Here is a 115,343-nt window from a genome sequence, read left to right on the forward strand (position 1 = left end):
GTCGCGGATGCGCCAACCGGCATCTTCAAACTGGTTTTCAAGCCGTTCACGAAACGCGGTGGGCGTTTCATTGCCCATCAGATCCAATGCGTAATAATAGCGGATCAGGCTGCCGGGCTGAACAAGGCCGGTATCCATCAGGGCGGCTTTTGACACCATCAGGCGCGGGCCAAAGTTAAAGAACCCGACCGCCTTGTCAGGTTCCGTGGCAATGACGCCACGGATCTGGACGTCAATATCGCCAAGTTTGACCGTATCTCCGATCGCGATGTTAAGGCGTTCCAGAAGGCCGGCCTCGGTCACCGCACCCCAAAGGCCGTCTTTCCGATCAAGGATACCTTCAAACGGAATGTTATCGGCAAGCTCCATCTCGCCAAATAGCGGATAGATATCATCAACCGCCTTGAGTTCCACCAGTCGCCGCTGCTCCGGGCCATAGGCCGTGGTGCGCATGGTTGCCAGTTCGCCCATGCGCTCGGTATTGGCGCGCAGCCAGTCAAGTTGCTCGGCTGTGGCTTCCATATGGGTCAGGCGTAGTTCGACATCGCCGCCCAAAAGCTTGCGCCCGTCGCGCTCCAGCGCGGAAAGAACGGATTCCGAAACGTTTCCGACAGCGGCAATCGCCCCGACGCCCAGCGCCAGACAGGCCAGGAAAATCCGGAAACCCGAAAGACCGCCGCGCAATTCCCGGCGGCACACCCGCCAGGCAATCGACCACAGGCGGTCATCGCTTGGGGATAAAGACAAACCGTTGCTCATGACCGCGATTCCAGTTGCGAAACGATTTCGCCGTCGCGCAGCATCACGGTACGGTCGCACCGCTCGGCAAGGCCCGGATCATGGGTGATCAAAAGCAACGTGGAACCGCGCCGTTTGGTCAGATCAAACAGCAATTCGATAATCGTTTCACCGGTCGCACCATCAAGGTTGCCGGTCGGCTCATCGGCCAGCAAAAGTTCCGGATCGGTGGCAAGCGCGCGGGCAAGGGCGACGCGTTGCTGTTCGCCACCCGACAATTGGCCGGGATAATGATCGGTGCGATGGCCAAGCCCGACCAGTTCAAGTTCGGCACGGGCCTTTTCGAATGCATCCTTGCGTCCGGCGAACTCCATCGGAAGTGCAACGTTTTCAAGCGCGCTCATGGTCGGGATCAGATGGAAGTCCTGAAACACGATGCCGACATGGTGGCGGCGATAAAGTGCCAAGCCATCCTCATCAAGGGCGCGCAGGTCATTGCCACAGACATTGACCACACCTTCCTGGGCTTGTTCCAACCCCGCAATAACCATCAAAAGCGATGTTTTACCCGATCCGGACGGGCCGACCAGACTGACCCGTTCCCCGGCATAAAGTGACAGATCAACACCTTTGAGAATCTCGACAATCCCGGCGGGGCCTTGCAGTCTGAGCTTCAGGTTGCGGACATCAATCGTCTGTTCGGCTTTCTTGCCCGCAGAAGCATCAGTTTGTTCCGCGACGGCGGTGGTTTCGGTCACACTCATTTGGGGTCCTATCGGGCTTGTCCGTTGCAAGATCATCAAAGCAGGTTACATAAGCTTACGGATCAGGACGTTTCTGGTTCAGATAATATTTCTAATGATCTGAATGCGCTGTCGCAGGGTAACCGCTTGGTAACCATCCCGGCAAGTTGACAGCATATGGGGTGAGATTTGTTATGAATTTGGCGATCGGGCAAGACCGCACTGTAATCGAGTTCACTGCACTGCGCACTGCGATCAGGCGGCTTTCACGCGGGCTTGTGGTGGCGATGGTCGCACTCTTTGGCCTGTTTGGCGCAGTTTTACCGGCTCAGGCCGCTGATAAGTCGCCGCAAACCATTGTTTTGTTTGGCGATAGTTTGATGGCCGGATACGGCCTTGCCCATGATGACGGCTTTGCCCCAAAGCTTCAAAGCGCCCTGAACCAAGCCGGTCACGATGTGCGGGTGATTAACAGTTCGGTATCGGGTGATACCTCTGCGGCCGGTTTGGCCCGCCTTGACTGGGCGCTTGTGGATAAACCCGATGCGGTGTTGCTTGAACTTGGTGCCAATGATGCCTTGCGCGGGGTCGAACCGGCCCAGACGCGCGACAATCTGGCCCAAATCATCGAAAAACTGCGCGCACAGGATGTCGATGTCCTGTTGGCCGGGATGATGGCACCGCCCAATATGGGCAAGGCATATGGCGAAGAATTCAACAGCATCTATCCCGACCTTGCCGGCCGCTATGAAGTTGATTTCTATCCATTTTTCCTGGATGGCGTTGCGGCCGAACCCGACCTTAACCAGGATGACGGCATGCATCCCAATGCGGACGGGGTCGCGGTTATTGTTGAACGCATTTTGCCCGATGTGATCAATCTGCTCGATGATGCATCCTGATCCTGCCTGATTAATCTTTTCCCTGCCAAAAGCCCCGATTGCCGTGTGGTATCGGGGTTTTTTGCTGTTTGCGGACCATGGTTTGGGTTTTGTGGATCGGGGTGGATTAGCCGATGGCGGCAATTTTGGCGCAATCTGTGACCGCTGATCGTTGGTGCGGTGCGACTGCCTCATGCGGGCAAGCTGTGCAGTGCAGCAGTTTCTGAATTTTGCCGCTTGTCGGGTGTTGGTTTGAAAAACAACCGTTTTCCAATGGGTTATCGGTCATGAAATCCGACGGAAAATGTCGTCTGGCGATGGAATTGCGACATTTTCGGACTGGGGGTGGCGAAAAAACTGCAAATGTAGATAGAAAACATCAACAACCCGAAACGATTTCTCCCTCTGTGAGGGGGAAGGTCGGAAACTTGGCGTAGATGTTATGATAATCGTTTAAAATCAATTGATTAATCATAGGTTCGGAATGTGCCATGAGTGGCTGAAGCACCCGAAAACACCCGGATTTGGCCCCAAAACACAGGCTTTACTGTAAAATTAACAGACCATTTACTTTCGGATATGTTCCGAATTGTCAGTCCGTTAACTGCGTATGTTGTTTTAAAGGTGCGGTAGGTGTTTTTGAACGCGCCCGATCTTCAATCGCGGAACTGCAGGCTGCGCAGGGTGGGGAAATGTCATAACCGCTGATTCATATAAAGAATCCATATGATTCAATAATTTAGGTAAATTTACCCGTAAAATGCCAATCCGGGCCTGTGGATAAGTTTGTTGAATAACCTTTTACCGAGTCGCAGCTTGGAATCCCTGGTGATTCGGCGGGAATGGCGCAATATCAGGGCTTTGGATGTCATTTGGCGACTCCAAGGATTCATCCCGAGTCGCAATTTTCCCTGTGGATGAATCGGAAGCGATTCGATTTTGACTGCAAATGCAGTTGCAGCTGCTGGAATCACCCGATACACTTCCATCCGGGAACAGAAAAAGCCCGCGCAATCGGGCGGTTAAAGTTACCCGGGACGTAATAATTATTAAATTAAATCAATAATTTAACAGAGGAATCGGGCGTGTCCGCATCATCTGGCGTCAAACAATCCTACACCATCCCCTGTTCGTCGACATTTCGTGACACCGTTTTGCAATTGGCCGAACGGCGCGGCGTCAATGCCGCGGATCTGGCGCGATCAGTGATGTTGATCGTGCCGGAAAAAACGATCGAGGATTACGAAGATCCCGGTGATCCGCCCAAAGGGGACCGTGAAACCATTGTTCTGAAATCAGGTCCGGCCGAAGGTCGCCCGTGGCGGCGCAAACCGCGCCTGCAATTGCGTTTGCCACCGGGATTTGCGGTGGTCACCGTGCGCAAGGCCTTGAAAATGGCCATCGATTTTGATGCCGGGGACGTCAATATGCGGGTTGAAAAGTCCGATGTCCTTGCCGCAGAACGCGCCGCCCTTGAAGAAGCGCGTGCGATCAAAAAGCGTCAGGCCGAACCCCCGGTCGAACTTTTGCAATCGCGCGAGGAACTCGAACGTCTGCGCCAGATTGTGGATAACCTTGCCTTTGATCCGCTTGATCGTGGCGTGACCACCTTTAACGAGGCCCTGCATGTCATGGGGTTCGCGCCCAGTGCCCGGCCCGATATGCGCACGATACGCGCCAAATACCGGGTGCTTGCCGCGATCCATCATCCCGACAGCAATTACGGGTCCCATCAACGCATGACACAGCTGAATGCCGCCATGGACCTGTTGCGCAAACATATTTCCTGACCGCAAGCGCGCATCGGACCCTGCTTTTTCGATGGCCCTTGTCGAAAACCGGACCCGATGCTTAGATATAATGTAAGTGAGCTATCCGGATGGCCGCACACGGTCGTGTCGGGATGTTCGGACAAAGGCGGGCGCAAGACCCGGATCGTGTGATCAGTCAAAATCGGGAGAATGCATGACGGCGGAATTTCGGGCTGCACATGCCAGCGGGGAAAACTGGGCGTCTGTCGCCTCCGAGCTGGCGGAACTGTTGGAAAAAGAACCGCTCCCCTCCCAGGCTTTGGCGTTTCTCTATGTTTCCGAAGCCCTTGCCGAAGATATCGGCAGCATCCTGACCTTTTTGCGATCGCGCCTGTCGATTGAACACTGGATCGGCACATCGGGTGTTGGTGTCTGTGGATCGGGCCGCGCCTATTTCGGGGTTCCGGCGGCTTCTGTCATGGTGGCCCCGTTTGCCAGTGACGATTTTCATATTTTCGAACCGCTGAAAACCGATGCCGATCTTGATGCACCGGAACTGCAAAAGGCGATTGATCGGCTGCAACCGATTTTCGGTCTGGTCCATGGCGATCCCGGTGCACCGCAAAGTCTTGCAACCCTGTCGGAACTGGCGCGCATGGGATCAACCTATCTGGTCGGCGGGATTGCATCGGGCGAACGAAGCGCGCCACAGATTGCCGATCGCGTGGTCAATGGCGGTCTTTCAGGCGTGCTGTTTGACAGCAAAACCACCGTTCAGGTCGGCATCAGCCAGGCCTGCACGCCAATCGGCCCGGTCCATCGCGTGACCGAAGGCCGCGAAGGCATCGTTTCCACCCTTGATGACCGTCCGGCTCTTTCGGTGCTTAAGGAAGAACTCGACGCGGATGGCAGTGAACATTCCATGGCATCCGGGCGCTATCACGCGGCCCTGATGGTACCCGGTTCCGATACCGGTGATTTTGTCGTGCGCAATCTGATGGGGGTTGATCCCCACAATAACATGATCGCCATCAGCGGTGATGTGCAGGCCGGTGACGCCATCCGCTTTGTCCGGCGCGACGGGGCCGCCGCCGAACAGGATTTGCGCCGAATGTTGTCAGAATTGCAAAAACGTCTGCCCGGCAAACCGCGCGGTGCCCTTTATTGCAGCTGTGTCGCCCGTGGCCCGCATCTGTTTGGTACAGAAAGCCGTGAAATGATGATCATCCGCGACGAATTGGGGGATTTGCCCCTGACCGGATTTTACGGCAATGGTGAAATCTGCAATGACCGTTTCTATGGCTATACCGGGGTTCTGACCCTGTTTGTCTAGGGCCGGCACTTGATGCGTGTTAGCGCTAACATCCCCGGAAATTGTTGGCTAAATCCGTGATCGCATAAGATTTTTTGCCGCGGGCGGTTTCATCACGCCCGTCACGGGATATATTCATACCATTGTGAAAAGTCGCATCCTTTCAGGAGCCGCTTGGCGGCGGGATGCAAAAGGGGATTGTTATATGGAATATCGTCGATTGGGACGTACTGACATTGATGTCAGTGTTATCTGCCTGGGCACCATGACCTGGGGACAGCAGAATACGCAGGACGAAGCGTTCGAACAGCTCGACTATGCGACTGCAAACGAAGTCAATTTCATTGATACCGCCGAAATGTATCCGGTCCCGGCAATGGAAGAAACCTTTACCGCGACCGAAACCATCATCGGCAACTGGCTTGAAAAGCGCGGGCGTCGTGATGATCTGGTGATCGCGACCAAGATCGTTGGCCCGGCTGAACGTTTTGCCTATGTGCGCAACGGGCCGCGTCTGACCCGTGCCCAAATTCACGAGGCAATCGACGGATCGCTCAAACGTCTCAAGACCGATTATGTCGATCTTTATCAGCTCCATTGGCCGGACCGGAATTCCAACTTCTTTGGCAAGCTGGGCTATGTCCATGACGAGAACGAGGATTTTACCCCGATCGAGGAAAGCCTTGCGGCCCTTGATGAACTGGTAAAGGCCGGCAAGGTCCGCCATATCGGCCTGTCGAACGAAAACCCGTGGGGGCTGATGAAGTTCCTTGAACTGGCCGAAAAAAATGGCTGGCCGCGCGTGGTTTCGGTTCAGAACCCCTATAGCCTTCTGACCCGCCAATACGAAGTCGGCATGGCTGAATGTTCGATCCGCGAAGATGCCGGTCTTTTGGCCTATTCGCCGCTGGGCGGCGGGGCGCTTTCGGGCAAATATCTGGGCGGTGCCCGTCCCGAAGGATCGCGCGTTGCCAAATGGCCGCAATATTTCGGCCGTTACCAGACCGAAAATGGCATCAAATCGACCGAGGCCTATGTGAAACTGGCCAAGGACAATGGTCTTGACCCGTGCCAGATGGCGCTGGCCTATGTCAATTCGCGTCCGTTCCTGACGTCGAACATCATTGGCGCGACCAGCATGGAACAGCTCAAAACCAATATCGGATCGGCCAATATTACCCTGTCCGACGATGTTCTGGCCGAGATCGAGGCGATCCATCAGAAATGGCCGTTCCCGTGCCCGTAATCGGGATGGTCATCACGCATTCGTAAATCGGCGCAGCCCATATCGGGCTGTGTCCGACCCACATATATAAGGAGGCGGCGCATGGTTAAGCTTATCACTGGCAAGGAAGCCGATCTTGGGGCTTTTTCCGTGCGCCGCGTTCTGCCCCATCGCGAAGTGCGGTCTGTCGGGCCGTTCGTGTTTTTCGATCATATGGGCCCGGCCGAATTCCAACCCGGTCAGGGCATTGACGTGCCCCCGCATCCCCATATCTGTCTGGCAACCGTGACCTATCTGTTCAAGGGGGCGGTGCTTCATCGCGACAGTCTGGGCAGCAATCTGGAAATCACGCCCGGTGATCTCAACTGGATGAATGCCGGACATGGCATCACCCATTCCGAACGCGAAACACCCGAAGTCCGCAATTCGGTTCACGAACTTGACGGTTTGCAGCTTTGGGTCGCCCTTCCCGAAGAGGCCGAAGAATCCGATCCCGCCTTTTATCATGTGCCCAAGCATGACCTTCCGATCATTGAAGATGCCGGTCTTCACATGCGCCTGATCGCGGGCGAGGCATTTGGCAAAACCGCACCCGTTCCGGTCAAATCCAAGCTGTATTATCTTGATGTTCACATGGATGAAGGCGCGCAATTGCTGCTTCCCGGTGAAAATCAGGAAGGCGCGATTTATGTGGTCTCGGGCAGTGTTGCCATTGATGGCGATGCCTTTGGCCCGGAAAGCTTCGTCTATGTAGCGCCCGAAGAAATCCCCGATATTGTTGCTGCCACCGACAGTCGGGTGATGTTGTTGGGCGGCTTGCCGCTGGGCCATCGGCATTTGTGGTGGAATTTCGTTGCGTCTTCAAAGGAACGCATCGAAAAGGCCAAGGCCGACTGGGCATCGGGCAACTTTCCGCAGATCGATGGCGAGGACGATGTTCTTCCGCTGCCCGGACGTTCCACCGGCTAGGCGATATTTCCAAAAGCCACCCTGCCACCAGAATAGAATTGGATACCCCAGTCATGCGTTTGTTTGTCGGCGTGGAAATTCCCGGCGATATCGCAGCCGATCTTTACCCGCTTGCGCGCGGGATCAAGGGGCTGGATGCCCAGACCCCGGAAAACATGCATATCACCCTTAAATTCATCGGCAATGTCGATCCCGGTCAGGCGGCCGAGATCGATCACGCCCTTGCACAGGTGTCGTTCGAACCCTTTGATCTTCAGGTCAGGGGGCTGGATGTCTTTGCCTCCAGCCGCAAGATCCGTATCTTCTGGGCCGGGATAAAAGACCAGCCGACCCTGCACCGTCTGGCGCACCGGGTTGAAAACGCACTTCTTGCACTTGATGAATGCCCGGATATGGATATGCGCAAATTCACCCCGCATATCACGCTCGGCCGTAACCGCGATGCCGCGCGTGCAACCATTGAACAAACGGTTGCCGATCATGTTGATCTGACCTCGCGGGTTTTCACCATTGATCGGTTCTGTCTTTATGAAAGCCATTCGACCTCGGACGGGCCGGAATTCCGGGTCATTGCTGCCTATGATGGCAGCGATGCGGGCATGCGGTCATCTGATCGGGCCGATGCGTTTGCGCCGCAGGATATGTTTGGCGACATGCCAGACGATAGGGCAAAGGATATGACAGGGGACTTTAAATGAAGCTTGGCTTTATCGGCACGGGCGCCATCAGTGATGCGGTGATCCGTGGATTGGCTTCATCGGATTATCCGGTGTCCGAATTCATTGTTTCGCGGCGCAGTGATGCGGTCTCGCGCAAGCTTGCCGCTGATTTTGAAAATGTCCGTATCTGCGATGATAATCAGGCGATCATTGATCAGTCCGATATGATCTTTCTTGTCGTTTTGCCGCAAATTGCCCGTGATGTGCTTGAACCGCTTCATGTGCCCGATGACAAAAAACTCGTCAGCCTGATCGCCACCATCCCGATTGATGATCTTAAATCCTGGCTGGACACCAATGCGCAATGTGACCGTGCCATTCCCCTACCATCGGTCGAACATCATGCCTGTGTGACCGCGATCTATCCCGGATCGGACGATGTGATGGCCTTGTTTGACAAACTTGGCGGGGCGGTTGCGGCCAAAACCATTGATGCCTTTGATGGTTATGCAGCGGGAAGTGCGCTGATGGCGACCTATTTCACGGTGCTTGAAAGTGCGGCGGACTGGATGGTCAAACAGGGATCGGATGCGGCCGATGCCAGGCGTTACCTTGCCGCCCTGTTTTCGGGGCTCGCGCAAAATACGGCCAAGTCACCGGATAAAAGCTTTGCCGAACTGGTTGATGGCCATTCAACGCCGGGTGGCCTGAATGAACAGGTCGCCAAGGCTTTTGTTCGTGAAAACGGCGCATCTGCAATCCATACCGCCCTTGATGACGTCTTTGCCCGGATCAAGGCTGCATCAGGGCCGACTGATCAGAATTGAAAACGGGCGGCTTTATCCGGTTTTGTCGCGCCGCCCTTTTTGCATCTATATCTATATATGTGTTGTTTGTGGCGGATCAGGCCGCCGCGACCTGTGTTTGATAGCCAACCGTCAAGCGTTGCGGATTGCGCGTACCGGCTTCAAAACCGGCATCGACAAGATCCACCATCACCACACCGAAATCGGCAAAGGAAATCCGCGCCACACCGTCATGATCGGTAACCAGCGTATCGGTGCCGCGCACATAATTACGGGTTTTCTCGCCGGGGATCAGCATGGCCGGCGGGCGCAGGCAGGTCCATCGCACATCGTCATATTGATCAAACAGGCGATCGACCTGTTCGCAGGCCTCGGCAATCGGGCGTACGCTGCCCGGCAGGAAGTCGGGCGCGCTCAGAACCGTATGGCCGCTACCATCGGCGAGTTTAAGGGTTGCCGCCCCGCCGGTGACAAAGATTGGCGTCTTGCTTTGCCGGGCCGCATCCAGCAGCACCCTGGTCATTTCCGGCAGAAGCTTTTCCTGTCCGGTCGCGGGGCGAAGTGCGCTGACCGCAACGTCATGGTCGGCAAGGACTTCTGCGACAATCTCGGGATTGGCAAGGATATCGATGCTTTGGCGGGCGACAGAGTCCGGAAGGGCGGACAGTTTTGCAATGTCGCGGGCAATGGCTGTGACCTGATATCCGCGCAAAAGTGCTTCGCTCACAACTTCGCGGCCGACATCGCCGGTGGCGCCAAAAACAACGATTTTGCGATTATGCGGGGTGGTGTTGGTCATGGGGCGTTCCTTTTCTGAATTGTGTTTGGTGGTGCGTTACGGTTTCGGGGTGGCAGCAAGGGGGCTGTTATCGGCGGTCATGTCGGGGGCAAGGGCCGGTTTGGACCGTGCGGCACGTTGACCGATCCAGATGCTGATCAGGACAACGACAACACCGGCGATCTGAAGTGGCGATAACTGTTCGCCCAGCATGACCCAGCCCAAAAGAACCGCGCTGGTCGGGCTTAAGAAGCCAAAGCTTGTCACCGTGGTCGGGCCAAGCCGCGCAATACCCCGAAACCACAGGAAATAGGTCAGGGCCGCACCGATCAGTCCCAACCAGATCAGCCCGGCAAGATTGGTGAGGGTTGGCATCGGAAAGCCCGGCTCGACAATCAGGGCTACCGGGATCAAAAGGATGCCGCCCGCGGTCAATTGCCATGCGGTAAAGGTCAGGGGGGATACCGGTGGTTGCCATTTGCGGGTCAGGACCGTACCCGCCGCCATGGAAGCTGCGCCAAACAGGGCCGCGGCAATGCCAATCGGATCAAGGCTTGCCGATGGGCCAAGAACAAGCATCGCAACCCCGATCAGTCCCGAAATGGCGGCAAAAATGCCAAGCAGGGTGATGGTGTTGCCCAGGGCAAAACGTGCCAGAAACAGCACAAGCAATGGCTGGATCGCGCCAAGCGTTGCCGCCACCCCGCCCGGCAGGCGATAGGCCGCCACAAACAGCATCGCCCAGAATATCGCGAAGTTAAGCGCGCCCAGGATGAAAACCCGGCCACGCCACCCGGCACCGGGAAGCTGGCGCACCACCAGCAACAGGATCAGTCCGGCGGGCAAGGCGCGCAAAAGCGATACGGTCAGTGGATAGCCGTGCGGCAACAATTCGGTCGCCACGATATAGCTGCTGCCCCAGATCACCGGTGCAATTGCTGTCAGGAATAAGTCGGTCGTTCGGTTCATGATGGCGGCTCCATTTATCTTGATGTCAAGATATAATCAGAAATCTTGACGTCAAGATAAATTTTCGGCATATCCTCAAACCATGGAAAACAGCACAGACAAAATCGATCGCATTCTGGCGCAATGGCGCAGCGAACGTCCCGATCTTGACGTTGCCCAGATGGGGGTGATTGGCCGGGTCGGGCGATTGCGTGCCATTCTGATGGCGGAAATGGATCGTGTCTTCAAACAGCACGATCTGAACGGGGCCAGCTTTGACGTATTGGCGACACTCCGCCGGTCGGGGCCACCCTATGCGCTAAGCCCGTCCCAATTGATCGAATGGACGATGGTGACATCGGGCACCATGACCAACCGGCTTGATAAACTCGAAGAAGCCGGCCTGATCACCCGTCAGCGCAACCCTGAAGACGGCCGCGGCTTTGTTGTCGCCCTGACCCCGCACGGGTTTGAGCTGATCGATGCCGCCGTCACCGACCACGTCGCCAATCAGCACCGGTTGCTTGACGGCCTGAATGCCGATGAGCTGGATCAGCTTGATGGATTGCTGCGCAAATGGCTTGGTGCCGTTTCCGCCCGAACCGGATCAGATAAATAGGCAAACGCATTTCGTGACACAGTGGGAACTGTGTGGCGTCTGATCTGTCATTTTTCGGGAATTTGGTCAGTGGCAGAGAGGAGGGGATTCGAACCCCTGAGGGGCTTACACCCCAACACGCTTTCCAGGCGTGCGCCTTAAACCACTCGGCCACCTCTCCACATGCGATCTTGTATATATCGCGAAAGCGGGCGGACATTAGCCGACCCGACCTTGCTTGACAAGGCCCAATAAGCCTCTTTTTTCACTTTCATGAAATCAACGGGATTTCATCGGTCAAACAGGGTGCCAAAGCCCGGTTTAACCGGCTGAAACCCTTGATAAACCGTGGCTTGGCGTGATCTTTACTTCTTGTTGATGCTTGATCCGTAAGGTTTCACGTTAGGATTTCCGATCGCTATGTCTTTACACGCGCTTTTCCTGCCCCTTTACCTTGGCAGGGCAGAGCCGTTAGGGTGCGATCAGGGTTCGCTAATATAAGCCGCCCGTGACGGGTAGTCTGGAGAAGATAATGTGGGTTCTAAGGGCCTTGGGATGGATTTTACTGTTTGCCAGCATCGCGGTGCTGGTCGACGATTCCATTACCGCACTTCAAACAGGCAGTTTTCGACTGGTTGCCGCCGGTGAGCTTTGGTATCGACTGGATGCCGGAAGCCTGAACCTGTTGCAATCCTTCATCCAGCGTTATGTGTCCTCCTGGGCATGGGACACGCTTTTTGTCCCGGTCTTGCTGGCACCGGCCTTTGTAGTTTTGCTTGTGCCGTCACTGGTTCTGCTGGTGCTGACCCGCAAGCGCAAGCGTCAGCGCATTTTCTGATTGTTCCTTGTGCCGGTTCCGGCCTGTCTTTTTCCGTTTCTGATTTCCAATCTGATCTGCTTTCCAGCCCGGTCTGGCCGGTCTGGCCGGTCTGATCCGGTCGCCATGCTACTGATCGGGTGTGTTTAGTCGAATGTCGGCTTGTCTGGGGCGGGCTTGGTCGGCAAACTCGCATCACTTGGACAGATATCGCAGGGGACGGGTATGAAGGCGTGGATTTGCAAGGCATTTGGCGAAACACCGGCACTGGTTGACTGGGCTGATCCCCAACCCGGTCCGGGTCAGGTGGTGATTGATATTGCCGCCTGTGGCGTGAATTTCGCCGATACACTTATTCTGCAAGGCAAATATCAAAAGCGCCCTGATGGTCCTTTTTCCCCGGGCTTTGAAGTCAGTGGCACCGTTCATGCGGTCGGCGAAAATGTCGATGATATTCATATTGGTGATCGTGTGATGGCGATGCCCGACTGGGGCGGATTTGCCCAAAAGGTGGTTGTTCCGGCATCCGGGGTTGTTGCTTTGCCCGACGGGGTCGATATGGATGGCGCGGCTGCCTTTCAGATCGCATATGGCACAAGCTGGTTCGGGTTGAAATATCGCGCCGGTGTGGTGGCTGGCGACATCGTTCTGGTGCACGGGGCGGCTGGCGGTGTCGGGCTGACGGCGGTGGAATGTGCCAAGCTTTTGGGGGCAACGGTCATTGCCACGGCCGGCGGGGCTGACAAATGCCGGATCGCACGCGATCACGGGGCCGATTACACCATTGATTACAAGGTCGAAAATATCCGCGACCGGGTACGCGAAATTGCCACCGGCCTTGGCAGGCCAGCCGGGGTTGATGTGGTTTATGATCCGGTGGGCGGGGATGTGTTTGATCAAAGCCTGCGCTGTGTTGCGCCGGGCGCGCGGATATTACTGATCGGCTTTGCCAGCGGCACCGTGCCGCAAATCCCGGCGAATATTCTTCTGGTCAAAAACGTTGCCGCGATCGGATTTTATTTCGGTGCCTATCTGGCACAAAATCCCGATATCGCCCGACAGGGCATGGGCGAGCTTCTTGATCTGCTGCGCGATGGCCGGATCACGCCGATGATTTCAGCGACCTATCCCCTGGGTGACGCGATGATCGCCCTTGATGCCATCCGCAATCGCACCGCGACCGGCAAGCTTGTGATCCGGATGGATTGAGTTGGCATGAACTGCTGGATTTTATTAATTAATTCGTTGGTATAGGATGTTTCCGTCCCAATCACTTCTCTGCTGGAAAACTCGGTAATGCCCGACAACAAAAAAAGTGCCGATGCTGTGCAATCGTCTGAAAAGACACGCGACCAGTACGAGACATATCCCTATCCGGCCCGCAATCCCGAGGATGAGGATAAAAGGCTTGTCACCGGATCGCCGGGCAACTGGGACGAAGTGGTGCATTTCGTTTTTGGCGGGCGTGATCCGTCCGCACAAACCAAAAGCGGCAAGATCAAAATTCTGGTCGCCGGGGGTGGGACGGGCGATGCGCTCGTCATGTTGGCCCAGCAGGCCCGCGACCGCAAGGCCAAGGCCGATATCGTCTATATCGACCTGTCCGAAAGTTCCCGCGAGATCGCCGAAGCCCGCATCAAGCGCCGCAATCTTGAAAAGAACGTGACCTTTGTCACCGGCTCATTCGTTGATCTGGCATCCGAATACGGGCCGTTTGATTACATTGACTGTTGCGGGGTGCTGCATCATCTGCCCGATCCCGATGCGGGATTGCGCGCGCTTTCTGATGCGCTCAAACCCAATGGTGGCATGGGGTTGATGGTTTATGGCGAACTGGGTCGCCAGGGCGTCTATCACATGCAGGAAATGATGGAACGCCTCAATGCCGAGGCCGGCGGGGCGCGCCGCCTTAATTTCGGCAAGGCGCTGTTCAATTCCCTGCCCGGGACCAACTGGCTCAAGCGCAATCCGTTTGTCGGCGATCATATTCATGGCGGCGATGCCGGGTTTTATGACCTGCTTTTGCATCAGCAGGATCGGGCCTATCGCGTCGATGAAGTGTTTGATTTCGTTGAAAAGGCCGGTCTGCGCCTGCAAAGCTTTATCGAGCCGATGCGCTATGACCCGACCACCTATTGTTCGCGCCATGATGTTCTGGAAAAGGCGGTTCATGTGCCGTTCCGTGAACGGGCCGCGCTGGCCGAACTGATGGCCGGCAACATTACCAAGCATATCTTTTATGTGGTAAAGGCCAAGAACAAGACCAAACCACCGGTCCCGGCCGAAGACGCCATTCCGTTCTTTACCCGGGTTGATGGTGCGGCCCTTGCCCGGTCGGTGGCCAAGTCGGGCAATATCAAGATCACCTTTACCGGTCTGTCCGTTACCCGCACCATGCCCGCCGCATCACCGGCCATCCTGTCGCGGATTGATGGTAAACGCAGCATTCGTGAAATTTACGAAATGTTCGATCCGAAACCGGAAAAATTTGAATTTAATGCGCAGTTTGCCGTGATGTATTCGGTCCTGAACGCCGCAAACCTGATGTATTTGCGCCAACCGGCAAAGAAATAGCGACTTTTGACAGACGGCGATTGCCCAAAAGAAATGCCGGTCACCAGGGGAAGTGACCGGCAATCTCATACGCATGTGCCAACGGGGGGATGCTGGCATCTGCGTTCAGGGAGAAGAAGAATGCCAAACCTTATTTAAGGCTCGGGATCTTCAATATGCTCAAAAGAGCATCAAGCACCTGCAGGGGGAATGAAAGGGACCCCTGCAAGCGAAACATCGGGGCAGACATGATACATACTCTGTTGTGCGCATCAGCGCGGGTTTTGTCCGGAAATCAGGCTTTCCAGAACGGTTTTGTAGCTTCGCGACGGGCGTCATAGACGTTCCAGCCGATATCGCGCAGCATACGGGCATCCATCAGACCAAGTTTCTTGCGCAGATCGTGGCGTTTGTACCATTCGCGCGGCAGATCCATCAGGCTGACGGTGTTATGGGGGCGGGTTGCAACAAATGCGCCTGCATCTTTGGTGATCGCGACCATGATTCTCATCCTTGTAATCTGAGGCCTGCTCTCAATACATCAGCGGCCCGGCATCTGTGATGCGTGTGTTTCGTTTCGATAAACCCAGAGTTACGCCGAAAAACACTTGCGCTCAAACCATCTTTTGTCATCATGGCGTGAGTTTTAGTCATGCAAAGTCATCGCGATGAAACGCCGTCCATTACCATTAAATGCGCTTCGTGCCTTTGAAGTAGCCGGTCGTCTTGAAAGTTTCACCAAAGCGTCACATGAGCTTAACGTGACCCAAGGTGCCGTAAGCCGACAGGTGCAGCATCTTGAAGAAGTTTTGGGCCGTAAACTTTTTGAGCGACAGCACAGAAGTCTCAAGCTCACCCGGGCGGGACGTAATCTTCTGGTTGGGCTGACCCCGGCCTTTGATGCGATCGAACATGCGGTGGCCCGGGTCGAAGACCGTGCTGATGACACCCAGCTTTCGGTTCTGGCGCCGCTGACCTTTTCCATGCGCTGGATCGTGCCACGCCTTGGCCGCTTTCAGATGGAACATCCCGATCTTCAGGTGCAACTGGGCACTTATAATGATGACAAGGCCCCGGTCGATTTCAACGAGGTCGATATCGCCGTGCGTTTCGCCGATACCCAGGATGAACAGCTTGTGCATGAATTCCTGACCGGGGAACGGTTATTGCCGGTCTGTCATCCCGATCTTGCCAAAAAGCTCAAAACCCCCGAAGACCTTGCCGGGGTGACGCTTTTGCATTGCTCGGCCCAGCGCGAAGACTGGCGCATCTGGCTCAGCGGCACGGGGATCAAGGGCGTTGATGCTGATCGCGGCCCGGTCTTTGCCACCCTTGATATGGCGATGGAGGCCGCAGCAAGCGGTTTTGGCGTGGTGATTTCCGATCCGGCGATGATTGGGGAATATGTCGTGACCAATCGTCTGACCGTGCCTTTTGATCTGCCGGTCGACAGTCCCTATGCCTATTCGCTTTGTTATCCCGAAGGCCGGCTTGAACGGCGCAAGGTCCGGGCGTTCCGCAACTGGTTGATGGGTGAAATCAAAATTGAAACCGAACGGCGAAAACTGGCGCAAAAGGCACCGGGGCCGTCATGATGCCTTGAAATTGAACCATTTTATTCTTCATTATGATCCGCAGATAAAAGACCGCAGCCGGGCGAAGACCGTGTAGCGAATATAATGTCCGGGAAACCCGGCCTGCTGCGTCCCAATTCGTGACAAGACTCGCAACCAGTTTGCATCAGGGGAAAGACGATAAGTCACATGATCGCGTATGTTGCCAATATGAAACTGTCGGGCAAGCAACTTGTGCGCAAGGCGGTGTCATCCGCATGTCTTGCGCTTGGTGTGACGGTTTTTGCATCGCTCTTGCCCGTCACCGCCCCCCGGGCACAGGACAGTGACAAACCGGTCATCAAGCCGGCCCCGACCGTCGCCGTCGAAGAAGCCGAACTTGCCCCCCTGACCACCACATCCCATGGCATTTCGCTTTATGGTGATCTGAAATACGGGCCGGATTTCACCCATTTCGATTATGTTAATCCCGACGCGCCCAAGGGCGGAACCCTGATCCAGTCATCGATTGTCGCCTTTGATACGCTCAATCCCTTCACGCTCAAGGGGACATCGGCCGCCGGGCTTGGCCTGATCTATGACAGCCTGATGGTCGCAAGTTCCGATGAACCCTATGCGATGTATGGCCTGATTGCGCGCAGCATCGAAGTCCCCGATGACCGGTCCTTTGCCATCTTCCATCTGGACCCGCGCGCCCGTTTTCAGGACGGATCGGAAATCACCGCCGAAGATGTGGTGTTTTCCTATGAAGTGCTGGTCGAAAAAGGAAGCCCGGTCTACCGGCAATATTTCTCCCAGATCGAAGGGGCCGAAGCGATTGACGATCTGACCGTCAAATTCACCTTCAAGCCCGGCAATAACCGCGAAACGCCAATGACGGCGGCGGGCATTTCGATCATGCCCAAGAAATTCTGGGACGGTAAGGATTTCTCGAAAACCACCTTTGAAATCCCGGTCGGCAGCGGTGCCTATCGCATTGCCAGCATCGAGGCGGGCCGACGCATCACCTATGAACGGGTCAAGGATTACTGGGCCGAAGATCTGCCGGTCAATCGCGGCCAGAACAATTTCGACATCATCCGTTACGACACCTATCTCGACCCGGAAGTTCAGCGCCAGGCATTCCTTGCCGGCGAATATATGGTGCGCTCCGAACATTCATCGCGCGACTGGAGCACCGCCTACAACACCCCGGCAGTTGAACGCGGCGACATTCAAAAAGAATTTCTGCCCGACAACCTTCCGGTGGGCATGCAGGCCTATGTGATGAATAACCGTCTGCCGCTTTTTGCCGATTGGCGGGTGCGCAAGGCCTTGCAATACGGCTTTGATTTCCAGTGGCTCAACCGTGCGATGTTCTATGGGGCCTATAAGCGCACGGACAGCTATTTCGTGAATTCCGAACTGGCATCAAGCGGCATTCCAACCGGCGATGAGCTGGCCTTGCTTGAACCCTATCGCGATCAATTACCGCCGGAACTGTTTACCCAGCCTTTCAGGCTGCCGAATTTTGACGAACCCGATGGCCGTCGCAAGGCGCTTAGGGAATCCATGACCCTTCTGAACGAAGCAGGTTGGGAATTGCGCGACAAGATTCTGGTCAATAAGGAAACCGGCGAACCGTTCCGCTTCGAGCTGATCATTCGCCAGCCCGGACTGGAAAAAATCGCGCTGGTCTTCAAGGCCCGCCTCAAACAGCTTGGTGTTGAGATGGATATCCGCCTGATCGATACCGGCCAGTGGGTCAACCGTATTCAGGCCTTTGATTTTGACGTTACAACCTTCTGGTGGACGCAGGCCCTGACACCGGGCAATGAACAGCGCGTCTTCTGGTCAAGCGAGGCCGCCGACCAACCCGGCAGCCGCAATTTTGCCGGCATCAAAAACCCGGTCGTCGATGCGATGGTCGATAAGGTCGCAACCGCTGACAGCTGGCACGAACTGGTAACCGCGACTCATGCGCTCGACCGGGTGTTGCTGTGGGGCTATTACGTGATCCCGCAATATTACCTTGGCGGTGACAGGCTGGCCTGGTGGAACATCTTTGGTCGGCCCGATACCGTCCCGCTAAAAGGCGAGTCGGTCATGCGCTGGTGGATTGATCCGCAAAAAGCCGCAAAACTGCCGATGGGGGGGAACTAGACCATGCTGAACTATATCCTGCGGCGTCTTCTTCTGATCCCGGTCACGCTGTTTGGCATCATGTTGCTGAACTTCGTGATTATCCAGTTCGCACCTGGCGGCCCGGTCGAACAGGTCATCGCCCAACTTCAGGGCACCGACGTTTCATCAACCGCGCGCATCACCAATCAGGGGGGCGACAGCGGTGGGTCATCCTCATCCGGGGCGGGGAACAATTTCTCCTCGACCTCCAGCTACCGTGGCGCTCAAGGGCTTGATCCCGAAATCATCAAACAGCTCGAAGTTCAGTTCGGTTTTGACAAACCGGCCCATGAACGGTTCTGGATGATGATGAAGAACTATCTGACCTTCGATTTCGGCCAAAGCTATTTTCAGGATCGCGATGTTGTCGATATCGTCCTTGATAAAATGCCGGTGTCGATATCACTCGGGCTTTGGTCGACCTTGATCATCTATATCATTTCCGTGCCGCTTGGCGTTGCCAAGGCGGTTCGCGACGGATCAAGTTTCGATATCTGGACATCGGCGGCCATCATTGTCGGCTATGCCATTCCGGGTTTCCTGTTTGCGGTGATGCTGATTGTCGTCTTTGCCGGGGGTACTTATTTCGACTGGTTCCCGTTGCGCGGTTTGACGTCATCGAACTTTGATGAATTGTCGCTTCTGGGCAAGATCGGCGATTATTTCTGGCATCTGACGCTGCCGATCATTGCCCTGACCATCGGGGGCTTTACGACCCTGACCATGCTGACCAAAAACTCGTTCCTTGATGAAATCAACAAGCAATATGTCGTCACTGCCCGGGCCAAGGGCCTGACAGAACGGCGTGTGCTGTATGGCCATGTCTTTCGCAATGCCATGTTGCTGGTCATTGCCGGTTTCCCGAGTGCCCTGGTCGGGTTGCTGTTTACCGGATCGGTCCTGATCGAAGTGATCTTCTCGCTCGACGGGTTGGGCCTGCTTGGCTTTAACGCCGTGATGACGCGTGACTATCCGGTGATGTTTGCGACCCTGTATTTCTTCACGCTGTTCGGGTTGGTGCTGAACCTGATCAGCGACCTGAGTTATCATTTCGTCGATCCGCGCATCGACTTTGAAGCGCGGGAGAATTGATCATGACATTGATGGCCCTTTCTCCACTTAACAAACGTCGTCTTGCGAATTTCAAGGCCAACAAGCGCGGCTACTGGTCGCTTGTGATCTTTACGATCCTGTTTGTGATCTGTCTGTTTGCCGAACTGCTTGCCAATGACAAGCCGATCTTCGTCAAATATGACGATAACTGGTATATGCCGATCTTTTCCGACCATCCGGAAACCACCTATGGCGGGGATTTCGATGTCGAGACCGATTTCTATGATCCCTATATTCAGGGCAAGATCGACCATCACGGCTTTGCCATCTGGCCGCTTATCCCGTTTTCCTATTCGACCATCGATTTCGAAATGCGCGAACCGCAACCGGCACCGCCATCTTCGCGCCACTTGCTGGGCACCGATGAATTGGGGCGCGATGTTCTTGCGCGGCTGATTTACGGTTTCCGGATTTCGATCCTGTTTGGCCTGGCGCTGACCGCGGTCAGTTCGGTCATCGGGATCGCCGCCGGTGCGGTGCAGGGCTATTTTGGCGGCTGGGTCGATCTTGGGTTCCAGCGTGTGATCGAAATCTGGTCGGGCCTGCCACAACTTTTCATTCTGATCATTCTGGCCAGCCTGTTTGCACCGGGCTTCTGGACGCTTTTGTTCATCCTTGTGCTGTTTAGCTGGATGAGTTTGACCGGACTTGTCCGTGCCGAATTCCTGCGGGCGCGCAACTTTGAATATGTGCGCGCGGCCAAGGCACTTGGCATGACCGACTACCGGATCATGTATCGCCATGTCCTGCCCAACGCCATGGTGGCGACCATTACCTTCCTGCCCTTTGTGCTTAACGGGTCGATTGTCGCGCTGACGTCACTCGACTTCCTGTCGCTGGGCATGCCGCCGGGATCGCCGTCGCTGGGTGAATTGCTGTCACAGGGCAAAAACAACCTACAGGCACCCTGGCTTGGCATGACGGCATTCTTTGCGATTGCCATCATGCTCAGTCTTCTGATTTTCATCGGCGAAGCAGTCCGCGATGCCTTTGATCCGCGCAAGACATTTTAGGGGACCTGAACCATGACAGATCAATCCGTCCATCAGCCGCTCCTTGATGTCAGCAACCTTTCGGTCAATTTCGGCAATGTGCAGGCCGTCAAGGGCGTGTCCTTTTCCATGGCGCGCGGCGAAACCATGGCACTTGTCGGCGAAAGCGGATCGGGCAAGTCGGTAACCGCGCTTTCGATCCTGCAATTGCTGCCGTATCCGCGTGCCAGCCACCCGTCCGGCTCCATCACCTTTGACGGGCATGAACTGGTGGGGGCCGACAAACGGACCCTGCGCGAAATCCGGGGCAACCGGATTTCGATGATCTTTCAGGAGCCGATGACATCTCTTAATCCGCTCCATAACATCGAAAAGCAGATCGGCGAGGTGCTGTTGCTCCACAAGGGACTGCGCGGTGCAAAGGCGCGTGCGCGTATTCTCGAACTGCTTGATCTGGTGGGCATTCCCGATCCGAAAACACGGCTCAAGGCCCTTCCGCATGAACTTTCCGGCGGTCAGCGCCAGCGCGTGATGATCGCCATGGCGCTTGCCAATGAACCGGAATTGCTGATTGCTGATGAACCGACCACGGCCCTGGACGTTACCATTCAGGCCCAGATCCTTGAACTGCTTCAGGATTTGCAAAACAAGCTTGGCATGGCGCTGTTGCTGATTACCCATGATCTGCAAATCGTGCAGAAAATGGCCAAAAGCATCTGTGTCATGAAGGATGGTGAAATTGTCGAACGCGGGGTCGGGCACAGCCTGTTTGACAATCCCAAGCATCCCTATACCAAAAAGCTGCTTTCGGCTGTGCCAAGCGGTTCGGCACCACCCTTGCCCGAAAATGCCGCCGATCTTCTGGAAACCAGCAACATTCACGTGCGGTTCCCGATTGGCCGCAAGGGTATTCTGGGGCGTCCGGAACGCTATCTTGATGCGGTCGATCAGATATCCCTGACCCTTAAACAGGGTGAAACACTTGGCATTGTCGGGGAAAGCGGATCGGGCAAGACCACCCTTGCCATGGCGATCCTGCGCCTTTTGAAATCGGATGGGGATATCCGGTTTGGCGGACAGGATATCCGCAAATATGCCGGTGCGGATTTGCGCAAATTGCGCCGTGACATGCAGGTGGTGTTTCAGGACCCGTTCGGATCGCTCAGCCCGCGCATGTCAATTGCCCAGATCGTTGGCGAGGGGCTTGAAATTCACGAGCCCGATCTGACAATTGCCGAACGCGAAGCCCGCATTGCCGAAGCCCTGCAAGAAGTCGATCTGCCGCAAAATGCGATGGATCGTTATCCCCATGAATTCTCTGGCGGACAGCGCCAGCGCATTTCGATTGCACGCGCATTGGTCCTAAAACCGCGTTTCATCGTACTTGATGAACCGACATCGGCACTTGATATGTCAGTACAGGCCCAGATTGTCGAATTGCTGCGGGACCTGCAGGCGCGCCACAAAATGGCTTATCTGTTTATCAGCCATGATTTGCGCGTGGTTCGCGCCCTGTCACACCGTGTGATGGTTATGCAAGGCGGCAAACTGGTCGAAAGCGGGGCGGCGGCGGATGTGTTTGATCATCCGCAACAGCCCTATACCAAGGCATTGTTGGCCGCGGCACTCGATCTTAAGGCTGCCGGGGCAGAATTTGTCAGTAAGTGATCGCGACATTTCGCCATCAGACATGTTACAACAGTGTCAGAAAAGGGAATGATAACAGGGTGGTAAGTCATCATGCTTGCGCGCAGGAGCAACCGGTCAAACGTTAATCGCTTATGGGATACGGCCTTTTGGGCGATGATATCCCTTGCGCTATTTGCGTTTGTCTCCCTGTCGGGCCCGGCACTTGCCAGCAGTGAAAAGACCGACGCCAAGGAATCCGAAGAACCGGCCAATGCCGAACCGGAAATCCCCGAAACCGTCATTGTACCCGATCCGGTTTCATTGACGGTTTTGCTGCCCAAAAGCGGTGCGATCCGCCAGATCGTTTTCCATATCTGGCTGGAAGCCCAAAGCAGGGAAGCCGTGCCGCTGATCGAACATAACCTGCCAAAGATCATCAATGGTTTCCTTGTTGATCTGCAACGCCTGATGTATCGCGATACCAAGCAACGGTTTGAAACCCGTCCGGCGGGCAAGCGGTCCTTCAAATATAGCGGCCCGGCATTGCTGCCCCCGCCGCCACCCAAAACCGAAGAAGAACTTGCCGCCGAGGCCGAGGCAATCGAAGCCGCCAAGGAAAAGGGCGAGGAAATCGTTCCCGAGCCACCCTTCAGCCCGTTTGCGCCGGTTACCAACCGCTATTTCGCAGCCCTTCAGAACAAGCTTCTGCGTACCGGGCAAAGTTTCCTGCCGCCCGATACCCTGCGTTCGGTACAGGTCCGGATGTTCTATGATCACTGGCCGGGTGACGCCCAAAAACGCTAGGCGGGGGGCTGTCCTGTGATGTGCCTGCTTTGCGTTACCCGTCACCGCCATCAAAGGGGGTGGGGCAATGCCAGGGCTTGCCTCCTCCGGCCTGCCAAGTAAGTGCCCTCTGTCGCCGGTGTGCCCCGATGTCGACCATTGAGGCTGTGGGAAGGAATAAGGCCGCGGCTCGTACCTGCATGATGCTCATCTTGTTGCGACGTTACGCCATTACCCTTGATCGCAATCCGACCCAATCGTGACTGCGTGTTGACCTGTTCCGGATGTCAACGGCATTCCTGTGTGGGCCGGCTTCCCCGCATCCCGGAACAGGCAGTGGTCGTGATCGTGTGACCGTGATTTGCAAAACATCGCCCATATGCTTCCTCCACCGTCCACCGTCCACCGTCCACCGTCCAATTTCCGCCTCCCGCCTCTGGCCTCAGGCTACAAGCCACAGACCTCAAGCCTTCGAGCTTCCCTCTTCCTCCTTCACGACTTTCCTGGACGCCTCAAGCACCCTGCAGTGGCCCTTCGCGGTATTGCCGTGGCATGACCCCGGGGTGTCTGTCGCAGCGCGTCTTGTCCGCCACATCTGTCGTGCGCCGACGGACGCATGGGGCGATTGCGCAGGATGCAATTGTGTGACCGGCTCGCTGTGCTATTCCGGTGCAAGCAATTTAGCGGAGCCCCACCATGTCGTTCGAAATCTGGCTGAGTTTTACTGTCCTTGTCTTTCTGATGGTCCTGACACCGGGCCCCAGTATTCTGATCGGCATGTCTCACGCCTTGCGCTATGGCGCGCGTCCGACCCTGATGACCGCCCTTGGGGATGTTAGTGCCAACATGATCCAGATGGTGATTGCGGCTGTCGGTTTGGGGGCGGTTCTTGCAACATCGGCAGCCGCCTTTGCGGTGGTGAAATGGTGCGGTGTTGCTTTCCTGCTGGTCATCGGTTTGATGTCATTCTTTCGCAAGTCCCCGAAAAACAAGGACCAAACCGGTATCGAAATAAAAAATACAGGTGTCTATGAGCCGGTCAGTCGACGCAAACTGTTCCGCGAAGGCTTCCTTGTTGCCGCTGGCAATCCCAAGGCAATTGCCTTTTTCGGGGCATTGTTCCCGCAATTTGTCGACCCGACGGCTCCGCTTGCACCGCAATTGCTGATTCTCGGGGCAACCTTTGTGGTTCTTGATTACACTTTCGTAATGATTTATGCGATGGGGGCTGCGCGGATCATGCCCTGGTTGATCAGACGCGGCGGCACAAATGTCATTGCGCGTGTTTCTGGCGGCATTTTGATCATCGCAGCCGGGCTTTTATCGCTGATCGAGATGCCCGAAAGTGTCGCGGGCACCCGTCACTGATCATTGGCAGTGTGATCTGTATGTGCGGGTATTTGCGATGTATGGGATGAGTTCGGTCTGACTGATCTGCCGGCAACAATCTGTTATCATTGATAAAATTGCACCCGGTCAATATGCCGCAAAAAGATGCCATACAAACCGACTGGTCTGTATATAGCGGGTTTTCGCCATATCAGATGATGCGTATGTAAAATGGGGAAGGGATCTTGTCCTAAATGCCGGTTTTTGGTCCCGGCGACCCCGAATGTCATTCATGATCTAGCGTGATCGGGGTTTTTGATCGTCGATCTGGCGGTGTTTTACCGGCCAGTGTGATCAGGTCATTCGGTTTCCTTGCCCGCCGAAACGATGATATCGCCAAATTCACGCAGGAAAACCGATCCCTTGACGGTCCGCTGGATCAGGACAGAACGGCGATCTTCTTCGTCGACCTTGCGTTTGACCATGCCAAGCGAACTCAGGCGGTCCAATGCACGGGTAATTGCGGGTTTGGAGATGTTCAGGGCTTCTGACAGGCCGCGCACCGTATGTGGCGCCGGGGTCAGGTAAACATTAAGCAACAAGGCCATTTGCCGGGCAGAAAGATCGGGTGAATCCCGACGCACACTTTCTACAATCGCGATACGCCAAAGGTCGAGCGCCTGAGACGGTTTGATCTCGATCGACATGCTTGTGCCTAACAATTAATTTGTTACGAATACGTAACCTGTCTACCTGACGGTTGCGCATATGTCAAAGGTCTTATTGGGAAAAATGCGGCCCGATGCTTTTTTGCTCTGGGTTGAAACGGTCGCGCAGCCACCCGTTTTCGGGCTGTAAGCCAGGGATCACAAAGCATGAAGGTAATATGCCCGTGATCCCTGATCCGTGCGGTGGCAACAATCGTTGCCGATGGTTTTTATGATTGTTTACTTACCGAAACGATCTTCGATCAGCTTGAAAGCAGCGCGAATTCCCTGGGCTTCGCCACCGGTCGGGCGGCCCGGACGGTCGGTCGGGTTCCAGGCCATCAGATCGATATGTGCCCAGCTTTTTGCACCTTCGGCAAAGCGGTCCAGGAACAGGGCGGCAATGATCGCCCCGCCAAACGGTGATCCGGAAATGTTGTTCATGTCGGCAGCCTTGCTATCAAGCTGGCTGCGGTAATCATCCCACAGCGGCAGACGCCACAACGGATCGTTCAGCGCCAACCCGTTTTCCATAAGCCCGTTGGCCAGATCATCATCATTGGAAAACAGTGCCGGCAGGCCAAGACCAAGTGCAACGCGCGCCGCCCCGGTCAGGGTGGCAAAATCAAGCAGCATTTCCGGATCTTCTGCCGCGGCAAGGGTCAGTGCATCGGACAGGACAAGACGGCCTTCGGCGTCGGTATTGCCGACCTCGACCGTGATGCCCTTGCGGGTTTGCAAAATGTCACTCGGGCGATAGGCGCGACCCGAAACCATGTTTTCGACCGCCGGGATCAGAACGCGCAGCCGCACCGGAAGCTTGGCCGCCATGATCATCCGCGCAAGGCCAAGAACCTGTGCCGAACCCCCCATATCCTTTTTCATCAAAAGCATGTTGCTGGACGGCTTAAGGTCATAGCCACCGGTGTCAAAGCACACGCCCTTGCCAACCAGGGTGATTTTCGGTGCATTCTCATCGCCCCAGACAAGATCAATCAGGCGCGGTTCGCGGTCGCTGCCATGACCGACCGTGTGAATGGCCGGGAAGTTCTGTTTCAAAAGCTCTTCACCGACAATTGCGCTGACCTTGGCGCCGAACTCTTCGCCCAGTGTCCGTGCTGCGGCTTCAAGTTCGGCCGGGCCCATGTCATTGGCCGGAATATTGATCAGATCACGGGCAAGCCCGATGCCGCGCGCAACATTTTCCGCGCGCTTGGTGGCGTCGTTGTCGTGCAGGGCGATTTTGGCGCGCTTGTCCTTTTTGCCGTCATCCTTGCGATACCGGTCAAAGCGATACCCGCCAAGATAAAGACCAAGGGCTGCCTTTTCATAAAGGGCTGTATTGTCTGAAATGCTGGCCGAAAGGCCATAAACACCTTCGGGAAGGCTGGTCGGAAGTCCGGCAAAATCCCAGATCGCCTTGGCATCATCGACATAACCGATCAGGACCGATCCAAATGCCCCGTTGGTGCCGGGCAGGGCAAGCTGCGTACCGCGCTTTGCCTCATAGCCGTTTGCCGCCACCCAGGCCTTGGTGGTTTCGGACTGATCCGAAAGCCAGCTTTGGAAATCGCCCTCGGCAATCGGGGTGATGGTGATCGGGTTTGTGGAATGATCGCGTGCGATAATGTGGTCGAACAATTTCAGACTTCCCTGCTGGTGACATGCGACGGGTGATGGCTGACAGATTTGCGGGCACGGCCCGGCTGTCAGAACAAGATATGTGTCGCGATCTTAAGGCTGCCACCGTCACAGGGCAATTCCAGAAAACAAAACCCCGCCAGCCCGACTGAACAGATCCATCCGATCAGGCCGCCCGCATCCGGTCCACCGGGCCCACCGGACATATCGGGCGCGGGGGTGCGGCAATGACAATCATGGTTGCCTGCACAAAGTGACCCTTCGGCGGTTGGGCGATCATGCCGCCACGCTGCCATGCCGCAACCCCGCAAAGCCGAAGCGCCGTAATGCGGTAATACGGTAATGCGGTAATGCGGCCACGCGGTCACGCAGCTCCCCAGCCCTTCAATCCGCCGGCATCCGCCACGCCTCTCGCTCCTGCCGCGCCTTTCGGACCGGGTGAGTCTCTCACGCCTCTCGCTCCTGCCGCGCCTTTCGCACCGATTGAGTCTTTTGCGTCCGATGCACCTCTCACGCCGCTCGCACTTGCCGTTGACTGTTACGGGGTCTCGCGCGGGGTCATGGCCATTTCGATTGCCCGATACATCGTGATCGGCTTGGCGGTATGGTGATTGGTGCGATCAAGCACCGAGAAATCCAGATCAATCTTGGCACTGCCATCGCGCGCGATCAGGGCCGCCAATGCGCGGGCATTATCGACCATGGCATTGATCTTTTTCCATTTAAGGCGCCGTTCCTGATGATCAGAGGGAAGGCGCATCTTGTCCCATGCTGTCAGGTCCGACTCATCGGCCCCGACCGTGATCATGACCGGTATTGGCCGGGCCGGTGCGAAATCGGGGTTGGCAATCAGATCGCGGATTTCGTCAAACCGTTGCGGCCGGTTAAACCAAAGCGACGGGCTGACCGCGACATAGGCATCAAACGCATCGGGCCGGGTGGCGAGCGTGTGCAACACCATCATCCCGCCCAGTGAATGCCCAAACAGGGTTTCGCGATCCGGATCAATGGCATATTGCGCGGCGATGAACGGTTTGAATTCCGTCATCACCGCATCAAGGTAAATATCCCCGCCGCCCAGTTTCGGCCATTCAAGCATATTGGGCCGTTCATGAAGCTCATAGGTTTCGGCAAACGGGGTGAAATCATACATGCGTTGGTCATTGTTGTGCGCGCCGGGCATTTCGGCAAAGGCAACAATCATCGGGGCGCTGAGTTTGTATCGTGCGCCAAGAACACCGGCCTGTGCGGCAAATTCGGCAAAGGCCGTGATCGATGTTTCCCCGTCAAAGCTGTAAATCACCGGAAACCCGGCTTTGGGCGCATCATGATCGGGTTTCCAGACCAGAAGCCGCATGTCACGGCCCAAAAGATCCGAATGCACCACATGTTCATAAATCACCTCGGTCGGGGCCATGATGGTTGGTGCTTTGGGCTGGTCATCGGCAATTGCCGTACTTGCATGGACAACACCAAACAGCGACGCGGCGGCAAAGACAAATCGACGAAGTGATACCGGCATAAAGCCCCCTGAACCAGATGATGCATGCGGGGCAAACTGAAATAATGCCGCCTCTGATCTTTACGACGTCCGGGGCATCAAAAACGGTAAATCAAATTCCCGAGATGGGCTTGAACCCGAAATCCAAACACCCGATAGTTCCGGTGTCCCGGCCACGGGATCATCGTCCCCGAACAGAAAGAAACCATCATGGAAACGCGCCCCGTTCTTTATATAGGCAACAAGAATTACTCATCCTGGTCGCTGCGCGCATGGCTTGGCCTCAAAGTGGCCGGGATCGATTTCGAAGAACGGCTGGTGCCGCTGCGAACCGATGAATGGGCGGCAAAGGCCCCGGTCTTTTCGCCGACGGCTAAAGTCCCGGCATTTTATGATGGCACCAAAACCATCTGGGAGGCCCTGGGTATTCTTGAATATATCGCCGATAGCCGCCCGGACACCCTGCTATGGCCGCTTGATATCGATGTGCGCGCGATTGCGCGGGCGGTGTCGCTTGAAATGCATGGCGGGTTTTCTGCCCTTCGCACCCATATGCCGATGAATTGCCGTCAAAGCCTGCCGGGACTGGGCCGGGCAGATGGCGTGGACAAGGACATCGCCCGCATCGCCGGGATTTTCAAAATGTGCCGCACGCAATATGGGCAGGGCGGGGATTTCCTGTTTGGCGATTTTTCGATTGCCGATGCGATGTATGCCCCGGTGGTAACGCGGTTCAAAACCTATGGCGTCGATCTTGACCCGGTTGGCAATGCCTATATGCAGGCGATCCTTGATCTGCCTGCGATGAAGGAATGGTACGCCGATGCCGCCGCCGAGAAATGGGTGATCCAAGAGTCCGAGGTCAAATAACCCATGCCCGGTCTGCGTGGTGATTTGCCTGAAATTGACCCGCCGGGCGGGGATCGGGCACTTGATGCCCTGCTGTCCGATGTGCGCGCATGTCGCATCTGTGCCGAAGCATTACCGCTGGGGCCGCGTCCGGTGGTCCGCATGGCAAAGGGGGCCCGTATTCTGATCATCGGGCAGGCCCCGGGCACCCGGGTTCATGAAACCGGTCTGCCCTGGAATGATGCATCGGGTGATCGGTTGCGTGACTGGCTTGATCTGTCGGTCGATGATTTTTATGACCCGGCCAAACTGGCGGTCATGCCGATGGGCTTTTGTTATCCCGGCCGGTTTGAGCGCGGCGGGGATTTGCCACCCCGGCCCGAATGTGCACCGGCCTGGCATCGTGCCTTGCTCGATCATATGCCTGATATCGAATTGACCCTGCTGATCGGGCAATATGCGCAAAGCTACTATCTGGGGCAACGGCGGGCCAAAACCATGACCGAAACCGTGCATCGCTTTGCCGATTATCTGCCCGACAATCTGTTGCCGATGCCCCATCCAAGCTGGCGCAACACCGCCTGGATGAAAAAGAACCCGTGGTTCGAAGCTGATCTTTTGCCGGTCTTGCGTGACCGTGTGCATCATCTGTTGGGTTAGATCGCCTTTTATGGTCTGATACCGCAAGGTTTTACCGGTCACCATGCCGGAAAACAGTCAGGAGGCAACGATATGAAAAAACTGGAAAAATCCGCCATCGAAACGGCGCTGAAATCCCTTAAGGACTGGCAGCTTGCCAGGGACGGGCTGTCAATCGAACGGACCTTCAAATTTGGCGATTTCAATGCGGCCTTCGGTTTCATGACCCGGGTCGCCCTGATGGCTGACAAGATGGATCACCATCCCGAATGGTTCAATGTCTATAACAAGGTCACGGTAACCCTGACCACCCATGATGCCGGCGGTGTCACGCAAAAGGACATTGATCTGGCAAGTTTCTGTGACAAGGCATCGGGCCAATAGGCCGCCTGAAAACGAAAACACCCTGCCGGTGGGGGACGGCAGGGTGCATGTGGCTGCGGTGATTGGAGCATATCCGGAACCGGTTATGCGGGACTATTTCGGTTCCAGTCGTACCGCGCCATCAATTCGGATGGTCTCGCCATTGATCATTTCATTTTCACAAATATGCATCGCCAACCGGCCATATTCCGCCGGATCGCCCAGACGTTTGGGGAACGGTGTATTGGCTGCAAGGCTTTCCTGAACCTCGTCGGGAAGTCCCATCAACATCGGCGTGCCAAACAGGCCGGGCGCAATCGACGCGACCCGAATGCCGTGGCGGGCAAGTTCGCGTGCCGCCGGCAAGGTCAGGGACGCCACCCCGCCCTTCGATGCGGCATAGGCCGCCTGTCCGATCTGCCCTTCAAAGGCGGCGATGGATGCGGTGTTGATGATCACGCCACGTTCGCCACTGGCCGACGGGGCATTGTTGCTCATGGCGTTTGCCACAACCCGCATCATGTTGAATGTGCCAATCAGATTAACATTGATCACGCGCGCAAAGGCCGCAAGATCGGCCGGGCCTTCGCGTCCGACAATGCGTTCGCCATGTACGATCCCGGCGCAATTGACCAGAATGGACGGTGTGCCGACCGATGCAACCACATCAGATACCGCCTTTTCGACACTGACGGCATCGGACACATCAACGCCAAACCCGACACCATCAAGCTTTTCTGCGGTGGCCTTCGCCCCGGCTTCATTCAGATCAAAGGCAACAATTTTCGCCCCGGCCCCGGCCAGAACGGCCGCCGTCGCCGCACCAAGCCCCGATGCCGCGCCGGTTACAATGGCGATGGAACCCTTGATCTGCATGGCGTGAAGCCTCCCGCTTTTTTTGATGATTTCACTTAATCTGGTATTTCTATACCAAATTATATCTTTAACGGGCAAGGCTATTCTGTCACGCCATTTTGGCGGTGCGGGAATCGTATAGAACCGGCTTATTTGCGCGGGATTGTTTCGCCCTGCGGGTCCTGGGCCGGGATGGTCACGCTGTTGTCGTTGGCAGTTTCACGCGCAAGTTTGCGTTCACGCAGGGCAACATAAATTGCCGCCCCGATAATCATCGCCCCGCCCGGAATGATCCAGATATCGGGCACTTCGCCAAACAGGATCAGGGCAAGGATGGCAATAATCGGCAATCGCAAATAGGAAAACCCGACAAAGAAGCTGTAATCGGCAAGCTGCAATGCCTTGACGTTACAGATCTGCATCACATTCATCATCAGGGCTGCTACCGCCATCAGGCCGATGGCCGTCCAGCTTGGCGTCTGCCAGACAAAAAGTGCCGGGATCAATGACACCGGGGTCGTAATCACCATCAGATAAAACAACAGCGACGTGGTGCTTTCGGTGCTGACCAGTTGCTTGGTGATCATCCCGGCACAGGCCATGCACATGGCCGCCGCAATCGGAAAAAGACTGGCCGGTTGCATGGCATCGGTTCCGGGCTGAATGATCAGTCCCACCCCGACAAAACCGATCACAGCCGCCAGCCAGCGGTGAATACGCACCGTCTCGCGCAGGACAAGGGCCGCCAGAATGGTGCCAAAAAGCGGCACGGTGAAATTAAGCGTCGTCGCCTCGGCCAGTGGCAGATACAGCACGGCCATGAACCACAAACACATCTCGGCGGCTGACAGAACCCCGCGCACCCCGAATAAGGGCAGGCGCCTGGTGACAAGGGTTGCGACCCCGGCCTTCATCACCATCGGCACCATCAATAAAAGCCCGAAGGCAAAACGCAGAAACACCGCCTGATAGGGATGGATTTCCGCGGTGGCAAACCGGATGGTCAGGGTAAAACAGGCTGCAAGGACGGCCGCGGCAAGCGCAAAGAAACTGGCCCGGATCGATGCAGGCTGGCCTTCAAACCATGTCGTCACTGAACCGGGCATCATCGGGGAACCTTTGCGTTGCGGGGCGATCAGGGTTTGGCTGGCGGCGGGTCAAGATCGCTCGCGGTTGATGACGGGCCACGCTTGATCCGGTTGGCTTCGCGATTGAGCTTGGCCTCGCGGCGCGCAATGAACAGGGCCGCACCGATAATCAGTCCCGCACCGGGCACAAGCCAGATTTCGGGCACTTCGCCAAACATCACCAATGCAATCACCAGCACAAAGGGCAGGCGCAAATAATTGAACCCGATGACAAAGCCGTAATCATAAACCCGGAATGCGTTGGTGTTGCAAATCTGGGTGATGTTGGCCATGAACGCCCCCGCCGCCATCAGGCCGATCGCCGTCCAGCTCGGCGTTTGCCAGACAAACAAGGCCGGGATCAGGGTCATCGGCGTGGTCAGGGCCATCATGTAAAGAATGATCGTCGTCGGATTTTCGGTGCGTGACAGTGATTTGATCGTCAATCCCGCACTGGCCATGCAAATTGCTGCTGCAATCGGAAGCAGGCTGGCGACCTGCATGGTTTCGCTGCCCGGGCGGATGATGATCAGGACCCCGCAAAAACCGGCCAGAAGGGCCGCAACCCGGTATCTTCGGATCCGCTCACCCAGAAAAATCGCCGCCAGAACTGTCCCGAACAGCGGCACGGTAAAGTTCAATGTCGTTGCCTCGGCCAGCGGCATCACCGCAATCGCGGAAAACCAGAAACTCATTGCCCCCATCGACAGCACGGCGCGCAACACGAACATCGGCAGACGTCTGGTCTTGAGCGGCGCCAGACCGCTTCGAAAAGCCAGGGGCGCAATCAGGATCAATCCGAACAGATTGCGGAAAAACACCGCCTGAAGCGGATCGATATGTTCGGTGGCAAGTCGGACAAACACCGAAAAGATCGCTGCACTGATCGACGCCATCACCCCAAAGACGGATGCCTGCAAATAAGGGGGAAGGGCGTTGAACCGATCACGCATCGGGTGTTCTTTCCTGTCTGTTGTCGCCGAGATTACTGTGCTGATCGGTATCAGCCGGGCCTTGTTCGGGGCGATCCGGTCTGGTTGCCGGAATGGCTTGCGGATCGGCCGGGGCCGTGGTTGGGACACGGGCGGCCATCTTGGCGCGCTTGGCCAGAACCGCTTCGCGGCGCGCGATATAAAGGGCCGATCCGATAATCAATGCCGCCCCGGCCCAGGTCCAAAGATCAACCACCTCGCCAAACATCACAAAGGCCATGGCCGCGACAAAGGGCAGGCGCAGGAAATCGAAAATCATCACATAGGACTGATCGGCCGTGCGATAGGCCCGCACCAGAAGCTGCTGGCCAGCCGTTCCCGTGACTGCAATCAGCAACATGATGAACAATTGCCACAGGCTCGGCGTTTGCCAGAAATAGATCGCAGGCGGCAGCGACAGGGGCGTCATGACCAGCCCCATCCATGTCACGATGGCATTGGCACTATCGGTACGCGACAGCATTTTGACCGTCGTCATCGCGCACGCCATGAACAGGGTCGCAAAAAGTGCCAGGATCGCACCGGTTTCAAAATCCTGTCCGAACGGGCGGATAATCACCATGGCTCCGACAAAGCCGATGGCAACCGCACTCCAGCGCCGTGCGCGTACTGTTTCGCGCACAATGATCGCAGCCAGCACCGTGGTCAGGATCGGCAGGGTAAAGTTGATCGCAATCACCTGGGCGGCCGGCGTGATCGCAAGCGCGGTAAACAGGCACGACATCGCGCCAAACCCCAATGCCCCGCGCAGGAAATGCAACTTGAACCGTTCGGTCTTCAATCCGCCAAGGCCATTGCCGATCAGCCAGGGCACCATCGGCAACAGGCCGAAAAAGTTGCGGAAAAATGCCGCCTCGAACGGATGAACATCACGCGTGACATACCGGATAAGCACCGCCATCGCCGCAAAACACAGCGCGGCAGTGATCATCAGCAGGGCGCCCTTAAGGGCTGTGTTGTCGGTGGTGACGCGTGAAAAAACCATTATCCTCAACGAATAAGCGTGATTTTGGAAAAAATCCAGTCTGCACGGCGCGATTTATCATACTAATTGCGCATGGCAGCCCCACCGATTTTGGCGAACAGTTCGCGCAAGCCGGCTTTTCGTGTAAGATCAGGGCCGTCGACAATAATCCATCAGGGGGAAGATAAATGGATGCTATTGATCGCAAATTGATCGACATCCTGCAGGAAGACGCATCGCTGTCCTATTCGGTTTTGGGGACCAAGGTGGGATTGTCGGTTTCTGCGGTGAATGATCGGGTGCGCAAACTGCGCGAACAGGGGGTCATTCAGGCCTATCGCATTGCGGTTGACCCGCAGGCAATCGGCCGCGCACTGACCGCCATGGTCTGGCTTCGCACCGACCCGGCCAAGGGCAACAAGAAACTGGTCAAATCGCTGATCAAGGCTGATGAGGTACTTGAATGTCATCACATGACCGGACGGTTTGATTTTCTGGTCAAATTGCGGTTGCGCGATACCGCCCATCTCGAAAGCTTTGTTTCCGACACGATCAAGGAAATGCCCGGCGTTGTCGAAGTGCTTCCGGAAATTGCCCTGTCGACGGCAAAGGAAACCATGTTTGTTCCGGCTCAACTGGAAAATGACTGATCGGCTTTCATAATTCGGACGAAATTCGGAACTATCTGCTGTGGTGGCATTTCCGGTCATCATTTCCTAAGTATCTGATGCGATATTGCGATGCGAATTGCCGACTGATCCCGTTCTGACATTCCCGACAGAGGAGCCCCAACATGATTGAATCGATGAATCTGGTAATCCTGATTGCATCGATTCTGGTTGTGGTCGCGGTTTTCACCAGCCTTGTCAGTTTCCGGGTCGGCGCGCCATTGCTGCTGGTGTTTCTGTTTGTCGGCCTTGGTGCCGGTGAAGACGGCATTGGCGGCATCATGTTTGACAATGCGCCGCTGGCCTATTTTATCGGCTCGATCGCCCTTGCCCTGATCCTGTTTGACAGCGGCTTTGAAACCCAGCTTCGAACGTTGAAAATTGCCGCTGCCCCGTCACTGGTGCTGGCTACGATCGGGGTGATGATCACGACCTTTGTGATTGGCGGCGTGACCTGGCTGGTGCTCGATGTGCCCTGGCTGGTGGCATTGCTGTTCGGGGCGATTGTCAGTTCGACGGATGCTGCGGCGGTGTTTTTCCTGTTGCGGGTTGGCGGGATCAATCTGCGTGACCGTACGCGCAGCACGCTGGAAGTTGAATCGGGTTCGAACGACCCGATGGCGGTGTTTCTGACCATTTCGCTGGTCGAACTGATCATTCTGGGCGGTGGCGACAATATCGCTGTTGAATTGCTGCAACGCTTCATCCTGCAAATCGGGCTTGGCACGGTGTTTGGTGTGGCTGGCGGCTATGCGCTGGTTCAGATGATCAACCGTGTCAAACTTGAACCGGGTCTGGTGCCGATCATTACCATGGCCTGTGCGCTGGCCCTGTTTGGTGCGACCAGTATTCTGGGCGGCAGCGGATTTCTTGCCGTTTATGTCGCCGGTCTGTTTGCCGGTAACAGCAAGATGCATATGAGTGTCGGCGTCCGGCGTTTTCAGCATGTCACCACCTGGCTTGCCCAGATCGCGATGTTTGTCACGCTCGGTCTTCTGGCAACACCATCCGAATTCGGGGCGGTGATTGTTCCGGGTGTGATCCTGGCACTGGTGCTGGTCTTTGTCGCGCGGCCGGTCGCGGTGTGGCTGTGCCTGATGTTCTTTAATTTCTCGCGCAATGATACCGCCTTTATTTCGTGGGTCGGTTTGCGCGGGGCGGTGTCGATCCTGCTTGCCATCGTGCCGATGGTCGAAGGCATCCCCGAAGGCCAGCTTCTGTTCAATACCGCCTTCATCGTCGTCATCACGTCGCTTCTGTTGCAGGGTTGGACGATCCGGCGGGTTGCGAAATGGTTGGGCATTATCGTGCCGCCCCGTCACGGGCCGGTCGATCGTATTGATCTGGAATTGCCGGGCAATGCCAATCAGGAAATCGTGGTCTATCGCGTGCACGAAGCCAGTGCGGTTGCCACCGGTCAGCGCATTCCGCGCTGGGCCCGACCCAGCCTGATTTTGCGCGATGGTGCCTCTTTGCGCCCGCATTCGGCCGGCCATATCCAGGCGGGTGATCAGGTCTATATCATCACCCCGCCGCGCCATGTCGAACTGCTTGATCAGCTGTTTGCCGGCCCGGCCGAGGGGGCCAATGACATCGACCTGTTTGGCGATTTCAGCTTCCCGCCCGATACCCATATTGCCGATATCGGCCGTCTGTACGGTTTTGCCGTTGACGATGAAGATGCCGAACTGACGGTGGCCGATATCCTCAAACGCGATCTGTCTGGCGATGTCGAACTGGGCGACCGTGTGCCTTACGGAACGGTTGAGCTGATCGTGCGCCGGACCGATGATGAACATGGCGTGATCGAAGTCGGCCTTGCCGTTGAACAGCAAAAAGCCAAACCCAAACGCCGCATCCCGATCTTCCAGTCGCGCGCCGAATTGCTTGAAATCTGGAAAGACTGGCAGAAACGCAAACGCGCGGAAAAGAATGCGGCTTTGACTACCGGAACCCCGGCCACGGCGCTGCCGACGGATGATCCCGACAGCGATGATGAACGCACCGGTGATCCGTCCGAAAACCCGGTTACGGATCCGGATCAGGATGCAAATCCCGATCCGGACCGGTCGTCGAGCCCATCCGACCCCTCGGCACCCGATGACAAATCCACCGACGCTGCGAAAACACCCGCCCCGACGGCGGCAAAAGATGACGCAGACACATCGTCGACGACCAAGGCACCGGGCAAAAAAGCCTGAAACCGGCCATAAATCACCTTGATCAGCCAGGTGCAGGGATTAGACAAACCTGCACCTGCACCTGCACCTGCACCTGCACCTGCACCTCGGACCTACACCCGGAACCGGAACCAACCCAACCCGCACCTCCCTCAACCCGCACCTCCCTCAACCCACGCCCCCCCCAACCGACGCCCCATTCAGTGCACCGCCAAACCTTGATGCCTGATGCATTAGATTGGGCGAATTGGCATTAGTCTGGCTAATGCATGGATCAAAAATGCTGGTTTGGTGCGGGGTGGGTTCTGGCTTAAATTGCTGCTTCAATTCTTTTGGAGCACCCCGACCATGTTCGGTCTTTATGCCGCTGTCGTTTTAATCTGGGGATCGACCTGGATCGCCATTCAGTATCAGCTTACCGTTGCGCCGGAAGTCGCCGTGGCCCTGCGTTTTGCGCTGGCGACCGTTATTTTGATGACCTGGTGCGTGGTGCGCCGTTTGCCGATGCGGTTTGGTCTGCGCGATCATTTCTTCATGGCGGCACTCGGGGTGTGCCTGTTTTCGCTGAACTATGTTCTGATCTATGTTGCCAGTGCGCATTTGACATCAGGTCTGCTGGCGGTGGTGTTTTCGACCATCGTGATCATGAACATGGTCAATGGCGTGATCTTTTTCCGCCGTCGTCCCGAAACCCGTACCCTGATCGGGGCGGCGATCGGGCTTTCGGGCATTGCGATGGTATTTGCCGATGATCTTGCGGCATTCGATCTGGCGACCGGGGGCAGCATCGGCCTTCTGGTGTCGCTTGCCGGAAGCTATATCGCATCGCTTGGCAATATGGCCTCGGCGCGCAACCATGCGCGCGGCATTCCGGTGTTGCAGGCCAATGCCTTTGGCATGCTCTATGGCTCGGTTCTGCTGTTTGCCTATATCGGGCTTGCCGGGATTCCGGTGACCTTCGATACCAGTCCAAGCTTTATCGCGGCCCTTGTGTATCTGTCGCTATTTGGGTCGGTGCTGGCATTCGGCTTCTATCTGACCCTTCTGGGCAAGATCGGGCCGGATCGGGCGGCCTATAGTTCGGTGATGTTTCCGGTGGTCGCACTGTTGCTGTCGACCTGGTTTGAGGATTTCCATTGGACCAGCCACGTCATCTGGGGTGTGGGCCTGACTTTGGTGGGTAATGTGGTTATTCTGACCAAGCGTGTTCCCAAACCGGCGGCGGCCGTGCTTGAACAGGTTGCCGGTAATCCGACCGGGCTCAAGCCCTGAGCACTGCGGTCGCGCAACCGCCCGTCAACGGAGATCAGAATGAACAGTGTGGCCTATTTCAAGCGTCTGGCAGATTACAATGCCTGGGCCAACCGGCATGTCTATGATGCCTGTGCCGCCCTGCCGCCTGCTGCACTTGATGCGCCGCGCCGGGCGTTCTTTCCGTCGATCATGCGTACCCTGAACCATCTTTTGGTCGCTGATCGCTTGTGGTTGTCGCGGCTCAGTGGCGCACCGGTTGCCATGGCGCTTGATACCATTCTGTTTGCCGATTTTGATGATTTGCGTGCTGCGCGCATCGCACAGGATCGGGAAATTGCCGATTTCATCGCAACCCTGACTGATGAAGTGATTGCATCGGATCTGACCTATCAGTCGGTTACTGCCGGGGCCTATACCATGCCGCGTGATCTGGTGCTGGGTCATATGTTCAATCATCAGACCCACCATCGCGGACAGGTTTCCAACATGGTGCTTGAGGCCGGTGGCAAGGCGCTTGAAATCGATCTGATCTATTATGGCCGCGAGCAGCTTTGATGTTCGATCATCTGGTGCAGTATGGCCCGTTTCTGATTGCGGCCTTTTTACTCAATATCTCGCCGGGGCCCGACATGGCCTATATCGTTGGCCAAACCGCCGTGCATGGCCGCAAGATCGGACTGTTTTCGAGTTTTGGCGTGGTGTCGGGCGCCTTTGTGCATGTCTTGGCTGCGGCCCTTGGTTTGTCGGCGATCCTTGCGACGTCGGCCCTTGCCTTTGCCATCGTCAAATGGGTCGGGGTGGCCTATCTGGTGTGGCTGGGCATCGGGGCGTTGCGCGCAAGCATTGCGGGCAAACCTGGCCGTGATGGGGATGACGAGAGTACCAGTACCCCGGCCATTGCGATTTCCACAAGGCCGATGACGGTCTTTCAGGCATGGCGACAGGGCGTGATGATTGATGTGCTTAACCCCAAGGTCGCGATCTTTTTCATGGCGTTTCTGCCGCAATTTGTTGATCCGCACAGCGGTGATGGCGCGATGCAGTTTCTGGTGCTGGGATCTGTCGTCAATCTGATCGGGCTTGTGGTTGAAGGCACGCTGGTCCTGATGGTCGCGGCGGCAGCCATTCGGATCAGGGGCCACAGAAAACTCGGCGCATGGTTGCAGCGGGCCCTTGGTGCCATGTTCATTGCCCTTGGCGCACGACTGGCCATCAGCCAGCAATAGTCCGGCCTTGCGCCCCGGAAGGTTTCCTTCGCCCTCCGTCGTAATCCGGCGCCATTTGCCCCCACTGCGCTATCACCATCCTGAGCCATCCGGCATCTCGCGGGGCCATGCCGTGCCGTGATTTGTCGTGCGCGCCCGGTATGTATTGGCGGGCCGGGCAGGGGACGTATTGGCCTCAGCTATTGGCCGCAGATGTTGGAGGGTGGCACCGGTTACAAGCACCGGCCACATGCATCTGGCACAAGCATCAGTCATGAAGGTCCGGTCACATGCCTGATATGCGATGCTGGCGAAAGACATGCCAATTCTCCACCCCGGCCGCCATCCCGGCCCCCATCCCGGCCCCCATCCCGGCCCGGTGGCGGACCAATGGTGGCATCTCAATCCTTGGCGGATCTTTTTGCCAGATAGCGCACAAGGGCGCGCGATGCCGGTGCGGCACTGATGCCGTGGGCGACGATGCTGATGCAGATGATCATGGTTCCGGCGGCAAAAAGCGGCATGAATTCGCCCGGATCAATCAGGGTCGCCATGATCAGCATATAGATCACCGAGGCAATCCCGCGCGGTCCGAACCACCCGATATAAAGCTTTTCCCCCGGGCTGTAGGGTGATCCGATCATGCAGATCCACACACAAAGCGGGCGCAGGATCACAAGGCTTGCAACCGAAAATGCCAGCATCTCCCAGGTCCAGCTTTCATATACCGCCGGCACGACAATCATCCCGAACACAAAGAATGTCAGCATGGTCAGAAGTTCTGCCTCTGCCTCGCCGAAACTTTCGATGGTGTCGCGCACCCGGTCACTGGAAATATTAAGCGACAGCCCCCCGGCAAAGGCCGCGACAAAGCCGTTGCCGCCAAGCTGTTCGGCCAAAAGATAAATCAGGATCGCGGCAAGCACACCCAGCAGCCGTTCAAACCGGTCAACAATCATGTCGCGGGTCACCACATGATTGACGATCTTGCCCAGCACGAACCCGCACCCGATGCCGATCGCGGCACCTGCCGAAATTTCAAGCAACGCTTCCTTGATCCAGCCCTGATGCCCGTTGCTTAGAAGATTGGCTTCAAGCAAAACCGCCGTGGTAAAGACCGGTAAGACCAGCCCGTCATTAAGCCCGCTTTCGATATTGATGCCCTGGCGCACCGGGTCGGGCACGTCCCGATTCTCAAGAACCGGACGGCCAAGGGCGGCATCGGTCGGGCTGACAATCAGTGCAAGAATAAGTGCCGGGATCAGCCGCACACTGTCATCAAGCCCGACAATAAAGCCCCAGGTCGCCAAAATGGTCAGCGGCAAACCAATCAGAAGCAGCCGCAACGCAATGTTCTTGGCCGCCTGTTCCTTGCGATAATTCAGAACCGCAGCATCAAGAAACAGAATGATCGCAAGCGTCATCTCGGCAAAACGGGTGGCGAAATGAAGCCCGCCACTCAGCGCCCGAAGCGGCGCCTCATGCCAGATGCCAAGCGGCAAGGCAATCAGTGCCCCGCTTAGAACCATCATCATCGGTGATGAAATATTACGCCGTTGCAGGCGGCGGGAAAATAGCCCGTAAACCAGCCCCGATCCCAGAAAAAGAATGATCACCCATTCAAACATCGCCCGACCCGACTGGTTGTTTCATCGCAAAAGTGTGCCCGAAAAACCGTGAAATAACAATTGCGCCGACGGATCGGGACGGGCCGAAGCCAAGGGAGTTAACAGTGGAGCAAACAGTAGAGCCGCCCTGTGATCGGGCAGGTCGGGTCGTTGATTGTTTGGCGGGCCGCGAACCGCGCGCGATTACGCCATTGCGCCTTTGATGACGGCAAGAACATCGGCATGGCAGCGCGCATCACCGCTTGCGACAACATCACCGGCACTGTCGATGCCAAGTTCCTTGCCCGACCAGTCGGTCATCACCCCGCCAGCCCCCTCGACGACCGGCACCAGCGCACAGAAATCATAGGCCTGAAGCCCGCATTCAACCACCGTATCGGCAAGACCAAGCGCGGTCAGCCCATAGGCATAGGCATCAACCCCGTACATCGGAACCCGGCACTGTTTGGAAACCGCCTGATAGGCGGCAAACGTCTTGTCGCGGAAAAGTTCGGGCGCGGTGGTAAAGAAGGTCGCACTCGCCAGGTCTTCACATTCGCGCGCACTGATTTCAGCACCGTTCATGGTGCTGGGCTTGCCCATCACCCCGACCCAGCGTTCATCGGTGATCGCCTGATCGATAATGCCCATCACCGGTTTGCCCCGGTGGCAAAGCGCAATCAGGGTGGCAAAGCTCGGCTTGCCGGAAATGAATGATTTGGTGCCGTCAATCGGATCAAGAACCCAGACATATTCGGCATCGATATTTTCGCGCCCGTGTTCTTCGCCAAGGATGCCGTGATCGGGCAATTCGGCATTCAGGATATCGCGCATGGTGCGTTCGACTTCGCGATCGGCAATGGTGACCGGGCTGTCATCTGCTTTCACGTCGACGGCAACCGGGGTGCGGTAATATTTGCGCACAACCGGGCGGGCCGCATCGGCCAGTTTGTGGGCGATCTCTAAAAAGCGGTCGAGATTTTCCATGAAAGCACATTCCTGAATGAAGTTGGCATCAAAGGGCCTGCCAGAACACCCGATATCGGGCCGGCAAATAGCATCTGCCTGCTGGTCCCGGTAAAAACGCGACCACCAAACGCAAACAGGGGACAGTTACCTGTCCCCTGTGAAAAATCAATGTCTGATCAGAAAAATCTGATGACGTCACATCCGCTTACTGCGCAGCAGCTTCACCTTCGGCCGGTGCAGCAGCTTCTTCGGCGGCACCCTGTTCGGCCGCAGCAGCTTCTGCCGGATCAGGCAGCGGCAGCGGATTGTCGGATTTGGTATTAAGCCATGCAATGACAGCAGCACGATCAGATGCCTTTTTCAGGCCGCCGAAGCTCATTTTCGTGCCATCGATGTAATCGCGCGGCTTGTAAAGGAATTCGTTCAGCTCCTCAAAGCCCCAATTGCTGCCATGGTTGGCCATGCCATCGGAATAGGAGAAGTCGCTTTTATGCGCAAAGGCCGCACCAACGATTCCATAAAGGTTCGGGCCGGTCTTGTTCGGGCCGCCTTTTTCGACATCGTGGCAGGATGCGCATTTCTTGAAGACTTTTTCGCCTTCGGCAAGATCAGCCGATGCCAGCATCGCAAGAATCGGTTCCGGGCCGGCCGGCGCAGCCGGTGCTGCTGCGGTCGTGGCACTCGCACCCGCCATCAGATCCTCGGAGAAGGGATAAACCGGTGCTTCCAGTTCATCGGGATGAACCAGTGCGCCACCAATTTTGCCGACAACCACTACCAGAAGTACGGCGCAGATGACTCCGGCGACGATCTTGTTGATTTCCATCGTGTTCATGACGGGACCCCGTTACAGCCTAATCACTCTCAGGTTTCTCATTATAGTCAGTTCATCCATGCGCCCCCCTGGCAATCCTCGTAGTTGAGAAACACACATGTTACCGCAGGCAAAACTGTTCGGTGGGAAACTATACGTTTCAGCGATTTGCATCAACCTTTCTTAAACACCAAGGCGAAAACGGATGCTCTAGAACTTTCGTCTAGTAGCATCTGAAAAACATTTCCGTCTTTCGTAAACTCCCCAAAACCGGCTAATGTCGCGCCGATTCACACCCGTGTTTTGCCATCGCGTTGATCGAACACGCATTGCGCGAGATCAAACACAGGGAATTTATGCCTGACCGGAGTTCCAAAATGTCGACGCCGCGCAATCCAGTTGTTGTAATTCCTGCCCGCATGGCCTCTACCCGCCTGCCCAACAAACCGTTGGCCGATATTTGCGGGGAACCCATGATCGTTCAGGTCTGGCGACGCGCGAACGAGGCCGCGATTGGCCCGGTTCTGGTGGCCTGTGCCGAACAGGAAATTGCCGATGCGGTCGAAGCCGCCGGGGGCATCGCGGTTCTGACCGATCCGGATCTGCCCAGCGGATCGGATCGTGTCCATCAGGCGCTGCAAACTTTCGATCCCGACGGCAAATATGATGCGGTCGTCAATGTGCAGGGCGATCTGCCGACCATTGATGCCGCCGATATCCGCGCCGTGTTTGAACCGCTCAATGATCCGGCGGTCGATATTGCAACGCTGGCTGCTGAAATCACCCGCATTGAAGAACGCACCAACCCCAATGTGGTCAAGGCAGTGGCCGCCTTTGGCAAGGGGCGTGTTGCCCGGGCGCTTTATTTCACGCGCGCGACCGCGCCTTATGGTGACGGGCCGCTTTATCATCATATCGGGCTTTATACCTATCGCCGTGCGGCACTGGACCGCTTTGTTGCCCTGCCACCGGCCGAACTTGAAAGCCGTGAAAAGCTCGAACAGTTGCGTGCGCTTGAAAACGGCATGGTGATTGCGGTGGCGCTGGTGGATGGCGTGCCGCTTGGCGTGGACACGCCCGAAGATCTCGAACGGGCCCGTCAGGTTCTCGGGGCCTGATTTCCAAACATTGGATTGAGTTCGCGCCCCAATTGGGGTTTTCTATCAGGCCGCCTGTTCGGGGCGGTTGATACAAGTCCGTCTAAACTATCAGGAAACAGCCAGATGACTGCGCAACAAAGGATCGCTTTTCAGGGAATGCACGGTGCCTATTCAGATCAGGCAGCCCGTCGCGCCTTTCCGGGTGCAACGACAGTACCCTACAGGACCTTTGAAGGCGCCTTTAGTGCATTGGAAGAAGGCGAAGTCGAACTGGCGGTGATCCCGATTGACAACACCCTGGCCGGGCGTGTCGCCGATGTGCACCACATCCTGCCGGAATCGGGCGTGCATATTATCGGTGAAACCTTCCTGCGCATTAACCATGCGCTGGTCGCCGTACCGGGCACAAAGATCGAAGACATCAAGGAAATCCACAGCCACGTGCACGCCCTTGGCCAATGCCGCAAACTGCGCAAGGAACTTGGTGTCAATGCGGTTGTCGGTCCCGATACGGCCGGCTGTGCCAAGGAAGTCGCCGATCGCGGCGATAAATCCATTGCCGCGATTGCCCCGGTTCTGGCGGCTGAAATTTACGGCCTTGATGTGCTGCGTACCGAGGTCGAAGACGCCGCCCACAACACCACGCGTTTTATCATTCTCGCCCGGGAGCCGCTTGATATCGCCAATGACGGCACCCCGGTTGTCACCAGTTTCGTCTTCCGGGTGCGCAACGTCGCGGCTGCCCTTTACAAGGCACTGGGCGGTTTTGCCACCAACGGCATCAACATGACCAAGCTTGAAAGCTACATGGTCGAAGGCCACTTCACCGCGACCCAGTTCTTTGCCGAAGTCGAAGCCCATCCCGAACAGCTTGGCCTGCGCCACGCGCTCGAAGAACTGCAATTCTTCTCGCACGAAGTTCGCATTTTGGGCGTTTATCCGGCCCACCCGTTCCGTAAGGAAAATGACCTTCCCGCGGAATGATCATTGGGGCGGTGTGATTGGCACCCTTGACGTCAGACATGAAAAAAGGGCCGAACGAAATTGTTCGGCCCTTTCTTGTTTAATGTCGTTCAAAGTCGGTTGATCGGGTCGGGATCAATCCCCGGCCTGTTTCAAAAGATCGCCCGAGAACCGATGAATGATCTGAGTCAGCTCGGCCGAACGGTTCGAAAGTTCGGCCGATGCCGATTTCAGTTCGTCGGCATCATCGGTGGTGCTTTGTGCGTTCTTCATGGTTTCATCAACGCTATAGGAAATCTGTTTCACGCCATCCGCACTGCGGTTTGCGTTGCCCGAAATTTCCTGGGTCGCCGCACCCTGTTCTTCGATGGCCGCGGCAATTGCGGTGGATGCACTGCGCACCTGTTCGATGGTTTCCGAAACCCGTGAAATGCCGGTTACGGCACGTTCGGTTCCATCAACAATGGCATTGATCTGGGCGGCAATTTCATCGGTTGCCTTGGCGGTCTGGGTCGCAAGGTTCTTGACCTCGTTTGCCACCACGGCAAAGCCTTTGCCGGCTTCACCCGCACGGGCCGCCTCGATGGTTGCGTTAAGGGCCAGAAGGTTGGTCTGACCGGCAATGTCATTGATCAGGCCGATGATTTCCTTGATCTTCTCGACCGTTTCCGACAGGCCGGCAACATCGTTCGATGCGCTTTGGCTTTCGTCGGTTGCCCGTTCAACAGTGTGCGACATCTGGGAAATCTGAACGTTGATTTCCGTGATCGAGGATGAAAGTTCTTCGGTCGCGGCCGCAACCGCATCGACATTCTGCGATACTTCACCCGCGGCCGATGCCACCTGCTGGCTTTGACCCAGAATGCCGTCGGCATTGTGGGCCATGCTGATCGCAAGATCGTTGCTGCGCTGGATCGAACGGTCAAGTGCCCCGGCAATGCCGCCAACTTCGCTTTCAAGTTTCTGGGCGATTGACCGGATATTGCTGCGACGTTCTTCTTCGGCTTTTTGCTTCTGAACGGCCGCATCGGATTCAAGTTTCTGTGCCTGTGCGGATTTGTCACGCAATGCCAGAACGCCCTGCGCCATATCGCCGATTTCAACGAAACGCGATTCGACTTCGACCGGGGCATCGTAATTGCCTTCGGCGATTGTGCGGATTGAACTGTTCAAACCGACGATGCTGCGCGTGATTCGCGTGCCGACAACCCAGGACAGGGATCCCGCGATAACAATGGCAATGATCGAAATGACCGCGATATGCTGGATGATCGACATGAATTCCGACTGCACGTCATCCATATAGACACCCGCACCCAGTGCCCAGCCCCATTCCTTGATCGGGCGAACATAGGCGGCCTTTTCAATCAGCTTGTCGCCTTCGCCGGGTTTCTTGGTTTCATAGGTGATGATGCCACCGCCGGCCTTGGCGGTATTGACGATCATGTTGCGAACCTTGCTGTCGGGGTTGCATTTGCCGACATCTTCCGGGCTTAACGGATCAAGCACCATGCAATGGCTGTAATCGGACGCATAGATATAGTTCGCGCCGTCAAACCGGTAGGCATTCAGGATTGCCAATGCCGCAGCCTTGGCTTCGTCCTCGCTCATATCGCCGCTTTTGGCTTTGGCGACATAGCTGTTGACGATGGTCACAGCGCCTTCGGTCAGATGGGAAATCTGTTCGAATTTCCCGTTACGAAGGCTGGTTTGGTAATTCAGTGCGACCGTTGCGATGATGGCAAGCAGCACAAGTAAACAAATGGCGGGAATGGAAAATATCCCCGTAACAACCCGGAACCGCATAACTTTCCCCTTACAAGCGATTGTGGCGATTGAATTATTTACCGCAAATCGTAAACGAAACCGTAAATCGCCTTGGTTGAATGTGTCATCTGCGCGTTTTTGCATGGCTGCCCGGCGCAGGCATTTGATTGACTTATGCGCAAGACATCTGTATCACCCGGCTCATTCCTTCGCTTGCAAAGACAGAATGAGCTGTCAGGAACTGTATGAACAAGGCGAGGGCGGTTTCGACGTGATGACGTCGTAACCTCACATCATTTGCCTCTCATGCAGGGTCCGACGCAGTGGCTGCTTTGCCATGCACCGGTCTCGACTGCGTTTGAGCAGGCACCATTGGCGTGAACATGGCGCCGACCGGATAAACGAAGGGCTATCCTTTATGACGAATTTTGATGGGCTCAACCTGATCGAGCCCCTGCTGCGCAATGTTGAAGCTGCTGGTTTCTCCGCGCCGACCGAAATCCAGGCTGCGACGATCCCGGCACTTCTCGAAGGGCGTGACCTTATGGGTATTTCCCATACGGGTGGCGGCAAAACTGCCGCTTTCTGCCTGCCGTTGCTGCAGCGTCTTGCTGAAAACCCGCAGCGCCCGAAACCGGGTCAGCCGCGCGCCGTTATTCTTGCGCCGACCCGCGAACTGGCGACCCAGATCGGCCAGTGCCTGCGTGACTTTAAAAAAGGCATCCGCCTGTTTTCTTCTGTTGTCTATGGCGGCTCCCCGATGGGCCCGCAGATTCAGGAACTGCGCCGTGGTGTTGATATCTTGGTTGCGACCCCGGGTCGTCTGCTTGACCATATGTCGCGCAACACGGTTCGCTTTGACGATGTCGAAGTCTTCATCCTTGATGAAGCCGACCGTATGCTTGACATGGGCTTCTCCGAAGACGTTCTGACCGTTGCCGAACTGCTGCCGAACAACCACCAGACGGTGATGTTCTCGGCAACCATGCCGGCCGAAGTCAAACATCTGACCGACCGTCTGCTCAAAGACCCGGTCAAGGTCGAAACCGCCCCGCAATCAAGCGTGACCGAACGTGTGACCCAGCGTGGCATGTTCGTGAAACGCCATGACAAGATGTCGCTTCTGGTTCAGTTGCTGAACCGTGACGAAGTCGAACGCGTTCTGGTCTTCACCAAAACCAAGGCCGATGCCGACGAACTGTCGTTCCAGCTGCGCGATGAAGGTGTCGACAGTGACGCGATCCATGGCGACAAACAGCAGCGCATCCGTCAGAAAATCCTGCGCAACTTCCGCAATGGCCGTTTCCCGGTTCTGATTGCGACCGACGTTGCCGCACGTGGTATTGACGTTCCGGGCATCACGCATGTCATCAACTATGACCTGCCGCACGATCCGGAAAGCTATGTCCACCGTATCGGCCGTACCGGTCGTGGTGGTGCGGAAGGTACCGCGATTTCGTTCTGCGAACCGCGTGACATTCGTCTGCTGCGCAACATCGAACGCATCATCAAGCAGGATGTCGATATCGACGAAGATCACGAATTCCATGCTCCGCCCCCGCCGCCGCGTTCTGGTGGTGGTCGTGGTGGCCGTGAAGGCGCTGGTCGTGGCTTTGGTGGTCGCGGTCGTGGCGGCTTTGGCGGCGGTCGCGATGGTGGCCGTGGTCGTGGTTTCGGCGGTGGCCGTGACGGTGGTCGTGGTCGCGGCTTTGGCGGCGGTCGTGATGCCGGTCGCGATGGTGCTCGTGAAGGTGGTCGCGAAGGCGGCTTCCAGGGTGAACGCGCAGCGCGCGGTTTCGGTGGCCGTGATGGCGGTCGTGATGGTGCCCGTGACGGTGGCCGTCGTGATTTTGCCGATCGTCCGCGTCGTGATGACCGCGAATTCCGCAACGATCGCAAGCCGCGCTTTGACAATGATGATCGCGCACCGCGCGGTGATCGTGAAGAACGCGGTGGCAATCGCGGCGGCAACTTCCGCCCCCGTGGTGAAGGCCGTGGTGAAGGCGGCAACCGTGACGAACGTCGTTTTGCCGACAAGCCGCGTGGTGATCGCGGTGGCAATTTCCGCGGTCGCGATGGTGGCCGTGATGCCGGTCGTGACGGCGGACGCCGTGATTTCTCTGATCGCCCGCGCCGCTCCGAAGGCCGTGGTGGCAATCAGGGCATGAAGCGTCGTTCGGCCTGATTACAGGCTGATCTCGCACGATCGCATACGGATATAACGTTCCACAGCCCAGCTTTAGCGCTTCGGAACGTCCGGATATCAAAGAAAAAGTCGGCTGTTATGGCCGGCTTTTTCGTTTTCGATTCCTGGTTGAAAACAAAAGCTGTAAATTCCAACCCAAACACCTATCCTTTATAGGGGGATGGTCGGCGATTTACGGATGGTTTGCAGCCGGGTTGCAGTCAGGTTGCAGATGGCTTGATGGCGACTTGACTGAAAACCGGTCTGGTGTGCGGATTTGCTGCCATGGTTTTGATGTTCGATACCGATTCCCGGACCAAGTTTCGGGCTAGTTATTTGGGCCGGTGATTCAGGTTGATGATCTAGGCTCTGGCGCGGGTTGGCGGAACGGATCGGCACGGCGGATGTCTGGCGGGTCAAAATAATCGACCGGCCCCTCGGGAAATTCCGGTGGTGTCTCACCACATATGGGGAATGTCGGCGTGCCATGGCTGAGGTAACAAGGAGTTGGCTCTGCATGAAAAGGATGTTGGTCGTCCTGGCTGCGGCGATGGCCTGTGCATTTGGTGCAGATATCGCATTTGCAGATGAGCGAACCGGGCATTTCAAACGGAATGCTGACGGATCGCGCGATTGCGGCCATCTTCTGGCATCGGGCAATCCGGACTACCCGCCTTATCTATGGCAATCGGCTGATGGTCAGCATCTCGAAGGGGCGGCGGCCGACTTTCTCAAACAGGTTGGTGAACTGGCCGGGGTGCGGATCGAAGTCCTGCATGCCGGCAGTTGGGGCCGTGTGCAGCAAAGCATGCGTGACGGCACCCTTGATATGATCGCCGGGGCTTTCCTGACACTGCCGCGGCTCGAATATATGGATTACTTCTATCCGGCGTTTCAGGGGACGCGTACCGTCATCTGGACCCGCGATAATCTTGATCTCAATTATCAGCACTGGTCTGATTTGCGCGGGCTCGAAGGTCTGACCGTGATCAATAACAGCTTCGGTCAGGATTTTGATACCTATGCGGCGCAAAATCTCAGCATCACCGAAGTGCCCAGCCTCGAACAGGGCTTGCGCATGCTGTCCTATAATCGCGGTGAATATCTGATTTACGAAGAATTCCCCGGCAAGGCCGTGGCGGCGCGCGAACATATCACCAATATCCGCAGCTACGAGACCCCGGTCAGTACCGAAAATCTCTATCTGACCATGTCGCATCGCTCCGAATGCAATACCGGCGCATTGCGCGGCCGCATCACCCAGGCAATTCTCAAACTGCTGGCCGATGACGCCATGCAAAACATGCTCGAAGCCAGCATCCGCCGCTGGGGCGAAAACACCAATTAACGCAAAGCTAACGGTTGACCTGCGTGCCGGTTCGTCACATGCCCACCAGCCACCAGCCACCAGCCACCAGCCACCAGCCACCAGCCACCAGCCACCAGCCACCAGCCACCAGCCACCAGCCACCAGCCACCAGCCACCAGCCACCAGCCACGAACCACGAGCCCCGAACCACGAGCCTGCGACCTCTGACCACCACGCATCTGCGGCCATCAGCCACCTGCGGTCAACGCCCCCCAACCATCACACTCCGGCGACCATCGCCCTCCGGCCACCAAGCCACCCTCGGTCAACACATTCTGGCCTCTGATCACCGTTCAACGACCCGCGGCCTCGGTCCTCGACCCTCGACCCTCGTGCAACGGCGCAAAAGCCCGCATCACCCGCCTGCCGTCTCCAGCAGCTCTCCGATGCCCGCCGCATGAAATGCACCTGGAACGCCTTTCATCGGGCACCCAAACCATCCGTTTCCGCGCGCCACCCAAAACGCCTAACACCATCCAAAACCACGCAACACCACGCGACATCACGCGGCACCACCCAAAGCCACCCGGCACCAGCCGTCGCCTTGCGGAAATGACGCCTCAGCAAACTGGCGCCAAATCCGTCGCCCCCAAACCCATGGCCCCACACCCACACCCACACCCACACCCACACCCACACCTACGCCGCAAGCCATTACTCCCCAAACCATTGCTCACCCGCCAATTGCTTGTTCCGGCAATGCATGCTCGGGGAACCGCCTGTTCCACCACGCCCGATACGACGCCCCACGCATCAAACCGGATGCCTGTTGTCACCGGACAGCGTGATCGGGGGAGTTGGAGTTTGCGGATCGCGAAAACGGCGCGTTTTCCGGTTGATAGGGGCTCAGGAGGACGGGAAAGGCCGGGTTTTGAGATAAAGTGGTAGAGCTATGCGGATTTGATTTGACGTTAACGTTAACGTCAACTACAAGGGAGTCGCATTCTCCCGCGATGCCCGTAACGGGTATCTGCCTTCTTCTCAGGACCGTGACTTCTTAGGACCGCGATATGGCACAGTTCGAACCGCAAAATCCCGATTTTGATGCTGAAGTCCGCAAACGCTTTGCGCAGCAGCCCTATAATCTGTCGATCGGGGCCGAAGTTGCCGATGTTGCGCCGGGCCGGGTTGAAGTCATCGTGTCGTCGCGGGCTGATCTGATCCAGCATAACGGCTATTTCCATGGCGGTCTGATCGCAGGGCTTGCCGATATTGCCGGCGGTTTTGCCGGATGGAGCCTGATTGAAGCTGATCAGGGGATGCTGACGATTGAATACAAGCTCAATATCGTTGCCCCGGGGCAGGGTGATCATTTGCGTGCCGTCGGCGAGGTTGTCTCGCGCGGGCGATCGATCATCGTCACCCGCATCGATATCTTTGGTATGAGGAATAGCGAGCCGGTTCTGTGCGCGACCTCGCTTCAGACGCTCAAGGTCATGAAGCTGCCGCCGGAACTATTAGATAGCGCTGCATAATTCCATCGATTGATAAAATTTACCTAATAATCAAACCCAGTCAGGCAGGAACGTCATCATGGCATTTTTCGAATTTCCCGGATTGAAATTTGATCTTGGCGAGACCGCGGACGCGATCCGCGAAACTGTTTCATCCTTTGCCGAGGCCGAAATCGCCCCGCGCGCGGCAGAAATTGATGAAACCAATCAGTTCCCCAACGATCTGTGGCGCAAATTCGGGGATCTGGGCCTTTTGGGCATGACCGTTCCCGAAGAAGATGGCGGTACGGGTCTAGGCTATCTTGAACATGTGATCGCCATGGAAGAAATCAGCCGGGCTTCGGCTTCGGTTGCGCTTTCATATGGGGCGCATTCCAACCTGTGCGTCAACCAGATCAAACGCAACGCCAATGCCGAACAAAAGGCAAAATACCTGCCCAAACTGATCAGCGGCGAACATATCGGTGCCCTTGCCATGAGCGAGCCGGGCGCTGGTTCGGACGTGGTATCGATGAAGCTTCGCGCCGAGAAAAAGGGCGATCGTTTCATCCTCAATGGCAACAAGATGTGGATCACCAACGGCCCGGATGCCGATACGCTGGTGGTCTATGCCAAAACCGATATGGATGCCGGACCCAAGGGCATTACCGCCTTTATCATCGAAAAAACCTTCAAGGGCTTTTCGACGGCGCAAAAGCTCGACAAACTGGGGATGCGCGGCTCGAACACCTGTGAGCTGGTATTTGAAGATTGCGAAGTGCCCGAAGAAAACATTCTGGGTCAGCTCAATGGCGGTGTCCGCGTATTGATGAGCGGCCTTGATTACGAACGTGCGGTTCTGGCTGCAGGCCCCACCGGGATCATGCGCGCCTGCATGGATGTGGTTGTGCCCTATATCCATGAACGCAAACAGTTCGGCAAGGCGATTGGCGAATTCCAGCTGATGCAGGGTAAAATCGCCGATATGTACACGACCATGAATGCCTGCCGTGCCTATGTCTATGAGGTCGCCAAGGCATGCGATCGCGGGGAAACATCGCGCAAGGATGCGGCCGGTGTGATCCTGTATGCCGCAGAAAAGGCCACCTGGATGGCGCTTGAAGCCATTCAGACCCTTGGTGGCAACGGCTATATCAATGAATATCCGACCGGTCGGTTGCTGCGCGATGCCAAGCTTTACGAAATCGGGGCAGGTACCAGCGAAATCCGTCGTATGCTGATTGGCCGTGAACTGTTTGGTGAAACCGCATAATTGCGGTTTCCCGTTAACTGATCCCCCAGAAAGACCACAAGGACCCACATCATGACCAGTTCCGATCCGGTTGTTATCGTATCGTGCGCCCGTACCGCCATGGGCGGTTTGCAGGGCGATTTTGCCACCGTTACCGCGGCCGAGCTTGGCGGTGTCGCCATCAAGGCAGCACTTGAGCGCGGTGGTGTTGCGCCAGATGACATTGACGAAGTCATCATGGGCAATGTTCTTCCTGCCGGTCAGGGGCAGGCCCCAGCGCGCCAGGCGGCCTGGAATGCCGGTATCCCGCGTTCGGCCGGGGCGACAACGATCAACAAGATGTGCGGATCAGGCATGAAGGCCGTGATGTTTGCCCATGATACGCTGGTTGCCGGCGGGGCCGATGTCATGGTGGTCGGCGGCATGGAAAGCATGACCAATGCGCCGTTCCTTCTGCCGAAAATGCGGTCTGGCAACAAATATGGTCATGACGTTGTCTATGATCACATGGCGCTTGATGGTCTTGAAGATGCCTATGACAAGGGCCGGGCCATGGGCACCTTTGCCGAGGCAACGGCGGAAAAATACGGTTTTAGCCGCGAGGCGCAGGATGACTACGCCATCACGTCCCTGACCCGTGCGCAGAATGCGGCCAGCGCCGGCCATTTCAAGGATGAAATCACCCCGGTAACCTTCACCACCCGCAAGGGCGAGGTCACCATTGATGCCGATGAACAGCCGCCAAAAGCCAAACCGGAAAAAATCCCGACCCTGCGTCCGGCCTTTGCCAAGGATGGCACGGTGACCGCCGCGCATTCGGCATCGATTTCCGATGGCGCGGCTGCCCTTGTGATGATGCGTGCGTCCGAGGCCAAAAAGCGCGGGCTGACGCCGCTTGCCAAGATCGTTGGTCAGGCCACCCACGCCCAGGAACCGTGCTGGTTCACAACCGCCCCGATTGACTCGATCAAAAAGGTTCTGGCCAAGGCCGGCTGGAGCAAGGATGACGTCGATCTTTGGGAAATCAACGAGGCCTTTGCCGTTGTTGCCATGGCCGCCATGCGCGATCTTGAGCTTGATCACGGCAAGGTCAATGTCCATGGCGGTGCCTGTGCACTTGGCCATCCGATTGGCGCAACCGGTGCGCGTTTGCTGGTGACCCTGATCCATGCGCTGAAAACCCATGGCGGGTCAAGGGGCGTGGCGTCACTTTGCATCGGTGGGGGCGAGGCAACGGCCGTTGCGATCGAGCTGATCTGAACGGCGTTGTGATGTAGTTTAAACCGGTTCTAAAAAGTCTGAGATTGGGGGCTACCAACTTGCGCGAATTCACCTTATTTTGTCGCCAGACATAACGATGGAATAGAGGAATTCGCGCGATGACAAAGTCGACTGTGGATCGGATGCTTGCCGGCTTTAAAAGCTTCAAGGCGATGTATTACGAACAGCGCCCTGAACGCGTTGAAGATCTGGTGAATATGGGCCAGAAGCCCGAAGTGCTTCTGATTGCATGTTCGGACTCCCGGGTTGATCCGGCCATCCTGACCAATGCCGAACCGGGCGAAATGTTTGTTATCCGAAATGTGGCAAACCTTGTTCCGCCCTACGAGCCCGATGAAAACTATCACGGCACCTCCTCGGCGATCGAATTTGCGGTCCGCGACCTTAAGGTCAAGGATATCGTGATTCTCGGTCATTCGGCCTGTGGGGGCATGGCGGCACTGGTCGAACATGGCGAGGCTGGCAAAGTGCCGGACCGCGACTTTATCGGTGAATGGGTCAGCATCGCAAAATGCTGCCTGCATCATGGCCCTGATGTCGACAAGGTTTCGCGTCATTCAATTCGCAATTCGTTGCAAAACCTGATGTCGTTCCCGTTCATCAAGGAACTGGTCGAAGCCGGCGATCTTAACCTTCATGGTTGGTGGTACGGCATGAAAGAAGGCATCCTGTGGCGTTTCGACGCCGAACAGGACAAGTTTATCAAGGGCGAAGAATAAGCCCGGTCTGATCTGCGGGTGACCCACGGGGTCACAGCCTGTTTTGATCGCATGGCCGGTGCGTCGCCCAACCGGGAGGGGCACCGCCATGCGGTTGGAAGAACATCAGATCATGGTGCGCGATACCGCGCGCGAGTTCGCCGAAAATGAACTCAAACCCAATGCTGCAAAATGGGATACCCATCACACTTTCCCGGCCGAGGCGATAGCCGGTCTGGGCGAGTTGGGCTTTCTTGGCATGCTGGTGCCCGACGAATATGGCGGGGCGGGCATGGACCATGTCGCCTATGCCCTGGCGCTCGAAGAAATTGCTGCGGGTGACGGGGCAACATCGACCATCATGTCAGTCCATAATTCGGTCGGCTGCATGCCGATCCTGAAATTCGGCACCGAAGAACAGAAACAGAAATTCCTGGTCCCGATGGCGCAGGGCGAAAAGATCGGTGCATTCTGCCTGACCGAACCACAGGCGGGGTCCGATGCCAGCGCGCTTAAAACCCGTGCGGTGCGCGATGGCGATCACTGGATCATCAACGGGGCAAAGCAATTCATTACATCCGGCTCCGAAGGTGACATTGCCATCGTGTTTGCGGTGACGGACCCGGCCGCAGGCAAACGCGGCATTTCAGCCTTTATCGTGCCGACCGATACACCGGGCTACGTCGTGTCCCGGGTTGAGGAAAAGCTGGGTCAGAATGCATCCGATACCTGCCAGATCACCTTTGTTGAATGCCGGGTGCCCGATGAAAATATGCTGGGCGAGGAAGGGCAGGGCTATAAAATCGCACTGGCCAATCTTGAAGGCGGGCGCATCGGCATTGCCGCCCAGTCGGTCGGCATGGCGCGTGCGGCATTTGAAGCGGCCCGTGATTACGCCAATGAGCGCGAGACATTCGGCAAAAAGATCATTGAACATCAGGCCGTGGCATTCCGTCTTGCCGATATGGCGACCAAGATCGATGCCGCACGGCTTCTGGTTCATCGTGCGGCCGAATTGCGCGATGATCACAAGCCTTGTTTGACCGAGGCCTGCATGGCCAAGATGTTTGCATCCGAAATTGCCGAGGAAGTCTGTTCAGCCGCGATCCAGATCCATGGCGGATATGGCTATCTTAAAGACTTCCCGGTCGAGCGCATCTATCGCGATGTCCGCGTTTGCCAGATCTATGAAGGCACATCCGATATCCAGCGCATGGTGATTGCGCGATCACTGGCCGACTAGGGGCGATCATGTATCACCGGAAATCCGGTGACGCGGTACCATCACTTCACCCTGCATCAGACGGCGGGCGGATCGGAAGACGGTGACGGAATTGACCGTAAAGTCATCGGCCATGGTGCCGGTGATATCGGCATCAAGCACCAGTGTGCCCGACGGGTGCGCAATGGTCAGCGGCTGATCGGTGACGCTGTTGTGACGTGCTATTTGATGGGCGACCGATCCGGTTAGTCGCATGGTTGCGGCCAGGCACATGCCGCCGGTGATCGGGCTTGATGCGTGGGCCTGTCCGGTTGAAATCATCCGCACGACAATATTGATGTTAGCGCTATCATCGTTGGTTGGCGGCGACACGATGGCGATTTGTGGCAGGTTGCGCACGCTGGTTTGGGCTTCTTCACGGCTACAAATCCCCATGCGGACGGCGGCGGAAATGCGAAGGGTCTCGATACGGTCAAGCAATCCGTCAGATGCGGTAATCCCGGCCGGGCTTTCGCGGCCTGTCAGGCCCAGATCAGATGCGCGCACGCAGGCAATCGGGTTGCTAACATCAATCAGGGATACTTCAATCGTGCCAAATCCGTCGGTTTCCAGGAGCTCTGATGCCTTACCGGTCGGCAGTGTCTTGCCGGTGCTGGAACCGCCCGGTTCAAGGAAGGAGAGCGCGATCGGCGCATGGGTGCCGCCGACCCCATCAAGGGCGAAATCGCCATTGACCATCGGCAAGCCATCCTGAAGCGCAAAGGTTGCGACGATAATCTTGCCGGTATTGGTGTTGTGGATGCGCACAATGGCCTGATCACCCGTGGTTTTGACCAGACCTTCCTCAACCGCATAGGGGCCGACAGCCGAGGAGATATTGCCGCAATTGCCCTTGTAGCTGATCACCGGTGCATCGATCGAAACCTGTCCGAATGTGTAATCAATATCGGCATCATCGCGCGATGATTTGGCGATGATGGCGATTTTTGACGTCGACGATGTTCCGGCCCCCATGCCATCAAGCTGTCGCTTGTTGGGATCGGGGCTGCCCATTGCGGCCAGGATCATCTGATCGCGTGCCGGGCCGGATTGCGGCAAATCTTCCGCCCGGAAAAACAATGCCCGGCTTGTACCACCCCGCATGAAAACGGCGCGGAGCGGGATTTGGGGTGAAAGATGATCTGAAGGCATGGGGGCTCCTTGGGGCGGCAGGTGGCCCGAGGTGATCTGCTTTTCAAATACCGAAGCAAAACACCCCGAACCGCGAGAATATCGTGGTCCGGGGTGTCTGCATAGATCAGGTGATATCAGGATGTCGTCGTTTGGCGTGATCAGAACTGATATTGCAGGCCCAGCATGACTTCGTGCGCATGGAGATCATAGCGTAGTTCCTGCCTTAGTCGGCCGTTTGGGACGGAGCCTGATGTAAAATGTTTGCTGGCGCGCGCTTCGCCCATATTGATATAGCGATAGGAAAAATCGATCTTCCAGTGATCGGTTAGCGCGTAATTCAGGCCAGCGCCTGCTTGCCAGGCGACATCATCATGTTGCGCCCCATCAATTGTATTGGTGGTGCCCCCAATACCCGTCGATTTCGTGCTGTTGTGGGCCCAGCCAATGCCAGCCTGGATGTAGGGCGAAAAGGCCCCGGTATTGATGCCATAAGCTGCAAGCGGATCGATATATCCAGTCAACATGGTTGTGACATTAGACGTGTTGTGGCGACCTCCGGTAGCCTGACGCGTTGAACCGGTGTTGTTGTTGAAGGTGAAAGAATCCATATTTGCCATGTTATCGCGATATGAAATCGTCAGATCGGTTCGAAGGTAATTGTTGAGCTTCAATCCGGCGCCAGCCTGATATCGCGTGCCTGTATGTGGGTCGGTGTCCCATGTATCGCGGATCGCATCAGCCGAATCAGCATCATCATCAATCGTGCTTGAATAGCCCAGATCAGCCCGCAGGTATGGCGTAAGCAACCATTCTTCGGCGGTTGCTGTTGCGTGTAACCCGGCAAGTCCGAGTGCGGCGAAGACGGTAATTTGAACTGATTTGCGGATAAATTTGCAGGAGTTGGGGGCGAGAAGAACTGATGGCATGGTGGTGTAACCTATGGGAAATGTTGAGTTTTATAGCCCAACCAAACCTATAAGTGTGTTGCGTTGCAATAAGAAAATCACTGATTGTCAGATAGTGTCAGATTCTGACAAATTTTGGAATTCAGGGGTGCTTCAAAATCCCGTGCTTTTCAATCAGGCGGCGAAACTGGTGGTAATTCAGGTGAAGCGTTTTGGCGGCTTCGGTCTGGTTGTTGGCGTTTTGGCGAAGAGCCTGTTGCAGCAGTTTTATTTCGAAATTTGCGACCTGTGATTTGAAGTCGATGGTGCCGTCCGGGCTGCTGTCGGGGGCGGGGGGGGCAATCGGGTCGGGTTGGCTGGTTGTACTGCTTTCGGTTTCTGACCAGATGTCCTCAAACGGATCGAGTTTGATGGTGGCAAGCGGGGTGTCTTCATCATCGGCAAGATAGATGCTGCGTTCAACCGCATTGCGCAATTCGCGGATATTGCCCGGCCAGTCATGATGCAAAAGCTGATGGGTGGCATGGGCGGAAAAGCCCGCAAAAACCGTGCGGCCAAGGCGCTTGGTCATATCAAGGGCGAACTGTTCGGCCAGCAAAAGGATATCATCAGACCTTTGGCGGAGTGGTGGTACAGCGATGACGTCAAAAGCCAGGCGATCCAGAAGATCGGCGCGGAACTTCCCGGTTTTGGCCAGTTCGCGCAGGTTTTCATTTGTCACACCAATGACGCGTGTATCGACATCAATGGTGTCCGACCCGCCAACGCGTTCGATTTCACCATATTCGACAACCCGCAGAAGCTTTTCCTGAACCACGGGGCTGGCGGTGGCGATTTCATCAAGAATGATGGTGCCGCCATGGGCACGTTCAAACCGTCCGATATGACGTTTGGTCGCCCCGGTAAAGGCGCCGGCTTCGTGGCCGAACAGTTCGGTATCAAGCAGGGTTTCGGAAAGGGCGGCACAATTGACCTTGACCAGCGGGCCGCCCCAGCGGCGTGACAGGTAATGCAGGCGGGCGGCAATCAGTTCCTTGCCCGATCCGCGTTCGCCAATGACAAGGCACGGTCGATCAATCGGCGCCAGACGTGAAACATGTTCGAGGGCGGCCAGAAATACGGGGTCTTCGCCCAATATCGGTTGCAAGCTGTCCATTTCGCGAAAAACGTTATCGGAAAACGACAATAATGTCGCGATAAATGTAATGTTCTGAGGTGGGGAATTTGTAAGTCATTGATTTTATTCATTTCCAAAACTGGCACGGCATTTGAAGTAGAGAGTGCAGAAGTTTTACCGTCCCCCGATGAAGTAAGGAGATCAGACAATGGGCGTGTTTTCGCGTTTGTCCGATATCGTAAATGCCAACATCAACGCGCTTCTGGATCGTGCCGAAGATCCGGAGAAAATGGTGCGCCTGATGATCCAGGAAATGGAAGATACGCTGGTTGAAGTCCGGTCCGCTGCCGTCAAGGCGATTGCCGACAAGAAGGAAGTCGAGCGCAAGCTTAAAAAGCTGCATGACGGTCAGCTTGAATGGGAAACCAAAGCCGAGTTTGCCGTTTCCAAAGGCCGCGATGATCTGGCCAAGGGGGCGCTGATGGCGCGCCGCCGTCTGGCTGATCAGAGTGTTGTGCTTGAGCGCGAGCTTGAAGTGATCGAGGAAACCCTTGGCAAATTTGACGAGGATCTCAACAAGTTGCAGAACAAGCTCAATGAAGCAAAAGGCAAGCAGCGTGCGGTGGAAATCCGTATGCAGACCGCTGAAAAGCGTGTCAAAATGAAAGAAAAGCTTCATTCCGGTCAGATTGACGAAGCGCTTCTGCGTTATGAGCAGATGGAACGCCGGATTGACGAGCTTGAAGCCAATGCGGACTCCTGGGACCTTGGTCGCGGGCAGAGCCTTGAAGAGCAGTTCGAGGATCTTGAAGCCGAGCTCGGGATCGAAGATGATCTCAAAGAGCTTAAGGCGCGCGTAAAGAAAGATAAATAATCATTGGTTTGTGTGTTTCGGCACGTAGGCCAGCACAAGGAAGAAGCTGTCAGATATGTGGGCGATTGCCGTACCCTTGATTGTATTCGTTGCCGTTGTTGGCCCGGTCTGGGTGGTGTTTCATTACATCACCGTCTGGAAGCGGATGAAGGCAGAGCAACGCGCACAGAACCCCGAACAAACCGCCCGTGAACAGGAAATGGTGGCGGGGCTCAAAAAGCGGGCAGCGAAGCTTGAATCCCGTGTCGAAACACTTGAACGCCTGTTAGATGCCGAGGTTGCCGAATGGAGGAACAGGATATGACTGCCCAGCAAGCTGCTGCCGGAAACGGATTTGGGCGCGGTCACACGAAAAACGCGCGTCACGGATGCCGGTTTGCCAATCACAGTCACGATGGCAAGAAATGCCACGGGGTAATCGGGCGGACCACGCGGGGAATTTCCCAGGCCTTTGGCATTCCGCGCAAAGGGGTTCTGGTTGCTTTCATTCTGATCCTGATTTTCAGTTTCCCGGTCGGGGTGATGTTGTTTGGTCTTGCATGGGCCTATGTGCATCATCCGGAATGGTTTGACGGATTGCGTGGCAAGTTGCGCGGATCATCGCGCCGTGCCCAGGCCAAAGCCCAGGCCCGTGCGACCAAAACCGATGACACGCATGACAACCCGACCGTGGGTGTCGATTACGAAGAAAGCTGGATGGAAGAACTGCGCGAGCAGTTTGACGACCTGGAACGCCGCACCGGATCGATGGAAAGCTTTGTGGCGTCCGGCGATTATCAGGTCGCATCCGAACTTGAGAAAATGAAAAAAGACGACGCATCGCACGCCGCCAAAAAGGACGGTGATGATGCCAATAAACCCGAAGAACCAAAGGCATAAGTCTTTGGCCTGACGGTCCAGAAGATTGACGGCGGTTTCAGCTTTCCCCAATCCCCCCTCGCGTTTTAACGCAATGAGGTCGCCGTCAAACATAAAACCGGATCATACATGTGATCCGGTTTTTCTTTTTGTTCGCAGTTCCTTGCGGAAAAATTCCCAAATAGCGTTTATCACTATACCTAATTTAAAGGTTTTACCGGCAAAGTCGGCGAAAAGACCCATATATGGGATGCTGCTTTTGGGGAATTATGCATGGCGACCATGATTGAACATCCCGGCGAACAGGATTTCCTGCACCGGTTGCTGCTGGATAATCCGTGGTGGGACGGGGTCACCGATGATGTGGTGCAGGGATTGCCCCAGCGCGCCTTTTTCAAGCGGTTCTGGTCGGCCATTGAAAAGCATGACGGGCAAAAAGCCGTGGTCCTGACCGGCCCGCGCGGGGTTGGCAAAACCGTGATGTTGCGCCAGGCGGTGACCGAACTTTTGAATGCCGATACGCCAAGACGCCATGTTTGCTATATCTCGCTTGAACATCCGCTGTTTCTGGAAATTGATCTGCCGCGCTTGCCAAAATTACTGCGATCGATGCGCGGTATTTCGGCTGATCATCCGTTATGGCTTTTTATCGACGAGGTTTCCTATCAGCGTGATTGGGAGGACCGGCTTGCACGGTTGATCGTTGCCGATCCGATGTTGCGCGTGGTGGCGGTCAGTGCACTGGCACCCGGTGCCGACAGTGCCGGGCATATTCAAAGCCTGTTTTTACCCCCCTTCAGCTTTGCCGAATATCTTGAGCAAAAGGGCATTGCCCCAAGTGACGTTTTACCCGAAACGCCAAATGTCGGGCGTTATACCGCCGATGTGCCGGACGGGCTGGTTGCGCTCAACGATCTGTTTGAAGATTACATCAATGAAGGCGGCTTCCACGATGCCAATGGCGAAGCCGGGGCCATTCACCGATCCCTTCATTCCGATCTGCCGGGACTGCACGGGATTTCAAGCCCGTCGGACCTGCATCGGTTGTTTGCGCTTCTGGCCTATAATACCGGGTCGGAATTCTCGATCGAGACTTTGGCACGCGAACTTGATATCGCCAAAAACACGCTGCGCCGGTATCTGGAATATCTTGAAAGTGCCTGGCTTGTGCGCCGTCTGGAGCGTGTTGATCAGGATGCCAAGCCGTTCCAGCGTGCGGTGGCGTTCAAGGTCCATCTGATCCATCCGGGATTGCGCAGTGGTCTGATTGGCGGGCGGGCATCTGATAGTGCGACGATCACGCGACTGGCCGAAACCGCGATCCAGACCCAGTTTCTGACATCGAGTGTCGGGATGGAAAGCCTGTATTATGCGCGCTGGGGCCATTACGAGGTGCCGTTTGTGTTCCTTGATCGCCGGTCGGGCACGCCGTTATTTGCCTATCATTGTCTGTGGCGTGACGAGGCAATCCGCAAGCCCAAGGAAATCCGGGCACTGGTCAATTTCCGGGGCAGTCATGCCTTGCCACTGGGGGCGTTTGTTCTGACCAAGGCGCAATGGCATGGCGGAAAACTGGGCGGGGTGCCGATGCGGTTTGAGCCGGCCAGTGTTCTGGCACTGCGGATCGGGCTCGAATTTTCACAGCTTTAACCTTGCCGATCAGGAGGCGTTCCGTTGGGCATGTTCGGGTCTCGGATGATGGTACGGGTCTCAATGATCTCGCAGATCTTGCAGATCGGGGCGGTGTCGTGCGTTCTGATGCTGTCGGGGATTGCTCGGGCTGATCAGATTTGCCCGGCCAAACCGCATTGGAGCGATACCGAGCCTGCGATCAATCTGGCGCATGTGTTTTGTGGTGAAGTGAAATCCAATGGCCGTGCCGCCGGGTTTCATGCCCGGCCGGGCGGGATTAATCCGGGTTCGGTCAGATCGGTCGACATCACCCAGCCCGCCAATGCGAACGGGGTGTATGCTGGTATGGTGACTTTTGCCAATCCCGATACCAAGTCGGACGGATCGGGTGGGCGTGATCCGGTAAAGTTTTCAAGCATCTTTCCCGACAGCTGTGACGATGATCAGATCGTGGCATCGATCCATTATGCCTATGAAAATCGTACGGATTGTCCGGCGGGATCGCCCGGTTGGTGGCAATGCGGACTGAACCGGCCGATGGATGCCGCGTCATCGGTCGGGCTTTGTATTGGTGATGACCCGGACGGGGTTTTCATGATTGCGATCGGGTTGCTGCGTGACGGGCGGATCAACACCGCTTTTCCGCTGCGCTAGGGGCAGGATCAGGATCAGGATCAGGGGGATCGGGTGTGATGTGCGCAAACAGGACGGGTGACCTTAAGGTTCCCGATTGGCCGGGGCGGCGGGCGGATGATCCGGGCCATGACCGGATTGCCGCGATGCTGGTTCTTGATATTGGCAATGCACCGCAATGGGCAGGCCGGGTCGCGCGCGAGATCAAGGATGTAGTTACAGGGACATCAAGTGGTTGGGAAATGGTGATGAATGCCCATATCCTTACTGTGGGCAAAGACAAATCGGGCATATCATCAGCCGATGACGCCATGGGGGACGATCCGGTCGAGGTTGCGACCGCGGACCTGATGGCGGCATTGGCGGCCTGGATTGAGCGGATTGAGCAGGGCGCATCGTAAAATGGCGTGTTTGTCAGGTCGGATCGGACCGGAAAAGGAATGCGGGCGGCAGATGGGGCTGTTTTTCACAAAGGCACAAGGCGGTATCGGGCGACTGGCAACGCGGATCTGTGTTGTCGGGCTGATGGCTGTGATGGTGGTTGGTGCGGGCATCGGGACGGCCAGCGCCCAGGGGAATGGCAAGGATCCGGGCGATCCGCTTGAGATCTTTTTGCATCAATATCTTGAACATGCGGGGCTTCCGGGCGGGGTGATCGGCATCGGGTATGGCAGCGGACAGGTGCGCTATGCCGCCAGCGGATATGCAACGGTTGGTCCCGATGTCGGCATGACGGCAGATCGGCAGTTTTATATCGGGTCGCTGACCAAAATGATGACGGCGGTTGTGACCCTGCAACTGGCATCGGAAAAACGGATCAATCTGTCCGATCCGATTGCCAAATATCTGCCCGAAGAATTCGAAGGCCGAATTGCCAATGCCCGAAATGCGACCATTCGTGACCTTTTGCGCAACAGTTCAGGCATTCCCGATTATCTTGACGGGGAATTCTTTTTCCAGCTTGTCGGGCGTGATCCGCAGCATGGCTGGCGAAATGTCGAGTTGCTGCCATTGATTGCCGATCGGGACGCCTATTTCGAAGCAGGGAAAAGCTATGCCCCGTCAAACAGCAATTTCATCCTGCTGGGCGTGATGATCGAAGCGGTCGAAGGCGATCATATCGAAAAGGTATTTAACCGCCGCATTTTTGAGCCGGCCGAAATGGCCAATACATCCTTTGGCCGTTATCCGCGACCGGATCTTTTGGCCCATGGCTTTGATGATGCGGACGGGGACGGGCAGCTTGAAGATGTCACGGATTTCGATGTCGGCGATCAGCTGGCCGATGGCGGGCTGATTTCAACGGCCGAGGATATGGTGAAGTTCGCGCGTGCCCTGTTTGTTGACGGGGTGTTGCTGGGTCCCAATGCGATCAAGCGTGCGACTTCTGATGCGGCCTTTGCCGGTGAAGGGTCTTATGGCTATGGGCTTATGATCGGGTCAAGTGACTGGGGCCCGGTTTGGGGGCATGACGGGATCTATTTCGGCTATTCCGCCGAATTTTCATGGTTCCCCGATCAGGATACGGTGGTGGTGTTTCTGGCAAATGGCCGCGCCCTTAACGAGGTCCCCAATGTCACGGGGATGCTGATGACCGGGATATTTGGCAAGCCGCAATAGCCATATGTGCGAAATGTGCGAAGGCCATTGCGGTGCCGATCAAATGGATGGTCACATTGGCGGTTGGCTTTCTTGATCAAGAAGCGCGCTGCTTTGGCGGACCTGAAGGGCGGGTTCTTCGGCAATCACGACATTCTGCCCCAGCGCATAATTGCGCAATTGGCGGTAAACCAGTTCCCCGATCCGATAGAAGTCGATGGCGACATAGCCGTCAATCGTGCCATTGGCAGTCAATTCTTCCTGTTCGTCGGTCGGGCTGCCGGTTGCCATGAACAGTTTGGGGGCGCGCGGGCCCGATGCAGTGATGATTTTGCTCAGCCGTTTGGTGTCGCCCAGAAGCCAGTCACCGACCGGCACAATGAAATCAAGTGTCGGGTTCTGAATTGCCTGGGACAATTGTGCAAGGCCGAGTTCCTCGTCACCGCGATTGAAAAGCGGGCAGCGTTCATCTTCGCGCCAGCCATTTTCCCCCTTAAGGGCTGCTGGCGGATGAAGGGGGGCTGGCATGTCATCGGGAACCGGAAGTGTCCCGCGCAAGGTATGACGAATGCCGGCAATCCGTTCATTGAGATTGGGGTCAAAGCGGCCGCCGCTGATGATGCAGATCCGTGCACCATCAGGGCGGACAGATTTAAGCAATTCGGCAAGCCGGGTGCCGATTTCAAAATTGTTGGGTCCGATATAGGTCCGGCGCAAATGGCGGTCCGGATTTTCGAGATCGGAATCAAACGTGATGACGGGGATTTTGTTGGCGCGTGCTTTTGGCAGGCCGTCCTGGGCGATGAAGGATGAATTGGTTACCGAAATCGCAATACCATCGACATTCATGTCGATGGCCTTGTGAATGGCATCGCGCTGTCCGCGGAAATAGCCGATCTGCGTGTCGCCCATATGCAGGCATTCGTCACCGTTGCGCAGGGCCGCATCATGGCAGCCGCGCCAGGCGGTGATGAAATTGACATCTTCGATATCCTTGGAAATCAGGCTGAATTTAAGGGGTCTGGCCGATGTCATCTGTGCGCACAGGCACAGCATGAAAAAGGTCAGGATCGCGGCTGTCATTCCAGATCGCGTGATGGGTAGTGATGCGAACATTTTGGCTCCGGTGATGGAGCCAGGCTATTCTCCCACCCGGTATTTTTACCGGCTTTTTCTGATGATACGGGCATGCGGCGATGCCGGATCGTTTCTGCGCTTATATGTGGTGACGGGGGATCTGTTTGACCACCATTAGTGGTTGCTAAATTTCATCATGCATTCGGCGCATAACTGATAGAATGATAATAGTTAGAATCCTAACTAATTTTCTGGTATCATCAGGGCCATGGAAAACATTGACCTTGAAACCCCTTATCTGACCCTTGGCAGTGCGCTGATGCGCGTCGCCCGGTGCTGGCAGCGCGAAGTCAATCGCACCCTTGCCGCGCATGGCCTTTCACAAACCATGGTGATGCCGCTGATTGTTTTGCATCGCAGCCGCGGTGCGGTCCGGCAAGGCGTGATTGCCGACGAAATCGGTGTTGAAGGCCCGTCACTTGTGCGGGTCATTGATCAGCTTGAACGGGACGGATTGATTTCGCGGGTCTGCGACCCGACGGACCGCCGGGCCAAGATGGTGGCACTTACCGATGCGGGTAAAGACAAGGCATCCGAGATCGAGGTATTGCTGGGTGCGTTGCGCGGGGAAATTACGGCCGATATTCCAACCGAAAAACTCAACATTACCCTTGAAGTCATGCGCGCCCTGCTTGACCAGTTGGCGCAGCGTGACAAGGCCGAGTAGGAGGATGTGGCATGTTAAGCACAATCCTTTCATTGCGCCCCAAAGCGACCGACTGGCTGTTTTCCGTTAAAACATTTGCCGCATCGATCCTGGCACTTTTCATTGCGCTTGCGTTTGATCTGGACCGCCCGGTCTGGGCAATGGCGACGGTATATATCGTTGCCCACCCGTTATCGGGCGTTCTGGCATCAAAGGCAGTTTATCGCGTTCTTGGCACCATTCTGGGCGGGGTGGCTGCGGTCATTTTTGTGCCCAATCTTGTCAGTGCGCCGGTTTTGCTGTCGCTGGTGCTGGCGATCTGGGTGGGGGGATGTCTGTTCCTGTCGCGCCTTGATCGTACGCCGCGCAGTTATCTTTTCATGCTGGCGGGCTATACAGCCGCCATTGTCGGGTTTCCGTGCGTCGGCGATCCGACTGCGGTTTTCACGACCGCAATTGCACGTTGCCAGGAAATCAGTCTTGGCATTATCTGTGCGACGCTGGTCAGTCATATCGTTTTTCCCCGTCATATCGGTCCGGTGATTGCCGCACGTATTGATGGCTGGATGGGTGATATCGCCAAGCTGGCCGATCAAAGCTTTGATCCCGATACCGATGCAGACAGCCTGCATAACGAACGCGCGCGCATTGCGGCTGATCTTGGGGAATTGCACGGGCTTGCCTTGCATCTGGGATATGAAAAATCCGGTTTTGCCGGGCGGACCCGACAGTTGCATGCCCTGCAAAGCGTGGTCGCGGCCCTGCTTCCGGTTTTGTATGGCATTCACGACCGGCTGATTGCGATCAAGGGCGAACTGGGCACCCTGCCAGATGATGTGACCGCCATCCTTGAAAATATCACGGCCCACATCAAGGCCCCCAGCCATGACCAGGGGCGGTTAGGTGCACTTCATCACGATATTGATGTCTTTGCCGCGCGGGTTGCACAGGAGCGCGACTGGGCAGGGCTGCTTCAGATCAATCTGGCCAACCGGTTGCACCGTTTCCTTGATTTCCATGATGATTGCCGCACCCTTTGGGACGGTATCCGTGCTGGCGAGGTGCCGACAGATGTTCTTGATCGCTGGCAGGAGGGGGCCAGGGCATCGGCCCTGCATCGCGATTATGGTGCCGCCTTTCGCAGCGGGCTGACCGCACTGATTGCCACAGTCATCGTGTGCGGTTTCTGGATCGCATCAGGTTGGCCAAGCGGATCGACAGCAGCCATGATGGCCGCCGTCGGGGCAAGCATCATGTCGTTTCTGGATAACCCGGTCCCGGCCCTTAAGGGGTTCATTCGCTATACCGCGCTGTCGGTGGCGGTGGTGCTGGTTTACAGTCTGGCAATCCTGCCCGGGATTGACGGGTTTGCGTTGCTGGTCATGGCCTTTGCGCCTTATTTCATCTTGCTTGGTGTGTTGATGGCAACGCCGCAGACCTATGGGTTTGGACTGGCGATGCTGGTCAATGTGGTGATGATCCTGAATGTTGATACGGCCTATAGCAGCAATGTGTCTGCCTTGCTGGGCGGGGGGATTGCGTCACTGGCGGGGTTTGGTGTGGCAGCGATTGTCACGGCCTTTGTCCGGGTGGTGCCCGTCGACAGCTTTATCCGCGGACTGGTGCAGGCCAACTGGCGTGACATTGCCGGGATCGCGCGGGGCACGTTGAACATTGCCCGTATGGTGATGATCCGCCGGCTTCTGGACCGTCAGGGATTGATTTTGCCGCGCCTTGCCATGGCGACACGCCATCGTGAAACCCTGATCCGGGTGATGCCCGAAGTTTCGATTGCGGCAAGTTTGTATGACCTGCGCCGGATCAGGCTGTTTGTTGATCGCGATATCAGCGCGCGTATTGATGTTCTGTTGCGCAATATCGCCCGGCATTTCGAAGCCCGCCTTGATGATTTTGACCGTGCCCCGGATCCCAAAATCCTGGCCGAGGTCGATAACATCCTTCGACTGGTTACCGTCATGCAGGATGACGAGCAGCGGCAAAAACTTCTGATCCCGCTTGTGGCATTGCGCCGGACACTTTCGAAAACCGATGCGCCGAAACTTGATCGCGCCGCCGGGAATGCGACCTGCCCGATGCCCTTGTCCCCCGAAATCGGAGAAATCGCATGATTGCGCCAACTCTTAATATCTATGGCCTGTTTGTTCCGGCATTGCTTGGACTGGCACTGGCAGCATGGGCATGTCTTTCGCTTGCCCGTATCGGTCTGATGCGGATTGGTTTTTACAAAATAACCGTTCATCCCGCCCTGACCGATCTTGCGCTTTATGTGCTGATCCTGACCGGACTTTCGGTGCTGTTCATTCAATAGGTGATGAAATGAAAACCGCTTTGACCAAAAGCCTGCGTATCGGATTTACGCTTTTACTTGTTGTCGCCGCCATTGCCGGTGGTGTGCATCTTTATGATTATTACATGAACGAGCCCTGGACCCGCGATGGCCGGATCAGTGCCGATGTGGTGTCGATTGCGCCCGACATTGCCGGGCTCGTGGCCGAGGTAAAGGTCACCGACAACCAGCCGGTCAAGGCAGGGGACGTTTTGTTCACCATTGATGGCGCGCGCTATCAGGTGGCCGTCGATCAGGCGCGTGCAAAACTTGAAAGTGCCAAGGCCGCCCGTGATCAGGCCGCGCGCGAGGTCAATCGTTATGGCGGGCTTGATAGTGCCGTGGTGTCAGCCCAGAAAAAGGAACAGGTCAAAACCAGCCTTGCAACCGCACAGGCCGCCCTTGATCTGGCCAAGGCCGATCTTGATCTGGCGGAATTGAATCTGTCGCGCACCCGCGTTGTGGCACCGGTGGATGGTGTGGTTACCAACTTTTCGCTGCGTCCGGGCAATTATGTTGGTGCCGGAACCGCGATTGCCGCCCTTGTTGACAGCAGTTCGTTTTATGTCGCGGGCTATTTCGAAGAAAACAAATTGCCGCGCATTGCGATTGGCGATCGCGTCAAGGTCAGCCTGATGGGTGAAGATCGTCCGATTGACGGCCATGTCGCAAGCATCGCAAGCGGCATTCAGGATAGCGAACGGTCAGGCAGTTCTGCCGGTCTGGCACAGGTCAAACCGACCTTCAGCTGGGTCCGGCTGGCCCAGCGCGTTCCGGTTCGCGTTGCCCTTGATCACGTGCCCGAGGGTGTGAAGCTGGTCGCCGGGCGGAGTGCGGTCGTTACCATCGAACAGGAAAGTGCCCCGTCGGATGGCGGGCTGAACATCAGCAGGCTGTTCTGATCCTGTGCGGTGATTTTGGTATGATGCAGTGCAAAAAGTGACTTGCAGTGCAAAACAAGTTTGGGTAATTTTCGTAAAAATTAACGTCAAATATTGAACGAAAATTATCAAACGGGAGAAATCTGATGGCTGCTGCCCCACGTCCGCGCCGTTCTGTGCTTTATATGCCGGGATCGAATGCCCGTGCACTGGAAAAAGGCAGAAGCCTTCCGGCCGATGGCCTTATTCTTGATCTTGAAGATGCGGTTGCCCCGGATGCCAAGGATACCGCGCGCGAACAGATCGTCGCCGCCCTTGCCGAGGGCGGATATGGCAAACGTGAAATCCAGATCAGAACCAACGGCCTGAATACCCCGTGGGGCTATGCCGATATTGTAGCGGCGTCAAAGACGTCTGCCGATGCGATCCTGCTGCCCAAGGTCGAAAGTGCCGATACGGTCCGTCAGGTCGCCAATATCATGGAGGCCGAGGGGGCCCATGCCGGCATGACCATCTGGTGCATGATGGAAACGCCGCTTGCGATGCTGAATGCCAAGGAAATAGCCGGTGCGCACCCGCGACTGGGCGGTTTTGTCATGGGGACGTCGGATCTGGCCAAGGATCTGAACTGTGCCCATACGCCGGACCGTTTGCCAATGATCACAAGTCTTGGTCTTTGCCTGTTGGCCGCGCGGGCCTATGGGTTGGCGATCCTGGATGGTGTGCATCTTGATCTGGGGGATGATGACGGGTTTGCGGCATCCTGCAAGCAGGGGCGCGAGCTTGGCTTTGATGGCAAGACGCTTATTCATCCCAAAACCATTGCGGCGGCCAATGCGGCCTTTGCCCCGGCCCAAAGCGAAATTGACTGGGCGCGGAAAATCATTGCCGCCCACCAAGAAGCCGCAGCCGCGGGCAAGGGGGTTGTCGTGGTGGATGGCAAGCTGATTGAAAACCTGCATGTGGTGTCGGCCAAGAAGCTGGTGGCGATGGCCGATCTGATTTCCGAAATGGATGCTGGCTGAAATCGGGCCGAAACGGTCCGCGTCCGATCCCCAAAACAGGCATGAAAAAGGCCGGCCGGGATCATTGCGGAACGTATTTGCAGGAACTTTGCCATTCAGGGAGGCTAGAAATGTCAAAGACCAATCCGGGTAATTATTTTGAGGATTTCCAGATCGGACAGGAAATCCGCCACGCCACACCGCGCACGATTACCAGTGGTGATGTCGCCCTTTATACCGGGCTTTACGGACCGCGCTTTGCGGTTCAGGCATCGGACGAATTTGCCCGTTCTATCGGGTTCCAGTCGGCCCCGGTCGATGATCTTTTGGCCTTTCACATGGTGTTTGGCAAAACCGTACCGGATGTGTCGCTTAATGCGGTGGCCAATCTTGGCTATGCGGGCGGGGTGTTCGGGGTGCCGGTTTATCCCGGTGATACGGTCAGTTCGGTCTCAACCGTGATCGGTTTGAAGGAAAATTCAAACGGCAAGACCGGTGTGGTTTATGTCAATTCCGTCGGACGCAATCAGCGCGGTGAGATGGTTCTCGATTACAATCGCTGGGTCATGGTGCGCAAGCGCGATGAAAATGCCCCGGCCCCTGAAACCGTTTTGCCCGAATTGCCCGGGATGGTCGCACCCGAGGCGTTTCAGATCCCGGTCGGTCTTGCGATGACATCCTATGAAACGCAGCTGGCCGGATCACCGCATCGCTGGGATGACTATTATGTCGGCGAGAAGATCGATCATGTTGATGGCATGACCCTTGAAGAATCCGAACATCAGATTGCGACGCGACTCTATCAAAACACTGCCAAGGTCCATTTCGATCAGGTGGCGGCCAATCAAGGCCGGTTTGGCAAACGCCTGATTTATGGCGGACATATCATTTCACTGGCGCGCGCACTTTCATTCAACGGGCTTGGCAACGCATTCCGGATTGCCGCGATCAATGCCGGGGCCCATGCCAACCCGGCCTTTGCCGGGGATACGGTATTTGCCTGGTCCGAGGTGCTTGGAAAATTCGAGCTGCCGGGCAGGCGGGATCTGGGGGCGCTGCGTCTGCGTCTTGTTGCGGTGCGCAACCGTCAGGCCAGTGATTTCCCGTTGCGTAGCGAGGATGGCAAATATCATCCCGATGTGTTGCTTGATTTCGATTACACGGTGCTGATGCCGCGGTGATCCTTGTGCGAGCCCCTGTTCCGGCCCTGTGTTGGTCCGGGGCTGTGGCCGGCTTTCCTTAACCGTTCTTTTGTGATGTCGGGGGTAATTTGACGCGGTCTGGCGTTCTGATCTTGATCAGGCGTTATCGCATCCACATGTGTTTGCAATAAATTCGGCCTGAACCAGGGGCAGTTTCCTTGCGTAAGAAGGTCTAATTGTGCAATTGCTAAATCCACGTTACGTCGTATGCGCGTCAAATGGATGACCCTGTGTTGTTCATTGAACCCTTCCCGCGGGGGTGTTTACGGCGTCTGAGAGGTCAACCTACGTAGTTAAACGGAGGCAGTTGAGGCGTTTTTGTCCTGAATTCTTTGGATTTAGAAGGGGTTCAGATTGACTCAAACCCGCTGCATGGGTAAATAAACCCTGCTTTCCCGCCAGCTACTTTGAGAAGAGGCAATTCCGCTATGAGCAAAGCCAATCGGCCGCTGTCTCCGCACTTGCAGGTGTACCGGCTTCCGATGACGGCAAAGATGTCCATCTCCTTCCGCGCGATGGGTGTCGGCCTTGCCATTGGTTTCGTATTTTTGGCGTCCTGGCTGATTGGTGCCGGCGCTGGTCGTGACGCCTTTAACGGCTATCACGCATTTTTCACCTCGTGGTTTGGTCTGCTGCTGCTGTTCGGTTGGACGGCGGCGTTTTATTACCACGCTTGCAACGGTATCCGTCACCTGATCTGGGATACCGGTCGCGGCCTGACGAATGAGGGTGCTGCCAAAGGCAACCCGATCGTCCTTGGCGCGGCAGTTGTGCTGACCATTATCACCTGGATCATCGGTCTGGCCTAAGGCCGGGCAAGAGGGGACAAACTTGTCATGAAGATGCAATCCGATCTAGGCCGTGTCCGCGGTCTCGGTTCTGCCAAAAGTGGCTCTTCGCACTGGTGGACCCAGCGCGTTACGGCTGCTGCGAACCTTCCGCTCGGCATCTGGTTCATTCTTTCGATTCTTGCAGGGCACACGGCCGATTACGATGCCGTTCACGCCTGGTTGAGCTCGTACTTCCACTCGACCATGATGATCCTTCTGATCATCAGCGTTGCTGTGCATTTCACGCACGGCCTGCAGGTCGTGATCGAAGATTATGTGCATAACCGTAAAGCAGAAGTGATTTCGCTGATGCTGATCAAAGCTGTTGCGGCGTTCCTGTCGGTTGCAGCCATCGTATCAGTCCTGCGTATCGTTTTTGCCGGAGCCTGAGCCAATGACTGAATCATATAAAATTATCGACCATAACTACGACGTCGTTGTTATGGGTGCGGGCGGCGCTGGTCTTCGCGCGACGCTGGGCACGGTTGAAGCCGGCCTGAAAACCGCATGTATCACCAAGGTCTTCCCGACCCGTTCGCACACCGTTGCTGCCCAGGGCGGTATCGGTGCATCGCTTGGCAACATGTCCGAGGATCACTGGCAGTGGCATATGTATGACACCGTCAAGGGTTCCGACTGGCTTGGTGACCAGGACGCGATCGAATATATGTGCCGTAACGCCGTTCCGGCGGTTCATGAACTTGAACATTACGGCATGCCGTTCTCGCGGACCGAAGATGGCAAAATCTATCAGCGTCCGTTCGGTGGCCACACCCGCGACCACGGCAAGGCGCCGGTTGAACGTGCCTGTGCTGCGGCTGACCGTACCGGTCACGCCATGCTGCATACGCTTTATCAGCAGTGCCTGAAGCACAAAGCCGAATTCTTTGTCGAATATATCGCCCTTGATCTGATCATGGATGACGATGGTTCGTGCAAAGGTCTGGTTGCCTGGGATCTTGATACCGGCGAACTGCACCGTTTCAACGCCAAGATGGTCATTCTGGCATCTGGCGGTTATGGCCGTGCATTCTTCAGCTGCACCTCGGCCCATACCTGTACCGGTGACGGTCATGGCATGGTGGCCCGTGCGGGTCTTGGTCTTCAGGACATGGAATTCGTTCAGTTCCACCCGACCGGCATTTACGGTTCGGGCTGCCTGATCACCGAAGGTGCCCGTGGTGAAGGTGGTTACCTGACCAACTCCGAAGGCGAACGTTTCATGGAACGTTATGCGCCGACCGTTAAGGACCTTGCATCGCGTGACGTTGTGTCGCGCGGCATGGCACAGGAAATCCGTGATGGTCGCGGCGTTGGCGAACATGGCGAATATATCCACCTGCATCTTGAACATCTTGGTTCGGAAGTACTTTGGGAACGTCTGCCGGGTATTACCGAAACCGCAAAAATCTTTGCCGGTGTTGATGCGACCAAGGAGCCGATCCCGGTTCTTCCGACGGTCCATTACAACATGGGCGGTATTCCGACCAACTATAAGGGCGAAGTTCTGCGTCCGACCGCTGATGATCCGAACGCAATCGTTCCGGGCCTGATGGCGGCGGGTGAAGCAGCTTGCGTGTCGGTCCACGGTGCAAACCGTCTGGGCACCAACTCGTTGCTCGACCTTGTTGTGTTTGGCCGTGCATGTGGTCTTCATGCCGCCGAAGTGGTCGACAGCAAAGCATCGTTCAAGGAACTCAAAACCAACGATGGCGACGAAGCGATTGCACGTTTCGACCGTCTGCGCTGGGCAAAGGGTTCGCGTCCGACTGCGGATATCCGACTGGAAATGCAGCGCGTCATGCAGGGCAACTGCGGCGTGTTCCGGACCTCGGAAATCCTCAAGGAAGGCGTTGGCAAATTGGCCGAAACCGCAAAGACGCTTCCCGACGTCGGCGTTTCGGATCGCTCCCTCATCTGGAACTCGGACCTGGTCGAGACTCTCGAGCTTGAGAACCTCATGACCTGTGCCGCAGCAACCATGAATTCGGCAGAAGCGCGTCATGAATCGCGTGGTGCACATGCCCACGAAGATTATCCGAAGCGTGATGACGAAGTCTGGATGAAGCACACGATCGCCAAGGTCGACACCGAGAAGGGCTATGGCGTTGATCTGACCTATCGTCCGGTCAATACCTTCACCCTGACCGACGAAGTGTCGTATATCGAGCCGAAAGAGCGCGTCTATTAAGGCGCGGCAAGAGAGGATTTGAGAGATGGTAGAATTCAATCTTCCCGCCAATTCGGTCGTGAAAGAGGGCAAGTCGTTCTCTGCTCCGGCTGACGCGAAGAATGTCCGTTCGTTCAAGATCTATCGTTATGATCCCGATAGCGGCGATAACCCGCGTACGGATACCTACGATATCGATCTCGACAAATGTGGTCCGATGGTTCTGGACGCGCTGATCAAGATCAAGAACGAGATCGACGCGACCCTGACTTTCCGCCGTTCATGCCGCGAAGGCATTTGCGGTTCGTGCGCGATGAATATCGATGGCCGTAACACGCTTGCGTGCTTGAAGCCGATCGAAGACATCAAGGGCGAAGTAAAGATCTATCCGCTGCCGCATATGCCGGTGGTCAAGGATCTGGTGCCTGATCTGTCGCAGCCTTATGCACAGCTTGCTTCGATCGAGCCGTGGCTTAAAGCTGACAGCCCGACCCCGCCGGATGGCGAACGTCTTCAGTCGCGTGAAGAACGTGCGAAGCTTGATGGTCTTTGGGAATGCATTCTGTGCTTCTCCTGCTCTACCGCGTGCCCGTCCTACTGGTGGAACTCCGACCGTTACCTCGGCCCGGCTGTTCTGCTTCAGGCATATCGCTGGTTGGCAGACTCGCGTGACGAATATACCGGTGAACGTCTCGATGCACTCGAAGATCCGTTCCGCCTGTATCGTTGCCACACGATCATGAACTGCACCAACACCTGCCCGAAAGGCCTGAATCCGGCGCTTGCGATCACCGAAATCAAAAAGATGATCGCAGAACGCCGCGCCTAAGCCGCAGGCTGTGTTGCCCTGATATTGGCGTTTTACGCCAGCATGTTAAAGCCGCCGGAGATCACGGATCCCGGCGGCTTTTTCGTCTGTGATCAGGATGTTAACCCTGCAATTACGCAATTGGGTTATGATGCTTCCGGCTCTTTTGCTCGAACATGGGGAATGACCGTCTTGTTTATGCGCCGCCAGTTTGAATTTGCACCTTTGCGTTCCGTTATCGGGCTTGGAATGGTTCTGGCCGTTGCGGCCTGCGGGGATACCAGTCCGAACTGGGAACCGCAGGATATGTTTGCAGCCCCCACCGAGGCAAAGCTTGATGACCGTTACCGGGCGATGATCGATTTCAAGGCGATGGCGCGCGACGAGACGGGCAAGGAATATGCCGCCGGTCCGAAGGCCACCGTCATGGGCGCCGTCGAAGAGGCGGTTGCCATGTGCAGCCAGGCCAATGCACAAGGCTGCAAGGCGGTGCGGGTCGGGCTGACATGGGTCGATGGTCTTGATCAGGCTGCCATTGAAAGCGTGATCAAATCCTATGGCGATACCATGACGGCCGAGGCCTATCAGGCGGCAGGTCAGGGCAATATGGGGGCCGCCAACTGGCTTGCCTATCATTATGCGGTGCGCGGCGAAAACCTTGATGAGGCGGAAAGACTTTCCAAACAGGCGCTTGCGGTGGCGCCCGATGATCCCGGGGCACTTGATACCTATGGGCTGATTTTGTACCGCCAGGGGCGCTATGCCGAGGCCGAGGAAGTTTTCATTCGGGTCAACAAGGCAATGCCGACCGCAGAACATATTGCCCATTTCGCCGACAATGCCCTGGCGATGGGGAAAACCGATATGGCGCGTGCGGCCTATCAGCGTGCATTGCAGGCCGGGGCGGGCCCGGTTCTGTCGCAAACCATTCAGAAGCGCCTTCTGGCGCTTGATCTTAATAGCGGTGGCAACATCCAGCCCGCGCAATGACCCGGCATATCATCTTTGATTGCGACGGTGTCCTGATCGACAGCGAAATTCTGTCTTTTGCGGTCGATGAAAGGATGCTGCCCGAATATGGCATTAGCCTGGGGGCTGCAGAACTTGCACGCACATTCGGTGGTGTTGCCTATCGCGAGATGGTGGCCGGGCTGAATGCGCGATTTGGCACCGATATTGACCCGGCTGCCTATCAGCAACAGTGCGAGGCCGAACTGGCGCGCCTGTTTGCAACCGATCTGCGGGCCATTGCCGGGATGGCTGAGCTGCTTGGGTGCCTGACTGTGCCTTTTGCCCTGGCTTCGGGGAGTGACTTGGCGCGGCTTGATCAGTGTCTTTCGATAACCGGACTGTCCGAATTCTTTGAAGGACGCATTTTCTCAGCCCAACAAGTGACACGGGGCAAGCCCGCGCCGGATGTTTTCCTGCTTGCTGCGAAAACTTGCGGATGGGAGCCGGAAAGCTGCCTTGTGATCGAAGACAGCCCGTCCGGGGTGGTTGCAGCCGGTGCGGCGGGGATGCGGTGTGTCGGGTTTCTTGGCGGGGCGCATCGCAATGCCGGGGACGAAGGTATCCTGCGCGATGCCGGGGTGGAATATGTTGCAGGAAGCAGCGAGGATTTGCACCGCTACCTGCGTGAGTTGGGTCTGATCAGCCGGAATGGTGATGGTAGGGGTTAAGCCCAGTCCAGTGTGATGACGTCGCCATCGACCAGGGGCAGGTCAACTTCATTAAGGTTGTTGCCCGGACCCGAACGATCCACGATCAGAAAATCGCTGTCTTCTTCCAGCACCAGAAGCGGGTGATGCCAGACATTCTTGGCATAGGTCACCCCCTGCGTTCCGTCCGAAAGGAAGGCGCGCAGGTTTTCCGGGGCCGGATCATCCGTACCTGATGCCACGACGATCAGGAATTTCTGCCCCGACAGAGGCATGAAGGCCTGCGAACCCAGTGGATGACGTTCCATCATCGTGATTTCAATCGGTTTTGGCCGCGGTGTGCCGCGAAAGATGCTGATGATCGGAGCCCCGCCTTCGTCAGCGACATCAACGCGCGAGATGTCGTGAAACCGGGTGGTGGTGCCCTGATTGATCTTGTAGCTGTCGCGCGCGGTGGCGATCGAAATGACTTCGCCAAACGGGGCGAAGGCATCTTGGGTCAGGTGTTCGACCGGAAGCTTCATACCTGCACAATCCTTTTGGTTGGTGGCGGTTTATCTGGTGGCCGGTTTGCCAAGGATGCGCAGACGGCTGATGCCGCCATCCGGGATCGAATTAACCCGCAAATGTGTGACCGGCCCATTGACGGTCAGGGCCGATGCGTCGAATTCGTGGATGTGATCAGCCTGCATTTTGCTTTCGGGCAGGATGGTTGACCAGAACATGGACCGTGCGCGCAGCGATTTGTCCTTTTCACCGTCCACATAGGCCCCCTGGATCGAAACGCGGTCCGGGTAGTTGCCCTTGAAGTGGCAGGTATCAACGATGATTTTTTCGATCTCGCCGGGGTGGCCAAGTTCGACGATCAGCCATTCATTGCCCGGTTCGCGGCGACGACGGGTTTCCCAGCCATCCCCCATATTGACCCCGCGGCCCGGTGCCAGAATGGCGTTCGGGTTGCCGTAATGGGCATCGGACCAGCCAACAACCACGCCGCCATTGATCATGGCCGCAAGGTCGACCTGTTCGCCCTTGGCGGCCATTTCCGTCCAGTCGCGGTTCGGGCGACCATAGACACGCAGGCGGGCAACACCGCCATCAGGGTAAATATGCAGGCGAACGTGGGTATAAATGGCGTCCGATGTCACGTCGGCAAAGTGATGGGCACTGGCACCAAGGCCCATGGGGGCAACGATTTCATCCCATTTGGCATCATCGGCCGGATCGCCATTCGGGCAATAGCAGCCTTCAAGCGAAGCGGCTGGCGGGAAGTTGCCGGTAAAGTGGCTGGTGTCGATATCAACACCGTAAATCCGCCCCGAAGTCGCCAGGCGGACGACGCAGTAATCATGGCCTTCGACCCGTTTGCGGCGGCTTTCCCAGCCATCCATCCATTTGCCATGATCGTCATAGCGATCCGGATAGAACACGGCGTCACCGGTTTGCAGCATCCGCTGTTTGTCGGCAAAGAAATCATCTGTCGCAAAAATGGCCTCTGCGCCAAGACGTTCATCGGCAAGGTTGACAAACTTCCGGGTAAATTCCGGTGCGTCGTGATTTTCCTGATGGCTCATGGTCGTAAAATCCTGAAATGGTCGTTTATTATTCGGTGATCAATCCGGTTGGCCAGACGCCCGGTTTACAGCGCTTCCAGCCGCAATTTTGCAATGCGATGGACCTGATTGATCGCCTCGTTAAATTCGGTTTCGACGTCGTTTTTCACCCGCCGTTCAAAGGCGGCAAGAATATCGGTGCGATGGAACCCCTTGACCGCAAAGATAAACGGAAAACCGAACTTCTGTTTGTAAAGGTCATTGAGTTCGGTAAAGCGGGCCAACTCATCGGCGCTGCATTGATCAAGACCCGCCCCCATCTGTTCGTTCTGGGACGAGGTCGTCAGATCGGCAAGGGCCAGTTTCCCGGCAAGGTCGGGATGGGCGCGCAAAAGTGCCAGCTTGTCGGCATCAACCGCCCCGTTGACAATGGCCGCCATCGCATCGGCCAAGGCCGCCGGCGTGTTATGGGCATCGGTGATGCCGCGATCATAAAGTTGTTCGGCGATCCAGGGCGAATGTTCGTAAACCCCGCCATACAGCGAGACAAAGGCGCTTTTGGCCAATGTGCTGGGCGGGCGGGTTTCAAACAGGGATTTGGTGGATTCTGTCATGATATTGGTGTTCCTGCGTCTGTCTCAGCCAGCGAACGGATGATGTTCGCGCCAGTGGCGGGCGATATCGATCCGGCGGGCAAACCAGACGTCATCGTGGCTTTGGACGTAATCGACGAAACGTTTCAGTGCTGCAAAGCGGCCCGGACGCCCGACCAGTCGGCAATGCAGACCAAGTGACAGCATGCGCGGGGTATGTGCGCCTTCTTCGTAGAGGGTGTCGAAGCTGTCCTTGAGATACTGGAAATACTGTTCGCCGGAATTGAAACCCTGAAGGGCGGCAAAACGCATGTCGTTGGCATCAAGGGTATAGGGCACGATCAGATGCGGCTTTTCTGTCTGGGTGCTCCAGAACGGAAGTTCGTCACTATAGTCATCAGCGTCATAGAGGAAGCCGCCTTCCTCATTGACCAGGCGGCGGGTATTTGGGCTGGTGCGGCCGGTGTACCAGCCAAGCGGACGTTCGCCGGTAACGTCCTTGATGATATCAATCGCCTTGTGAAGATGTTCGCGTTCGATATCTTCGGGCACATATTGATAGTCAATCCAGCGATAGCCGTGCGAGCAAATCTCGTGTCCATCCTTCATCGCGACTTCGCCAACTTTTGGATGGCGGGCAAGGGCCATGGCGACGGCAAAGATGGTGATCGGGATCTGGCGTTCGCGAAACAGGTTCAGGATGCGCCACACACCAACGCGCGAGCCGTACTCGTAAATCGACTCCATGCTCATATGACGCACACCTTCGCGCATGTCGGCACCGACGATTTCAGACAGGAACGCCTCGGACGCGCGGTCACCATGCAGGATGCAGTTTTCACCGCCTTCTTCGTAATTCAGGACAAACTGAACAGCCACGCGTGCGCCATTGGGCCAATTGGCCTTGGGCGGGTTTTCGCCATATCCGATCAAGTCGCGCGCATATGTCTGGTCGTTCATCTGGGCCTTCTCCTGAATTCTAATCGGTCCTGTGCCTAACGCCCGGCTTTGTTGTGGGGACCGTTTGGTGTAGCATCTTTGTGGTTACAATTAACCATAGGTCGCGGTGCAGCAAGGGATAAACCCGTGCCTGCCGGACCTGATAAGTGCCGCACTATCAAGACGGTTTTGATAATGTTCCTGGACGGAAGGTAAGTAGGGCCACGTTTTACGCGGTCTTCCAAGGCTTTTTGCCACGGTTGCATGTTATAGTGCCTTAAACTGATACATTCGTTTTTCAAAGAATTATTGATATAGTTTCACTTTATCCCCTCTTTCCCGAGGGCAGGCGGAATGCGACCCTTTTGAAGCGCTATAAAGTTCGACACAAAACCAAAGGGCCCGCCCCAAAAAGAATGTCGAACACGGGAGAAGCGACCGACCACAAAAGTAAGAATAAGAGAGAGGAGGCCCGGCATGGGACGACTGACTACCCATGTACTGGATACGGCAAAAGGCTGCCCGGCTGCTGGAATCCGCATTGAGCTGCACCGCTATGGCAATGGTCATGATGATCTGGTTGCCGAGGCCGTGACCAATGCCGATGGCCGCACCGATGCGCCGATGCTTGAAGGTGCCTCTTTCAAACCCGGTGAATATCAACTGGTGTTCCATGCCGGGGCGTATTTTGATGCGTGCGGGGAAAATCTTCCCGATCCCAAATTCCTTGATCAGGTTGTCATCCGGTTCGGTATTTCTGACGGGCAGGCGCATTATCATGTGCCGCTGTTGCTGTCGCCGTTCGGCTATTCCACCTATCGCGGAAGCTGAGGTTGATCATGGCGCACGCGACCGGTTCTTTCCGTTCTGATATCCGTTTTCTTCTGGGCAATGAGGAACGCAGCCTGCGTGATGTTGATCCGCAGATGACCGTGCTTGAATATCTGCGTCTGTCCGAACGCAAGTCCGGCACCAAGGAAGGCTGTGCCGAAGGCGATTGCGGTGCCTGTACCGTCGTTCTGGGGGAGCCGGATGGCAAGGGCGGCATGGCGTATCGTACGGTCAATGCCTGTATCCAGTTTGTGCCGACCTTGGACGGCAAGCAGCTTTTGACGGTCGAGCATCTTAAATCAAGTGACGGCACCCTTCATCCCGTACAGCAGGCGATGGTCGATACCCATGGATCGCAATGCGGGTTCTGCACGCCGGGCTTTGTCATGAGCCTTTATCAGCTTTGGCTTGATGGTGGTGAAGATGACCGCGGTGCGATCAATGATGCGCTGGCGGGGAACCTTTGCCGGTGCACAGGCTATGGCCCGATCATCGAGGCCGCCCGCAAGGCTGGCGGGGTTGCTGCCAACGACGCGGCAGAGCAAAAGCGTCGTTCGGACATTGCGGCCCGTCTGAGTGCGATGGTTGATGGTGCGGGTACGCTGGCGCTTGAACATCCCGCAGGGCGCTATTACGCGCCGCAAACATCTGATGAACTTGCCGCACTTCTGGTCCAGCATCCCGATGCCACGGTTCTGGCCGGGGGGACGGATGTCGGACTTTGGGTGACCAAGATGCTCAAACGTCTCGATCCGATCATTTATATTGGCGATGTCGCAGACCTGAAATCGGTCAGCGAAACCGAAGATGCCCTGATCATCGGGGCTGGTGTGACCTATAGCCGCGCCCATGATGCGCTTGGTCGGGTTGCTGCTGATGTCGGGGAGTTGGTACGCCGGATCGGTTCGCGGCAAATTCGCAATGCCGGAACCGTGGGGGGCAATATTGCCAATGGATCGCCAATTGGTGACACACCACCTGCCCTGATTGCGCTGGGGGCCAAGATTGTTTTGCGCATGGGTGATGTAAGACGCGAAGTCGCCCTTGAAGATTTCTTTGTGACCTATGGCAAACAGGACCGTCATCCGGGCGAGTTTGTGCAAAGCGTGATCGTGCCCAAACCGGCCAAAGGTGTGGTGTTCAAGGCCTACAAGATTTCCAAACGGTTTGATCAGGACATTACCGCGGTGCTTGGCGCCTTTGCGATCAAGGTCGTTGAGGGCAAGGTAGTGGAATTCCGTGCGGCGTTTGGTGGCATGGCCGGCACCCCGATGCGGGCTGCCAAATGCGAAGCGGCCATGATCGGCAAGGACTGGAATGAAGCCAGCCTGAATGCGGCCCAACTGGCACTGGCCAAGGATTTCGCACCGATGACCGATATGCGGGCATCAAAGGAATACCGCATGCTGGTGGCCCAGAACTTGTTGACCAAGCTGTTTATCGAAACCAACGCACCCGAAATTGCCACCCGCCTTGTCGGCAAGGAGGCAGCCCATGTCTGATCAGATCAGCCAAACCGAAACCGATGAAGTGATCGCCCCGACCGCCGGTCTTTCGGGTGGGGTGCGGTCCAGTTCCAAACATGATAGCGGCCCGAAACATGTGGCGGGCGAAGCGGTCTATATCGATGACATTATCGAACCATATGGCACGCTTCATCTGGCCCCGGGTGCGGCAACGATTGCGCATGGCAAGATCAGGAAGATGGATCTGTCCAAGGTCCGGTCCGCCCCCGGTGTGGTTTGCGTTCTGACCGCGGATGATGTGCCTGGTGTCAATGACGTGTCACCCGCCCACACCCATGATGATCCGGTTTTGCCCGATGGTATCGTGCAGTTCTATGGGCAGCCGGTATTTTGCGTCGCGGCCGAAACCCGTGCACAGGCCCGCGCGGCCGCCAAGCTTGCGGAAATCGAATATGAAGAACTGCCAGCAGTTCTGTCGATTGAAGATGCACTGGAAAAGCAGCAATTCGTCGCCCCGCCACATGTGATGAAACAGGGTGATGCCAAATCGGCCCTGGCCAAGGCCAAAAATCGTCGTGCCGGGCGGATGGAAATTGGCGGGCAGGATCACTTTTACCTCGAAGGTCAGATCACCTTTGCCATCCCGCAGGAGGATGGCGATGTTCTTTTGCATTGTTCGACCCAGCATCCATCCGAGGTCCAGCACAATATCGCCAATGTCCTTGGCCGTCCGGCAAATGCGGTGACGGTCGAGGTCCGCCGTATGGGCGGCGGTTTTGGCGGCAAGGAAACGCAGGCATCACAATGGGCGGCACTGGCCGCCATTGTGGCGGTGAAAACCGGACGTCCGGCCAAATTCCGTCTGGACCGTGATGATGACATGGTCATGACCGGCAAGCGCCATGACTTTATCGTTGATTATGACGTCGGCTTTGATGATGACGGGCGGATTTGCGGCCTTGATCTTCAATACGCGGCCAATTGCGGGTTTTCCGCCGATTTGTCTGCTGCGATTGCCGACCGCGCGATGTTCCATACCGACAATGCCTATTACCTTGGCGATGTTGAAATCAGATCATATCGCTGCAAAACCAACCTTGTGTCCAATACCGCATTCCGCGGGTTTGGCGGGCCGCAGGGGATGGTGGCAATCGAGCGCATCATTGATGAAATCGCCATGACCATCGGGCGCGATCCGATGGATGTGCGCATTGCCAACTATTACGGCACCAAGGATCGCAATACGACGCCATATCATATGGTGGTCGAAGACAATGTTCTGCCGGAACTGACCGACGACATCCTTAAAGCCAGTGATTATCGCAAGCGCCGCGCCGAGATCGAAGCATTCAATGCCGAAAGCCCGGTTCTGAAAAAGGGCCTGTCCCTGACGCCGGTGAAGTTCGGCATTTCCTTTACCACCACCTTCCTTAACCAGGCGGGCGCGCTGATCCATATTTATCAAGATGGTTCTGTGCATCTGAACCATGGTGGCACGGAAATGGGGCAGGGGCTTTTCATCAAGGTGGCCCAGGTCGTTGCCGAAGAATTCCAGATCGATCTGGATCAGATCAAGATCACTGCAACCAATACCGGCAAGGTTCCCAATACATCGGCAACCGCGGCATCAAGCGGGGCGGATATGAACGGTATGGCTGCGCGTGATGCGGCGATGACGATCAAGAACCGCCTGATTGCCTTTGCGGCGGAAAAATACGGTGTTGCGGAAAGTGCCGTGCGCTTTGTACCGGGCAAAATCATTGTCGGGGATGTGGCGGAGCTTGCCTTTGCCGATCTGATCAAGCAGGCGTATCTGGCGCGTGTGTCACTGTCGGCGACCGGCTATTACGCGACACCGAAAATCCATTATGACCGCGAAACCGCGTCGGGTCGGCCGTTCTATTACTTTGCCTATGGCATGGCCTGTTCAGAAGTTCTGATTGATACCCTGACCGGTGAATACAAGGTGACGCGGGTCGATATCATCCATGATGTCGGGCGGTCGCTTAATCCGGCGATTGACCGTGGTCAGATCGAAGGCGGTTTCATTCAGGGCATGGGATGGCTGACTTCCGAAGAATTATGGTGGGATGACAAGGGCAACCTGCGGACCCACGCGCCATCGACCTATAAAATCCCGGCCTGTTCGGATCGTCCGGAAGATTTCCGAATGGAATTGTGGTCGTCCGGACGAAACGTGGAAAAAACCATTCATCGGTCCAAGGCCGTGGGCGAGCCGCCCTTGATGCTGGCAATTTCGGTGCACCGTGCGATTGCCGATGCGGTGGCATCGGTTGCCGATCACAAGGTGGTGCCAAACCTTGATACCCCGGCAACGCCCGAGGCGGTTCTTTATGCGGTGGCCGATGTTGCCAAACGCATGATCGAACAGGCCGGGCAGCCGGTTTCGGTCGCAGGGGAATGAAGCCATGACCCTTTCCTTGCGTGATCATATCAGTGTTCTGTCCGGATCCGATGCGGTGGTGCTGGTGTCGGTGGCGGCGATCAAGGGATCGACCCCGCGCGAGGTCGGGGCATTCATGCTGATTACGTCTGGCAAAATAGCGGGCACGATTGGCGGCGGTAATCTTGAACATCAGGTGACCTTGCAGGTACGCGGCGTGCTGGAAAGCGATGTTGCGAACATGCCTGTTGCCGGGATCAAACGCTTTCCGCTGGGGCCGGGTTTGGGCCAGTGTTGCGGCGGTTCGGTCGAAGTTGGTTTCCATCTGTTAAGTGATGGCGATCGCGCCGATCTGAGAACAGTATTGACCGATATTGTTGCGCGCCCTGTTTCACAATCCGGGCGCTGGGTGATGTTGCCGGTCGATGGCGGTCAGGGCCGCACCGAGTTGGTGGGGGCGGACACGACGAATGCCACGATGCTGGCATCCGGATTTGGCACAGCACGCGGCGGGATCATGGCAATCAATGGTCTGGATATGCTGTGTTTGCGCCTTGATGAAGCGCTTACACCGATGTGGATTTTCGGGGCCGGCCATGTTGGCAAGGCAATCGTACAGGCCATGGCACCCTTGCCGTTTGATGTGCATCTGGTCGATTCGCGTGATGCGTATCTTGATCTGCCAGAAAGCAAAAAACTTCATATCATTCAAAGTGATAGACCAGAGTTGGAGGTGTCCGACATCCCGTCTGGTGCCCATGTTTTGATCCTGACCCATAACCATGCGCTGGATTTTGACATTTGCCGGGCCGCGATCATGCGCGATGACCTTGGTTTTGTCGGCATGATTGGCAGCCAAACCAAACGGGCACGTTTCATTCGACGGCTTTCTGATCGGGGGTTGGGCGCGGTTGAGATCAGCCGTTTGACATGCCCGATTGGGATTCAAGGCATTACCGGAAAACAGCCGGTGGTGATTGCGGCATCGGTTGCCGCGCAATTGTTGTCCGTGCGCGAAGCACAGATGGCACAAAATCAGACGACCAAAACCGCGTCAGACGGGGTCGTGCGATTATAAAGCCTTCATTGAAGGACTTTTTAATGATAAAGGGCCGCGAAATGACGGCCCAGTCAGGTGATCTGGGGACCAGATCAGGGGTTTCGTAAAGGAGATTTTGGCTGTGTGTGACGCCAAAGGCCATATGCGCCACGCCGTGGATTTGTCGCGGCAAAAAATGGAAGAGGGATGCGGTGGTCCGTTCGGCGCAATCATTGTTCGCAATGGCGAAGTGATTGCAGAAGGGTGGAACAATGTGACCTCCAACAATGATCCGACTGCCCATGCAGAGGTCAGCGCCATTCGTGCGGCCTGTGCCAAGCTGGGGACTTTCAATCTGTCGGGTTGTGAAATCTATACCAGTTGCGAACCCTGCCCGATGTGTCTTTCGGCGATCTATTGGGCCCGTCTTGACAAGATCTATTATGCCAATGGCCGCGAGGATGCTGCTGCCATCGGTTTTGATGATCAGTTCCTGTATGATGAAGTGGCAAAGCCGATCCATGATCGTTCCTTGCCGATTGTCCATGTCGATTTGCCCGAAGCGCGCGAAGTATTTGCCGCGTGGGATGCCAAAACCGACAAGATCGAATATTGAGACCGTTTGATTGCAAACCGTTATGCGGTAAAACCGCCGGGGCCTTGTAAATCATATCGCTAAATAGGGGTGGCAACAGTGACGTCAATGACCGGTGATGCCGGGGCAGAAGCAATGAAGGGGAATGCACCTGCGCAGTTGGAAGTGCGCGGCGTGACCAAGGCCTTTCCGGGCTGTCTGGCCAATGACGATATCAGTTTCCGTATCGAGCCTGGCGAAATCCATGCACTGCTCGGGGAAAACGGCGCAGGCAAAAGTACGCTTGTGAAGATCATTTATGGTGTGCTTCAGGCCGATCAGGGTGACCTGATCTGGGAAGGCAAACCGGTAACCATCCATAGCCCGCATGACGCGCGCGAAATGGGTGTTGGTCTGGTGTTCCAGCATTTCTCGCTGTTTGAAACCATGACGGTTCTGGAAAATATCGCGCTTGCCATGAATGATGTGCGCGATATGGCCGTCCTGCGCCAGAAAGTGATCGAAGTCGAAAAGACCTATGGCCTGCCGCTTGATCCGGATCGCCATGTCTATACGCTTTCGGTTGGCGAACGTCAGCGCATCGAGATTGTGCGGTGCCTGTTGCAGAACCCCAAGCTGCTTATTCTTGATGAGCCGACCTCGGTCCTGACACCGCAAGAAGTCGAAAAGCTGTTTGAGACGCTCCGTCGTCTGGCCGATGAAGGTTGTGCGATCCTTTATATCAGCCACAAGCTGCACGAGGTCAAAGCGCTGTGTCAGCGCGCGACCGTCCTGCGCGGTGGCAAGGTGGTTGGCGGCTGTGACCCGCGCGAGGAAACCGCAAAATCCATGGCCGAAATGATGATCGGCCAGAAACTGACCGCGCCGGATCGGGGCAAGCAGCGTGAATTTGGCGATGTGCGCCTTGACGTTACCGACCTGTCGCTGATCAGTGACGAGCAGTTTGGCACTCACCTTAAGAACATCAATCTCAAGGTCCGCGGTGGCGAGATCATGGGCGTTGCCGGCGTTGCCGGGAACGGTCAGAACGAACTGTTCCAGGCACTTGCCGGCGAGACCGAGCATGAAGCAGCCCCCGACAGCATCAAGATCGATGGCAAATCGGTGGCCCATTTCGGCCCGCGTCGCCGTCGTCGTCTTGGGGCGGCCTTTGTGCCCGAAGAACGCAACGGCCATGGTGCTGTGCCCGATATGAGCCTGTCGGAAAACGGGTTCCTGACGGCGTTTCGACGCATGGCGCTTGCCGCGCGCGGTTTGATCCGCGAAGTCCCGACAAGGTCCTTTGCCGATAACATCATCAAGACATTTGATGTGCGCACGACCGGGGCAGGGGCTGAGGCCGGATCGCTTTCGGGCGGCAACCTTCAGAAATTCATTGTCGGGCGTGAAATCCTTCAGGATCCGGGTGTGCTGGTGATTTCGCAGCCGACCTGGGGTGTGGATGCCGGTGCCGCCAGTGCCATTCATCAGGCCTTGCTTGATCTTGCGGCCAAGGGCACGGCGGTTCTGGTGATTTCACAGGACCTGGACGAGATTTTTGCCATTTGTGATTCGGTTGTGGTGATGTCGGAAGGCAAAATGTCCAAACCGCGTCCGATGGCCGATGTCAGTATTGAAGAGATCGGTTTGTTGATGGGGGGCCTTCATGATCTTGAAGGCAACGCGACCCCGGCGAACGACATGGAAGAAACAGGAGGTCGCGTTGGTCAGGCTTGAACCCCGTCGCCAGCATTCCCAGGCGATGGTTTATCTGTCGCCGGTTCTGGCAATTTTCATGACGCTGGTGGTCGGCGGGATCATCTTTGCCTTTATGGGCAAGAACCCGTTTGATGCGCTTTACACCTTCTTCATTCTGCCGATCAATAACAGCTATGGCATTTCCGAGCTGTTTGTGAAGGCCACCCCGCTTGTCATCATTGCGGTCGGTCTTGCCATGGGGTTCCGGGCCAATGTCTGGAATATCGGGGCCGAAGGCCAGCTGACCATGGGGGCGATTTTCGGCGGTGGTATGGCGCTTTATTTCCATGACAGCGAAAGCGCACTTTTGCTGCCGGCGATGTTTGTGCTGGGCGCGATTGGCGGGGCGTTCTGGGCATCGATCCCGGCCTTGCTGCGCACCAAATTCAATGCCAACGAAATCCTGACCAGTTTGATGCTGACCTATGTGGCAACACTGTTCTTAAGCTTCCTGGTGCATGGCCCGTGGCGTAACCCCGAAGGGTTCAACTTCCCGGAATCGCGTCCGTTCCCGGATGCCGGGTTGCTGCCGATCATTTATGACGGCACGCGTGTGCACCTTGGCACGGCCATTGCCGTCTTTGTGGTGATTGCCGGCTGGTTGTTGCTGTCAAAATCCGTGATCGGTTTCCAGTTGCGCGTTGTCGGCAAGGCGCCGCAGGCCGCCCGCCACGTCGGTTTCCGCCAGAAACGTATGGTGTGGTTCACCCTGCTTCTGGGTGGGGCGCTTGCCGGTCTTGCCGGTCTGTTCGAAGTATCGGGTCCGATCGGCCAGTTGCAGCCGCAAATATCGCCCGGTTACGGCTTTACCGCGATTATTGTGGCCTTCCTTGGGCGGTTGCATCCGGTCGGCATTTTGTTTGGCGGTCTGATCATGGCGCTGACCTATCTGGGGGGCGAGCTTGCCCAGATCACGCTTGGTCTGCCCAATGCGGTAACGGGACTGTTTCAGGGGATCTTGCTGTTCTTCCTGCTGGCCTGTGACGTTCTGACCAAATATCGCATTCGTTTCGGTTCAATCGCGGCCAAAGGGAGAACCGCATAATGGAATGGCTTGTACCCTTTATCCTGACCGTGATTACCGCATCGACGCCGCTTTTGCTGGCGGCATCGGGCGAGCTGGTGACCGAGAAGTCCGGGGTTCTGAACCTTGGTGTCGAAGGCATGATGCTGGTCGGTGCGATTGCCGGTTTTGCGGTGACCGCATCAAGTGGATCGGCCATTCTTGGCATTCTGGCCGCGGTTGTGGCAGGCGTTCTGATGTCGCTGATCTTTGCGTTTCTGACCCTGAGCCTGATGGCCAATCAGGTGGCGACAGGCTTGGCGCTGACCATTTTCGGGATCGGGTTTTCGGCCCTTGTCGGTTCGAAGTTTGTCGGCTTTGCGATTGATCCGCTGCCGGCCCTTTCGATCCCGGGCATCAGTGCCATTCCGGTGATTGGTCCGATTCTGTTCGGGCAGGATTTCCTGGTTTATCTTTCGATTGCCGTTGTGATCGGAGTTGGCTGGTTCCTGGCAAAATCGCGGGCGGGTCTTGTGCTTAAGGCAGTTGGGGATTCGCATCATTCAGCCCATGCCATCGGCTATTCCGTGATCAAGATCCGCTATCTTGCCACCATGTTTGGCGGGGCTATGGCCGGTCTTGGCGGGGCGTACCTTTCACTGTCCTATACGCCGATGTGGGCGGAAAACATGACTGCTGGTCGTGGCTGGATTGCGCTGGCGCTGGTGGTGTTTGCGACCTGGCGTCCTGGCCGTTTGCTGGCAGGGGCATATATGTTCGGCCTGATTTCGGTCATGCAGCTTCATGCCCAAGGGGCCGGCATTCATGTGCCCAGCCAGTTCATGTCGATGCTGCCGTATCTGGCGACCGTGATTGTGCTGGTGATTATTTCCAGCGACCGTGCGAAAATCAGACTGAATGCGCCTGCCTGTATTGGTCAGGCGTTCCGACCGGCCCAATAAGGGCCGGTCTGCTTGCTGGACCGGAACGCGTCAAATGACGTTCCGGCCTGTCGGGAGGAAAAGCTCATACCGGACCAAAACTCACACAAGCTGATCGGGGGATCTGGCGAAAAGTGTGATCGGTTTGACTGAGTCTTGGTTTCGGTGTGAACGTGTCATTGATTGCTTAGTGGATTGTGTTTAAATCCTGATCTGCTGATTAACAGGGAGACCTAACGAATGAATGCAAGTTTCATGAAGCGCACGATTGCCGCTGTTGCAGCCGTTGGTGCGCTTGCAACCGGCATGGGTGCAGCCCAGGCTGAAGACGTCAAAGTCGGTTTTGTTTATGTTGGTCCGATTGGTGACCATGGCTGGTCCTATCGCCATGACATCGGTCGTCAGGCCATCGAAGCCGAACTCGGTGCAGAAACCAGCTATGTCGAAAGCGTTCCGGAAGGTGCGGACGCCGAACGTGTGATCCGTCAGATGGCCCAGACCGGCCACAACCTGATCTTCACAACCTCGTTCGGTTACATGAATCCGACCGAAAAAGTTGCCAAGCAGTTCCCGAATGTGAAGTTCGAACATGCTACCGGCTACAAGCGCGCCGACAACCTGTCGACCTATGCCGCACGTTTCTATGAAGGCCGTTATGTTGCTGGTGTGATCGCCGGTAAAATGACCAAGTCGAACATCGTTGGTTATGTGGGCTCTTTCCCGATTCCGGAAGTTGTTCGTGGCATCAACTCCTTCATGATGGGCGCATGGTCGGTCAACCCGGACGTCAAAGTGAAAATCGTCTGGGCAAACACCTGGTATGATCCGGGCAAGGAAGGCGATGCTGCCAAGGCGCTGATTGACCAGGGTGCAGACATCATGGTTCAGCACACCGACAGCCCGGCACCGCTTCAGGTTGCTGAAAACCGCGGCGTACTTGGTTTCGGTCAGGCTTCTGACATGATCAAGTTCGCACCGAAGGCACAGCTGACCGCGATTGTTGATAACTGGGACAGCTACTATGTCGCACGCGCCAAAGCCGTTGCTGATGGCACCTGGGAGTCGATGGACACCTGGGGCGGTATCAATACCGGCATGGTCGAACTGGCACCCTACACCAACATGCCTGACGATGTGAAAGCACTGGCAGAAGAAACTGCTGCCAAAATCGCATCGGGCGAATTCCACCCGTTCACCGGCCCGATCTATGACCAGGCTGGCGAGCTGCGTGTGAAAGAAGGCGAAGTTGCTGATGACGGCATGCTGCTTGGCATGGACTGGTACATCAAGGGCATCGATGCCGAACTGCCGAAATAAGTCTGATTTCCAATCCATACGGATTGGCTAAATGACGAAGCCCCGTGCATTGATTTGCGCGGGGCTTTTTTAATCCGGTTTATGGTTTGGTGCGCGCGGGACGTGCCGGTGTGTCATCGGACTTTTCATACGCGACCATTTCGGTGTGCGGATGCATCAGCGCATAGAGTGCCGCGCGCAATCCCCGAAGCTTGACCTTATGTTCGCGCGCCTTGCCTGCCCAGCGTTCGCGAAACAGGTCCATGTCATCACGGCGCGAAAAATAGATCACCATATCGACAAACGGTGCCGATTGGTCCGAGCGCGGCAGTTCGATGTTGCGAATTCCCATCGTCCACATGTCACTGCGCACATTCAGATCAAGCCAGTCCAGCACCGCCTGGGCAGAATGTTTTTCGTGTATCACCACGCGATATGGAAAATTTCGCAGGTCTTTCGTCATCTTATTTTCCCTTGCGGGCCCGCGCCCGATGATCTGGGTGGTTCAGTACTTCTTGATATATAGTGTTTTTCCGTGTTTGACTAAAAAGATAGTTGAATATGGATAATGGCTTTATGTGGTCTGCGAAAGAACTGGACGAATATAACAAGTTCATTCCGCAATTGTACGAGGCAGCAATTTCGCCTGAACTGTGGTGTGAGAGGCTGGATTGTCTTGCCGGGATGTTGCAGACGCAAAATGCCATCATCATGCATATCGAAAACATTCGCCCCGAAATCTCCGAATATTCATTTCACGCCAACAGTTGGGTACCTGGCGAAGCAATTGCCGAATATCTCAGCCTTGGTCTGAACCAGAATGATGGGTCAGCCTATTTCCATCAGTGCCTTCGCCGGCATAGGAGACGGTGTTTCCGACCTTAAGCGGCCAGATTTCACCGGTCTGCGTTAAGGTCTGTGTCCCGGTCGACCCATCGCAATTTTCCCATTTGACGTCCGGCGACAGGAAGCCTTCGCCGTCATAGCTGCAACCAGCGCCCGGGCCTTCGGTTACCTCAAAGCTGTAAACACCATCCCCCTTGGCGGTGACGGTCGCAATTTCATGGTCGCCATTGCGGTAATAGGCATAGCTGTCACCGACGGCCAGTTCCGGCTTGGGAAGCGACAGCAGATTGACATTGGTGTTGCGGACGACATTGTCCGTGGTCTGGCATGCTGCCAAACCGGCAAGCAGCGCGCATGAAACGACAAGCTTCTTCATCTGGTTCTCCTGATATGCTGAACCCGGCAGTCATTGATGAAAGTTTGTAGGGGCCGGGATGCTTGTCAGGGGATTGAAGGTCAATTTCAGGGGCCGCGCATCCCCCGGTCGGGGGATCAGTCAAACCACCCGATGGCCAGATTGGAAATATTGCAAATTTTACAAATATTTCGCCCCAAAATGAGGGGGTAAAATGGTCGGTGCGATTAGAAGAATTCTAAAAATTATCATTGTAAATCAGCTATGAAGCATATGTAAAATTTACATTTTTCCTTCGCGGAACTATGGTTACGTGATAATCGAAATGTCAAACTTGCCTGCATGTCATAATTGTAGGGCGGGATCAGAAAAGACGGGGTATCAAGGTGAGCGAAAAGCGTCCGGGCGTCCAGCCATCCGGCAAGGAACGCCATTTCAAGCCAGAAGAGCTGATTGTTAGCAAGACCGACCTTAAGGGTCATATTACCTATGCTAACGAAGTGTTTTTGCGTTTGTCGGATTACACCGAGAAGGAAGTTCTTGGTAAACCGCATTCCCTGATCCGTCATCCGGACATGCCGCGCTGCGTTTTCAAGCTGCTGTGGGATCAGATCAGTTCGGGCAAGGAGATCTTTGCCTATGTGCTGAACATGGGAAAGAAGGGCGACCATTACTGGGTTTATGCCCATGTGACGCCGACCTTTGATGCCCAGCACAAGGTGATCGGATATCATTCGAACCGGCGTGTCGCAGATCCCGAAATTCTGAAAACCAAGATCATTCCGCTTTATGCGGAACTTCGTAAAATCGAAGAAAGTACAAGCAACCGGAAGGACGGCATGAATGCCGCATCTGATGCGCTTGCCAAAAAATTGTCAGATGCCGGCATGGCATATGACCAGTTCATCCAAAGTCTCTAGGGTCAGGGCCCTGGGTACTCCTAAATCGAAGGTTCGAGGTTCGCAATGGCGATATTTGGTGGTTCGAAAACAGGAATCAAAAAGGCGCTGGACGTGGTTCTGGCTGCGGCAGAAGGTGATTACGAAGCCCGTATCACCAATGTCGACAGTCATCCCGACATGCGCGACCTGTTTATTGCGATCAACCGTCTGATCGATCGGAATGACGCGTTCTTGCGCGAAAGTGCGGCATCGATGGGGGCGGTTTCAGAAAACCGTTATTATCGCCGTATCGTCGAAACCGGGCTGGTCGGGGAATATCTGTCTTCGGCCAAGCGCATCAACGCGGCGACAGCTGCGATCGAACAGAAATTGTCGGGCTTTGCCGAAATTCTTGATGAATTCAAAAGCGGATCGTTCGAAGCGGTTGATGATATTGCCCATGCGGCATCGGCACTGGCCGAAGCATCGGGCGAAGCCAACACCATCGCCCATGAAACCAGTTCCCGTTCGACCAATGTGGCTGCTGCTGCGCGGCAGACCGCAAGCAACGTGACCGAAGTTTCTGCGGCCTCCGAAGAACTCAGCCAGTCGATCCGCGAAGTTTCCGAACAGGCGCGTGAGTCGGTTCAGATTGCCAATCGCGCCAACGGCCTTGCCCAGGAAACCGACGGTCGCATTGGCGAACTTGAAGCCGCAGCCGGCGAAATTGTCGAAGTTGTCAGCTTCATCCGTGATATCGCCGCCCAGACCAACCTTCTGGCGCTGAATGCCACCATCGAGGCCGCCCGTGCTGGCGAAGCAGGCAAAGGCTTTGCCGTGGTTGCCAACGAGGTCAAGGGCCTTGCCAACCAGACCAGCAAGGCAACCGAAAGCATCGAGGAAAAGGTTCAGGACATCCAGAATGCGATCGGACAGTCGGTTGCAGCAATCCGCGAGATTGCCGGTGTGATTGATGATCTTGCCGCGCGGTCCGATACGATTTCGGGCAATGTTGAAACGCAGGCCAATCTGTCATCGAACATCACGCGCAATGTCGAACAGGCATCAAGCGGCGCACAGGAAGTGACCGATAACATCACGGTTGTTTCCGACATGGCCGGACGTACCGGCGAGGCCGCAGATACCACACGTGAAATGGCAGACCGTCTGGCAGAGCAGTCGGAAAATCTGCGCAAGCATCTGGGCGGGTTCCTCGATACCATCGAAAAGCTGCTTTATACCGCCAAGAAATAGCCGCTTTCACCGTGCAACACATAGACAGGGTGTCAGTGTGACACCCTGTTGTTATCTTGAAACAAGGAAACGGGGCGATGCGCGTCTTTTTCAATTCCCGCCACGATGCCCATGACGGTGCGGGCGAAATGCATCATGGACGCATGGTGCCCTGTTTTGAAAATGCCCGGCGCATTCCGATCATTCGTGATGCGGTGGCCCATGCGGTCAAGGCGCAACTGGTTGATCCGGCCGATCACGGGATGGACCCGATCCGCGCCATTCACGATCCCGACTATCTTGATTTCATCGAAAATGCCTGGTCGGAATGGACCAGGGCCGGCAAGACCGGCGATGCCTTTCCCTATGTCTGGCCGACGGCCGGTTTTTCGGGCGGCAATCCAAAGCATATCAGTGCGCGTCTGGGTCAATTCGCCATTTCAAGCGATACCCCGATTACGCAAGGCACCTGGAAAGCGGCCTATTGGGGCGCGCAGACCGTAACATCAGCCGCCGATGCCACTTGGAATGATGGCGAGGCATCCTTTGCCCTGACCCGTCCGCCGGGGCATCATGCCCATGGCAACCGTTACGGCGGATATTGCTTCCTGAACAATTCGGCGATCGCCGCCCAGCAGATGATCACCAAGGGTGCGAAAAAGGTCGCGATCCTGGATATCGATTACCATCATGGCAACGGCACGCAGGATATTTTCTACGAGCGTGGTGATGTTCTGACCATCTCGATCCATGCCGATCCGACTCATCAGTTCCCGTTCTTTATGGGCTATGCCAACGAAACCGGACGCAATGACGGCGCGGGTGCCAACCTGAATATCCCGCTTGCCGGGGGAAGCGATTTTGGGGCGTGGGGGCAGGGCTTTGCCAAGGCGATGCAAAAGCTTGTTACCTGGCAACCCGATGCGCTGGTCATCGCACTTGGCGTTGACGCGCACGAGGCCGAACCGATCTGTGATTTCAAACTTCAGACCGATGATTTCAACCGGATCGGTCAGATGATCGGGCGGTTGGGCCTTAAGACCGTGTTTGTCATGGAAGGCGGCTATGCCCATGATGTGATCGGGCTGAATGTCGCCGCAGTACTTTCGGGATATCTGGATCAGGCGAAGCGCTGATTTTGGGATGCCATTTGAATGCCAAAACGCCCCGTGCAGTTCGCCGGGGCGTTTTGCTTTGGTGACCTAGCGTTCCCAGGGTGGGGTGCCGCCAAATTCGGATACCAGAAAATCGACAAAGGCCCGTACACGGGTCGGAAGGTACCGGTTTTCCGGATATAGCGTATAGACCGCATGTGACGGTGGTTGGTAGTCGGGCAATACGACCGTAAGCCGACCATCACGGATATATTCGCCGACTTCCCAGTTCGATTTCAGTGAAATGCCATGCCCGTCAAGACACCAGCGGGTCAGCACTTCGCCATTATCTGAATCCATTGATCCCGATACGGCCAGTGTGACCGGTGCATCATTGCTATTGGGGCCGGTCAGTGTCCATTGATATTGCCGCGATCCCGGAAAACGCAGCAGAAGACAATTGTGGTTCATCAGGTCGGCGGGTATTTGCGGCGTGCCGTGCTTTGCCAGATAATCGGGGCTTGCCACCAGCATGCGCCTATTGGCGGCAAGTTTGCGGACGATCAGGGAGCTTTCCTTAAGTTCGGCAATGCGGATGGCAAGATCGACCTTGTCCTGCAACAGATCGAGAAGCCGGTCGGACAGGTGCAGCCGGATCTGCACATCCGGGTTCATTTCAACGAATTTCGGAATGATCGGGGCGATATATTTATTGCCAAATGCCACCGGGCAGGTCAGCGTTACCGGACCGCGTGTGGTGTTTTTCTGATTGGCGATGGCGTTTTCGGCTTCCTGCATTTCGCTAAGGATACGCAGGCAATGACGGTAATAAACATCCCCCTCGGTCGTCAGGTTGACCCGGCGCGTGGTGCGATTGAGAAGCCGCACACCAAGACGTTCTTCAAGGCGCGCAATCCGGTTCGAGACGACGGCTGCGGAGTGACGCAACTCGCGACCGGCAGCAGACAGGTTCCCCAGTTCGGCAACACGGACAAAAATCTGGATGTCCTCAAAATCGGACATGACGCGGGAGGCTCCTGATATGACGTTGTTTTGGCGTTTATTATCGTTTGATATTCTATTCTAGGGTCGAAACCCATGGCCGCACTGTGCCATTTTAAAGAATAGTTTGAAAGTCATTTCGATTACGCTCGATCCCTTAATAATAGAGGCGACCGCATGCCTATGTTAGGAGAATGTAAGAGATTATTTTGAATGATTCCGGATTGTATGGGGAAATTGCAGCCGGAATCATAACTGTCAGAGGGGCGGCCCGGGCGCGGATCTTGATCATCCGCAGGCGGGCGAGACGGAGGTTTCAGACACCGTGGATATTCTGTTTCAGGACTGGATCAATCTGATCCTGCGCTGGGCGCATCTGATTACGGGCATCGCCTGGATCGGGTCTTCGTTCTATTTCGTGTGGCTGGATCTGAGTTTGCGCAAACGTCCGGGCATGGATGAAGGCGTCTATGGCGAAGCCTGGATGGTCCATGGTGGCGGGTTCTATCACGTCAATAAATGGATGGTCGCACCAAGTTCGATGCCGCCGGAACTGCACTGGTTCAAATATGAAGCCTATTTCACCTGGCTGACCGGTTTTGCGCTTTTGGTGACCATGTATTACTGGAGCGCTGAGAGCTATCTGATTGATCCGGGCGTTCTGGCATTGACCAAGATGGATGCGATCCTGATCGGGCTTGGCAGCCTGTTTGCCGGCTGGGTGATCTATGACATCATCTGCAAAAGTTCGATCGGCAAGCGGACCGATACGCTGGCGATTGCGCTGTTTATCCTGATCATGGTGGCGAGCTATCTGTTCACCCATGTCTTTAGCGGGCGTGGCGCGTTTATTCATGTCGGTGCGATGATTGGCACGATCATGGCAGCCAACGTGTTTCGCATCATCATCCCGAACCAGAAAAAGGTTGTCGCCAGCCTGATGGCCGGTGAAAAACCCGATCCCAAACTGGGGCTTCAGGCCAAGCAGCGTTCAACGCACAATAACTATCTGACGCTGCCGGTGTTGCTGATGATGATCAGCAACCATTATTCGATGCTGTTTTCCCATGATCAGTCGTGGCTGATCGTTGGTCTGATCCTGATCATCGGTGGTCTGGTGCGCCATTTCTTCAATACCCGCAATGCCGGTGGGACGGGCAAGGCAATTGTCTGGCAACTGCCCGCCGCCGGTGTCGGCATGGCGATTTTGGCGATGTTTGCATCCTATGACCCCAATGCGGTCAAGTTGGCAGACGAGGATATCATCACGGCCGATCATGCCCTGGCGATTGTACAGACCCGATGCAGCACCTGTCATTCCGCCAATCCGCGCGATGAAGGCTTTGACGAGGCCCCGGCAGGGGTGATGTTTGATGATCTGGCCCAGATCGAAGCCAATGCCCAGCGTATTCTGGCACAAGCCGTAATTGGCCGGGCCATGCCGCTTGGCAATATCACCGAAATGACGGACGAGGAACGCGCCCAGCTCGGCCAGTGGATCCGTGCGGGCATGCCTGAATAAGGGTATTTTCCCATCCCGGTTCATCAGCAGAAAGGGCGGTCGCGTGATGCGGCCGCCCTTTTGCGTTAATGTGCTGGGTGGGGGGCGTGAAGTGATCAGACGTCGGCGCGATAATTCATCGGCACCCAGTCATACATGGTCGCGTCTTCGCGGACGTGACCGATGCCCGGAAACGCAATATGGCACCCGGCAACCAGATATTTTTCCGAAACGGCCTCGGCAAAGGCTGCTTCACGCGACTTGATGGCAAGATCGGGATCGCTGTCAAAGGCGATAGCAACACCGGGTTCATCAAACTGAACAACGTCGCCATGGGTGATGTCGCCCCAATAGACAAACTTCTCGCCCTTGCTTTCGATCCAAAGCGCGCTGTGCCCCGGCGTATGGCCCGGACGGAAGGTCGTGTTGATCAGGCCGGGGATGGCCGGTGCGTTGGGGGCAAAGTTCTGAAAGGCGTTGCTGTCGATATAGGGTTTAAGGGAGGCCGCCGCCTGATCAAAGAAGTCCTTGGCATCGTCGGGGGCCGCGGCCTTGCTTTCGGCACTCAGCCAGAAATCGGCATCGGGTTGCGGGACATGGACCGTGGCATTGGCAAAGACCTTTTTGCCGCCAAGGGTCAGACCGCCGGTATGATCAGGATGGACATGGGTGATGACAACATCATCAATCTGATCGGGGTGATAGCCTGATGCGATGATGTTGGCCGGAAGTTTGCCCAGTGCCGGACCCATCAGATCGCTGGTGCCAGCATCAAGCAATACCAGGCGGTCGCCGAAATTCAGCAAGTAGGTGTTGACCGAAAGATGGGTGGGCGTGCCCTGAAACGCGTTAGCAAGGGCAAGGCGCGCCTGTTCAGGCGTGGTGTTAAGATAAAGGTCGGCAATCGGAAACAGACCAACGCCATCAGAAAGGGCGGTGACTTCGACATCACCCACCATCAGCCGGTAGTAGCCCGGTGCCTGTGTGCCGACCAAAGGGGCCTTTGCCTTGGCCGTCAGCGGCACGAAGACCGTGCTGCCAATCGCGCCGACGGCACCGGCGGCAAGCGTACCCTTAAGCAATTCGCGACGTGATAACATTTTCTTCTCCCTCAAATCGTGCCGGTGGGGAACCGGCGGGTTGTAAGCTTCTGGGGAAAAGCTATAGTGGGTTCAGTCAGTAATCAAATCGATGCCAGTCATGGATAATATTGATCATTTCAATTTACGGTCCTTTGATCTCAACCTCATGATCGCGTTTGACGCAATGATGCAAGAGATGAGTGTCACCAAGGCGGCGGAAAAGCTGCGCATTGGCCAGTCCGCGATGAGCCACAATTTATCGACCCTGCGCATGTTGCTGGCCGATGAATTGTTCGTGCGTGTGGGTCAAAAAATGCAACCGACCGCCAAGGCGCGTGCATTGGCAGGGCCGGTGCGAACCGCACTTTCACAGGCGCAGAATGCCCTTCAGGCGACCGATTGTTTTGATCCGGCCAAGGCCGAGCGGGTATTTCGTCTGGGTGTGACCGGTGAAATGGAAATGATCCTGTTGCCGGAACTGGTGCGCCATCTTCAGCGTGAAGCGCCGGGCACCAAGATTTTAAGTCGTTCGATTACGACCGATACCGTCGATACCATGATCAATAATGGCGAGATTGATCTGGCAATCGGGTGCAAGACCCAGCTGCAAACCGGTTATCATGGGGAATTGTTGTTCAATTCCGAAGTGGCATGTTGCTTTAACCCTGAGCTGACGGGGCTGAGTGCGCCGATCACCCGTGCACAATATCTGGCGTCCCGTCATGCGGTGTTGTCGCAAACCGAAAATGTCGCTGGATGTGTTGGCGCGGCTTTGCAGGGGGTGGGCATTGATCTGAATGTTGTGATGGCGGCACCAGATTTTATGCCGCTTTTGGCCGCAGCGCGTAATTCTCCGGTCGTGGCAACCGTGCCTTGCCGGATTGCGATTCAGTATGCGCCGCTATTCGGGCTTTCATTCTGTCCGATGCCGATTGATATTGGATTTCCGCCGGTGACCATGAACTGGGCGGTGTGGACGGACAAGGATGTCGGCCTGGTTTGGCTGCGTGATCAGATCCGTGGCGTGATTGACGCGATTGATCCGGACCGGATGTTCCTTGCCGCAGAATAGTCAGCAGTGAAAATTATGACGCCCCACCGGGGACCGGCGGGGCGGGAAGCTGCCCGCAAGGTGGTGGATTGTGGTGCAATAACCGCAATGAAGGCGAGGTCAGATCGTGGTCTGACCCGAAACTTCCACCTTTCAAATAAGCGGCGAAGAATGTGGCGTCAATGTGATTAAAAAGTAATCATTTTTTAATCTGTGATTGAAAAATAGCCATCAAAAATGCGGATGGCGCAAATATTATCCTTAAATCGGGTGTAAAATAGTCGCATATTGCGTGGGAATCCCTCGATTCTTGATTTTATTCTACCGCCAAAAGAATCTGGCACGGTTTTAGCAAGTATCACTGCGGTGCAATAAACTCGCAGTGGAGGCTATAAATGAATAAGAAGCTTCAGGCGCTTGTCGGCGCTGGGGCCATGGCATGGTCGGCAATGGCCATGTCAGCCGCACAGGCAGCAGATACCATCAAGGTCGGTGTGCTGCACTCTCTTTCGGGTACGATGGCGATTTCTGAAACCACGCTCAAGGACACTGTCCTGATGCTGGTGGACGATCTGAACAAGAATGGCGGTTTGCTTGGCAAACAGGTCGAAGCTGTGGTCGTTGACCCGGCATCGGACTGGCCGCTTTTCGCCGAAAAGGCACGTGAACTGATTGAAAAAGATCAGGTTTCGGTTGTTTTCGGTTGCTGGACCTCGGTTTCGCGCAAATCGGTTCTGCCGGTATTTGAAGAACTCAACAGCATGCTGTTCTATCCGGTTCAGTATGAAGGCGAGGAAAGCTCGCGCAATGTGTTCTATACCGGTGCCGCGCCGAACCAGCAGGCCATTCCGGCTGTTGATTACCTGATGAGCGAAGATGGCGGTTCTGCAGAACGTATCGTTCTTCTGGGGACGGACTATGTCTATCCGCGTACCACCAACAAAATCCTGCGTTCCTACCTGAACGGCAAGGGGATCTCCGATGAAGACATCATGGAGAACTACACCCCGTTCGGTCATTCCGACTGGCAGTCGATTGTTGCGGATGTGAAGGCATTTGCATCGGCCGGCAAGAAAACCGCCGTGGTTTCGACCATCAATGGTGACGCGAACGTTCCGTTCTACAAGGAACTGGCAAACCAGGGCATCAAGGCCGAAGACATTCCGGTTGTTGCGTTCTCTGTCGGTGAAGAAGAGCTGGCCGGTATCGATACCGCGCCGCTGGTTGGTCATCTGGCTGCCTGGAACTATTTCCAGTCGGTTGAGTCTGATGCCAATACTGCCTTCATCGAAAAGTGGCATGCCTTCATCGGTGATGAAAGCCGCGTGACCAACGACCCGATGGAAGCAACCTATATCGGCTTTAACATGTGGAAACAGGCTGTCGAACAGGCTGGCACCACCGATGTCGATGCAGTTCGCCAGGCAATGTATGGCCAGAAAGTTGCCAACCTGACCGGTGGCACGGCTGTCATGAACACCAACCACCACCTGTCCAAGCCGGTTCTGATCGGTGAAGTCCAGGATGATGGCCAGTTCGACATTGTTTGGGAAACCGAAGGCACCGTCGTTGGCGATGCATGGTCGGACTTCCTGCCTGAAAGCGCAAAGCTGACCGCCGACTGGACCTATCCGTGGGTCTGCGGCAACTGTGAAAAACCGATGTACTAATTGGTTTTGGGATGGGCCGGTCGTGAACGTGCGACCGGCCCGTTCTGTATCGGGGCGGGATCAGATCCCGGATCCTGATGATTTCTTTTCTTGATTTTCCAGTTTGAATTCAAAGGTTTGGTGATCATGCGCAATGACATTTTATCAGTGCTGCGCCGTTCTCCGTTTTCAATGTGCAAGATGCATGAAATTGCCACCCGTGTGATGGGGGTGCTGGGTTTTATTGTGGTGTTGGCGGCTTTTGTTCCCGATACCGCACAGGCCTTTAGCGACGAAGAACTTCGTAATATTGCCGAACAGCTTGACGATAAAAGTGCGACCAAAAAGGTTGCGGTGATCGAAGAAATGGCGGCCGATGGTGATCCGCGTGTGGCACCGATCTTGAAGGCCATGCTAGACGGTGATCTTTATGTGCGTGACAGCGACGAGCATGTCGTGATCGCCACCAAAAAGGGCAAGGTTTACACCCATATCGACATTGTCAGCGGCGAAGTTGCCGGTGAAAGCAGTTCCAAGGAGCTGTCGAAGATCAAGATCAATAACCGTTTGCGCGGGGCGCTGCGCGATGCGTTGGCGACACTGAACCTGTTCAGTCCGGACTTGGCCGTGCGCAGTGCGGCGGTCGAACAGATCATGGATGCCCGTGATCCGGCGATGTTGCCATTGCTGTTGCGGGCAATTGATCGCGAAGAGGACGAAACCCTTTTGGCCCGCATGCAACTGGCCGAAGCAACCATGGCGCTGGCGGCTGGTGAAACCACCGATGAACGTCTGGCCGCTATTGCGGTTCTGGCCAGTGAAACCACCCCGCAAATTCGCGCGGTGCTGTCGCAATTTGTTTCCAGTGCCGAGGCCGAAGGATACCAGCCCGAAGTTGTCGCCGCGGCCAAAGACGCGCTTGCATCGGTCGAACGGCGCCTGTCGACCTGGCAGACGGTTGGCGATGTGTATCGCGGTATCAGTCTGGGCTCGGTCCTATTGCTGGCGGCTGTTGGCCTTGCCATCACATTCGGTGTGATGGGGGTGATCAATATGGCGCATGGCGAGATGATCATGATTGGTGCCTATACCACCTTTGTAGTGCAGCAGGCGCTGGCGCCGTTTTTGTCATCGGGATCGGCTTGGTCGCTGGCGATTTCTGTTCCGGCGGCATTTCTTGTGGCCGGGGCGGTCGGGGTTGTCATTGAGCGGTGCGTGATCCGGTTCCTTTATGGTCGGCCGCTTGAAACCCTGCTGGCGACATGGGGGGTAAGCCTTGTTCTTCAGCAGGCCATCCGTTCGATTTTCGGTGCAACCAACCAGCAGGTTACCGCACCCGATTTCATGAGTGGGGCGATTGAATTTTCGACCGGTCTTGTCCTGACCTATAACCGTCTTTGGATCATCCTGTTCAGTGTGATTGTGGTGGCCGGGATTGCCGCGGTTCTGCGTTACACGGCTTTTGGGCTTCAGATGCGCGCGGTGACGCAAAACCGCCGGATGGCCGGATCGGTTGGCATTCGCACCGGTTACGTCGATGCCCTGACATTCGGACTTGGTTCGGGGATTGCCGGGATTGCCGGCGTGGCATTGAGCCAGATTTCAAACGTCAGCCCGAACCTTGGTCAGACCTATATCATCGACAGTTTCATGGTGGTGGTGTTTGGCGGGGTCGGAAACCTGTGGGGGACGGTTCTGGGCGCCTTCAGCCTTGGCATCGTCAACAAGTTCCTTGAGCCGATGGCAGGGGCGGTTCTGGCCAAGATCTTTGTCCTGATTGCACTGATCCTGTTTATCCAGAAACGACCCAAGGGCCTGTTTGCCCTTAAAGGTCGCGCGGTGGAGGCCTGATCCATGACCGATTATCGTCAAAAATACAAAATGACGCCGGTTGTTGGCTGGCTCCTTAATGACCGGGGCGGGATGACGCTTCTGGCGATCCTGATTGCGGCGGCCATTCTGGTGCCTGTTGGCAATCTGCTGGTTCCCGAAAGTTCGGCCTTTCATGTGCCGACCTGGATGGTCAGCCTTCTGGGCAAGTATCTTTGCTATGCGCTTTTGGCGTTAAGTGTCGATCTGATCTGGGGCTTTTGTGGCATTTTGTCGCTGGGGCATGGCGCGTTCTTTGCGCTGGGCGGCTATACCATGGGCATGTATCTGATGCGTCAGATCGGCGATCGCGGGGTTTATGGCGATCCGATCCTGCCGGATTTCATGGTGTTCCTGAACTGGAAGGAACTGCCCTGGTACTGGTACGGCTTTGACATGTTCTGGTTTGCCATTGTCATGGCGATGTTTGTACCGGGGCTTTTGGCCTTTGTTTTCGGGTTCCTGGCGTTCCGGTCGCGTGTGACAGGTGTTTATCTTTCGATCATTACGCAGGCCATGACCTATGCGCTGTTGCTCGCCTTTTTCCGCAACGATATGGGCTTTGGCGGCAATAACGGCCTGACGGATTTCAAGGATTTGCTGGGCTTCTCGTTGCAGTCCGATGGCACGCGTGCCGGGTTGTTTGTAGCATCCTGTGTGTTTCTTGGTCTTTGTTATATCGTGGCGCGCGGCATTACCCAGTCCCGTTTGGGCAAGGTGCTGATTGCCATTCGTGATGCCGAAAGCCGGGTGCGTTTCACCGGTTACCGGGTGGAATATTACAAGCTGTTTGTCTTTACCGTTTCTGCTGTGATGGCGGGGATTGCCGGCGCGCTTTATGTGCCGCAGGTTGGCATCATCAATCCGGGTGAATTTGCCCCGGCGCTTTCGATTGAAATCGTCATCTGGGTTGCGGTCGGCGGGCGTGGGACGCTTTATGGGGCGGTGCTTGGCGCGTTTATTGTCAACTATGCCAAGACCTTCTTTACCGGGGTGATGCCGGATTTCTGGCTGTTCTTCCTTGGTGGTTTGTTCATTGCCGTGACCCTCTTCCTGCCAAAAGGGGTGATTGGTGCGGTTCCGGCATTTGGTGCGGCAGATCGCCAGTCACTGTTTACGACATGGCGTAAACGTATTGCCGAACGCCGCGCAAATGAAGGAGGCAAGGCATGAGCGAAGCAGCTGTCATGGAAAAAAGTGCCTCGATGGAGCCGCAGGTCAAATCGGCGCGGGCGGAAACCATTTTGTATGTCGATGGTGTTTCGGTGACCTTTGACGGGTTCCGGGCACTGAATAATCTGTCCTTTTATGTCGAGCCGGGCGAACTTCGCGCCATCATTGGTCCAAACGGCGCGGGCAAGACCACGATGATGGATATCATCACCGGCAAGACGCGCCCTGATACCGGCGATGTCTTGTTCAAAAGCGAAATCGATCTGACCAAAATGGACGAGGCCGAAATTGCCAATCTTGGCATCGGGCGCAAGTTCCAGAAGCCGACCGTGTTTGAAAGCCACACGGTTTTTGACAACCTGCTTCTGGCCTGTTCGGGCGGGCGCGGGGTGTTTCAGGCACTGTTCCATCGCCTGAGCGATGCCGAAAAGATCAGGATCGAAAAGACCCTGATCACCATCATGCTTGAGGACAAGCGCGATGAAATGGCGGCCAACCTGTCGCACGGACAAAAGCAGTGGCTCGAAATCGGGATGCTGTTGATGCAGGAGCCCGAATTGCTTCTGGTCGATGAACCGGTTGCCGGGATGACCGATTCCGAGACCGAGGAAACCGCCAAGCTTTTGCGGTCGATTGCCAAGGATCGTTCGGTCGTCGTGGTCGAACATGACATGGAATTTGTCCGTGACCTTGATTGCAAGGTGACCGTTCTGCACGAAGGATCGGTTCTGGCCGAGGGCCGACTTGACCATGTGCAAAAAGACCCGCGGGTCATTGAAGTCTATCTGGGCCGCTAGGGAGGTGCTGGAACATGCTTGATGTCAGCAATATTGATCTGTTTTACGGCGCGTCCCATGCCTTGCGCAAAGTGTCGCTGAATGCCCAGACCGGCAAGGTAACCGCGGTTTTGGGGCGTAACGGGGTTGGCAAAACATCCCTGATGCGTGCTGTCGTCGGCCAACATCCGATAACCGAGGGCAACATCAAATGGGAAGGCAAGGATATCTCGCGCGATCCGTCCTGGCGTCGGTCGGCGAACGGGATTGCCATTGTGCCCCAGGGGCGCGAGATTTTCCCGCTTCTGACCGTGAAGGAAAACCTGGAAACCGGGTTTGCTGCCCTTCCGCGCGCGATGCGTCATATCCCCGACGAGATTTTTGAACTGTTCCCGGTTTTGCGCGACATGCTGGGCCGTCGCGGTGGGGATCTTTCAGGTGGTCAGCAGCAACAGCTTGCCATCGGGCGTGCGCTTGTGACCCGTCCAAGATTGCTTGTACTTGATGAACCGACCGAAGGTATTCAGCCATCAATCATCAAGGATATTCAGCGCGTTATCAAACAGTTGGCGGATCGCGGCGATATGGCGATCTTGTTGGTCGAGCAATATTTCGAATTTGCCCATGAACTGGCCGACGAGATTGTCGTTCTTGAACGTGGCGAGGTCGTTTTGTCCGGGGCGAAAGAAACGCTCGATCGGGAAAAAGTGCGCGCCTATCTGACTGTTTGATCAGCATTTGCCAAAAAATTGCGCAACTTTCACGTGATTGATCAGACCATTGCCCGCCCGATCCCCGCCAAAACCGGGGTCTGGCGGGGATCGGGCGGTTGGCCCGCATCTTGCTGTTACTGCCCTTGGAATTGCCGGAAAACGGTATCAGGTTCATTAAACGGGCCAAACAATTCAGGTGGCTTAGTGCAGCTTAGCAAACTCGAAACCCCGATATCTGCATCCCCGAATGCAGATACAGCAACGAACGGAACGCCCGCGCGCATCATTACCGATGGCCGTGCTGAGGTAACGTTCCGTCAGGGTTCCGGGCCGGCCCATCAGGGCGGGCATGCCGCACTTGATCATCTTTATTACCGTGATCCGATGAAAATCCTGTTTCCGCGCCCGGTGGCCGGGGATTTGACGACGGCGGTTCTGGTGACGACATCGGGCGGGATGGTTGGCGGCGACAAGCTTGCCTTTGCCGGCAAGGTCGAGGCGGGGGCATCCGCCCTTTTTACCGCACAGGCCGCCGAGAAAGTTTACCGATCTGTCGGGCCGGACTGCGAAATGTCGGTTGATCTGATGGTCGAAGATGGCGGCTGGCTTGAATGGTTGCCCCATGAATCGATTCTGTTTGATCAGGCACGGTTAAAGCGCAAAACGACGATTTCCGCATCGGGAACCGGCCGGGTTCTTGCCGGCGAGATGATGGTGTTTGGCCGTCTGGCGCGTGGTGAAGTGTTTAAAACCGGACTGGCGCGCGACGCATGGGATGTGTCGATTGACGGGCGTCCGGTGTGGCGGGATGCGCTGCATCTTGAAGGCGATGTGTTGCGTATTCTGGATCATGCGGCGGCCTTTGACGGGGCGCGCGCCAATGCCACGGCCATTCTGGTCGGGCATGGGGTCGAAGATCATCTTGATGATGCGCGCGATTGCCTTGAACAGGCATCGGCGGGCCTTGCAAGGGATGATGTCCTGTGCGGTGCGACCGCGATGAAGGGAATTGTGATTGCGCGTTTCATGGCGCGTGAACCGATGAAATTGCGCCGGGTATACGGTGCTTGGTGGAAACAGTTCCGCCACAAGACACGGGGGCTTCCCGAACGTTTGCCGCGTTTGTGGGAGATTTAAAACGGTGGATCCAGGGAGTAGGCAGGCATGAATTTGACGCCACGCGAAAAGGACAAGCTGCTGGTTTCGGTTGCGGCCATGGTCGCACGCAATCGCCTTGAAAGGGGGGTAAAGCTTAATTACCCCGAAGCCATCGCAATCATCACCGATTATGTCGTCGAAGGGGCGCGTGATGGCAAATCTGTTGCGGCATTGATGCGCGACGGGGCCACCGTGATTTCGCGCGATCAGGTGATGGATGGCATTGCCGAAATGATCCATGAAATCCAGGTCGAAGCAACGTTCCCGGACGGAACCAAGCTTGTCACCGTTCACGAACCGATCCGTTAAGGGGGTAAGCACATGATTCCAGGTGAAATCATTACCAAGGAAGGCACCCTTATTCTTAACGAGGGGCGCGAAACCAAAACCATCATGGTGGCCAATACCGGGGATCGTCCGGTGCAGGTCGGATCGCATTATCATTTCTATGAAACCAATCCGGGTCTTGATTTCGACCGCGAAGCCGCACGCGGTTTCCGCCTTGATATCCCGGCCGGGACGGCAGTCCGGTTTGAACCGGGCCAGTCGCGCGAGGTCAATCTGGTGAAATATGCCGGGTCCGGCAAGGTTTACGGCTTTAACGCCAAAATCAACGGCAAGCTCTAAGCGGGGGAACGAGACATGGCATATGAAATTGATCGTCCATCCTATGCGGCGATGTTTGGTCCGACCGTTGGCGACAAAGTCCGTCTGGCCGATACCGACCTGATCATCGAGGTCGAAAAGGATTTCACCACCCTTGGCGAAGAAGTCAAATTCGGCGGTGGCAAGGTTATCCGTGACGGCATGGGCCAGTCACAGGCAACCCGCGCCGAAGGGGCGGTTGATACCGTGATCACCAACGCGCTGATCCTTGATTATACCGGGATTGTCAAAGCCGATATCGGCATCACCGGTGGGCGCTTTGCCGGGATCGGCAAGGCCGGAAACCCGGATGTTCAGCCCGGTGTTGATATCATCATCGGCCCGGGGACCGAGGTTATTGCCGGTGAGGGCAATATCATCACCGCGGGCGGCATTGATGCCCATATTCACTGGATTTGCCCGCAACAGGTTGAAGATGCACTTTATTCCGGTGTGACCAGCATGCTGGGCGGTGGCACCGGCCCGGCGGCGGGTACGAACGCCACCACCTGCACGCCCGGTCCCTGGCATATTGCCCGGATGTTGCAGGCCGCCGACGGCATTCCGATGAATATCGGTTTCTTTGGCAAGGGCAATGCGACCCTTCCGGGATCGCTGATCGAACAGATCAAGGCAGGCGCCTGTGGGCTTAAGCTTCATGAAGACTGGGGCACGACACCGGCGGCGATTGATAGCTGCCTGTCGGTTGCCGATGATCTTGACGTTCAGGTCATGATCCATACCGATACGCTGAATGAAAGCGGCTTTGTCGAACATACCCGCGCATCGTTCAAGGGCCGTACCATTCACACCTTCCATACCGAGGGGGCCGGGGGTGGTCATGCGCCGGACATCATCAAGTTGTGTGGCGAGGCCAACGTTCTGCCAAGCTCGACCAATCCGACCCGGCCATTCACGGTCAACACGATTGACGAGCATCTGGACATGTTGATGGTCTGCCATCACCTTGATCCGAAAATTCCCGAAGACGTCGCCTTTGCCGAAAGCCGCATTCGTCGCGAAACCATCGCCGCCGAAGATATCCTGCATGACCTTGGCGCGTTTTCGATCATTTCATCAGACAGTCAGGCCATGGGCCGTGTGGGTGAAGTCATCACCCGTACCTGGCAGACGGCAGACAAGATGAAGAAACAGCGCGGCGCTTTGCCCGAAGATGCGGGCAAGGGCAATGATAACTTCCGCGCCAAGCGTTATGTCGCCAAATACACCATCAACCCGGCCATCGCGCAGGGCATTGCGTCCCATGTCGGGTCGATCGAAGTTGGCAAGATTGCCGATCTTGTGGTCTGGAAGCCGATGTTCTTTGGCACCAAGCCCGACATGGTGGTCAAGGCCGGGATGATCATTGCCGCAGCGATGGGCGATCCGAATGCCTCGATCCCGACGCCACAGCCGGTTCATTACCGTCCGATGTTCGGAGCCTATGGCAATGCGCTTGCGAAATCGAGTTTCTCGTTCGTATCGCAAGCCGGCATTGATGCCGGAATTGCCGCCGAGTTCGGGCTTTCCAAGGAATTACTGGCCGTATCGAACACGCGCAATATCGGCAAAAAGGACATGAAGCTTAATGATGCGCTTCCGGTGATGGAAGTTGATCCGGAAACCTATCAGGTGACGGCGGATGGGGAACTTCTGACCTGTCAGCCGGTCGATGTTGTGCCGATGGCACAGCGGTATTTCCTGTTCTGATCGGATCAGTTTTATGCGTCATGCCATTGAACATATCCCGAATGATCGCACCGATACATCCGAGGTTCGCGGGACGGTGACACTGGTCTTTTCCGACCGTCATCGTCGCCGTATTCGTCTGCATGATGATGCGGGGGATCCTTTCTTGCTTGATCTTCCCCATGCGGTGCGTCTGGCCGACGGGGATCGGTTGCGCCTTGTTGATGGCGGAGTGATTGTGGTGCGCGCGGCCGAAGAACCGGTTCTGACCATTACGGCATCCGGCCCGATTGCCGCGGCCAAGCTGGCCTGGCATATCGGCAACCGCCATACCCCGGTCGAGGTCCTTAAAGACGGGCGGTTGCGCATCATTGATGATCATGTGATGCGCGATATGATTACCGGCCTTGGTGGCGTTGTCGAAAATGAAATCGCGCCGTTCAATCCGTTAAACGGTGCCTATCATGGTCTTGGCGGGGCGCATGGCCATAGTCACGGCAATGATCATTTCGATCATGAGGATCATGACCATAGCCATTCCCACAGCCACGGTGATCACAGCCATTCCCACGCCCATGCCGCAGGGAAACCGCATGACCACTGAAACCCTGACCCTTAACCCCGCAGGCCTGATGCGGTTGATGACCTGGCTGAGCCCGTCATTTCCGGTCGGTGCCTATACCTATTCCCATGGCGTGGAATATGCGGTGGAAGACGGACGGGTCAGCTCGGCCGAAAGCCTGATCAACTGGGTTGAAGGGGTATTGGAATTCGGGGCCGGGAGGATTGATGCGGTGCTGTTTTGTGCGGCATGGCGGGCGGCCCTTGCCGGTGATGAAAAGGCGCTTTTTGATATCGGTATCGAAGCTGATTGCTGGCGCGGCACATCTGAGATGGCGCTGGAGGCAACCGCACAGGGACGTGCCTTTGTCTCGACGGTGGAAAAGGTCTGGGGTGACGGGATGCTGTCGCGCTGGGCCAGCCGGATGCGCGATGATGATCGTCTGCCATCCTATCCGGTGGCGGTCGGTATTGCGGCGGCCGAGGCCAAAGTGCCGCTCTGTGATGCCCTGACCGCTTATTTGCATGCCATGGCGGCAAACCTTGTTTCCAGTGCGGTGCGTCTGGTGCCGCTTGGTCAGACCGATGGTGTCCGGTCACTGTCATCCCTTGATCACGCGGTTTCTGTCGCGGTGGATCACGCGATGGCGGCCGAACTTGCCGATCTCGGGGCATCTGCCCCATTGATCGACTGGACATCGATGAAACACGAAACCCAATATACGAGGCTATTTAGATCATGAGCTCTCCCCTTCGTATCGGAATTGGTGGGCCGGTTGGCTCGGGCAAAACCGCACTTCTGGAGCGCCTGTGCAAGGCCATGCGCGACGAGTTCAATATCGCGGCCATCACCAATGATATCTATACCCGCGAAGACGCCGAATTCATGACCCGGTCGGGCGCATTGGCCCCGGATCGGATTGCCGGTGTTGAAACGGGCGGCTGTCCGCATACCGCCATTCGCGAAGATGCCTCGATCAATCTGGCGGCGGTCGAAGACATGGCTGCCAAACATGCCGGGCTTGAGGCGATCTTTATTGAATCGGGTGGCGATAACCTGTCGGCGACCTTCTCGCCGGAGCTTGCCGACATTACCATTTACGTCATCGACGTGTCGGCCGGGGATAAAATCCCGCGCAAGGGCGGACCGGGCATTACACGATCGGATTTGCTGGTGATCAACAAGACCGATCTGGCACCGCTTGTTGGTGCGGATCTGGGCGTGATGGACCGCGATGCCAAAAAGATGCGCGGGGATCGTCCGTTCCTATTTACCAATCTCAAGGCCATGGATGGTCTTGAAGACGTCAAGAATTTCATCATCGAGACAGGGGGGCTCCGCCAATCCGCAGCATCCTGATATGGGGATATAAGGATAGCCGCACGGGCGTTGCCGGTTACATCAACACGGCATTGACTCAAGGATGACGGGAGCACGCATCGCCCGGCCGGAAACGGTCGGGCGTTTGTGCATTCGGCGATCAAATCAAATATGCAACTTTTTAGTTGCGTAACGGGATTTCTTCTGGCAGATTAAATGCAACCAGGAGGTTGCGTTATGTCAAATAGCATTGAAAAGTCGATCGAGATCAAAGCATCGCGGTCGCGTGTCTGGAAGGCCCTGACCGATCATCGCCAGTTCGGCGCGTGGTTTGGTGTTGATATCGATGCACCGTTTGCGGTGGGCAAAGTGTCGTCGGGAAAAATCACCATCGAAGGATTCACACACGTTCCATGGACATCGACGATCAAGGCGATGGAGGAACCGGGGTATTTCGCCTATACATGGCATCCATATGCGGTTGATCCCGACGTGGATTACAGCGATGAACCCGAAACGCTTGTCGAATTCTGGCTGGAAGAAACCGGTGGTCAGACATCGGTCCGGGTGCGCGAAACCGGATTTGACAATTTACCACCCCATCGCATTGCCGATGCGTTGCGGGCCAATACAAATGGCTGGGGCTTCCAGTTGGAAAACATCAAGAAATATGTCGAACGCTGAACAAAATCCTGCGAATGGCAAACATGACCGTGATTTTTCGGTCATGTTTGCCGCATTGGGCGATCCGACACGGTTGGCGATCTTTGATCGACTGGCCGATGGCAAGCCGCGTTCGATTTCGGTTCTGTCCGATGATGCCGATATGACGCGCCAGGCCGTGACCAAACATCTGCGAGTGCTTGAAAGCGCCGGTCTGGTGCAAAGCCATAAGGTCGGGCGTGAAAGCCAATATGCCTTTTGCCCCGAACAGCTGGCACAGGCGCGTGCCTATCTTGATCAGGTGGCGGGACGTTGGGAAACGGCCCTGATGCGGCTTAAAACCTTTGTCGAAGGCGATGATAGCTAACTTTTTGATATTCATCGCATAATTGGTGCGCTGCGATATCGGGGGCCAAAGCCCGGTGTCATTTTGCTTGGCGGGATGAACATTTACGGTTATCCCATATCGCGTTGAGCCGGTCGGGCGGACCGGTTAACGAAAGCATCCTTGCGCAAGGGGTTGATGCAGGGATGCTTTATAACGGCAATGGGAACCGTTACATGAAGACCAAAGATATCGTCTATATCGCCTTGTTCGCAGCTTTGACCGCTGTTCTTGGCCTATTTCCGCCAATCACACTTCCGATTACCGGTGTGCCGGTGACGGCCCAGTCATTGGGACCGATGCTGGCCGGTGCGATTCTGGGGGCGCGTCGTGGCGGCCTTTCGATCGTGCTGTTCCTGGTGCTGGTTGCACTTGGCCTGCCGTTACTGTCGGGTGGCCGTGGTGGTTTTGGCGTGATGATCGGGGTCACTGGCGGATTTATTTTTGGCTGGGCCGTTTCGGCCTTTGTCATCGGGCTTCTGATCGAGAAATTCTGGAACAGCCTGAATGTCATCAAGGCGGCCCTGTCGATCGCCTTTGGCGGGATTGTCGTGCTTTATGCGCTTGGCAATGCCTGGGTCGCGGTCGTGGCTGAAATCAGCTATTGGCAGGCCACCGTTGGTGCCGCGCCGTTCCTGATTGGTGATGTGATCAAGGTTGCAATTGCGACTGCGGCCTGTCTTGCGGTGCGCAAGTCCTATCCCTTGATTTCCAAATCAGCCTGACGTTTGATGGGCGCAAGCAGCATTCACCTTTGCGGTGTGCTTGCGCCCGTTTTATGACCAGACAACTGCCGATCACTTCCCGCAACAGGCCGGACCGACAACCCCATGATCCGTTTTGAAAATGTTTCCGTGCAGTTCGATCAGCGCAGGGTGCTGGAAAATATCGACCTCGCGCTTGGTGAAAAGCGGATCGGGATCATCGGGGCCAACGGATCAGGCAAAAGCACCTTTGTGCGTCTTCTGAACGGGCTTCAGACCGCGACCAGCGGGCGGGTATTGGTTGATGACCTTGATCCGGCCAAGGATGGCCGCAAGGTCCGCCGCCATGTCGGGTTTGTCTTTCAGAACCCCGATAATCAGATCGTCTATCCGGTAGTCGAAGAAGACCTGGCCTTCGGGCTCAAGGCCCTGAAACTGCCCAAGGACGAGATCAATCGTCGCATTGATGAAATCCTTGCGCGGTATGATCTCTTGGATTTCAAAACCCATCCCAGTCATTTGCTTAGTGGTGGGCAGAAACAGCTTCTGGCGATCTCGGGCGTTCTGGTGATGGAGCCGCGCTATATCGTGCTGGATGAACCAACCACCTTGCTTGATCTGCGCAATCGCAACCGGGTTGAACGCGCCATTGCCGATCTGGATCAGACGGTGATTACGGTATCGCATGATCTTGGTCTGATTGCAGATTACGACCGGGTTCTGGTGGTCGAAAATGGCCGGATTGCCGTTGATGATCGCCCGGCCGTTGCCATCGCCCGATATCGCGAGATGATGGCATGATCTCCGGGCTTTATATCGACGGGAATTCAGTGCTCCATCGCGCACAGGCCGGGCCAAAGATCCTTGCGATGGTTGCCCTTGGCACCGGTGTTTTCATGGTGCCGGACTGGCCGGTTGTCAGTCTTGTGCTGGCAAGTGTGATTGCGCTTTATCGGCTTTCGGGTTTTGGCTGGCGGGTTATCATCGCCCAGATCAGGCCAATGGCGTGGTTGCTTGCGATCTTTTTTGCGGTTCAGCTGTGGCTGAATGACTGGCAGGCGGGGTTGCTTGTCATTTCCCGGATTGCGGCCATCGTGATGTTTGCATCCCTGGTCACGCTGACCACCAAAACATCGGACATGCTGGCTTCCCTTG

113 protein-coding genes and 1 tRNA gene (2 of these 114 only partly in view) are annotated in these 115,343 nt (G+C 56.1%); 85 read left to right on the forward strand and 29 right to left on the reverse strand.

Translation table 11 applies throughout. The features are described 5' to 3' along the window. Both SIB88_RS03205 and SIB88_RS03210 read right to left on the reverse strand, forming a co-directional pair. Positions 1-759, reverse strand: partial view of an ABC transporter permease gene (locus SIB88_RS03205; RefSeq protein WP_412559312.1) — the start only. Its footprint begins 1,800 nt before the window's first position; the window shows 759 of its 2,559 coding nt (coding positions 1-759); its start codon is at positions 757-759; the stop codon falls past the left edge of the window. Continuing rightward, positions 756-1,502 (reverse strand): ABC transporter ATP-binding protein, encoded by a 747-nt coding sequence (locus SIB88_RS03210; protein WP_101248235.1) that lies wholly within the window; start codon positions 1,500-1,502, stop codon positions 756-758. The genes SIB88_RS03205 and SIB88_RS03210 overlap by 4 nt, the downstream gene beginning before the upstream one ends. A 173-nt stretch (positions 1,503-1,675) precedes the next feature. Between SIB88_RS03210 and SIB88_RS03215 the strand changes: the two genes are divergently transcribed. The 7 genes from SIB88_RS03215 (at position 1,676) to SIB88_RS03245 (ending at position 9,105) form a co-directional block, all read left to right on the forward strand. After that, the gene (locus tag SIB88_RS03215; protein ID WP_412559313.1) at positions 1,676-2,383 is read left to right on the forward strand and encodes an arylesterase; all 708 of its coding nucleotides are present in this window, start codon (positions 1,676-1,678) and stop codon (positions 2,381-2,383) included. 1,064 nt (positions 2,384-3,447) lie between these two features. Then, positions 3,448-4,152 carry a J domain-containing protein gene (locus tag SIB88_RS03220; RefSeq protein ID WP_101248233.1) on the forward strand — a complete coding sequence of 235 codons (705 nt, stop codon included), beginning with the start codon at positions 3,448-3,450 and terminating at the stop codon, positions 4,150-4,152. A gap of 175 nt (positions 4,153-4,327) precedes the next feature. Next, on the forward strand, positions 4,328-5,446 hold the full coding sequence (locus SIB88_RS03225) for an FIST C-terminal domain-containing protein (protein WP_101248232.1): 1,119 nt from the start codon (positions 4,328-4,330) through the stop codon (positions 5,444-5,446). 184 nt (positions 5,447-5,630) lie between these two features. After that, the gene (locus SIB88_RS03230) at positions 5,631-6,671 is read left to right on the forward strand and encodes an NADP(H)-dependent aldo-keto reductase (RefSeq protein ID WP_101248231.1); all 1,041 of its coding nucleotides are present in this window, start codon (positions 5,631-5,633) and stop codon (positions 6,669-6,671) included. A gap of 81 nt (positions 6,672-6,752) precedes the next feature. Next, positions 6,753-7,619 (forward strand): pirin family protein, encoded by an 867-nt coding sequence (locus tag SIB88_RS03235; RefSeq protein WP_206926629.1) that lies wholly within the window; start codon positions 6,753-6,755, stop codon positions 7,617-7,619. A 53-nt stretch (positions 7,620-7,672) separates the two neighbouring features. After that, positions 7,673-8,317, forward strand: a complete 645-nt coding sequence (gene thpR, locus SIB88_RS03240; protein ID WP_412559314.1) for an RNA 2',3'-cyclic phosphodiesterase — start codon at positions 7,673-7,675, stop codon at positions 8,315-8,317. After that, positions 8,314-9,105: a pyrroline-5-carboxylate reductase gene (locus SIB88_RS03245; RefSeq protein WP_412559315.1), complete on the forward strand. Its 792-nt coding sequence runs from the start codon at positions 8,314-8,316 to the stop codon at positions 9,103-9,105. Before thpR ends, SIB88_RS03245 begins: the two co-directional genes overlap by 4 nt. Before the next feature lie 76 nt (positions 9,106-9,181). On the opposite strand, the gene SIB88_RS03250 is transcribed toward SIB88_RS03245, so the two are convergent. Next, entirely contained in the window at positions 9,182-9,883 is a 702-nt protein-coding gene (locus SIB88_RS03250) for an NAD(P)-dependent oxidoreductase (protein WP_412559316.1), read from the reverse strand. Between the two features lie 36 nt (positions 9,884-9,919). Continuing rightward, complete coding sequence (locus tag SIB88_RS03255; RefSeq protein ID WP_412559392.1) at positions 9,920-10,834, reverse strand: EamA family transporter; 915 nt, start codon at positions 10,832-10,834, stop codon at positions 9,920-9,922. Positions 10,835-10,913: 79 nt separating this feature from the next. Between SIB88_RS03255 and SIB88_RS03260 the strand changes: the two genes are divergently transcribed. Next, positions 10,914-11,429 carry a MarR family winged helix-turn-helix transcriptional regulator gene (locus SIB88_RS03260; RefSeq protein WP_250281509.1) on the forward strand — a complete coding sequence of 172 codons (516 nt, stop codon included), beginning with the start codon at positions 10,914-10,916 and terminating at the stop codon, positions 11,427-11,429. Positions 11,430-11,499: 70 nt separating this feature from the next. Here the strand turns inward: SIB88_RS03260 and SIB88_RS03265 are convergent. After that, positions 11,500-11,589, reverse strand: a tRNA-Ser gene (locus SIB88_RS03265). A 351-nt stretch (positions 11,590-11,940) separates the two neighbouring features. On the opposite strand from SIB88_RS03265, the gene SIB88_RS03270 reads away from it, so the two are divergent. The 3 genes from SIB88_RS03270 (at position 11,941) to SIB88_RS03280 (ending at position 14,799) form a co-directional block, all read left to right on the forward strand. Then, positions 11,941-12,246 (forward strand): hypothetical protein, encoded by a 306-nt coding sequence (locus tag SIB88_RS03270; protein WP_412559317.1) that lies wholly within the window; start codon positions 11,941-11,943, stop codon positions 12,244-12,246. 204 nt (positions 12,247-12,450) lie between these two features. Beyond that, complete coding sequence (locus SIB88_RS03275) at positions 12,451-13,434, forward strand: NADPH:quinone oxidoreductase family protein (protein ID WP_412559318.1); 984 nt, start codon at positions 12,451-12,453, stop codon at positions 13,432-13,434. A gap of 87 nt (positions 13,435-13,521) precedes the next feature. After that, positions 13,522-14,799, forward strand: a complete 1,278-nt coding sequence (locus SIB88_RS03280) for a class I SAM-dependent methyltransferase (RefSeq protein ID WP_206926636.1) — start codon at positions 13,522-13,524, stop codon at positions 14,797-14,799. A 274-nt stretch (positions 14,800-15,073) separates the two neighbouring features. On the opposite strand, the gene SIB88_RS03285 is transcribed toward SIB88_RS03280, so the two are convergent. Further along, a complete protein-coding gene (locus tag SIB88_RS03285; protein ID WP_412559319.1) occupies positions 15,074-15,280 on the reverse strand; it encodes a DUF1127 domain-containing protein in 207 nt (68 codons plus the stop codon). 166 nt (positions 15,281-15,446) lie between these two features. Between SIB88_RS03285 and SIB88_RS03290 the strand changes: the two genes are divergently transcribed. The 7 genes from SIB88_RS03290 to SIB88_RS03320 all read left to right on the forward strand — a co-directional run bounded on the left by SIB88_RS03290 (position 15,447) and on the right by SIB88_RS03320 (position 24,400). Beyond that, entirely contained in the window at positions 15,447-16,373 is a 927-nt protein-coding gene (locus SIB88_RS03290) for a LysR substrate-binding domain-containing protein (protein ID WP_101248220.1), read from the forward strand. A gap of 168 nt (positions 16,374-16,541) precedes the next feature. Continuing rightward, complete coding sequence (locus SIB88_RS03295) at positions 16,542-18,494, forward strand: extracellular solute-binding protein (protein WP_250281533.1); 1,953 nt, start codon at positions 16,542-16,544, stop codon at positions 18,492-18,494. 3 nt (positions 18,495-18,497) lie between these two features. After that, entirely contained in the window at positions 18,498-19,607 is a 1,110-nt protein-coding gene (locus SIB88_RS03300) for a microcin C ABC transporter permease YejB (RefSeq protein ID WP_101248219.1), read from the forward strand. A gap of 2 nt (positions 19,608-19,609) precedes the next feature. Beyond that, complete coding sequence (locus SIB88_RS03305; RefSeq protein ID WP_101248218.1) at positions 19,610-20,641, forward strand: ABC transporter permease; 1,032 nt, start codon at positions 19,610-19,612, stop codon at positions 20,639-20,641. 12 nt (positions 20,642-20,653) lie between these two features. Continuing rightward, entirely contained in the window at positions 20,654-22,288 is a 1,635-nt protein-coding gene (locus SIB88_RS03310) for an ABC transporter ATP-binding protein (RefSeq protein WP_412559320.1), read from the forward strand. A gap of 72 nt (positions 22,289-22,360) precedes the next feature. Next, positions 22,361-23,053, forward strand: a complete 693-nt coding sequence (locus tag SIB88_RS03315; RefSeq protein WP_206926637.1) for a hypothetical protein — start codon at positions 22,361-22,363, stop codon at positions 23,051-23,053. Between the two features lie 675 nt (positions 23,054-23,728). After that, positions 23,729-24,400 carry a LysE family translocator gene (locus SIB88_RS03320; RefSeq protein ID WP_101248216.1) on the forward strand — a complete coding sequence of 224 codons (672 nt, stop codon included), beginning with the start codon at positions 23,729-23,731 and terminating at the stop codon, positions 24,398-24,400. 320 nt (positions 24,401-24,720) lie between these two features. Here the strand turns inward: SIB88_RS03320 and SIB88_RS03325 are convergent, their stop codons facing one another. The 3 genes from SIB88_RS03325 to SIB88_RS03335 form a co-directional block, all read right to left on the reverse strand. Beyond that, positions 24,721-25,068 (reverse strand): MarR family transcriptional regulator, encoded by a 348-nt coding sequence (locus tag SIB88_RS03325; protein ID WP_101248215.1) that lies wholly within the window; start codon positions 25,066-25,068, stop codon positions 24,721-24,723. A 240-nt stretch (positions 25,069-25,308) separates the two neighbouring features. Beyond that, positions 25,309-26,709, reverse strand: coding sequence for a leucyl aminopeptidase family protein (locus SIB88_RS03330; protein ID WP_412559321.1), 1,401 nt, complete (start codon positions 26,707-26,709; stop codon positions 25,309-25,311). Between the two features lie 538 nt (positions 26,710-27,247). Then, positions 27,248-28,231 carry an alpha/beta hydrolase gene (locus SIB88_RS03335; protein WP_412559322.1) on the reverse strand — a complete coding sequence of 328 codons (984 nt, stop codon included), beginning with the start codon at positions 28,229-28,231 and terminating at the stop codon, positions 27,248-27,250. A 189-nt stretch (positions 28,232-28,420) separates the two neighbouring features. Between SIB88_RS03335 and SIB88_RS03340 the strand changes: the two genes are divergently transcribed. From SIB88_RS03340 to SIB88_RS03350, 3 genes are read left to right on the forward strand one after another with little or no spacing between them, the layout of a single operon-like run. Next, positions 28,421-29,080 carry a glutathione S-transferase family protein gene (locus SIB88_RS03340; RefSeq protein WP_412559323.1) on the forward strand — a complete coding sequence of 220 codons (660 nt, stop codon included), beginning with the start codon at positions 28,421-28,423 and terminating at the stop codon, positions 29,078-29,080. Positions 29,081-29,083: 3 nt separating this feature from the next. Continuing rightward, the gene (locus SIB88_RS03345; RefSeq protein WP_412559324.1) at positions 29,084-29,719 is read left to right on the forward strand and encodes a uracil-DNA glycosylase family protein; all 636 of its coding nucleotides are present in this window, start codon (positions 29,084-29,086) and stop codon (positions 29,717-29,719) included. An 18-nt stretch (positions 29,720-29,737) separates the two neighbouring features. After that, on the forward strand, positions 29,738-30,082 hold the full coding sequence (locus SIB88_RS03350; RefSeq protein WP_412559393.1) for a 4a-hydroxytetrahydrobiopterin dehydratase: 345 nt from the start codon (positions 29,738-29,740) through the stop codon (positions 30,080-30,082). A gap of 93 nt (positions 30,083-30,175) precedes the next feature. Here SIB88_RS03350 and SIB88_RS03355 read toward each other — a convergent pair whose 3' ends face one another. The 4 genes from SIB88_RS03355 to SIB88_RS03370 form a co-directional block, all read right to left on the reverse strand. Further along, positions 30,176-30,937 carry an SDR family NAD(P)-dependent oxidoreductase gene (locus SIB88_RS03355; protein WP_412559325.1) on the reverse strand — a complete coding sequence of 254 codons (762 nt, stop codon included), beginning with the start codon at positions 30,935-30,937 and terminating at the stop codon, positions 30,176-30,178. Positions 30,938-31,065: 128 nt separating this feature from the next. After that, the gene (locus SIB88_RS03360) at positions 31,066-32,025 is read right to left on the reverse strand and encodes a DMT family transporter (protein WP_412559326.1); all 960 of its coding nucleotides are present in this window, start codon (positions 32,023-32,025) and stop codon (positions 31,066-31,068) included. A gap of 26 nt (positions 32,026-32,051) precedes the next feature. Continuing rightward, positions 32,052-32,996 (reverse strand): DMT family transporter, encoded by a 945-nt coding sequence (locus SIB88_RS03365; protein ID WP_101248210.1) that lies wholly within the window; start codon positions 32,994-32,996, stop codon positions 32,052-32,054. After that, positions 32,989-34,020 (reverse strand): DMT family transporter, encoded by a 1,032-nt coding sequence (locus SIB88_RS03370; RefSeq protein WP_412559327.1) that lies wholly within the window; start codon positions 34,018-34,020, stop codon positions 32,989-32,991. The genes SIB88_RS03365 and SIB88_RS03370 overlap by 8 nt, the downstream gene beginning before the upstream one ends. A 167-nt stretch (positions 34,021-34,187) precedes the next feature. On the opposite strand from SIB88_RS03370, the gene SIB88_RS03375 reads away from it, so the two are divergent. From SIB88_RS03375 to SIB88_RS03395, 5 genes are all read left to right on the forward strand, one after another. Beyond that, entirely contained in the window at positions 34,188-34,649 is a 462-nt protein-coding gene (locus tag SIB88_RS03375) for an Lrp/AsnC family transcriptional regulator (protein WP_101248208.1), read from the forward strand. 143 nt (positions 34,650-34,792) lie between these two features. Further along, positions 34,793-36,868, forward strand: a complete 2,076-nt coding sequence (locus SIB88_RS03380; protein WP_412559328.1) for a potassium/proton antiporter — start codon at positions 34,793-34,795, stop codon at positions 36,866-36,868. A gap of 327 nt (positions 36,869-37,195) precedes the next feature. After that, positions 37,196-38,119, forward strand: coding sequence for a DMT family transporter (locus SIB88_RS03385; RefSeq protein ID WP_114111952.1), 924 nt, complete (start codon positions 37,196-37,198; stop codon positions 38,117-38,119). Positions 38,120-38,158: 39 nt separating this feature from the next. Further along, a complete protein-coding gene (locus SIB88_RS03390; RefSeq protein ID WP_412559329.1) occupies positions 38,159-38,656 on the forward strand; it encodes a DinB family protein in 498 nt (165 codons plus the stop codon). Beyond that, positions 38,656-39,327: a LysE family translocator gene (locus tag SIB88_RS03395; protein ID WP_412559330.1), complete on the forward strand. Its 672-nt coding sequence runs from the start codon at positions 38,656-38,658 to the stop codon at positions 39,325-39,327. Before SIB88_RS03390 ends, SIB88_RS03395 begins: the two co-directional genes overlap by 1 nt. Positions 39,328-39,707: 380 nt before the next feature. On the opposite strand, the gene SIB88_RS03400 is transcribed toward SIB88_RS03395, so the two are convergent. The 3 genes from SIB88_RS03400 to SIB88_RS03410 form a co-directional block, all read right to left on the reverse strand. Beyond that, positions 39,708-40,934, reverse strand: coding sequence for a cation:proton antiporter (locus tag SIB88_RS03400; RefSeq protein WP_412559331.1), 1,227 nt, complete (start codon positions 40,932-40,934; stop codon positions 39,708-39,710). Between the two features lie 183 nt (positions 40,935-41,117). Beyond that, positions 41,118-41,900: a histidinol-phosphatase gene (gene hisN, locus SIB88_RS03405; protein WP_206926651.1), complete on the reverse strand. Its 783-nt coding sequence runs from the start codon at positions 41,898-41,900 to the stop codon at positions 41,118-41,120. Between the two features lie 187 nt (positions 41,901-42,087). After that, a complete protein-coding gene (locus SIB88_RS03410) occupies positions 42,088-42,717 on the reverse strand; it encodes a c-type cytochrome (RefSeq protein ID WP_114111948.1) in 630 nt (209 codons plus the stop codon). 356 nt (positions 42,718-43,073) lie between these two features. Here SIB88_RS03410 and SIB88_RS03415 point away from each other — a divergent pair, with 356 nt between their 5' ends. Continuing rightward, positions 43,074-43,814, forward strand: coding sequence for a 3-deoxy-manno-octulosonate cytidylyltransferase (locus SIB88_RS03415; RefSeq protein ID WP_206926652.1), 741 nt, complete (start codon positions 43,074-43,076; stop codon positions 43,812-43,814). Positions 43,815-43,919: 105 nt separating this feature from the next. Then, positions 43,920-44,780 (forward strand): prephenate dehydratase, encoded by an 861-nt coding sequence (locus SIB88_RS03420; protein ID WP_114111946.1) that lies wholly within the window; start codon positions 43,920-43,922, stop codon positions 44,778-44,780. Between the two features lie 114 nt (positions 44,781-44,894). Here the strand turns inward: SIB88_RS03420 and SIB88_RS03425 are convergent, their stop codons facing one another. Further along, positions 44,895-46,565 (reverse strand): methyl-accepting chemotaxis protein, encoded by a 1,671-nt coding sequence (locus tag SIB88_RS03425; RefSeq protein WP_101248200.1) that lies wholly within the window; start codon positions 46,563-46,565, stop codon positions 44,895-44,897. 379 nt (positions 46,566-46,944) lie between these two features. Here SIB88_RS03425 and SIB88_RS03430 point away from each other — a divergent pair, with 379 nt between their 5' ends. The 7 genes from SIB88_RS03430 to SIB88_RS03460 all read left to right on the forward strand — a co-directional run bounded on the left by SIB88_RS03430 (position 46,945) and on the right by SIB88_RS03460 (position 55,987). Further along, positions 46,945-48,711, forward strand: a complete 1,767-nt coding sequence (locus SIB88_RS03430) for a DEAD/DEAH box helicase (RefSeq protein WP_101248199.1) — start codon at positions 46,945-46,947, stop codon at positions 48,709-48,711. Between the two features lie 517 nt (positions 48,712-49,228). Next, entirely contained in the window at positions 49,229-50,059 is an 831-nt protein-coding gene (locus SIB88_RS03435) for a substrate-binding periplasmic protein (protein WP_101248197.1), read from the forward strand. A 1,031-nt stretch (positions 50,060-51,090) separates the two neighbouring features. Further along, complete coding sequence (locus SIB88_RS03440) at positions 51,091-51,555, forward strand: PaaI family thioesterase (RefSeq protein ID WP_412559332.1); 465 nt, start codon at positions 51,091-51,093, stop codon at positions 51,553-51,555. A 58-nt stretch (positions 51,556-51,613) separates the two neighbouring features. Continuing rightward, positions 51,614-52,786, forward strand: a complete 1,173-nt coding sequence (locus SIB88_RS03445; protein WP_101245234.1) for an isovaleryl-CoA dehydrogenase — start codon at positions 51,614-51,616, stop codon at positions 52,784-52,786. 51 nt (positions 52,787-52,837) lie between these two features. Next, complete coding sequence (locus SIB88_RS03450; RefSeq protein WP_412559333.1) at positions 52,838-54,025, forward strand: acetyl-CoA C-acyltransferase; 1,188 nt, start codon at positions 52,838-52,840, stop codon at positions 54,023-54,025. Between the two features lie 119 nt (positions 54,026-54,144). Beyond that, positions 54,145-54,765: a carbonic anhydrase gene (locus SIB88_RS03455; protein ID WP_412559334.1), complete on the forward strand. Its 621-nt coding sequence runs from the start codon at positions 54,145-54,147 to the stop codon at positions 54,763-54,765. An 88-nt stretch (positions 54,766-54,853) separates the two neighbouring features. Further along, positions 54,854-55,987, forward strand: a complete 1,134-nt coding sequence (locus tag SIB88_RS03460; RefSeq protein WP_101245237.1) for an acyl-CoA dehydrogenase — start codon at positions 54,854-54,856, stop codon at positions 55,985-55,987. A 6-nt stretch (positions 55,988-55,993) separates the two neighbouring features. Here the strand turns inward: SIB88_RS03460 and SIB88_RS03465 are convergent, their stop codons facing one another. The 3 genes from SIB88_RS03465 to pspF all read right to left on the reverse strand — a co-directional run bounded on the left by SIB88_RS03465 (position 55,994) and on the right by pspF (position 59,200). Then, a complete protein-coding gene (locus SIB88_RS03465; RefSeq protein WP_412559335.1) occupies positions 55,994-57,157 on the reverse strand; it encodes a 2-methylaconitate cis-trans isomerase PrpF family protein in 1,164 nt (387 codons plus the stop codon). A gap of 140 nt (positions 57,158-57,297) precedes the next feature. Further along, entirely contained in the window at positions 57,298-58,065 is a 768-nt protein-coding gene (locus SIB88_RS03470; protein ID WP_412559336.1) for an outer membrane protein, read from the reverse strand. Positions 58,066-58,186: 121 nt separating this feature from the next. Then, complete coding sequence (gene pspF, locus SIB88_RS03475; RefSeq protein ID WP_412559337.1) at positions 58,187-59,200, reverse strand: phage shock protein operon transcriptional activator; 1,014 nt, start codon at positions 59,198-59,200, stop codon at positions 58,187-58,189. A 169-nt stretch (positions 59,201-59,369) separates the two neighbouring features. Here pspF and pspA point away from each other — a divergent pair, with 169 nt between their 5' ends. The 7 genes from pspA (at position 59,370) to SIB88_RS03510 (ending at position 64,778) form a co-directional block, all read left to right on the forward strand. Continuing rightward, positions 59,370-60,035, forward strand: a complete 666-nt coding sequence (pspA, locus tag SIB88_RS03480; protein WP_101245242.1) for a phage shock protein PspA — start codon at positions 59,370-59,372, stop codon at positions 60,033-60,035. 55 nt (positions 60,036-60,090) lie between these two features. After that, the gene (gene pspB, locus SIB88_RS03485; protein ID WP_101245243.1) at positions 60,091-60,339 is read left to right on the forward strand and encodes an envelope stress response membrane protein PspB; all 249 of its coding nucleotides are present in this window, start codon (positions 60,091-60,093) and stop codon (positions 60,337-60,339) included. Then, the gene (locus tag SIB88_RS03490; protein WP_412559338.1) at positions 60,336-60,914 is read left to right on the forward strand and encodes a hypothetical protein; all 579 of its coding nucleotides are present in this window, start codon (positions 60,336-60,338) and stop codon (positions 60,912-60,914) included. The genes pspB and SIB88_RS03490 overlap by 4 nt, the downstream gene beginning before the upstream one ends. A 252-nt stretch (positions 60,915-61,166) precedes the next feature. Then, the gene (locus tag SIB88_RS03495) at positions 61,167-62,543 is read left to right on the forward strand and encodes an ATP-binding protein (RefSeq protein ID WP_412559339.1); all 1,377 of its coding nucleotides are present in this window, start codon (positions 61,167-61,169) and stop codon (positions 62,541-62,543) included. 63 nt (positions 62,544-62,606) lie between these two features. Continuing rightward, positions 62,607-63,179: an EndoU domain-containing protein gene (locus SIB88_RS03500; protein ID WP_412559340.1), complete on the forward strand. Its 573-nt coding sequence runs from the start codon at positions 62,607-62,609 to the stop codon at positions 63,177-63,179. A gap of 38 nt (positions 63,180-63,217) precedes the next feature. Beyond that, positions 63,218-63,559, forward strand: a complete 342-nt coding sequence (locus SIB88_RS03505) for a hypothetical protein (protein WP_412559341.1) — start codon at positions 63,218-63,220, stop codon at positions 63,557-63,559. A 52-nt stretch (positions 63,560-63,611) separates the two neighbouring features. Next, positions 63,612-64,778, forward strand: coding sequence for a serine hydrolase domain-containing protein (locus tag SIB88_RS03510; RefSeq protein WP_412559342.1), 1,167 nt, complete (start codon positions 63,612-63,614; stop codon positions 64,776-64,778). Positions 64,779-64,829: 51 nt separating this feature from the next. On the opposite strand, the gene SIB88_RS03515 is transcribed toward SIB88_RS03510, so the two are convergent. Further along, positions 64,830-65,840 carry a substrate-binding domain-containing protein gene (locus SIB88_RS03515; RefSeq protein ID WP_412559343.1) on the reverse strand — a complete coding sequence of 337 codons (1,011 nt, stop codon included), beginning with the start codon at positions 65,838-65,840 and terminating at the stop codon, positions 64,830-64,832. Between the two features lie 262 nt (positions 65,841-66,102). Here SIB88_RS03515 and SIB88_RS03520 point away from each other — a divergent pair, with 262 nt between their 5' ends. The 12 genes from SIB88_RS03520 (at position 66,103) to SIB88_RS03575 (ending at position 77,461) form a co-directional block, all read left to right on the forward strand. Further along, positions 66,103-66,561, forward strand: coding sequence for a MarR family winged helix-turn-helix transcriptional regulator (locus tag SIB88_RS03520; RefSeq protein WP_114112740.1), 459 nt, complete (start codon positions 66,103-66,105; stop codon positions 66,559-66,561). 11 nt (positions 66,562-66,572) lie between these two features. Then, the gene (locus SIB88_RS03525; RefSeq protein WP_412559344.1) at positions 66,573-68,669 is read left to right on the forward strand and encodes an FUSC family protein; all 2,097 of its coding nucleotides are present in this window, start codon (positions 66,573-66,575) and stop codon (positions 68,667-68,669) included. Further along, positions 68,666-68,869, forward strand: a complete 204-nt coding sequence (locus SIB88_RS03530) for a DUF1656 domain-containing protein (protein ID WP_412559345.1) — start codon at positions 68,666-68,668, stop codon at positions 68,867-68,869. Before SIB88_RS03525 ends, SIB88_RS03530 begins: the two co-directional genes overlap by 4 nt. An 8-nt stretch (positions 68,870-68,877) precedes the next feature. After that, positions 68,878-69,789 carry an efflux RND transporter periplasmic adaptor subunit gene (locus SIB88_RS03535; RefSeq protein WP_412559346.1) on the forward strand — a complete coding sequence of 304 codons (912 nt, stop codon included), beginning with the start codon at positions 68,878-68,880 and terminating at the stop codon, positions 69,787-69,789. 125 nt (positions 69,790-69,914) lie between these two features. Then, entirely contained in the window at positions 69,915-70,793 is an 879-nt protein-coding gene (locus SIB88_RS03540; RefSeq protein WP_412559347.1) for an HpcH/HpaI aldolase/citrate lyase family protein, read from the forward strand. A gap of 110 nt (positions 70,794-70,903) precedes the next feature. Beyond that, positions 70,904-71,953: a MaoC family dehydratase gene (locus tag SIB88_RS03545; RefSeq protein WP_412559348.1), complete on the forward strand. Its 1,050-nt coding sequence runs from the start codon at positions 70,904-70,906 to the stop codon at positions 71,951-71,953. Positions 71,954-72,402: 449 nt separating this feature from the next. Continuing rightward, entirely contained in the window at positions 72,403-72,783 is a 381-nt protein-coding gene (gene sdhC / locus SIB88_RS03550; protein WP_101245254.1) for a succinate dehydrogenase, cytochrome b556 subunit, read from the forward strand. Positions 72,784-72,810: 27 nt separating this feature from the next. After that, positions 72,811-73,194, forward strand: a complete 384-nt coding sequence (gene sdhD, locus SIB88_RS03555; protein WP_101245255.1) for a succinate dehydrogenase, hydrophobic membrane anchor protein — start codon at positions 72,811-72,813, stop codon at positions 73,192-73,194. A gap of 4 nt (positions 73,195-73,198) precedes the next feature. Further along, positions 73,199-74,995: a succinate dehydrogenase flavoprotein subunit gene (gene sdhA, locus SIB88_RS03560; RefSeq protein WP_101245256.1), complete on the forward strand. Its 1,797-nt coding sequence runs from the start codon at positions 73,199-73,201 to the stop codon at positions 74,993-74,995. Between the two features lie 25 nt (positions 74,996-75,020). Next, a complete protein-coding gene (locus SIB88_RS03565; protein ID WP_101245257.1) occupies positions 75,021-75,803 on the forward strand; it encodes a succinate dehydrogenase iron-sulfur subunit in 783 nt (260 codons plus the stop codon). Positions 75,804-75,965: 162 nt separating this feature from the next. Then, a complete protein-coding gene (locus SIB88_RS03570; protein ID WP_228194685.1) occupies positions 75,966-76,772 on the forward strand; it encodes a tetratricopeptide repeat protein in 807 nt (268 codons plus the stop codon). After that, on the forward strand, positions 76,769-77,461 hold the full coding sequence (locus SIB88_RS03575; RefSeq protein WP_412559349.1) for an HAD family hydrolase: 693 nt from the start codon (positions 76,769-76,771) through the stop codon (positions 77,459-77,461). Before SIB88_RS03570 ends, SIB88_RS03575 begins: the two co-directional genes overlap by 4 nt. Here the strand turns inward: SIB88_RS03575 and SIB88_RS03580 are convergent. The 4 genes from SIB88_RS03580 to puuE all read right to left on the reverse strand — a co-directional run bounded on the left by SIB88_RS03580 (position 77,458) and on the right by puuE (position 80,546). Further along, positions 77,458-77,964: an ureidoglycolate lyase gene (locus SIB88_RS03580; RefSeq protein ID WP_206926673.1), complete on the reverse strand. Its 507-nt coding sequence runs from the start codon at positions 77,962-77,964 to the stop codon at positions 77,458-77,460. The genes SIB88_RS03575 and SIB88_RS03580 overlap by 4 nt on opposite strands. A gap of 30 nt (positions 77,965-77,994) precedes the next feature. Continuing rightward, on the reverse strand, positions 77,995-79,014 hold the full coding sequence (gene alc, locus SIB88_RS03585) for an allantoicase (RefSeq protein WP_412559350.1): 1,020 nt from the start codon (positions 79,012-79,014) through the stop codon (positions 77,995-77,997). A gap of 65 nt (positions 79,015-79,079) precedes the next feature. Continuing rightward, positions 79,080-79,607, reverse strand: coding sequence for a 2-oxo-4-hydroxy-4-carboxy-5-ureidoimidazoline decarboxylase (gene uraD / locus SIB88_RS03590; RefSeq protein ID WP_250281599.1), 528 nt, complete (start codon positions 79,605-79,607; stop codon positions 79,080-79,082). A gap of 24 nt (positions 79,608-79,631) precedes the next feature. After that, positions 79,632-80,546, reverse strand: coding sequence for an allantoinase PuuE (gene puuE / locus SIB88_RS03595; RefSeq protein ID WP_101245262.1), 915 nt, complete (start codon positions 80,544-80,546; stop codon positions 79,632-79,634). Between the two features lie 456 nt (positions 80,547-81,002). Here puuE and uraH point away from each other — a divergent pair, with 456 nt between their 5' ends. From uraH to SIB88_RS03640, 9 genes are all read left to right on the forward strand, one after another. Next, on the forward strand, positions 81,003-81,356 hold the full coding sequence (gene uraH, locus SIB88_RS03600; RefSeq protein ID WP_101245263.1) for a hydroxyisourate hydrolase: 354 nt from the start codon (positions 81,003-81,005) through the stop codon (positions 81,354-81,356). 8 nt (positions 81,357-81,364) lie between these two features. Then, positions 81,365-82,858, forward strand: coding sequence for a xanthine dehydrogenase small subunit (xdhA, locus tag SIB88_RS03605; RefSeq protein ID WP_412559351.1), 1,494 nt, complete (start codon positions 81,365-81,367; stop codon positions 82,856-82,858). Beyond that, complete coding sequence (gene xdhB / locus SIB88_RS03610; RefSeq protein ID WP_412559352.1) at positions 82,851-85,247, forward strand: xanthine dehydrogenase molybdopterin binding subunit; 2,397 nt, start codon at positions 82,851-82,853, stop codon at positions 85,245-85,247. The genes xdhA and xdhB overlap by 8 nt, the downstream gene beginning before the upstream one ends. Positions 85,248-85,251: 4 nt before the next feature. Next, positions 85,252-86,304: a xanthine dehydrogenase accessory protein XdhC gene (gene xdhC, locus SIB88_RS03615; RefSeq protein ID WP_412559353.1), complete on the forward strand. Its 1,053-nt coding sequence runs from the start codon at positions 85,252-85,254 to the stop codon at positions 86,302-86,304. A gap of 103 nt (positions 86,305-86,407) precedes the next feature. Further along, the gene (locus tag SIB88_RS03620) at positions 86,408-86,881 is read left to right on the forward strand and encodes a nucleoside deaminase (protein WP_220153943.1); all 474 of its coding nucleotides are present in this window, start codon (positions 86,408-86,410) and stop codon (positions 86,879-86,881) included. Positions 86,882-86,968: 87 nt separating this feature from the next. Beyond that, complete coding sequence (locus tag SIB88_RS03625) at positions 86,969-88,576, forward strand: ABC transporter ATP-binding protein (protein ID WP_228195137.1); 1,608 nt, start codon at positions 86,969-86,971, stop codon at positions 88,574-88,576. Next, positions 88,563-89,642: an ABC transporter permease gene (locus SIB88_RS03630; protein ID WP_412559354.1), complete on the forward strand. Its 1,080-nt coding sequence runs from the start codon at positions 88,563-88,565 to the stop codon at positions 89,640-89,642. The genes SIB88_RS03625 and SIB88_RS03630 overlap by 14 nt, the downstream gene beginning before the upstream one ends. Further along, positions 89,642-90,562, forward strand: coding sequence for an ABC transporter permease (locus SIB88_RS03635; RefSeq protein WP_101245268.1), 921 nt, complete (start codon positions 89,642-89,644; stop codon positions 90,560-90,562). Before SIB88_RS03630 ends, SIB88_RS03635 begins: the two co-directional genes overlap by 1 nt. Positions 90,563-90,796: 234 nt before the next feature. Then, entirely contained in the window at positions 90,797-91,858 is a 1,062-nt protein-coding gene (locus SIB88_RS03640) for a BMP family ABC transporter substrate-binding protein (RefSeq protein WP_101245851.1), read from the forward strand. Positions 91,859-91,937: 79 nt separating this feature from the next. Here SIB88_RS03640 and SIB88_RS03645 read toward each other — a convergent pair whose 3' ends face one another. Together SIB88_RS03645 and SIB88_RS03650 are read right to left on the reverse strand one after the other, a co-directional pair. After that, entirely contained in the window at positions 91,938-92,300 is a 363-nt protein-coding gene (locus SIB88_RS03645) for a hypothetical protein (protein ID WP_114112754.1), read from the reverse strand. 336 nt (positions 92,301-92,636) lie between these two features. After that, positions 92,637-93,059, reverse strand: coding sequence for a hypothetical protein (locus SIB88_RS03650; RefSeq protein ID WP_412559355.1), 423 nt, complete (start codon positions 93,057-93,059; stop codon positions 92,637-92,639). Between the two features lie 365 nt (positions 93,060-93,424). Here SIB88_RS03650 and SIB88_RS03655 point away from each other — a divergent pair, with 365 nt between their 5' ends. From SIB88_RS03655 to SIB88_RS03665, 3 genes are all read left to right on the forward strand, one after another. After that, positions 93,425-93,958 carry a PAS domain-containing protein gene (locus SIB88_RS03655; RefSeq protein WP_101245272.1) on the forward strand — a complete coding sequence of 178 codons (534 nt, stop codon included), beginning with the start codon at positions 93,425-93,427 and terminating at the stop codon, positions 93,956-93,958. A gap of 45 nt (positions 93,959-94,003) precedes the next feature. Further along, positions 94,004-95,173: a methyl-accepting chemotaxis protein gene (locus SIB88_RS03660; protein WP_101245273.1), complete on the forward strand. Its 1,170-nt coding sequence runs from the start codon at positions 94,004-94,006 to the stop codon at positions 95,171-95,173. Between the two features lie 77 nt (positions 95,174-95,250). Further along, positions 95,251-96,288 (forward strand): histone deacetylase family protein, encoded by a 1,038-nt coding sequence (locus tag SIB88_RS03665; protein ID WP_101245274.1) that lies wholly within the window; start codon positions 95,251-95,253, stop codon positions 96,286-96,288. A gap of 66 nt (positions 96,289-96,354) precedes the next feature. Here SIB88_RS03665 and SIB88_RS03670 read toward each other — a convergent pair whose 3' ends face one another. Beyond that, on the reverse strand, positions 96,355-97,269 hold the full coding sequence (locus tag SIB88_RS03670) for a LysR family transcriptional regulator (protein WP_114112758.1): 915 nt from the start codon (positions 97,267-97,269) through the stop codon (positions 96,355-96,357). A gap of 304 nt (positions 97,270-97,573) precedes the next feature. Here SIB88_RS03670 and SIB88_RS03675 point away from each other — a divergent pair, with 304 nt between their 5' ends. Further along, entirely contained in the window at positions 97,574-98,770 is a 1,197-nt protein-coding gene (locus SIB88_RS03675) for a urate hydroxylase PuuD (RefSeq protein ID WP_114112759.1), read from the forward strand. Positions 98,771-98,865: 95 nt separating this feature from the next. Here SIB88_RS03675 and SIB88_RS03680 read toward each other — a convergent pair whose 3' ends face one another. Next, on the reverse strand, positions 98,866-99,849 hold the full coding sequence (locus SIB88_RS03680) for an MBL fold metallo-hydrolase (RefSeq protein WP_250281613.1): 984 nt from the start codon (positions 99,847-99,849) through the stop codon (positions 98,866-98,868). A 100-nt stretch (positions 99,850-99,949) separates the two neighbouring features. Between SIB88_RS03680 and SIB88_RS03685 the strand changes: the two genes are divergently transcribed. The 18 genes from SIB88_RS03685 to SIB88_RS03770 all read left to right on the forward strand — a co-directional run. Continuing rightward, positions 99,950-100,903 (forward strand): LysR family transcriptional regulator, encoded by a 954-nt coding sequence (locus SIB88_RS03685; RefSeq protein WP_250281615.1) that lies wholly within the window; start codon positions 99,950-99,952, stop codon positions 100,901-100,903. A gap of 374 nt (positions 100,904-101,277) precedes the next feature. Beyond that, positions 101,278-102,552, forward strand: a complete 1,275-nt coding sequence (gene urtA, locus SIB88_RS03690; protein ID WP_101245277.1) for an urea ABC transporter substrate-binding protein — start codon at positions 101,278-101,280, stop codon at positions 102,550-102,552. A 204-nt stretch (positions 102,553-102,756) separates the two neighbouring features. Continuing rightward, entirely contained in the window at positions 102,757-104,382 is a 1,626-nt protein-coding gene (gene urtB, locus SIB88_RS03695; protein ID WP_412559394.1) for an urea ABC transporter permease subunit UrtB, read from the forward strand. Positions 104,383-104,412: 30 nt separating this feature from the next. After that, a complete protein-coding gene (urtC, locus tag SIB88_RS03700) occupies positions 104,413-105,573 on the forward strand; it encodes an urea ABC transporter permease subunit UrtC (RefSeq protein ID WP_412559395.1) in 1,161 nt (386 codons plus the stop codon). Then, positions 105,570-106,370, forward strand: a complete 801-nt coding sequence (gene urtD / locus SIB88_RS03705; RefSeq protein WP_412559356.1) for an urea ABC transporter ATP-binding protein UrtD — start codon at positions 105,570-105,572, stop codon at positions 106,368-106,370. Before urtC ends, urtD begins: the two co-directional genes overlap by 4 nt. 14 nt (positions 106,371-106,384) lie before the next feature. Then, positions 106,385-107,080 (forward strand): urea ABC transporter ATP-binding subunit UrtE, encoded by a 696-nt coding sequence (gene urtE, locus SIB88_RS03710; protein ID WP_412559357.1) that lies wholly within the window; start codon positions 106,385-106,387, stop codon positions 107,078-107,080. 186 nt (positions 107,081-107,266) lie between these two features. Continuing rightward, positions 107,267-108,199 carry an urease accessory protein UreD gene (locus tag SIB88_RS03715; RefSeq protein ID WP_412559358.1) on the forward strand — a complete coding sequence of 311 codons (933 nt, stop codon included), beginning with the start codon at positions 107,267-107,269 and terminating at the stop codon, positions 108,197-108,199. Positions 108,200-108,226: 27 nt separating this feature from the next. Continuing rightward, positions 108,227-108,529: an urease subunit gamma gene (locus tag SIB88_RS03720; RefSeq protein ID WP_101245281.1), complete on the forward strand. Its 303-nt coding sequence runs from the start codon at positions 108,227-108,229 to the stop codon at positions 108,527-108,529. A gap of 12 nt (positions 108,530-108,541) precedes the next feature. Then, the gene (locus SIB88_RS03725; protein ID WP_412559359.1) at positions 108,542-108,847 is read left to right on the forward strand and encodes an urease subunit beta; all 306 of its coding nucleotides are present in this window, start codon (positions 108,542-108,544) and stop codon (positions 108,845-108,847) included. 15 nt (positions 108,848-108,862) lie between these two features. Further along, positions 108,863-110,575 (forward strand): urease subunit alpha, encoded by a 1,713-nt coding sequence (gene ureC, locus SIB88_RS03730; protein WP_412559360.1) that lies wholly within the window; start codon positions 108,863-108,865, stop codon positions 110,573-110,575. Positions 110,576-110,588: 13 nt separating this feature from the next. Next, positions 110,589-111,158: an urease accessory protein UreE gene (locus SIB88_RS03735; RefSeq protein ID WP_412559361.1), complete on the forward strand. Its 570-nt coding sequence runs from the start codon at positions 110,589-110,591 to the stop codon at positions 111,156-111,158. Continuing rightward, positions 111,148-111,858 (forward strand): urease accessory protein UreF, encoded by a 711-nt coding sequence (locus SIB88_RS03740; protein ID WP_101245854.1) that lies wholly within the window; start codon positions 111,148-111,150, stop codon positions 111,856-111,858. The genes SIB88_RS03735 and SIB88_RS03740 overlap by 11 nt, the downstream gene beginning before the upstream one ends. Continuing rightward, positions 111,855-112,475 (forward strand): urease accessory protein UreG, encoded by a 621-nt coding sequence (ureG, locus tag SIB88_RS03745; protein ID WP_412559362.1) that lies wholly within the window; start codon positions 111,855-111,857, stop codon positions 112,473-112,475. Before SIB88_RS03740 ends, ureG begins: the two co-directional genes overlap by 4 nt. Positions 112,476-112,673: 198 nt before the next feature. Further along, a complete protein-coding gene (locus SIB88_RS03750; RefSeq protein WP_412559363.1) occupies positions 112,674-113,120 on the forward strand; it encodes an SRPBCC family protein in 447 nt (148 codons plus the stop codon). Continuing rightward, positions 113,107-113,466, forward strand: a complete 360-nt coding sequence (locus SIB88_RS03755) for an ArsR/SmtB family transcription factor (RefSeq protein ID WP_412559364.1) — start codon at positions 113,107-113,109, stop codon at positions 113,464-113,466. Before SIB88_RS03750 ends, SIB88_RS03755 begins: the two co-directional genes overlap by 14 nt. Before the next feature lie 194 nt (positions 113,467-113,660). After that, a complete protein-coding gene (locus SIB88_RS03760; RefSeq protein WP_101245855.1) occupies positions 113,661-114,209 on the forward strand; it encodes a biotin transporter BioY in 549 nt (182 codons plus the stop codon). A 105-nt stretch (positions 114,210-114,314) separates the two neighbouring features. Further along, complete coding sequence (locus SIB88_RS03765; protein ID WP_412559365.1) at positions 114,315-114,989, forward strand: energy-coupling factor ABC transporter ATP-binding protein; 675 nt, start codon at positions 114,315-114,317, stop codon at positions 114,987-114,989. Further along, a protein-coding gene (locus tag SIB88_RS03770) for an energy-coupling factor transporter transmembrane component T family protein (RefSeq protein ID WP_412559366.1) crosses the window boundary here: on the forward strand, positions 114,986-115,343 show its 5' portion. Its footprint extends 239 nt past the window's final position; 358 of the gene's 597 nt are visible here — the first part of the coding sequence; its start codon is at positions 114,986-114,988; the stop codon falls past the right edge of the window. Before SIB88_RS03765 ends, SIB88_RS03770 begins: the two co-directional genes overlap by 4 nt.

This window comes from Thalassospira sp. MIT121401, assembly GCF_047125595.1.
Lineage (GTDB): Bacteria > Pseudomonadota > Alphaproteobacteria > Rhodospirillales > Thalassospiraceae > Thalassospira > Thalassospira povalilytica.

Coding starts and splice junctions, on each gene's coding strand:
- SIB88_RS03430 (WP_101248199.1), top strand. CDS start 46,945: ATGACGAATTTTGATGGGCTCAACCTGATCGAGCCCCTGCTGCGCAAT.
- uraH (WP_101245263.1), top strand. CDS start 81,003: ATGGGACGACTGACTACCCATGTACTGGATACGGCAAAAGGCTGCCCG.
- SIB88_RS03725 (WP_412559359.1), top strand. CDS start 108,542: ATGATTCCAGGTGAAATCATTACCAAGGAAGGCACCCTTATTCTTAAC.
- SIB88_RS03355 (WP_412559325.1), bottom strand. CDS start 30,937: ATGCAGATCAAGGGTTCCATCGCCATTGTAACCGGCGCGGCATCGGGG.
- SIB88_RS03420 (WP_114111946.1), top strand. CDS start 43,920: ATGACTGCGCAACAAAGGATCGCTTTTCAGGGAATGCACGGTGCCTAT.
- SIB88_RS03320 (WP_101248216.1), top strand. CDS start 23,729: ATGTCGTTCGAAATCTGGCTGAGTTTTACTGTCCTTGTCTTTCTGATG.
- puuE (WP_101245262.1), bottom strand. CDS start 80,546: ATGAACGACCAGACATATGCGCGCGACTTGATCGGATATGGCGAAAAC.
- SIB88_RS03525 (WP_412559344.1), top strand. CDS start 66,573: ATGTTAAGCACAATCCTTTCATTGCGCCCCAAAGCGACCGACTGGCTG.
- SIB88_RS03310 (WP_412559320.1), top strand. CDS start 20,654: ATGACAGATCAATCCGTCCATCAGCCGCTCCTTGATGTCAGCAACCTT.
- SIB88_RS03370 (WP_412559327.1), bottom strand. CDS start 34,020: ATGGTTTTTTCACGCGTCACCACCGACAACACAGCCCTTAAGGGCGCC.
- SIB88_RS03455 (WP_412559334.1), top strand. CDS start 54,145: ATGACAAAGTCGACTGTGGATCGGATGCTTGCCGGCTTTAAAAGCTTC.
- sdhD (WP_101245255.1), top strand. CDS start 72,811: ATGAAGATGCAATCCGATCTAGGCCGTGTCCGCGGTCTCGGTTCTGCC.
- SIB88_RS03260 (WP_250281509.1), top strand. CDS start 10,914: ATGGAAAACAGCACAGACAAAATCGATCGCATTCTGGCGCAATGGCGC.
- SIB88_RS03735 (WP_412559361.1), top strand. CDS start 110,589: ATGCGTCATGCCATTGAACATATCCCGAATGATCGCACCGATACATCC.
- alc (WP_412559350.1), bottom strand. CDS start 79,014: ATGAGCCATCAGGAAAATCACGACGCACCGGAATTTACCCGGAAGTTT.
- SIB88_RS03285 (WP_412559319.1), bottom strand. CDS start 15,280: ATGGTCGCGATCACCAAAGATGCAGGCGCATTTGTTGCAACCCGCCCC.
- SIB88_RS03645 (WP_114112754.1), bottom strand. CDS start 92,300: ATGACGAAAGACCTGCGAAATTTTCCATATCGCGTGGTGATACACGAA.
- SIB88_RS03425 (WP_101248200.1), bottom strand. CDS start 46,565: ATGCGGTTCCGGGTTGTTACGGGGATATTTTCCATTCCCGCCATTTGT.
- thpR (WP_412559314.1), top strand. CDS start 7,673: ATGCGTTTGTTTGTCGGCGTGGAAATTCCCGGCGATATCGCAGCCGAT.
- SIB88_RS03500 (WP_412559340.1), top strand. CDS start 62,607: ATGATCTCGCAGATCTTGCAGATCGGGGCGGTGTCGTGCGTTCTGATG.
- SIB88_RS03565 (WP_101245257.1), top strand. CDS start 75,021: ATGGTAGAATTCAATCTTCCCGCCAATTCGGTCGTGAAAGAGGGCAAG.
- SIB88_RS03470 (WP_412559336.1), bottom strand. CDS start 58,065: ATGCCATCAGTTCTTCTCGCCCCCAACTCCTGCAAATTTATCCGCAAA.
- SIB88_RS03665 (WP_101245274.1), top strand. CDS start 95,251: ATGCGCGTCTTTTTCAATTCCCGCCACGATGCCCATGACGGTGCGGGC.
- SIB88_RS03435 (WP_101248197.1), top strand. CDS start 49,229: ATGAAAAGGATGTTGGTCGTCCTGGCTGCGGCGATGGCCTGTGCATTT.
- SIB88_RS03515 (WP_412559343.1), bottom strand. CDS start 65,840: ATGACAGCCGCGATCCTGACCTTTTTCATGCTGTGCCTGTGCGCACAG.
- SIB88_RS03300 (WP_101248219.1), top strand. CDS start 18,498: ATGCTGAACTATATCCTGCGGCGTCTTCTTCTGATCCCGGTCACGCTG.
- SIB88_RS03720 (WP_101245281.1), top strand. CDS start 108,227: ATGAATTTGACGCCACGCGAAAAGGACAAGCTGCTGGTTTCGGTTGCG.
- hisN (WP_206926651.1), bottom strand. CDS start 41,900: ATGGAAAATCTCGACCGCTTTTTAGAGATCGCCCACAAACTGGCCGAT.
- urtD (WP_412559356.1), top strand. CDS start 105,570: ATGAGCGAAGCAGCTGTCATGGAAAAAAGTGCCTCGATGGAGCCGCAG.
- SIB88_RS03660 (WP_101245273.1), top strand. CDS start 94,004: ATGGCGATATTTGGTGGTTCGAAAACAGGAATCAAAAAGGCGCTGGAC.
- SIB88_RS03505 (WP_412559341.1), top strand. CDS start 63,218: ATGTGCGCAAACAGGACGGGTGACCTTAAGGTTCCCGATTGGCCGGGG.
- SIB88_RS03680 (WP_250281613.1), bottom strand. CDS start 99,849: ATGTTATCACGTCGCGAATTGCTTAAGGGTACGCTTGCCGCCGGTGCC.
- SIB88_RS03380 (WP_412559328.1), top strand. CDS start 34,793: ATGATTGAATCGATGAATCTGGTAATCCTGATTGCATCGATTCTGGTT.
- uraD (WP_250281599.1), bottom strand. CDS start 79,607: ATGACAGAATCCACCAAATCCCTGTTTGAAACCCGCCCGCCCAGCACA.
- SIB88_RS03385 (WP_114111952.1), top strand. CDS start 37,196: ATGTTCGGTCTTTATGCCGCTGTCGTTTTAATCTGGGGATCGACCTGG.
- SIB88_RS03335 (WP_412559322.1), bottom strand. CDS start 28,231: ATGCCGGTATCACTTCGTCGATTTGTCTTTGCCGCCGCGTCGCTGTTT.
- SIB88_RS03635 (WP_101245268.1), top strand. CDS start 89,642: ATGGAATGGCTTGTACCCTTTATCCTGACCGTGATTACCGCATCGACG.
- SIB88_RS03650 (WP_412559355.1), bottom strand. CDS start 93,059: ATGAAGAAGCTTGTCGTTTCATGCGCGCTGCTTGCCGGTTTGGCAGCA.
- urtC (WP_412559395.1), top strand. CDS start 104,413: ATGACGCCGGTTGTTGGCTGGCTCCTTAATGACCGGGGCGGGATGACG.
- urtE (WP_412559357.1), top strand. CDS start 106,385: ATGCTTGATGTCAGCAATATTGATCTGTTTTACGGCGCGTCCCATGCC.
- SIB88_RS03215 (WP_412559313.1), top strand. CDS start 1,676: ATGAATTTGGCGATCGGGCAAGACCGCACTGTAATCGAGTTCACTGCA.
- SIB88_RS03535 (WP_412559346.1), top strand. CDS start 68,878: ATGAAAACCGCTTTGACCAAAAGCCTGCGTATCGGATTTACGCTTTTA.
- SIB88_RS03450 (WP_412559333.1), top strand. CDS start 52,838: ATGACCAGTTCCGATCCGGTTGTTATCGTATCGTGCGCCCGTACCGCC.
- sdhA (WP_101245256.1), top strand. CDS start 73,199: ATGACTGAATCATATAAAATTATCGACCATAACTACGACGTCGTTGTT.
- SIB88_RS03490 (WP_412559338.1), top strand. CDS start 60,336: ATGACTGCCCAGCAAGCTGCTGCCGGAAACGGATTTGGGCGCGGTCAC.
- xdhB (WP_412559352.1), top strand. CDS start 82,851: ATGTCTGATCAGATCAGCCAAACCGAAACCGATGAAGTGATCGCCCCG.
- SIB88_RS03400 (WP_412559331.1), bottom strand. CDS start 40,934: ATGTTTGAATGGGTGATCATTCTTTTTCTGGGATCGGGGCTGGTTTAC.
- SIB88_RS03625 (WP_228195137.1), top strand. CDS start 86,969: ATGACCGGTGATGCCGGGGCAGAAGCAATGAAGGGGAATGCACCTGCG.
- ureG (WP_412559362.1), top strand. CDS start 111,855: ATGAGCTCTCCCCTTCGTATCGGAATTGGTGGGCCGGTTGGCTCGGGC.
- SIB88_RS03495 (WP_412559339.1), top strand. CDS start 61,167: ATGGCGACCATGATTGAACATCCCGGCGAACAGGATTTCCTGCACCGG.
- SIB88_RS03670 (WP_114112758.1), bottom strand. CDS start 97,269: ATGTCCGATTTTGAGGACATCCAGATTTTTGTCCGTGTTGCCGAACTG.
- pspF (WP_412559337.1), bottom strand. CDS start 59,200: ATGGACAGCTTGCAACCGATATTGGGCGAAGACCCCGTATTTCTGGCC.
- xdhC (WP_412559353.1), top strand. CDS start 85,252: ATGACCCTTTCCTTGCGTGATCATATCAGTGTTCTGTCCGGATCCGAT.
- SIB88_RS03465 (WP_412559335.1), bottom strand. CDS start 57,157: ATGCCTTCAGATCATCTTTCACCCCAAATCCCGCTCCGCGCCGTTTTC.
- SIB88_RS03545 (WP_412559348.1), top strand. CDS start 70,904: ATGTCAAAGACCAATCCGGGTAATTATTTTGAGGATTTCCAGATCGGA.
- SIB88_RS03290 (WP_101248220.1), top strand. CDS start 15,447: ATGAAACGCCGTCCATTACCATTAAATGCGCTTCGTGCCTTTGAAGTA.
- SIB88_RS03445 (WP_101245234.1), top strand. CDS start 51,614: ATGGCATTTTTCGAATTTCCCGGATTGAAATTTGATCTTGGCGAGACC.
- SIB88_RS03540 (WP_412559347.1), top strand. CDS start 69,915: ATGGCTGCTGCCCCACGTCCGCGCCGTTCTGTGCTTTATATGCCGGGA.
- SIB88_RS03315 (WP_206926637.1), top strand. CDS start 22,361: ATGCTTGCGCGCAGGAGCAACCGGTCAAACGTTAATCGCTTATGGGAT.
- SIB88_RS03280 (WP_206926636.1), top strand. CDS start 13,522: ATGCCCGACAACAAAAAAAGTGCCGATGCTGTGCAATCGTCTGAAAAG.
- SIB88_RS03270 (WP_412559317.1), top strand. CDS start 11,941: ATGTGGGTTCTAAGGGCCTTGGGATGGATTTTACTGTTTGCCAGCATC.
- SIB88_RS03245 (WP_412559315.1), top strand. CDS start 8,314: ATGAAGCTTGGCTTTATCGGCACGGGCGCCATCAGTGATGCGGTGATC.
- SIB88_RS03375 (WP_101248208.1), top strand. CDS start 34,188: ATGGATGCTATTGATCGCAAATTGATCGACATCCTGCAGGAAGACGCA.
- SIB88_RS03530 (WP_412559345.1), top strand. CDS start 68,666: ATGATTGCGCCAACTCTTAATATCTATGGCCTGTTTGTTCCGGCATTG.
- SIB88_RS03640 (WP_101245851.1), top strand. CDS start 90,797: ATGAAGCGCACGATTGCCGCTGTTGCAGCCGTTGGTGCGCTTGCAACC.
- SIB88_RS03275 (WP_412559318.1), top strand. CDS start 12,451: ATGAAGGCGTGGATTTGCAAGGCATTTGGCGAAACACCGGCACTGGTT.
- SIB88_RS03365 (WP_101248210.1), bottom strand. CDS start 32,996: ATGCGTGATCGGTTCAACGCCCTTCCCCCTTATTTGCAGGCATCCGTC.
- SIB88_RS03360 (WP_412559326.1), bottom strand. CDS start 32,025: ATGATGCCCGGTTCAGTGACGACATGGTTTGAAGGCCAGCCTGCATCG.
- SIB88_RS03570 (WP_228194685.1), top strand. CDS start 75,966: ATGACCGTCTTGTTTATGCGCCGCCAGTTTGAATTTGCACCTTTGCGT.
- SIB88_RS03440 (WP_412559332.1), top strand. CDS start 51,091: ATGGCACAGTTCGAACCGCAAAATCCCGATTTTGATGCTGAAGTCCGC.
- pspB (WP_101245243.1), top strand. CDS start 60,091: ATGTGGGCGATTGCCGTACCCTTGATTGTATTCGTTGCCGTTGTTGGC.
- SIB88_RS03230 (WP_101248231.1), top strand. CDS start 5,631: ATGGAATATCGTCGATTGGGACGTACTGACATTGATGTCAGTGTTATC.
- SIB88_RS03225 (WP_101248232.1), top strand. CDS start 4,328: ATGACGGCGGAATTTCGGGCTGCACATGCCAGCGGGGAAAACTGGGCG.
- SIB88_RS03340 (WP_412559323.1), top strand. CDS start 28,421: ATGGAAACGCGCCCCGTTCTTTATATAGGCAACAAGAATTACTCATCC.
- SIB88_RS03305 (WP_101248218.1), top strand. CDS start 19,610: ATGACATTGATGGCCCTTTCTCCACTTAACAAACGTCGTCTTGCGAAT.
- SIB88_RS03750 (WP_412559363.1), top strand. CDS start 112,674: ATGTCAAATAGCATTGAAAAGTCGATCGAGATCAAAGCATCGCGGTCG.
- SIB88_RS03765 (WP_412559365.1), top strand. CDS start 114,315: ATGATCCGTTTTGAAAATGTTTCCGTGCAGTTCGATCAGCGCAGGGTG.
- SIB88_RS03755 (WP_412559364.1), top strand. CDS start 113,107: ATGTCGAACGCTGAACAAAATCCTGCGAATGGCAAACATGACCGTGAT.
- SIB88_RS03395 (WP_412559330.1), top strand. CDS start 38,656: ATGTTCGATCATCTGGTGCAGTATGGCCCGTTTCTGATTGCGGCCTTT.
- urtB (WP_412559394.1), top strand. CDS start 102,757: ATGGGGGTGCTGGGTTTTATTGTGGTGTTGGCGGCTTTTGTTCCCGAT.
- sdhC (WP_101245254.1), top strand. CDS start 72,403: ATGAGCAAAGCCAATCGGCCGCTGTCTCCGCACTTGCAGGTGTACCGG.
- SIB88_RS03390 (WP_412559329.1), top strand. CDS start 38,159: ATGAACAGTGTGGCCTATTTCAAGCGTCTGGCAGATTACAATGCCTGG.
- SIB88_RS03580 (WP_206926673.1), bottom strand. CDS start 77,964: ATGAAGCTTCCGGTCGAACACCTGACCCAAGATGCCTTCGCCCCGTTT.
- SIB88_RS03740 (WP_101245854.1), top strand. CDS start 111,148: ATGACCACTGAAACCCTGACCCTTAACCCCGCAGGCCTGATGCGGTTG.
- xdhA (WP_412559351.1), top strand. CDS start 81,365: ATGGCGCACGCGACCGGTTCTTTCCGTTCTGATATCCGTTTTCTTCTG.
- SIB88_RS03460 (WP_101245237.1), top strand. CDS start 54,854: ATGCGGTTGGAAGAACATCAGATCATGGTGCGCGATACCGCGCGCGAG.
- SIB88_RS03210 (WP_101248235.1), bottom strand. CDS start 1,502: ATGAGTGTGACCGAAACCACCGCCGTCGCGGAACAAACTGATGCTTCT.
- SIB88_RS03685 (WP_250281615.1), top strand. CDS start 99,950: ATGGATAATATTGATCATTTCAATTTACGGTCCTTTGATCTCAACCTC.
- SIB88_RS03510 (WP_412559342.1), top strand. CDS start 63,612: ATGGGGCTGTTTTTCACAAAGGCACAAGGCGGTATCGGGCGACTGGCA.
- SIB88_RS03520 (WP_114112740.1), top strand. CDS start 66,103: ATGGAAAACATTGACCTTGAAACCCCTTATCTGACCCTTGGCAGTGCG.
- SIB88_RS03235 (WP_206926629.1), top strand. CDS start 6,753: ATGGTTAAGCTTATCACTGGCAAGGAAGCCGATCTTGGGGCTTTTTCC.
- SIB88_RS03410 (WP_114111948.1), bottom strand. CDS start 42,717: ATGAACACGATGGAAATCAACAAGATCGTCGCCGGAGTCATCTGCGCC.
- ureC (WP_412559360.1), top strand. CDS start 108,863: ATGGCATATGAAATTGATCGTCCATCCTATGCGGCGATGTTTGGTCCG.
- urtA (WP_101245277.1), top strand. CDS start 101,278: ATGAATAAGAAGCTTCAGGCGCTTGTCGGCGCTGGGGCCATGGCATGG.
- SIB88_RS03415 (WP_206926652.1), top strand. CDS start 43,074: ATGTCGACGCCGCGCAATCCAGTTGTTGTAATTCCTGCCCGCATGGCC.
- SIB88_RS03345 (WP_412559324.1), top strand. CDS start 29,084: ATGCCCGGTCTGCGTGGTGATTTGCCTGAAATTGACCCGCCGGGCGGG.
- SIB88_RS03295 (WP_250281533.1), top strand. CDS start 16,542: ATGATCGCGTATGTTGCCAATATGAAACTGTCGGGCAAGCAACTTGTG.
- SIB88_RS03760 (WP_101245855.1), top strand. CDS start 113,661: ATGAAGACCAAAGATATCGTCTATATCGCCTTGTTCGCAGCTTTGACC.
- SIB88_RS03250 (WP_412559316.1), bottom strand. CDS start 9,883: ATGACCAACACCACCCCGCATAATCGCAAAATCGTTGTTTTTGGCGCC.
- SIB88_RS03325 (WP_101248215.1), bottom strand. CDS start 25,068: ATGTCGATCGAGATCAAACCGTCTCAGGCGCTCGACCTTTGGCGTATC.
- SIB88_RS03575 (WP_412559349.1), top strand. CDS start 76,769: ATGACCCGGCATATCATCTTTGATTGCGACGGTGTCCTGATCGACAGC.
- pspA (WP_101245242.1), top strand. CDS start 59,370: ATGGGCGTGTTTTCGCGTTTGTCCGATATCGTAAATGCCAACATCAAC.